Raw genomic sequence first — 82,691 nt, forward strand, 5'->3', positions numbered from 1 at the left:
AAATCTGCCGGCACTGCCTTCGATGGTTCGAATCCGTCTCCCTCCACCATATTCTCCTTAATTGGAAAATCGAAAAGCCAACTCATGGAGTTGGCTTTTTTCGTTTCTGAGCTTTATCTCTTACTAAACGTGTCTTCTAAAACAACCCTCAACTTCCTAAACACTAACCCGCTCCTACAAATAACTAAGCGATCTAGCCCATTCAAACATCAGTGATCCCATACTTCTGCATGACGCTCACAAGCCAGATAAGCAGCGCAGCCTAAACAATGGGTCGATATATGTTCTTCGCATTCGTTCGCAATTATCTGTTTCTGCTGCAAAGTAACCTCAGGCTCCAATACGGGTTCAAAGAACTTTGTCATTACTCATTACATCCAAATAAAATCAGTTAGTTAGTCTCAGGTTAATCCAATCTTTAACTAAGATACATATCATTAGACGCAAAAAAGCCCCTGCTGATTTCTCAGCAGGGGCTTTCTATTATTTGGTGTCATTCCGAATAACTACATCCTATTGATGTTGAGTTAAATCCTGGAATTAACCTTGAATACCAACAATTAACCAAGGTGCATTGTTAGTTGTTAGGTCACGCTCTAGGTGCCAGATATCAGTGATATCTTCTTCAACGCCATCCGCTGTGTCACGGTAACGACCGCTAAACTGAAGGCTTAGCTGTGCTTTGCTACAATCGTGGTCTGCGCGAACGATTTCAGCATCAACGTACATTACGTCTGTGTGCTGATCACCGTCTAGCTTATTACGCTCAGCTTTTAGGTCTTCAAATAGGCTTGGAGATACGTATTCTTCAATCGTGTTTAGCTCGTTGTGATTCCATGCACCTTGCAGTGTACGGTAGTGCTCACGAGAACCATTGATGAATGCCGCTTGATCAAAGCCCGGTGGGTAGTTATGTGGAACATCGCTTTGTGCACCAAAACCGAAACCACCAGCAGCGCCTTGTGATTGAGGTTGTGTTTGCTCGAAGTTATGAACATTTGGTTGTTGCTTAGGTTGTTCAAACTTGTTCTGACCCATGCCGCCGAATGCTGGCTGTTGGCCACGTGCATTCTGCTGATTCATTGAGCCCTGCTTCGCGCCCAACATTCCGCGTAGGAATTTAAACGCTAGGAAAGCAATCAGACCCATAATCAGAATATCCATGAACTGGATACCTTCAAATGCGCCACCAAAGAATGCAGCTAAAAGACCACCAGCAAGTAAACCACCTAGCAGACCGCCCATAAGGCCTTTCTTGCTAGAGTTAGCTGCTGTGTTCTTACCTGTTTGATCTTGACGGATCGAATTCGTGTTTTGTTGTTTTGGTGCTGGAGCCGTTTTAAAGCTTTTGCCAAATGACTTACCACCACCAAACTTTTTCGCTTCCGCGATTGGCGTCACCGCGACTGTTACCAACAGGATCGCGACTAGTGAGAAAAATCGTTTCATTATTATCCTTTATAGGTTTTTTATCTTTCGACACCTTAATCATACTCGTTAACAAAGAACAATGAAATATTCACGACGTTTACACATGTATCATAATATTGCGGCTATTAATTGATTACTAAACTAGCGAAGGGATTGACGGCACTCTGGGGCGCCATTAAAATATTGAACGATGTTCATTTAATAGAAAGTACCCATGGCAAGACGAAACGATCACACTCGCGAACAATTAGTGCAATTAACCTTAAAAACGGTGACCGACTTCTTAGAAGAGCACTCTTATCACGAGTTAAGTCTACGCAAAATCGCCAATATGATTGGTTATGTTCCAAGTACCTTGGTGAATGTATTCGGCAACTACAACCTATTGCTATTGCATGTTGTTGCTCAAACATTAGATGAACTGGCGTCAGAATCTGCTGTAGCAGTTGAACAATCGAGCAATCCTCAGCAAGCTCTATTCAACCTTGCCTACTGCTACCACGATTTTGCACAAAAACACCCTCACCGTTGGCAGCTTATCTTTGAGCACAACATGAACGGTGAAAACCTTCCTGAATGGCAATCGAACCGCATCGATAGAATGACAGGCATGCTAGAGCAGTTGCTAGTAGCGATTGCTCCTGAACATACGAAAAGCGAAGTCGTTAAAGCTAGCCGTGTATTATGGTCTGGAGTACATGGAATTACTCTACTTAGCGTTGATGATAAATTTTTCGCCGCTGAGCCAATCGATGGTAAAGAGTTGATCAATAACCTAGTCTCAAACTACTTAACCAACTGGTAATCATCCAAGGAAAGACAATGAACAACAGCAGCCAATCTTCGCTGTTAACGCAAAAAAGGTTCCTACCCTACTTTATTACCCAATTTCTAGGAGCCTTTAACGACAACATATTCAAAAATGTCCTGTTACTGTTTGTTGCTTTCGCAAGCGTAGACACGCTGCCTATTTCCAGCAATCTATTCATTAATTTGGCCGCTGGCCTGTTTATTCTGCCCTTCTTCCTATTCTCAGCTTTAGCCGGTGTACTGGCTGATAAATACGAAAAATCGTGGTTTATCCGTAAAGTTAAGCTCCTTGAAGTGGTGATCATGTCACTGGGTGCGATCGGATTTATCTATGAAAGCTACGGGATATTACTTCTGCTCCTGTTCCTTATGGGAACGCAGAGTGCTTTCTTTGGCCCGGTGAAATACGCCCTGCTTCCACAACAATTAGAAACAAAAGAACTGGTATCTGGTAACGCTCTCGTCGAGACAGGTACATTCTTAGCGATCCTGATTGGTACTCTCGGCGCAGGCATCATTGCATCTGAAGAAGGCGCGAAGCTCATTGCTGCGGTGTGTATTGTTTCGTTCGCCGTGCTTGGCTATGTATCAAGCTGGTTTATCCCACAAGCGCCAAGTAATGCACCAGACCTTAAAGTAAAGTGGCAACCTGTAAAACTGACCCGCGCGACACTGGCGATTGCAAAAAAAGATCGCCCGACCTTTCAAGCTCTGATGTCTATCAGCTGGTTCTGGTTCCTTGGTGCGGCTTACCTAACTCAGTTTCCCAACTTCACTAAACTGCATCTAAACGGCACTGAAAGCTCCGTCGCCTTTTTACTGGCACTATTCTCGGTAGGCATTGCAATCGGCTCTTTAGCTTGTGATAAGTTATCTAATCACCGAATTGAAATCGGCATCGTGCCAATGGGCAGCTTAGGTATCTCGATCTTCGGTCTTCTGATGGCGATATCCATCCCGGAGTCTTTGCCTGACTTTAGTTCTTTCCATCAATTCGTAACCTACTCAGAGCTGTGGCCACTGTTTGCTTACCTTCTGCTTCTGGGTATCTCTGGCGGTGTCTTTATTGTTCCTCTGTATTCACTGATGCAGTTACGTGCCAAGCCCGACGAGCGTGCCCAAGTGATTGCCGGGCTCAATATCTACAACTCACTGTTCATGGTGGGAAGTGCGGTATTAGGTATTGTTTGCCTTAGTGTTCTAGATCTTTCAATTCCGCAGCTGTTTATCTTGCTCGCAGTGGGCAACACTTTGGTGATGCTGTACCTGTTTTATCAGGTGCCTATCTACGCTTTCCGCTTCTTTACGTGGGTGGTCACTCACACCATGTACAGAGTTAAACATAAGAACTTACATCACCTGCCAGAAAAGGGCGGTGCGTTGATTGTCTGCAACCATGTGAGTTATATGGATGCACTGCTGCTGAGTGCGGTTTGCCCTCGCTTGATCCGTTTTGTGATGGAAGAGGATTACACCAAGTTGCCGCCAATTCGACGCTTCTTGAAAAGAGCTGGGGTGATTCCAATCTCCGCGACCAACCGCAACTCGATTCGAAACGCTTTCAAAGAAGTAGAGCGTGCCCTGCATGAAGGTCACATCGTGTGTATTTTCCCAGAAGGAAAGCTCACCTCTGATGGCGAAATGGCTGAGTTCATGCGTGGTATGGAGCTGATCATCAAACGCTCCCCTGTCCCAGTGATTCCTATGGCTCTTAAAGGATTATGGGGTAGCTACTTTAGTCGTTACAAAGGCCGTGCCTGCAAAGGGTTACCCACTCGCTTCTGGACTAAGCTAGAGATAGAAGCTGGCGAGCCGATTTCACCTAAACAAGCCTCTTGTGAAACGCTTCGACAGTCAGTCTCTGACCTTCGCGGATCATTACGCTAGTTAACCAGCCCTTTATTCATATCAGTTGAACAAGCGTTAAGTTTTCCTTAACGTTTGTTCAATTCATTTAGACTTACTTATCATTTTATTGAACGTATAGTGGTCTCATCACAATAACGCCACAACAAAACAAGACTCTAAATACAATGAATCTAAAAAAGTCCGCTCCATTTTATCTTGCTGCACTGTTTTGCTTAACGCCTTGGGTTAGCTCACCGACAGCCCTGGTTATCGGTTTCCTGCTTGCTAGTTTAGGATTAGTCCCTGAACACTTGGAAGTCGGCAAACTTACCAAAAAGCTACTGGCCTACTCTATTGTTGGCTTGGGTTTTGGTATTCAGTTTGAAAAAGCATTAGCAGTAACAGGCGATGGTATTGGGCTCATTGTAACGACGATTATCGGTACATTAGTCATTGGTTGGTTCTTGGCGAAACAAATGGGGCTAGACCGCACTACGGGCTATCTTATATCTTCTGGTACCGCGATTTGTGGTGGTAGCGCGATAGCAGCAGTGGCACCCGCGATCAAAGCAGACGATGAACAGATTGGCTTGGCATTAGCCACCGTATTCGTGTTGAACTCGGTTGCTCTATTCTTATTCCCGATGATTGGTCACGCGCTTGAACTCAGCCAACAAACATTTGGTACTTGGGCAGCTATTGCGATTCACGATACGTCTTCTGTAGTAGGTGCAGCTTCAGCGTATGGCGAAGAAGCACTGACGACAGCGACAACATTGAAGCTCGCTCGCGCACTTTGGATCATCCCAATCGCTTTAATTAGTGCGATGATCTTCAAGAACGATCAAAAGAAGATTACGGTTCCCTACTTCATTTTCTTCTATTGCGCCGCTATTGCGGTGAGTGACTTACTGCCACAATTTGAGATGGTCTATCAAGGAATCTTTGATGTGTCTAAGCGAGCACTGGTCGTGTGTTTGTTCTTAATTGGCTGTGGTATTTCAGTTGAGAAGTTAAAAGCGGCAGGGCCGAAACCACTGATGTTTGGTATTACAATGTGGGTCATGATCTCAACGGGTTCATTGGCGTGGTTAACTCTCGCCTAGCCTGCAAATAAACACTTTAGATGATTGTCTGGTTACCTAGACACTCGGGTTAGCGAGCAGAAAAACAAAAAGGCAAAGCTCCAATGGGCTTTGCCTTTATCGTTTGTGGTAAGGGTATTCTTTGTTGTAACAATCACGAATCAAACAGGGGCTTATCACTCTTCTTGCTCTCTCTTTTCATTAAAACAAGTACCACAACCAACACAAATGCTGTGAGCTCAGCCAACGAACGAGTCAACCCCGATGAGATGATCGCTTGGCCTATCTGCAGTAAAACCGCAATGATGAGGGCAATTTTCATAATAAGACCTTATTCTATAATCCGTTATTTATATGGCTTATTATGATGGATGGTTATAAAGATAATAAATTCTGTTTTGAACTATCTAATTGCTAAATTAACTAACCTAACGCAACTGCCCTTCTAACCACTTAATAAAGGTTCTTACCTTAGGTCGTTTTTCCGTGCCTAACGGGCAGATTAAGTCATACCCTTGGTCTGTATCCATGCTCGGATAAGGTGTTATGAGCTCGCCAGTCTGAACATACTGCTTAACAAAATGATAGCGCCCCATCGCGACACCGATATTGCTGAGGGCACTTCTTACGCCCATATCCCGGTGGCTCACACAGTAAAATTGCTCAAACAAGTTCACATCTAAGCCGTGGTGTTTAATCCAACGCTGCCATACATCTGACCCTAGTGCATGAATGAAATTAATCCGGTGCAGCGATTCTAAGCCATCATCAAAGATGTCGTGTTCAGCCGCGTAACTCGGTGTACATACCGGAATATACTTTTCACCAAACAGGCGCTGTCGATGCATGTCTTTGAGATTTTCAGCACCATAGTAAATAGCGACATCGAGATGATTTTGATGAAAATCCTGCTCTTCTTGCGAGAAAATATTGAGATTAAACTTTGGGTATCGCTGTTTAAAATCAGCCAACCTCGGCAGTAACCAACTGTTGGCAAATGCAGGACTGGTACCGATATTGATCTGTCCATACAAGTCTGTGTTGGTAATGTCTTCGATCTCACCAAAAATAGAGCTTAACGACTTGGATAACGTTCGTTGAAAGCGCTGACCTTCTTCCGTTAGTTCCAGTTTACGAGTCCCTCGCACAAACAAGTTAAATCCGAGTTCACCTTCTAACACTTTGATTCGATGGCTAACGGCTCCCTGAGTCAAATGCAACTTTCTAGCCGCTAGCGTAAAGCTCATTTTCTCTGCAGTAACATTAAAAGTATGAAGATTTCTAAGTAAAGATTGATGGTTAGCCATACGAACTCATGCATTAAAAATTTTAATTCATACTACTACCCGTTTCGTTTGTTTGCATTAAGAAATAAGTTTTTAATAACCGCAGTTACTTAAAATCCTGCCTCGATCAATATTTGACTCCATACGTTGACGAGCAGAAACATTAAAAAAATTAATTACAAACTTAGGGGCACATATGAATATACTCGGGTATATGCAAAAAGTAGGTAAGGCATTGATGGTTCCCGTAGCCACACTGCCAGCTGCAGCAATCCTTATGGGGATCGGCTATTGGTTGGATCCTGTTGGTTGGGGTTCTGAAAGTATCTTAGCCGCATTCTTGATCAAATCTGGTGGCGCGATCATCGACAACATGGCGGTTCTATTCGCGGTGGGTGTCGCATTTGGTTTGAGCCGTGATAAGAATGGTTCTGCGGCACTGTCTGGCTTTGTGATGTTCCTCGTCGTCACCACGCTACTTGCTCCGGGCTCTGTTGCTCAGTTAATGGATGTTGAACTCAGTGAAGTGCCTGCGGCATTTGGCAAAATCAGCAACCAATTCGTAGGTATCATTGTGGGTATCATCTCTGCTGAGATCTACAACCGCTACTCAACGGTTGAACTTCCTCAAGCTCTAGCGTTCTTCAGCGGTAAGCGTTTGGTTCCTATCCTGACCTCAATCGCAGGTATGGCTCTCTCTTTTGCTCTACTTTACATCTGGCCAGCTGTTTACGACGCTCTGATCGTTCTGGGTATTAAACTAGAAAGCATGGGTGCGGTGGGTGCTGGTCTGTTTGGTTTCTTCAACCGTTTGTTCCTATCAGTAGGTATGCACCACGCTCTTTACCCTGTGTTCTGGTTCGACGTTGTTGGTATTAACGACATTCCAAACTTCTTAGGCGGCGCGCAATCTATCGCTAACGGTACGGGTATTCCAGGTAAAACTGGCATGTACCAAGCGGGCTTCTTCCCTATCATGATGTTTGGCCTACCAGCAGCAGCATTGGCGATGTATCACTGTTCTGATGCGAAAAACAAAAACCAAGTATTCGCAATCATGCTTGCGGCAGCTATGGCTTCATTCTTCACGGGTATCACAGAGCCACTAGAATTCAGCTTCATGTTCCTAGCACCCGTGTTGTTCCTACTGCACGCAGTATTAACAGGCCTATCGCTTTACATTGCAGCAAGCATGGAATGGATGGCAGGCTTCGGCTTCTCTGCTGGTTTCGTTGACCTAGTACTATCAAGCCAAAACCCACTCGCGGTTAACTGGTACATGCTACTGGTTCAAGGTGTGGTGTTCTTCGCGCTTTACTACGGTATTTTCCGCTTCGCTATCATCAAGTTCAACCTACGTACTCCAGGTCGTGGTGAAGAGATGGAAGCAGAAAAAGAAACTGAAACGCCAGAAGCATTGGCTAACCTAACCAACAGCTACATTGAAGCGGTTGGCGGTGCAGACAACATTCTAGAAGTCGATAACTGTATTACTCGTCTACGCTTAACTGTGAAAGACTCAGGTGCAGCAGACAGCGAGAAACTGAAGAAACTCGGTGCGGCAGGTGTGGTACCGGTTGGGAAAGGTGGTCTACAAGTTATCATTGGTCTAGGTAAGGTAGATAAAGTCGCTGAACAAATGAAGAAGGCACTCGCTTAACGCCAAATCTTGAATGACACGATAAATAATTAGAATTTGTGACGGCTTCACCACCGTCACAACCCCCTGAAGCGCAATTACGACTAGTCACCGTGTATTGCGCTTCATTTTATTGCTCTTCGCTCTATTTAGAACGGGTCTGCTGTAACCACTGCGCCAATCCAGCGCGCGAAACCTTAATACCATGTTGTTCCTGCTGAGGCATTCGATAATACTCAATAGGAAATTTGAACCGTTCAAGACGACCAGTTAACTGCTCGATAAACCACTCTTTGGTTGGCAACTCAGCACAATCGACAATCGCTGCAGGTCGAAATCCGAACTCATCATCTTCAATGGGAACAATAAAAGCCTGATTAACCTCAGACAATTGATTGAGTACTCGCTCAATTTCTTCGCAATGAATGTTCTCACCACCAGAAATAAACTGGTTGTCGGCACGGCCAATAATCGACACTTGTTCGCCAAGCCACTCACCAAGATCTTTGCTATCAAACCAACCGCTCTTATCAACTAATGGCGTTAAGTTACCTTGATAGTAATACCCGGACGCGAGCGTCTCGCCACCAATAAAGATACGTTGTTCTTCAATTTTTAGCTGGCGATGGTTAAGGACAAAACCGGCGGTGCTGCCGGCATCAACGGGCTTCGCGGTCACGGTTGAAGCCGCTTCAGTCATGCCGTATCCAAGCCATGTTTCGATGCCCATTTGTTGAGCTTCGAGCCCAAGTGCTTCTGGTATATGACTACCACCCAAAAGTACATGCGTTAAAGTAAGTGCTTGCTTACTCTTTAACAATCGATGTAGTTGAGTAGCGACCAATGAAGCATGACTGCATTCTTCTATATCGGTTTCAAGCTGACCTGTGCCTATTTTGATGCAACCACCAGCCGCCAACCAACGATGAACTATCGCCAGCCCCGACACATGGTACATAGGTAAACTCAGTAACCACGTGTCACCTTGTTGATAACGAAACACCTCAAGCAGCCCTGACGCAGAGCATAGGTGCTGCTCAAGTGTATGAGCGACCGCTTTTGGGTTTCCGGTAGAACCTGAAGTGAATACGATGCTCGCTAGATTTTGCGGATTGAAATTGGATTCTTGAGGTGTCGTTATCTGCTCATCATCACCATCAAACTTCAGTTCACTTAGGCAAGGCAAGGTCACCAACTGAGTATTCAAATCGGCAGTCTCTGATTGCTCTATTCCGCTATTGCCCAAGAGCCAAAGGTAGCTCTGTTGATCTGCTTGATATAAGGAATCGAGCTTTTGCTTCAGGCGTAAACTAGGCTGAGGCATCGTAAACGCACAAACCACACCCAAATTGAGTGCGGCAAGATAAACAGGGATCACTTCAGCTTGATTCTTACCAACAATCGTCAGTACATCACCTTCAGATAGGCCTTGATGAGATAGCTGTTGTTGGTACTCACTAACCAACACAAACACTTGCTGCCAAGTATAAGTGCGGTGAGTGGTCACTAACGCTGGTTGAAGTGGGTTTTGCTGCGCCCACTTTACCCAGAGCGGGGGATGATTAGATTGTGGGCGCATCATATGATAACCAAAAATAGATTAAGAACTTGTTAAGCTAACTAAATAGCCATTCAAATAGCTCGGTCTAAGAAGACCAAATCAATTGTTGCTTTTCAAGCGTAGAGACAGGCAACTGACAGCCCGGCCAAGAAACCTCTAGCTGCTGCTTGAACAAGCCAATCGTATCCAACCCCGGCACTTCATTTGGCAAATATTGCTGCGCCAGACGAGCAATCTGAGTCAGACCTAGGCTCGACTCAATGCTTGAGCTCAATACAGGTTTCATTCCAAGCTTCTGTGCTCGCTCAATGATTGCCACGCAACGCTCGACAGAACCAATAAGAGTTGGCTTGATCACGACTGCTTTAACACCAGTAAGGTCGCTAAGATCAAATTCCGGGCTGCGCACCGCTTCTTGCAGTGTCTCGTCCCACGCAATCGCCACACCATGGTCAATGGCAAAGGCCAAACTGTCTTCTGGCTTTTGGCAAGGCTCTTCGATAAAGCTTATACGCTGGCGCATTGACGGCGAAATGTATTTAATGAATTGCTTCGCTTTCTCTGGCTTCCACGCACGGTTGGCATCAAGTCTTAGAGTCAAATCAGGGATCGACTCAAGGAATAAGCTAACCAACATGCCATCGCGAATCGCTTCGTAGAGGCCGACTTTCACTTTCGCGACCTTCTCGCCTACCATCTCATTCAATACAGGAATCAGTTCATCTGGATCGCCTGTACACAAAGGCGCCGCTTGGTAGTTACCTTGAGCGTTAAGATCGCCTCGCAATTCCATCATCGCCATTGAAAAGCCAAACGCGACAGAAGGATACAGCTCGTCGAAAGGCGTTTGAGGCTTATTGTGGCTCCAAAGCTCTAATTCGTGTTGAAGCTGAATGCCAGCTTGTTCGGCATCTTCTTGGCTAAAACCGGGCAAAGGCGCAACTTCGCCAAAACCAGTTTTACCATCACACTCAAGTTGGATGATATAGCCAACACGTTCGTTCAACTTATTGTCACGAAGAACCACACCACTATCCATAGGTAATTGATAACGGTAAAGTTTAGCGTGACGCTGAGAATTCACTGAGTTCATAAAGTTTCCTAAAAAACGGGGAACATCAAAACAAAACGAGCCGCTATTAGCGACTCATTTTGAAGAGGAGAAAGACTATGGATTACGCGGGAACTTGTCGAAGTCCGGTCGACGTTTCTCGTTGAATGCGTTGCGGCCTTCTTGGCCTTCCTCTGTCATGTAGAACATCATGGTTGCGTTACCAGCCAACTCTTGTAAGCCTGCTTGACCATCACAGTCAGCGTTCAGTGCCGCTTTCAAGCAACGCAGTGCCATTGGGCTGTGTTGAAGCACTTCACGACACCAACGAACTGTCTCTTTTTCTAGGTCAGCAACAGGAACAACGGTGTTTACAAGGCCCATGTCCAGTGCTTCTTGTGCATCGTAGAAGCGGCACAAGAACCAGATTTCACGTGCTTTCTTTTGACCAACGATACGAGCCATGTAAGAAGCACCCCAACCGCCATCGAAAGAACCCACTTTAGGACCCGTCTGACCGAACTGCGCGTTTTCAGCTGCAATAGTAAGGTCTGCCATCATGTGAAGTACATGACCGCCACCGACTGCCCAACCCGATACCGCTGCGATAACTGGTTTTGGACAAGTACGAATTTGACGTTGGAAATCAAGTACATTCAAGTGGTGCGTACCTGAGTCATCTTGGTAACCGCCGTAGTCACCACGGATACTTTGGTCACCACCAGAACAGAACGCCTTCTCACCAAGACCAGTCAAAATGATTACGCCAACTTTCTCGTCATAACGAGCATCAGCCAGTGCATTGATCATCTCTTTTACGGTTTGTGGACGGAACGCATTGTGCACTTGAGGGCGAGCAATCGTGATTTTCGCAATACCGTCATCAGACTTGTGGTATTGAATATCTTCATATTGACTGCTTTCATCGCGCCAGTTAACGGCTGCGTAAAGTTCTTCTTCTGTGATGCCTACTGTTTTAGCCATGATGATTCCCATTATTCTATTAGAGAGCGCGACTAGCGTAGAGTCGCGACGGTGTTGCTCTGCTTTCTATAGCGCTTGATACGAGAGGTTCGCTCAGTCAGTTCATCAACGACTGGCGATACATTGGATGATCAGATTTGAAAACATCTCTGGTTGCTCAAAATGAACATTATGACCCGCGTAATCCACCTGACTATATTCAAAGCCACTATTCTCAGCTAGCTCCATGAATTTACGATCTTTTTCTCCACATACATAATGCAATAAATGCTCATGAGATTTCAATGTGGCACGTAAATCCGGTTGCTTAGCTAACGAAGTAGATAACAACATATTTGCTACGGATACTCCAAGGTTACCACTACGCTTTATGACCAAAGTTTGTCTTTGCTCATGATTTAGTGAAGAAAAGACGCTTTGTTGATACCAATCGTCTAAAACATCTTCAATCGACTGCTGTGCAAAGCGAACAGCCCATTGCGTATCGTGTACTAACCTTTGTGCTCTTTCTTCATCACATTCCAAGCCAAAGTTGCCACCTTCAATGATGACTTTCTCTAAGTTAAGAGTTTCGAAGCAAGGGCTTGTTACCCCATACATGGCAAGCCTTCCCCCCATAGAATACCCAATCACCACGATAGGATAATCGACAGGAAGATCGTTGAGAGCCAGCTGAGATGTGATGCACTGAACTATCTTGGTACAGCAATGATCAAAGCCTACAGGGTCGATAAACCGGCTTTGTCCGTGTCCGGGCAAATCTATGCAAAGACGAGGAAAGTCTTCGAGGAAGGGGTGGCATGCACTCCAATCATCCCCGCTTCCGAGTAAACCATGTAAAAAAACAAGCAAAGGTTTGTCAGAAGATTCTTGTACTGCTGGGTAATAATTGGAGTAAAGCATGTAAAGTCCTTAGGCTAATGCCTCGGTGAGCATTGAGCTGAATTGCTTCAGCAAAGTAGACGCTTGTTCGGGAGGCGTCTTAACTTCTACGAGCAAGGTACCCTGACCCTGTTCGAAATGTTGTTCGATAATGTTTTGATAGCAATTCAAAGTTTCTGGCGCCGCATAACCAAGTTGGAACTGCGCAGCAGCGTGTTCAAAACTGAAACCATGAGGCATTTGATAAAGTGACTGTTTCTGCTGCTCTGGTACCGGCAACAAGTCAAAGATTGCCCCACCATCGTTATTGGTAACCACAATAACCATTGGTGTTGTGCTGTGAGTAAGTAGCGCCAGCGAATTTAGGTCGTACAACAAAGAGGTGTCACCAATCAGCATCATCAAAGGATTCTGGTTGGCTTTTATCACTCCCGCAGCCGTCGCCACCAAGCCATCAATGCCCGATGCACCGCGGTTGCTGTAGACTTGAGTCGCAGAGATTGATGACAGCATATCCACCAGCCTTACCATCAAGCTATTTCCCACAAAAAGCTCTCTGCCCTTAAGTCTAGACGACAAGTCAACGGCAACGCTCAACTCTGTCAGTTGGTCGTTATTAGAGATTTGCGCCAACGCTAACTGCTGAACCGTATTCGCGACTTCCGCCAAAGATGCCGCCCAGCCAGCATGTTCTCCCAACAGCGTTGGTAGATGTTGCTCTGATAACCAATGTTCGATATCAGCGACAATATGAGTTTGAGGCAGATGATCTTGATTAATACGATGTGCATCTGGTGAAACAACGATGTACTGCGATGAACAAAATGTGGCAGCTTGTTCTTTTACCCATTGGTTAAGACGCTTAGATACGATGCGCTCACCAAACTGGATAATAAAATCACACTGACTAAGCTGTGCTTTGGCTGCGTCACTTTGCATCCATAAATCATAGTGTTTCCAGTCACTACTGACACCCGATTGAGGGTCACAGAATACTGGCCAGCCCAAAGCTGTCGCAAACTGCTTGGCTTTAATTGCGGCTTCATTCTCGATAGAACCAATAATCACTGCGCCTTTACGAGCGACATAATCACTTGCTGAGACAGGCTGAGCGATTAAATGACTGGGCAAATAAGTGTTCGAGTAAAGGCAGGTTGAAGCTCTCCAAGCTGCCACGCTCTTTGTATAATCCGCATACATCTCGGCGCTATTAGCGGAATAAAGCGGTTCTGGGAACGGACAGTTGATATGAATAGCCCCACCGACGCTGCGCTGTTTCGCCAGTGCGTTATCAACCGACGTCAAAAGCCAATTCAAAGAAACTTGTGTCGTTGGACTTGGAAGGTTTAGTGCCGTTTCAACGTGAGACGAAAAGATACCCTGCTGCTGAATCGCTTGATTGGCACCACAGTCGACTAAATCAATCGGTCGATCGGAGGTCAACAAGATTAGCTTTTCTCGCGTTAATCCAGATTCAGCGGTCGCTGGTAGAAGGTTAGCTACGGCAGTTCCAGAAGTAACAACCACCGCAACGGGTTTGTTGCTCGCTTTAGCTAAACCTAAAGCCAAGAAGCCAAGCCCGCGCTCATCAAAGTGCGTATGTAAGGTTAGCTTAGAGTTAGCTTCGGCTTCGAGTGTTAATGGTGTTGAACGAGAGCCTGGCGCGATGCAAACATGTTCAACACCGCTGCGGGCAAGCTCTTCAAGTAACGTGTGACACCAAACTCTATTTAATACGGCTTGGTCGTGATTCATGACGCGACACCCAATGGAGGGTGATCTGAAATTAAGCTAAGCAGAGTAGACATCTTCTTGTTCAGCTCTTGCCATTCATGTTCGGCAACCGATCCCGGCACGATCCCCGCGCCAGCAAACAGTTGTACTTGATCGTTTACAATCAAGGCGCTTCGAATCGCCACGCAGAATTCCGCTCGCTGATGACTGATATAGCCTACAGAGCCTGCATACCAACCTCGTGCAAACGGTTCGTGTTCAAGAATGAAATCCATCGCCTCTTTACGAGGTAAACCCGCCACCGCAGCAGTTGGCTGTAAGGCAGCAAGCAACTGCACACCATTAACGCCATTGTTGAGCTGAGCATGGATATTGCGCTTCAAATGCTGCACCTTACGCAAGCGCACTAGACGCGCATCCTTTTCAACATGGACCGTTTGAGAATGAGGAGTGAGACGCTCAATGATGTCGTCGACCACATACTGGTTCTCATTGAGGTTTTTGCTGTCTTGAGAAAGCCAGTTGGCCAGTTCCATATCCTCAGTAGCGTTCTCTCCGCGACCAATGGTTCCAGCAAGCGCCTCGGTATCAAGCTCCGTACCATGTCGGCTATATAAGCGCTCTGGTGTCGAGCCAATGAAACTGTGTTTAGAATCCAGCACCAACATAAAGTGGAAACTGTGGTGATTTTGCAGATAGCTGGCTTTAAGTAATTGAGCTGCGCAGATAGGCGCATCGAGTTGCAGTGTGGTTTTACGTGCTAAAACGACTTTTTTGTACTCTTCATCGCTAATGCCTTGCAGCACTTTATCGACAAGGTTGCCCCACTGCTCTCTTTCTGGAACGTGATTGATCTGTTCAATATGGGCAGACAAAGGCGCCAATATCGCGGCTTCTACAGAAAGCTTATTCAAAGCATTAATAGAAGAAACGCGATCAGGGGACAAATTAACCGCCAGCGACCAAGTATTGTCAAAGCGGATCAATTCAACCTGAGGAAGGAAGAAAAACGACTCCATGCAGCGACGGTTCTTTGCGGTGTGCCCATCAAACGAGCGTCCACCCCAGATTCGTTGGTCTTCACCAAGAATAGCGTACGCGGGTGCAGGATCTGAAAACGTATGTAACTGTCCGAGCGCAACAACCTCTTCACGAGTGTCGCGTGACTGCCAGTAGAACTTTGGAAAGAGCGGTTGAGCATGAAGCCATTCTATAAATGCAAACGATGGTTTTTGCGTTAGAACTTCAACACAACGAACTTCGCTTGCTTGGGCATTTTGTACTCGCTCAATCAAAGCGGAGATAGTTTGCTGGAAATGTGACAAATCGACCTCGTTCACATCTAAATTATTATTATATTAGTTTGATACTTTATGGGCAGTACCCACTTAGATCAAGAATGTACTATATCTTTTCAACATTCCTGTGATTTTAAGCGATCCCGCCCCTTTATTCATCTTAGCCAATAACCAAGAAAGCGATTAATTAAAATTTAGAAAAGAGTGACAACAAAAAGGCTAAACGTGATACTGAAATGCGACATTCATCAGATTTTTATTCTATCAAACGCCATTTTGCGGTACGTTAATAAAGTATTTAAATTAATTTCAGGAAATCGGCAATGCAAAATATCGGGATGTCGTCAAAACTCAACAGCGTATGCTACGAAATCAGGGGGCCTGTACTCAAACATGCTAAGCGCATGGAAGAAGAAGGGCATAAAATACTGAAGCTTAATATTGGTAACCCCGCCCCATTTGGTTTTGACGCCCCTGATGAAATCCTTGTTGACGTAATCCGTAACCTACCGACATCTCAAGGTTACTGCGACTCAAAAGGCATCTATTCAGCCCGCAAAGCGGTTGTTCAGCACTACCAGAAAAAAGGCCTACGTAACCTTGATGTAGAAGACGTTTACATTGGTAACGGCGCATCAGAGCTTATCGTTATGTCTATGCAAGCGCTACTGGATAATGGTGATGAAATCTTAGTTCCCGCTCCGGATTACCCACTATGGACAGCGTCTGTTGCGCTTTCTGGTGGTACACCGGTTCACTACATGTGTGATGAAGATGCTGATTGGTATCCAGATTTAGACGACATGCGCGCGAAGATCTCACCAAAGACGCGCGGCATCGTTCTTATCAACCCGAACAACCCAACAGGCGCGGTATACAGCCGTGATTTCCTATTACAAGTGGTTGAGATTGCTCGTGAGCACGGTTTGATCATCTTCGCCGATGAAATCTACGACAAAGTACTTTACGACGGTGCGGTACACACTTCAGTGGCAACGCTTGCTGAAGACGTATTAATGGTCACGTTCAACGGCCTATCTAAAGCTTACCGTGTATGTGGTTTCCGTGGTGGTTGGATGTTCTTAACAGGCCCTAAACACCTAGCGAAAGGCTATGTAGAAGGGCTAGAAATGCTGGCCTCAATGCGTTTGTGTGCCAACGTTCCGATGCAACACGCTATCCAAACCGCACTCGGTGGCTATCAGAGTATCAATGAGCTGATTCTTCCAGGCGGTCGACTGCTTGAACAGCGTGACCGTGCATGGGAACTGATCAACAAGATCCCTGGCGTTTCTTGTGTGAAACCGAAAGGTGCAATGTACCTGTTCCCTAAAATCGACACCAACATGTACAACATCAAAGACGATCAGAAGTTTGTACTCGACTTCCTTAAGCAAGAGAAGGTGCTATTGGTTCAAGGTACGGGCTTCAATTGGCCGAAACCGGATCACTTCCGTATCGTGACTCTGCCGCACATCGAAGATCTAGAAATCGCAATTGGTCGTTTAGAGCGCTTCTTACAGACTTACAGCCAAGACGACCTCATCGAAGGTTAATGAGCACAAAGAAAGATGGCTACAATTTGCTGTTTTAAAAGACTTTAACTTGTATTCATTCACTTCTATGCTTAAAAGGCTCCTGTTTAGGAGCCTTTTTTGTATCCGCTGTCTCGTATCCCTGTGCAAACACAAGATACGAGTGGAGTATTGTTTATACCAATCACAGTAAGTAAGTGTTCAGAAATAGCGTAGGGAAAAAGCTTGAGAACAAGGCAGAATTTTTCGATAAGTAGTTATTCTACAATCAAAAATTCTAACATAATTATCGAGTTTTTTAACAAGCTAGGATGACCAGTTATTTACTACGATTGGTACTATAAGGACATTTATGAAACAGAGCCATTTCTTTGCCCATCTCGCACGCATGAAGCTAATTCAACGCTGGCCCCTGATGCGTTCGGTATCAAGCGAGAACATTTCAGAACATAGCCTACAGGTTGCTTTCGTGGCACACGCCTTGGCACTGATCAAAAACAAGAAGTTTGATGGTCAGCTTAACCCCGAGCACATTGCTCTGCTTGGCATGTACCACGACACCAGTGAGGTACTGACGGGTGATTTGCCAACGCCTGTTAAATACTACAACCCGGACATTGCACAAGAGTATAAGAAGATAGAAGCCGCGGCAGAACAAAGACTGCTTTCGATGTTGCCAGAAGAGTTCAGAGACGACTTCGCCCCCTTCTTAATATCTGGTACTGCGAGTAAAGAAGAGCAAAGCATCGTCAAGCAGGCAGATACTATCTGTGCGTACCTGAAATGCTTGGAAGAGCTCAGTGCGGGCAATCATGAATACGAGCAAGCCAAGCGCCGATTGGAAGAGACACTCGAACAACGCAAAAGCCCAGAAATGGACTACTTTCTCACCACATTCGCACCGAGCTTTGAATTATCACTAGACGAGATAAGCTAGCTGGGTATAAGTTGTTTTTAATTAGCTAAATAAAATCAATTTGATAGGTGCTATTTTGAATTCTCAACTCGAACCACCCTTTGTACTCGAACAAGAATGGCAGCATCGAAATGACGATGAACATAAAATAAGACGGGATGACCACCGCAGCCCGTATCAGCGTGACCGTGCACGCGTGCTTCACTCTGCTGCTTTCCGTCGCTTACAAGCGAAAACCCAGATCCATGGCACCACGGTCAACGACTTTCACCGAACGCGCCTTACCCACTCTCTTGAGGCCGCTCAGCTTGGCACCGGTATCGTCGCTCAACTGAAGAAAAAGCAGCCCGAATTTCGAGACCTATTACCCTCAGACAGTTTGATTGATTCACTGTGTTTGGCTCACGACATCGGTCATCCACCCTATGGACATGGCGGCGAAGTCGCACTCAACTACATGATGCGCGACCACGGCGGCTTTGAGGGCAACGCTCAAACGTTTCGCATAGTCACACAGCTAGAACCTTACACTGAACATCACGGGATGAACCTATCTCGACGCACTTTGTTAGGTCTAATTAAGTACCCTTCTCTGCTGAGTGAGGTTCAAGCTAAATTGCAGTCTGAACCCGTTAAGCATCAACGACAACTCCGAGCTAAAGATTGGATGCCAGCAAAAGGCATCTACGATCATGATGAAGAGTTGTTTAACTGGGTGCTTGAACCGCTTTCAAGCAGCGACCAACAGCTCCTAAAACAGAAAAGAAAAACGCATACCGAGCCACTTGAGCACAACAAGACCAAATATAAGTCACTGGATTGTTCGATCATGGAACTTGCTGACGACATCGCGTATGGCGTGCACGATTTAGAAGATGCGATTGTGCTTGGCTCTGTGATCAAAGCTCAGTGGGTCGAATCGGCTTACCCTCAACTGAAAGAGATGGCCGACCCATGGATTTGTGAACACCTAGATTCAATTACAGAGATGCTTTTCTCTGGTGAACAGTATCGTCGAAAGGATGCGATTGGTGGGATAGTCAACGCACTGTTGACCAGTATCTCGATTAAGCGAGTGGAGGCTAACTTTGAGAATGTACTGTTGGCTTACAATGCGGTGCTCGAGCCGAGCATGGACGGCACACTCGATAAGCTGAAACACTTTGTCAGCGAGTTCGTTATTCAAGTGCCACAGGTTCAGGTCATCGAATACAAAGGTCAACAGATCATCATGGATATGTTTGAAGCATTCAGCGCAGATCCTGAACGCTTGCTGCCACTGCCCATCAAGAAGCAATGGCTACAACATCAAGATGAGTCTCGAAAAATGCGCGTGATAGCCGATTACATTTCATCGATGACTGATGATCTTGCGCAGAAAATGCATCAGCAACTGTTCTCAGCTCATACCGAGTTTTAATTCCTGACTCACTTTACTAAAACGGCTTAATCTAAGTAGTTTTTCTCAAACACGCCCGGGGGCATTTGATTGATTTGAAACTGAATCATTTGGTCAAATGCCGTTAGCAAAGGGCTAAAGTCGCCATCACGCTCTAACAAGCTAAGTAAATGATAGCCAGCTTCAACGGTTGAAAGGCTATTTTCACTGGGTGCTTTGCGAATTCGGTAATTACCCTTGAGATCTTTCGGTAAATGAACCGTGTTCAACGCATGCAAGTTACTCGATACTTGCCACATCTTGAATGCTTTCTTCCACGTGCCATCCAATAAAATCACACGCAGCTTCTTATTGGGAGATGTCGCCGACTCAACTGAAACAGAGTTTTCGCTTGGGTATAAAATCACATGTTGATACTGTTCATCGCACAACAATGCGTTGAGTTGTTCGTTGTCTGAAAAGTCTTCGCCAACAAACGTCACGCTGTTATTAAGAGATAACGAGAGAATACGCGCTGTTCCCATCGGACGATGCTCTTCTGATGGGTGCTGAAGAATGATAAGCTCAACATTCGATTCGAGTGGTGTAACCCACTGACAAATACAAGCTTTCAAAGCCTTGCTGCATTGGGGGCAATAACGAGACATGGATTTAATGTGTACCCTGTTTTAATTTTCATTTCACTTTTATGCGTCTTATTCCAATTTGAGCCAATACAAGCTTGGGTCGTTTGGGATAGCAATGCGATTGCCGATGGGCAATGGTGGCGAATCCTAACAGGAAACTTTTCACATACCAACTACTCGCATCTTCTGATGAATCTAGCAGGCTTGTGGATCATCAGCTACCTGTTTCAACCGAGTAAAAAACAGCTTGTTGTTGCTTTGCTTGTGATCAGTTTAGTGACTGGCGTCGCTCTGTTGTTTTCAAGTATTCAGACCTACGTTGGCCTATCGGGCACTTTGCATGGGTTGTTTGGCTTATTCGCGCTCAGAGAGGCTTTAAACGGCAGGAAGTCTAGTTGGCTGTTAGTATTCGGATTAGTCGCTAAAATCGCTTGGGAGCAGCTTATTGGCCCTTCTAGCACGACTGGTGAACTGATTAATGCTCGTATCGCGATTGAAGCCCACCTAGCAGGTGCATTGGCCGGAGGCTTCATATCTATCGCTTCATTTCTAACAAGTAGAAAAACGGGTCAAAGTTGAATTCTTTCGCGGTTCTTTTCAACCGTCGCTTCACCTATCCCTTTGACACTCACCAAATCATCAGCAGTAGTAAATGCCCCGTTCTGATCTCTGTAATCGACGATTTCTTTGGCTTTCTTGTCACCCACGCCAACCAATAGTGCTGAAAGTTCTTCTGCCGTCGCGGTATTGATGTTGACCGTAATCTCAATGCCTTCGTAAAGCTCAGCCTTGGTTGGGCTGTCTGCAAACACGGCAGGGCTTAAGAGCATCAGAAATGAAAGAATTAGTGTTGAATATATCGTGCGCATAAATAGTTCCTTTGTTCAAAAAACGTAACTTATGCATTTGCCGCGCTAGATAACACAATCACCAGATAAAAATAAAGCGGATCACCTAAGTGACCCGCTTCGTTATACATCTTATTTTCATCAGCTTGTTTGTTGGCTCACAAATCTGAATTAAAGCCTAACAATCACGTGTTGATTTCAGTAGTAAGCTCTAACTTGAGCTTGCTACTGAGGTAATCAAACGCTTACTGACCTTGACCCACTACGTAGTATTCAACGTCTGCGTTTTTACGAAGGACGTTTAATACGTTAGTCAGGTCTTGCTGGTTACCAACTCGCTCCAACTGTGCACCAATTTGAGTGCTGTAGGCTGGGTTGATCTCAGCCGTTACTTTAGAAAGCTCAACAACAACGATATTACCGTCTTGGTCTTTAGATTGACCGAACACAGCTTGACCTGCTTCTGGTTTCGCTAGAGCGAATACAGATGCCGCTAATGGCGAGTTACGGTCAATCGTTTCAAGTTCAGTGAACTCAAGGTTGTTGTCCGCTAGTACTGCTTCATTGCCTTGCTCAAGTTCGTTCACTAGAGAAACACCTAGCTCAACCGCTTGCTGCTCTGCTTGTACAGCAGACAGTGCAGCGACAACTTGATCTTTCACTTCAGCTAGAGGAAGAACTGTCTCATCACGAGTCTCTTCTACACGAACAACAATTACGTGCTCAGGTGCAACTTCGATAACTTCCGAGTTTAGACCGTCTTCTTTCACTTCAGGGCTCAAGATAGCTTGCATAACTGCAGGCGTCATCAGAACTTCTGGAGCGTCAACTTGAGAGATGAAATCTGTCGTTGTGATCTTCGCGTTGATAGCTTCTGCAGAATCAACTAGAGAATCTGGGAATTCAAACGCTACTTTTTCTAGCTCAGTTTGTTGCTCGTAGAACTGATCAACTGCGTGTTGGTCTAGAAGCTCTGTCTTAATCTCTGCCGCTACTTCAGTGTAAGGCTGAGCTTGAGACGCTTTTAGTTCGTCTAGCTTGATGATGTGGTAGCCGAAATCAGATTTAACTAGGCCAGTAGTATCGCCAATATTCTCAAGAGCGAAAGCCGCGTCTTCGAATGCAGGGTCCATAACATCGCGCTCAATCCAACCTAGGTCACCGCCAACGTCTGCACTACCGAAGTCGTCAGATTTCTCTTCCGCTAGCGTAGCAAAATCAGCGCCTGCATTTAGCTCGTCTAGGATTGCCTGAGCTTTCGCTTCGTCATCGCCTTGAACTAGGATGTGGCTAACTTTACGTTGCTCTTCCGTTGAGTACTTGTCTAGGTGCTCTTGGTAGTATTTCTGTGCTTCTTCATCGCTTACTTCAAGCTGAGACTTAAGCGCTTCAGCAGAAAGTTCAATGTAAGATACCTTAGCTTGCTCTGGACGAGTGTAAGCTGCTGGGTTCTCTTGGTAGTACTGTTCGATTTGCTCGTCAGTTAACTCGATGCCTTTTGCAAGGTCAGCAACAGACAGTGTCACTGTGCGAATATCACGAGTTTGTGCGATAAGCTTGCTCTGAGTATCGATTTCGCCTTGAAGAACGAATTCACTGCCTTGAAGTGCAGTCACAAGCTGGTTGCGCATTAGGTCACGACGCATGTATTCAGCGAAGCTTTCTGCGCTGAAACCTGCACGACGCAGTGCTGCTTGGTAAACTTCTTGATCGAATTGACCCGCCGTTTGGAACTGAGGCATTTCTAGAATCATGGTACGGATTTGAGAATCACTGATTCGTAGGCCTAGAGACTCAGCTTGCTGCTCAAGCAGTACGTCATTGATCATGCGATCAAGTACTGATTTACGGAAAGACTCTACGTAAGCAGGGTCTGCAAGCATTTGAGCGAAGTAATCGCCAAGTTGAGACTGCATACGGTTACGTTCGTTTTGGTAAGCCTGTTCGAACTCACCACGAGCAATTTCTGTGTTGCCAACTTTAGCTGCTGCGTTGTTACCGCCACCGGTGATGTAGCTGCCTACACCTGCGAATACGAATGACAGGATAATCAACCCAAGGATAATTTTTACCGCGATGCTATTCACGCCTTCGCGTAATCGATCCATCATAATTTAAGTGCTCTCCGGATATGAAGCATTGGCTTCAAAATAAAAATCTATTCACGCGATATTATCAGAAAAAGAAATGCGCATCAGTAGGATGCGCATAATTTAAATAAGTTCAATGTGCTTTGTACACATACTGTTTAAGAATGAAACATCATTTTTCAAACAGTAAACGCATTTTACTGCCTTCCCCTCTTAAATGGAGGTTTCAGCAGTGAAAATTAGTTACATGCGTCTTTAAGTGCTTTACCCGCTTTGAAGCCAGGTACTTTAGCTTCTGCGATTTGGATCTCTTCACCAGTTTTTGGGTTACGACCTGTACGAGCAGCACGAGTACGAACACTGAAAGTACCAAAGCCAACAAGTGCAACTTGGTCACCAGATTGTAGCGTTGTGCCAACTGCTTCGATGAATGCGTCTAGAGCGCGGCCAGCTGAAGCTTTAGAGATGTCTGCGTTTTCTGCGATTGATTCTACTAGTTGTGTTTTATTCACTGTTTTTCCCCTATGTGTCATCTGTGACTACTTCTGATGACTGTACGTTCCATTTTGGTTTTAATTTAGCCGCAAGCCTTATTGCAAAAGGGCTGCCGCTTTGATCAATAACTTAGCGTCCAAAAAAAACGCTGACAAGCCTTTTCGGGCCTATCAGCGTAATTCTTTACTTATTTTTGCTATGCATCACTATTTTTTCACGTCAAACTCGACCCCTGACGGATCTCGTTCTAGCGCGACTTTGAGTACTTCATCAATCCACTGAACCGGGATCACCTTCAAGTCAGCGATTACGTTGTCTGGAATCTCTTCCAAATCACGCTCATTGTCTTTAGGGATCAGTACAGTTTTGATGCCGCCACGGTGTGCAGCAAGCAGTTTTTCTTTCAAGCCACCGATAGGTAAAACTTCACCACGAAGGGTAATTTCACCTGTCATACCGACCTCTGCTTTAACCGGGTTACCCGTCAAGCTAGAGACAAGTGCAGTACACATTGCGATACCCGCACTCGGGCCATCTTTCGGTGTAGCACCTTCTGGTACGTGAACGTGAATGTCACGTTTTTCGTAGAAATCTGAGTTGATACCCAGTTTTTCAGCACGAGAACGAACCACTGTCATTGCCGCTTGAATCGACTCTTTCATCACGTCGCCAAGTGAGCCAGTTTGCGTTAGCTTACCTTTGCCCGGCATTGCTTCGGTCTCGATAGTCAGTAGATCACCACCCACTTGAGTCCACGCTAGGCCTGTTACTTGACCGATACGGTTGCTTTCATCCGCTTTACCGAAGTCGTGGCGTTGAACACCTAAGTACTCTTTCAGGTTATCAATGTTAACCGTTACAGACTTAAGATCGCTGTCTAGCAAGATGTTCTTCACTGCTTTACGACAGATCTTTGAGATTTCACGCTCTAGGCTACGTACACCCGCTTCACGCGTGTAGTAACGAATGATGCCGATGATTGCAGAGTCTTCAATCTCAATTTCATGAGGCTTAAGACCGTTGCGTTGAACTTGCTTGTCCAGTAAATGGCTCTTAGCAATGTTCAGCTTCTCATCTTCTGTGTAACCAGATAGACGAATCACTTCCATACGGTCCAGTAGAGGCCCAGGAATGTCCATCGAGTTCGATGTTGCCACGAACATAACATCTGACAGATCGTAATCTACTTCTAGGTAGTGATCGTTAAATGCGTTGTTTTGTTCTGGATCTAGAACTTCTAGAAGTGCTGAAGATGGGTCGCCACGCATATCAGAAGACATCTTATCGATCTCATCTAATAGGAACAGTGGGTTCTTAACACCAACTTTAGACATCTTCTGGATCAGTTTACCCGGAAGTGAACCGATGTACGTACGACGGTGACCACGAATCTCAGCTTCATCACGAACGCCACCAAGTGCCATACGCGTGTACTTACGACCCGTTGCCGCAGCAATCGAACGACCTAGCGAGGTTTTACCTACACCAGGAGGACCAACAAGACAAAGGATTGGGCCTTTTAGCTTGTTGATACGGTTTTGTACTGCCAAGTATTCAAGAATACGTTCTTTAACACGCTCTAAGCCGTAGTGGTCTTCGTTTAAGATCTCTTCCGCTTTCGCTAGATTCTTTTTCACTTTTGAACGCTTAGCCCAAGGAACGCCCACCATCCAATCAATGTAGCTACGTACTACTGTTGCTTCAGCAGACATTGGCGACATCATTTTCAGTTTTTGCAGTTCTTGCTCGGTTTTTTCACGAGCTTCTTGAGGCATCTTAGAGTCTTCGATCTTCTTCTTCAGAGTCTCGAATTCATCAGGAGCGTCGTCCATCTCGCCAAGTTCTTTCTGAATCGCTTTCATTTGCTCATTCAGGTAGTACTCACGCTGAGATTTTTCCATTTGCTTCTTAACGCGGCCACGAATGCGTTTTTCAACTTGCAAGATGTCAATTTCTGACTCCATTTGGCCCATCAAGAATTCCAGACGTTCAGTCACATCTAAGATTTCTAGAACGTGCTGCTTGTCTACCAGTTTAAGTGGCATGTGTGCAGCAATCGTATCAGCAAGGCGAGCTGCCTCATCAATACCGTTCAGAGATGTTAGAACTTCTGGTGGAATCTTTTTGTTCAGCTTAATAAAGCCTTCGAATTGATTGATCGCGCTGCGAACAACCACTTCTTGTTCTTTTTCGTCAAGTTCTGAGGTTACAACGTATTCTGCGTCCGCTAAGAAAAACTCACTTTCTTTGAATTGGTGAATTTTTGCACGCTGCTGACCTTCGACAAGCACTTTAACAGTACCATCAGGGAGCTTTAGTAACTGAAGAATGGTAGCGACAGTACCTACTTTAAATAGGTCGTCAATTGAAGGCTCATCAGTGTCCGCTTCTTTCTGCGCTACAAGTAGTACTTGTTTGTTAGCTTCCATTGCCGATTCAAGGCAAGTAATCGATTTTTCACGACCAACAAACAATGGAATAACCATGTGTGGGTAAACCACTACATCACGTAGAGGTAGCACGGGGATTTCGATACGCTCGGAACGTTCCAAGTTCATATATTTCTCTCTTCCGCTTTAACTTATAAAGCAGTATATGGGGCTTAAACGACTGGATTCAATGGAAGAATAAAAAAAAGGAGGTAATTGCTTACCTCCTTTTTCAATTTGAGTGACTTGTCTAAAAAAGACCTACTCTGCAACAGCTGCTTGGTTATCTGAGTTGCTGTAAATTAATAGTGGTTCTGACTCACCATTAATTACCGACTCATCAATCACAACCTTGCTTACATCAGTTGAAGATGGCAGTTCGTACATAGTTTCTAGTAGAACACCCTCCAAGATAGAACGTAGACCACGAGCACCTGTTTTACGGTTCATTGCTTTCTTAGCAATGGCACGTAGGGCGTCTTCACGGAATTCTAACTCTGTATCCTCAAGCTCAAATAATGCTGCGTACTGTTTTGTAAGTGCATTCTTTGGCTCACATAGGATTTGGATTAGCGCTTCTTCATCAAGCTCTGTCAGTGTTGTTGTCACAGGTAGACGACCAATGAATTCTGGAATCAGACCATATTTCACTAGATCTTCAGGTTCTACTTGAGTGAACAATTCACCGATAGTTTTGGTTTCATCTTTTGAACGCACTTCTGCGCCAAAGCCGATACCTGAACCTGTTTCTACACGCTGTTCAATCACTTTATCTAGGCCTGCAAACGCACCACCACAGATAAATAGGATCTTAGACGTGTCCACTTGCAAGAACTCTTGCTGTGGATGCTTACGACCACCTTGAGGTGGAACTGAAGCAACTGTACCTTCAACAAGTTTTAGTAGAGCTTGCTGTACACCTTCACCAGACACGTCACGCGTGATTGATGGGTTTTCAGCTTTACGAGAAATCTTGTCGATTTCATCGATGTAAACAATGCCGCGTTCCGCTTTCGCTACGTCGTAATCACATTTCTGAAGCAACTTCTGGATGATGTTTTCAACATCTTCGCCCACGTAACCCGCTTCGGTTAGTGTTGTTGCATCAGCCATAGTGAAAGGAACGTCTAGGAAACGAGCCAATGTTTCAGCAAGTAGTGTTTTACCACTACCAGTAGGACCGATAAGAAGAATGTTACTCTTACCTAGCTCTACGCCTTCAGCTGTCGTGTCACCATTACGTAAACGCTTGTAGTGGTTATAAACTGCAACTGCTAGCACTTTCTTCGCGTATTCTTGACCGATTACATAGTCGTCAAGATGCTCACGAATCTCACGCGGCGTTGGCAGCGATTCCGATTCTTTCTTAGGAAGAACATCTTTAATTTCTTCACGAATAATGTCGTTACAAAGATCGACACATTCATCACAAATGTAAACAGAAGGACCTGCGATTAACTTGCGAACTTCGTGTTGGCTTTTGCCACAGAAAGAGCAGTAAAGCAGTTTACCGCTACCACCCTCTTTGCTTTTATCTGTCATTCGCTAACCTCTTAGCCTTAACTCTCTATGCTTGAGTGTATATCAATTTGAATCACTTTGCGTTAAACAATTGCCCTGCAATTATTGACCGCGGTGATTAAGAACTGAATCCACCAAGCCGTATTCTACTGCTTGATCAGCAGACATGAAGTTATCACGATCTGTATCGCGCTCAACAACTTCTAGAGGCTGACCAGTGTGCTCTGCCAATAGTTTGTTTAGCTTTTGTTTGATCGTTAGGATCTCTTGCGCGTGAATTTGAATATCAGACGCTTGGCCTTGGAAGCCGCCAAGTGGCTGGTGAATCATTACACGTGAGTTTGGAAGCACGTGACGCTTACCAGGAGTACCACCCGCTAGTAAGAATGCACCCATAGAGCAAGCTTGACCCATACATACTGTGCTCACGTTTGGCTTGATGAACTGCATTGTGTCGTAGATAGACATGCCTGCTGTTACGCTACCGCCAGGTGAGTTGATGTAAAGATAGATATCTTTGTCTGGGTTTTCTGATTCCAAGAAAAGCAGTTGAGCCACGACAAGATTTGCCATGTGGTCTTCCACTTGACCTGTTAAGAAAATGATACGTTCTTTTAATAGACGAGAATAAATATCGTAAGAACGTTCACCACGGGAAGTCTGTTCAACCACCATAGGAACTAGTGCGTCCATAATCGATGGCATTGTATTTTTTTCTTGGTAGCTCATATTCTTATGTCCCTAAAATAAATGGCCCGAATGATTAAATCATACGGACCATTGTTAGCAGAATTGTTGACCGTACGTCAACCTTCTACGTCAGATATTACTATATTAAGCAGGTTGCTGATTCATTAGCTCGTTGAAGCTAACTTCTTTATCAGAAACTTGAGCTTTAGCGATGATTGCATCAATAGCTTGCTCTTCTAGAGCAACATTGCGCATGTTGTTCATCATTTGCTCGTTTTGCTCGTAGTAAGCAATAACTTCTGTTGGATCTTCGTATGCTGTAGCCATCTCTTCGATGATAGCTTTAACTTTCTCGTCGTCAGCTTTTAGCTCTTCAGTCTTGATTACTTCACCAAGAAGAAGACCTACAACTACGCGACGTTTAGCTTGCTCTTCGAACAGCTCACGTGGAAGTTGGTCAGCAGCTTCAGTGTTGCCACCGAAACGTTGAGCAGCTTGTTGACGTAGAACACCGATCTCTTGATCGATTAGAGCAGAAGGTACGTCGATGTTGTTTTCGTTAACTAGACCGTCGATAGCTTGCTCTTTGATGCGGTTCTTAACAGCTTGCTTAAGCTCACGCTCCATGTTCTTACGAACTTCAGCTTTAAGACCTTCAACGCCGTCAGTTGCGCCGAACTTAGCAACGAATTCTTCGTTTAGTTCTGGAAGTTCACGAGCTTCAACTTTGTTCAGCTTGATAGAGAACTTAGCTGCTTTACCTTTTAGGTTTTCAGCGTGGTAATCTTCTGGGAAGTTTACGTCGATTTCGAATTCCATACCTGCTGTTTTACCAACGATACCGTCTTCGAAGCCAGGGATCATGCGACCAGCGCCCATCTCTAGTGGGAAGTTCTCAGCTTTGCCGCCTTCAAACTCTTCACCGTCGATAGAACCAACGAAGTCGATAGTTGCACGAGAACCAGCGTCAGCAGCAGCTTCAACTTCAGTCCAAGTTGCTTGTTGCTTACGTAGAGTTTCGATCATCTCTTCAACGTCAGCTTCTTTAACTTCTACTGCTGGTTTCTCAACAGTGATGTTTTCTAGACCTTTCAGCTCAACTTCTGGGTAAACTTCAAAAGTTGCGTTGAATACTAGGTCAGCGCCTTCGTTGTTTTCAACTGGTGCGAAAGTAGGTGCGCCAGCTGGGTTGATTTTCTCTTTAACGATCGCTTCGATGAAGTGACGTTGCATTACTTCGCCCATCACGTCTTGACGTACTGCTTTGCCGTACATTTTAGCAACCATCTTCATTGGCACTTTGCCTTTACGGAAACCATCGAAACGACGGTTTTTCGCGATGTTGCGTAGTTCAGCTGTAACTGCATCTTCGATGTTAGCAGCAGGAACAGTAATATTAAGACGGCGCTCTAGGCCTTCTAGCGTTTCAACAGTAACTTGCATTATATAAACCTCAAAACTGGCTCAGTAATCTGAGCATATGAGCCGTAACTTAGCTTTAATTCAAAAGCAGACGTTGTTGGCTGCATCCTTGTGTAGTGCTCTATCCGAACACCTAATTTAAAATCGAGCATTGATGTCTGAATTGATTATTCAACCAAACACCAGACTAATCAGCGATATCTTCGTTCTTCACACGTCGATTAAAACGCAATAAAGCTTGTTTTCAGAAACAAGAAAGGTATCTCCGATTAGCCTCAGGACAGAAATTTTAGACGCGACATTCTAGCGATCTGTTTAATCTCTGTCGAGCCGTTCACCTCTGCATGATGATGAATGCTCTAAATTCGTCCAACTAAGTGATACAAAAACGATCAAATCATCACTTAGCACAACAGAAATGGGGACAATAGCGACTTTTTCAAGGGAATCGAGGGCTTTTTTTGCTAAAAACCTTAAAAAGAGATCTTGCTCTTGTTTTACCCCTCAGAGTCGATAACTTTTTCAACAATCCCCGTTACAAACCCTTAACCTACATCCATCTGTTCACTCTCTGCTTTCAGCAAAAACTACCGCTATTTGCTACCATAAACGAGAGAAGACAGGCTTGATTGTTTACCAAAGAAATCAGCGGAGAGCCTTCATGTTTCAAGCTTTTAAAATCCCAATACTGTTAATGGTCACATACAGTTTACTGATGGTGTTTGGCGGTCATTGGGTGTGGAGCACGAGCCATGAAAGTTTGTTAAATGATCATCAATCTAAGCTGGACCGCTTTTCTGTTCATATTTCAAGCCAATTGGATAAGTTCGCGCACATTCCCGAGCTGCTTTCAAAAGACAAAGAGCTGGTCGATGCCCTGCACTCTCCAAGTAACTCTGCGCAAATCGAACTCACTAATCGTTATCTAGAGCACGTAAACTCGGTGATTCAAGCATCCGACACCTACCTACTAGACAGTATCGGCACCACCATTGCAGCCAGTAACTGGAATCAACCGCGTTCTTTTATTCGTCGTAACTTTGCTTTCCGCCCCTACTTTCAAGAAGCGATTATTGGCAATGAAAATCAATATTTTGCGCTAGGTTCAACCTCTGGAAAGCGAGGCTATTATTATTCTTACCCCGTCTCCTATGCCGCCGAGATTATTGGCGTCATTGTCGTAAAGATGGATTTATCGCTGATTGAAGCAAGTTGGAAAGGCAAACAGAGTTTTTTTGTTGCTGACGATAAAGATCAAATTGTATTTATGTCGAGTAACCCTGAGTGGCTGTTCAAAAGCCTTCAGCCGCTAAGCGAAGTACAACACACTCGAATTCAAGAAAGCAGGCAGTATCTCGATACAAAAATAGAAAGCCTGCACTTCTCCGGCGATTTAGACAGTGCCACCAGTCGTATTGAGTCGCCACACAAACTCGTCCAAGAGCAGTTCTTTAGTTCTTCGCGTTTCCTAGCCGAACCAAGACTCACCATACGGGTATTTTCTCCAACCCACTTAGTTTGGTGGGACTTGGTTGCTTACCTTGTGGTTTTGAGCCTAATCTTTGCGATTATTTATCTAACAATGCAGCTCAACCACCATAGACAACAAAGACGAGCACAGATAGACAGGCTGCAATCCGAAGCCAAGCAAAAACTCGAATTTCAAGTGCTTGAACGTACATCGGAGTTACATGTTGAGATCAAACACCGTATCGAAACCGAGCATGTTCTGAGGCAAACCCAAGACGAGCTCATCCAAGCCGCCAAACTAGCAGTGCTAGGGCAGATGTCAGCGAGCATCAGTCACGAACTGAATAACCCGCTTGCCGCGATTCGCAGTTATGCCGACAACGGCCGATTGTTTCTTGCCAAAGAAAAAACCGATCGTGTCGATGACAATCTATCGCGAATCTCGGCACTCACTGATCGTATGGCGAAAATCAGCCACCAGCTTCGCTCGTTCGCCAAAAAATCTACTGCGGAAGAGCTACACACCTTACAAATACTCCCAGTTTTACATTCATCGAAAGAGCTGATGAAGCCACAACTCAAGAGCGAGCGAGTTAAGGTCAACGAACTCCCTGAGACCTTTGATGCTTGCGTGCTCGCCAACGCCATTCAACTGGAACAGGTGATCATTAACCTGCTGACCAACGCGATTCAGGCGGTGGAACAACAAGATGACAAACAATTAGCTATTCTGTTAGAGATTAGAGAGTCCGACCATCAGCAAGCCAATACCTTGCTAATTCATGTCGATGATAACGGCCCCGGCTTCACCTCCCCTTCTAGCGGAAACTTTTTTGAACCCTTCCATACCACCAAGAAAAACGGACTTGGACTTGGGCTATCGATTTCTCAACAAATAATCAACGGAATAAATGGCAAGCTCGTTACCGGTAGTAGCCCTCAAGGCGGTGCTCGAATCAGCATAGAGTTGCCCCTTGTTGGACATGAACAGCAAACAAAAACTCAGCAATAACCAGAATACAAAGAAGTAAAGGAATCACTATGTGTCACGTCTATTTCATTGATGATGAATCCGATCTAAGAATGGCGATTGAACAGAGCTTCGAGCTCGCCGACATTGATGCCGAATTCTTTCCCGATGCGGAGTCTGCTCTGCTCGCGATTCAAGAAAACGGCTTACCTCACGTGATCATCACTGATATCTGTCTACCAGGTCTATCCGGGCATGATCTGCTCAACACCGTGATGCACAAAGACAAAGAGATCCCCGTGATCATGATTACTGGTCACGGCGATATTTCAATGGCCGTTCAAGCCATCCAATACGGCGCCTATGACTTCATTGAAAAACCTTTCGCTAATGAACGCCTAATCGAAACCACTAAGCGAGCGATAGAAAAACGTCAGCTCACACTAGAGAACCTTGAGTTAAAACGTTCACTCAAAGCCAGCCAAGCACTTGGTCCAAGGATCATTGGTGACACGCAATCAATGACGGAGCTGCGGTCTATCATCACTCACGTTGCCGATACCAATGCCGACATATTGCTATTTGGCGAAACAGGCACTGGCAAAGAATTAGTTGCACGCTCTCTGCATGAACAAAGCAGCAGGCGAGAACAAAACTTCGTCGCAGTCAACTGCGGCGCAGTACCTGAAAATCTGATTGAGAGTGAACTGTATGGCCATGAGAAAGGGGCATTCACTGGCGCAGAAAGCAAACGTGTCGGTAAATTTGAATTTGCTCAGGGCGGAACTCTATTCTTAGATGAAATTGAGTCCATGCCAATGCAGGCACAAATTCGCCTGTTGCGCGTCTTGCAAGAACGCGTCATCGAAAGAGTTGGGTCTAATGGTTTAGTCCCTCTAGACATTCGAGTGATTGCGGCAACTAAAGTCGACCTAAAGAAAGCCGCTGAAGAAGGCACTTTCCGCCAAGACCTCTATTATCGACTCAATGTTGTGACCTTAGATTTACCGCCGTTAAGAAGCCGACAAGAAGATATCCCAGCACTCTTCCACCACTTCCTACTGGTCGCTGCGGCGCGTTATGGCAAAACAGCCCCGGCAATTCCACAGAAAGAACTGCACGAGCTTTTAGCCCACGATTGGCCGGGAAATGTACGAGAATTGCGTAACACTGCGGAGCGTTTCGTACTTTTAGGCAAGCTATCTCACTTATCAGACAGCACTTCGGAGTCGACCCAACATTTGTCGTTAGCAGAACTGGTTTGTGATTTTGAGAAAAACACGTTAAAGCAAGCGCTTATTGAGTGTAATGGCAGCATCAAAGAGACGATGGATAGACTACAACTTCCCCGAAAAACACTCTACGATAAGATGCAAAAACACCAGCTAGTGAAAGAGTCATACAGACAAAACGAAAACTAAATTAGATTTGGGAGCAAGATCACCTATACTTATTTTGATAACAGGATGTTATGCAATCAAAGTAATAAGGAAATAACTATGGGTGAGAAAACAAAAGTGCCATCGATTACCGATACTTTCGAGATAGATGGTATTTTTTATGCTGACAATCATGTCGATCTACACACGCCAGAATTAGAGGCAAAACGCGCTTTGTATGAGCAGATAAAGCCTCATTCAAATCGTGGCAGAAATATAGATGAGGAGGTCTAGCGACCTCCTCATTTTTTATGGATTAAATTCCATGTCAGTGAATGACTCAAATAGCTACTTGGTTATGATCTCTGGTCCCATCAAGGTGGTTGGTAACCATGTTGATACCCAAGGTACGTAAGTGACGATAATCAGGAATAAGAACATCACCCCAACCCACGGCAATGCGGCTTTTACCACGTTCATCATCGACATCTTCGCGACCCCGGCGGTCACAAACAAATTGAGCCCAACAGGCGGCGTTATCATCCCTATCTCCATGTTCACCACCATCATGATACCTAGGTGAATTGGGTCGATACCGAGCGCAATTGCAATTGGGAATACCAAAGGAGCAACGATGATCAGCAAGCCTGATGGCTCCATGAACTGCCCACCAATCAAGAGTAAAACGTTTACTACAATCAAAAAGGTGATCGGACCCAAGCCCGCAGATAGCATAGACTCAGTGATCATTTGAGGAATGCGTTCTTCGGTCAGTACATGCTTAAGAATCAGAGCATTGGCAATGATAAACAGCAGCATGATCGTCAGCTTGCCTGCATCGTAAAGTGTGTCTTTGGTGTCTTTATGGAAAAACGTTTGGAACACCTTAACCAAAGCAGGCTTTGTATTCTTCTTGTCAGCGAAAGGCCCCATATCTTTATAGATAAAGTTGGCAATAAAGAACGCGTATACCGCTGCAACAGCCGCCGCTTCCGTCGGCGTAAAGATACCGCCGTAGATACCACCCAAAATGATGACAATCAGTAGCAGACCCCAACTTGCGTCTTTTGCTGCTGCGAACATCTCACCCCAGCCCACAAACGGCTGTGCAGGAATCTTCTTAATACGTGCTGCAATGTAGATAGCAATCATCAACATCACACCCGCCAACAGACCAGGAATAACGCCACCGAGGAACATACGACCTACCGATACATCGGTCGCCGCAGCGTAAACAACCATAACAATTGACGGTGGAATCAAGATACCCAAAGTACCCGCATTACAGATAACCCCTGCCGCGAATTCTTTTGTGTAACCGTTTTTGATCATACCAGCGATAACAATACTACCGATTGCTACTACCGTTGCTGGAGACGATCCAGATAACGCTGCGAACATCATACATGCCACAACCGACGCCATCGCTAAACCGCCGCGGAACCAGCCGACCATTGCGATAGCAAAACGGATAATACGTTTCGCCACACCGCCAGTGGACATGAAGCTAGAGGCCAAGATAAAGAAAGGGATCGCTAAGAGTGTGTAGTGGCCTGCAAATGCATTAAACAGCGTTTGTGCAACCGAAGCTAGTGACGCATCAGAGTGCATCAACAAGAATATGACACTTGATAAACCAAGGGAAATCGCAATTGGTACACCGACCAACATGAAAGCAATTACCATTAAAAATAGAAATAACATTGCCATGATTAGTCTTCCTTACCGTTAGATTTTGTACCCGACTCGTTCGCCTTGTTTTGCTTAGTCGAATCCAATACCGCTGTCGCGTCTTCATCAGAACCCGCTAACACATCAGCTTTCAATGCATCCAGCTCTTCTTCGGCTTCATGGCCTGCAATCATGCGGTCAAGCTTGCCCGTCGCCACTTGATAAGCGATTTGGATGAATCGGAACGTCAGCATTGCCATACCAATCGGCAGCGCCATATAAGGAATAAAACGTGGCAGTTTCTCGTATCGCTCGCCTTCATTCAGCCAGTCGGCAAGAAACTGAAGCATCTCGGGCATTGGAATATCATCGGTCTCGTACCAAGCGCGCTCAGTCGCGAACGGGTACCAGTAATTCCAAGAACCGATAAGAAGTAAGATTGAGAATGCTAAGCAGCTTGTGACGGCGATTAACGCATACACTTTACGCAGCTTTTCTGGGGCAAGGTTAATGATCACATCAACGCCAATGTGGAAGTGTTTTTTAACGCCATAAGATGCGCCCACTAACACCATCCAAGCGAACATGAACACAGTCAGTTCTAGTGCCCACAAGATATTGCCATTGAATGCGTATCTGAATACCACATTAGCAAAAGTAAGTAGCGTCATTGCGCCAAGGAAAAATGCGATTAATGACTCTTCAATCACATCCGTAACTCTTCCGACTTTGGAAAAAAGAGAGGTTTCCAGTGCTGATTCGCTAGAATTTGGTTGTTCCATTTGAGGATTATCCATAATTGACTCCGCTTATAGTTATTTTAATAAGGAGTGGCGAAATGCACGCCACTCCCTTAGCGGTGTTATTGGTTTGAAGCTAACGCTGCATCGATAAGGTCTGAACCGATGTCTTTTTCAAACTTCTTCCATACTGGTTGAAGTGCAGCTACCCATGCTTCACGCTGTTCAGGCGTAAGTGTACGAACCTCACCACCGGCTTCGATGATGTTATTTTTGTTCGCTAGGTTAACTTTTGAAGATTCTGCATTACGTGTTTCAGAGACTTCTTGAACGATAGTGCCAAGCTGTGTACGTACATCTTCAGGTAGGTCTTTCCAGAAGTCGTTTGACGTTACCACTAGGTAATCCAAGATACCGTGATTGGTTTCAGTTACGCCGTCTTGTACTTCAAAGAACTTCTTACCGTAGATGTTTGACCATGTGTTCTCTTGACCATCGATAACCTTAGTTTGCAGGCCACCATAAACTTCTTTGAAAGACATCTTCTGTGGGTTAGCGCCTAGTTGTTCAAACTGAGCCACCAATACGTCTGATGCTTGAACACGGAATTTCAAGCCTTCCGCGTCTTCAGGATTGATAAGAGGTTTGTTTGCTGACATCTGTTTCATGCCATTGTGCCAAAACGCAAGACCTTGCAGGCCACGACGCTTCATCGCATTCTTCAGTTTTTCGCCAGATTCTGAGTTTTGGAAACGGTCAACGGCTTCTACGTCTTCAAATAGGAAAGGAAGGTCAAAAATGCGGTATTTCTTAGTGAACTTCTCAAATTTAGACAACGATGGCGCCGCCATTTGAACATCACCATTTAACAGGGCTTCCAGTACCTTATTATCATCGTAAAGTGTTGAGTTAGGGAAAACTTGCATACAAGCTTTGCCATTCATTTCCGTGTTTACTCGCTCTTCCAGTAAAGAAGCGGCAATGCCTTTCGGGTGCTTATCCGTATTGGTTACATGACTGAATTTAATCACGATTTCACCTGGATCACAGTTTGCAGCAGCATTAAAACTTGTGAGCGCCAGAGCAGAGACAGACAGCAGGGTAAGAGGCTTAAACATTATTATTCTCCTTAGTAAACAAAACAGCCCTTCAATGGGAACTGCGTGCTTTCACTAAGGCAATTAGCGCGCCACATTGACACAAATCATTAACAACCCTTTAACCATAAGGCTTCATGATATCTGCCTGCTGCAATCACCAACTCGCTGCAAAAATCAATGGGTGGGAAATGACACATAGAATATTTGTAAATGGGTGGAAGCTGACCAATGTAATAGTAATGAATGAGGTCTGACCAAAAGCCACATTGCCGATGATACCTTGAAGTAATTTCGACCTATCCTGTAGAGTGCTGCACAACTTAGTCAGATTTACAGCCCCACTACTTACCAAGAGTTGATACTAATGAGTCAGATCTACCATCACCCAGTACAAATTTACTATGAAGATACCGATCACTCAGGTGTGGTTTATCACCCTAACTTTCTAAAATACTTTGAGCGTGCGCGCGAACATGTCTTGGGTAGCGATAAACTGGCGGAATTGTGGAACGAGCACGGACTAGGTTTTGCGGTCTATAAAGCCAACATGACTTTTCAAGATGGTGTTGAATTCGCTGAGATCTGCGACATCCGAACCTCTTTTGAACTCGATGGCAAATACAAAACGCTATGGCGACAAGAAGTGTGGCGTAAAGATGCAACCAAACCCGCTGTGATTGGTGATATCGAAATGGTCTGTTTAGATAAAGACAAACAACTTCAGCCTGTACCCGCAGAAGTATTAAAAGCGATGCTTGGCGAAACGAGTTAGCCAATATTACGAATGGCTGAGAGCGAGCCGTGTTCAAGATTAGAAGCTAAAGGTTCTAGTGTAACGAACGTAAACTCAGCCAAGTAGCTTCGATTTGGGGAAGCACTTAATCTCTAATTGCATAGGAAGCGTTGCACCACCAAGCGTCACGGCAAATCGAAACTGGTTATCCAGCCTTCCTAAACTGCATTGCCAATCTGTTGAAGTATTGTCATTTTCAGCAGCATCCAACCCTACACCGTTATGGACAATGATTCCTCCATGTAACTCTGGTCGTAAACCCGACGAATGAACTGGCAGCGTTTGTTGAGTTAGATTGGAAAAATCGAACGAAAAACTTTTCAATGATGTGGCCAACCCCTTACCTGTCGCTTTGATGTACGACTCTTTCAGTGCCCACAAATCAAAAAAACGTTCTCTTTGAGATACCTCATCCAGCTCGAGTAAATCGTTAATCTCAAATTCCGAAAAGTAATGCTTCATGATCGCCGCGATGTTGGTCGAGCTTCTTGCATGTTCTATATCCACCCCAAGCTGTAGTGGTTGCCCTTTCGTTCGGCAGACAGCAATCAGTAAATGATCTTGACTGTGGCTAATATTGAAATTCAGTCCGGTTTTGTGTTGCTGCTCTGCAATCAAGCTTGGTTTGCCTTTTTCACCATACTCAAATCGCCACTCTTCAGCCGTCAAATCAGAGTAGATCGACAGAACCTCTCGTAAGTAGTTACGAACATAGAGCGCTTGGATCTGAGATGAAGGCATTCGATAACGCTCAACCTTAGCGACTTCATCGTCGGTCAGTTTCTGTTTAAGGCACGACACATGATCAGTACCTTCATCCAAATTGCTTAGAGAACAAAGCCACAAATCAACGACTGGTGTTTCCATCTTTTGAGCACTCACTTCTTAAAAATCACTATTCATAAAGCCATCAATAAAACATCAAAACGAACAAATTTAACTCACCTATGTTTTGAGAGAAACATAGAGAATTTGGGCAGGAAACACCCTTCATATGCGGACTTAAAACTAATTTTTCAAATAATAACAAATTAAAACACAGATCACACTTAGCCTTACGGAACAGTCATCTATTAAATGTTACTTACAAAAACATGACATAGATCTCACCAAGTCAAAAAATAGAGCATAAACACTAAAAAACTACTCATATCCATTAATTATCAATAAGTTAATTGCATTAAAAATACAAAAAACAAAAGTTCAGTAAAATCATCTGGTCTGAACAGATCATAGTGGCCTCTGGGAGCATTGTATCGGCCACTCACCTCGGGTAGCCTGCTCAACCATTAAACAAATTCACACGTTTTTATTGCGGATACCTGCTTTGCATAAAGCAGTACTTTGGACAGGATTTAAATGGACATTAACCTCACATTCGAATACCCCCTTCACGCATGAAACACGTTCTCAACGTCTGCAAGTCAATGAACTTCGCACCCCCTATTTCAGTCAGGTGGCCAACTTTCGGCAGCCTTACTCTTCAGCTGCGTTTGCCCAAATCTGTTTCAGATTTATTTTCGATTCAATTAAAAGCGCAGCCTCAAAACACGACATCGCCCTCAGTGATTTCAAGTGGAGACTCATAATGAGCCAACCCGAAAAAAATACACCGGAATCAGTCGACGACACTCGACTTAATAAACGTCTTAAAGACATGCCTATTGCTATCGTTGGTATGGCAAGCATGTTTGCGAACTCTCGCTACCTAAACAAATTCTGGGATTTGATCAGCGAAAAGATCGATGCAATTACCGAAGTGCCTGATACACACTGGCGCCCAGAAGATTACTACGATTCAGATCGTACTACGCCAGACAAATCTTACTGTAAGCGCGGTGGCTTCATCCCAGAAGTTGACTTCAACCCTATGGAATTCGGCCTTCCGCCAAATATCCTAGAACTGACTGATACGTCACAGCTGCTATCTCTGATCGTGGCAAAAGAAGTACTTGAAGATGCGAAACTTCCTGAAGGTTACGATCGCGATAAGATCGGTATTACACTCGGTGTAGGCGGTGGTCAGAAGATCGCTCAAAGCTTGAATGCTCGTCTTCAATACCCTGTTTTGAAAAAAGTCTTCAAGAGCAGTGGCATCAACGACGAAGACAGCGAAATGCTGATCAAAAAATTCCAAGACCAATACATCCACTGGGAAGAGAACTCATTCCCTGGTTCATTAGGTAACGTAATTTCAGGTCGTATTGCTAACCGCTTTGACCTTGGTGGCATCAACTGTGTAGTAGATGCTGCGTGTGCAGGTTCTCTAGCCGCAATGCGCATGGCACTGAGCGAGCTGGTTGAAGGCCGCAGTGAAATGATGATCACTGGTGGTGTGTGTACTGATAACTCACCAACCATGTACATGAGCTTCTCTAAAACCCCAGCATTCACTACAAACGAAACCATTCAACCTTTCGACATCGATTCAAAAGGTATGATGATTGGTGAAGGCATCGGCATGGTTGCTCTTAAGCGCCTTGAAGATGCTGAACGTGACGGCGACAGAATCTACTCAGTGATTAAAGGTGTCGGTTCTTCTTCGGATGGTAAGTTCAAGAGTATTTACGCGCCTCGCCCTGAAGGACAAGCAAAAGCACTCAAACGTGCTTATGATGATGCAGGTTTCGCACCGCACACGCTTGGCCTACTAGAAGCGCACGGCACAGGTACTGCAGCAGGCGATGTTGCTGAATTTGGTGGCTTAAACTCGGTATTCAGTGAGAACAATGAAGAGAAGCAACACATTGCGTTAGGCTCTGTGAAATCTCAAATTGGTCACACTAAATCAACCGCGGGTACTGCAGGTTTAATCAAAGCTGCCTTAGCACTGCACCACAAAGTACTGCCGCCAACGATTAACGTATCGGCTCCGAATCCTAAACTGGATATCGGAAACTCGCCGTTCTACCTAAACACACAAACGCGCCCTTGGATGAAACGTGTCGACGGCACACCACGCCGTGCAGGTATCAGCTCATTCGGTTTTGGTGGCACTAACTTCCACGTGGTATTGGAAGAGTACACACCAGAGCACACTCGCGGTGACAAATACCGTCAACGCCAAGTGCCGCAAACTCTGTTATTCAGCGCAGAATCTCGTCAAGCACTGATCAATGAACTTAAACAGGTTTCAACTCAAACTGCAGATGCAGCGTTCAAACTGGAAGCGCTTGCTGAGCAACACGCTCTACGCGAAGTTGACGCTAAGCATGCTCGTCTTGGTTTAGTTGTAACTGACCAAGCAGACCTTCAAGCGCAACTGACTCAAGCGATTCCTATGCTTGAGAGCCAAACCAAAGCACATTGGCAGATGCCAAACGGTACTAGCTACCGTGAGTCAGCACTGATTGCTGAAAACGGCACTAGTAAAGTAGCAGCGCTATTTGCAGGTCAAGGTTCGCAATATCTCAACATGGGTCGCGAGCTTGCTTGTCATTACCCAGAGATGCGCCAACAGCTTGCTCAAGCGGACCAAGTATTTGGTCAGCACAAGAAGACGGCTCTGTCCCAAATTCTATTCCCCATTCCAACCTTCACACCAGAAGCAACCAAAGCTCAAGAAGCGGTGTTAACCAACACGGCCAATGCGCAAAGTGCAATTGGTACTGTGTCTATGGGTCAGTTCGACATCATGACTCAAGCTGGCTTCAAAGCAGACATGGTTGCAGGCCACAGCTTTGGTGAACTAAGCGCACTATGTGCTTCGGGTGTTATCTCGCAAGACGATTACTACCAACTAGCTTTCGCTCGTGGCGATGCGATGGCGGCGACACCTGAACAAGGCGACAGCGGTACTATGTTTGCGGTCATTCTAGACGCAGACAAACTTCCAGCCGTTGAAAGCTGCATCAGCCAATTCGAAGGCGTGAGCATTGCCAACTACAACGCTCCGACTCAATTGGTTATTGCTGGTCCAACAGCAACCGTTCAGCAGGCAGCCCAAGCGCTAACTGAGCAAGGCTTCAAAGCAATTGCTCTGCCAGTATCTGGTGCTTTCCACACCCCGCTTGTTGCTCATGCTCAAAAGCCATTTGCAGCTGCAATTGATAAAGCTTCATTTAGCGCTCCAACGCTGCCGCTTTACTCAAACGCAACGGGCAAACTGCACAGCAAAGACGCTAAAGCGATTAAGAAAGCATTCAAACAACACATGCTGCAATCGGTTCGTTTCAGCGAGCAAATTGAAGCGATGTATGAAGCAGGCGCGCGCGTATTCGTTGAGTTCGGTCCGAAAAACATTCTTCAAAAGCTGGTTGAGAAAACACTGGCTGATAAAAACGAAGAACTTTACGCAATCAGCATCAACCCAAGCCCTAAAGGAGACAGTGACCAACAGCTTCGTTTAGCTGCGGTTCAACTGTGCGTGACAGGTGTTTCATTAGACAACATTGACCCTTACCAAGCTGACATTGCTGAACCTGCAAAGGCATCACCAATGAACATCAAGCTGAATGCAACCAACTACATCAGCCCTGCTACTCGTAAGAAAATGGATCAATCATTGGCTTCGGGCAACGTCACCGAAAAGACTGAGATTGTTCAAGTGAAAGTTGAAGTCGAGAAAATCGTGGAAAAAGAAGTGATTAAAACAGAAATCGTTGAAGTACCTGTGGCTGCTCCTCAAGCTTCAAATGTACAACAGTCAGTTGCAGCAGCGCCAAGTGCACAAGCAGCTCAGCAACCTCAAGTGGCACAACCTGCATCGGCGACTATTCAACCAACAGCTTCAGTAACGGTTGATGAGTCTTCACTGCAATCATTCTTCAATGCTCAACAACAAGCAGCAGAAGTACATCAGCAGTTCCTTGCAATTCCTCAGCAATACGGTGACACGTTCAACACCCTAATGTCTGAGCAAGCGAAAATGGCAACAGCAGGCGTAGCAATTCCTGAGAACCTACAGCGTTCTATGGAGATGTTCCACCAGCACCAAGCTGAAACGCTAAAAGCTCACGCTCATTACCTAGAAATGCAAGCGCACAGCAACAACTCAGCACTTAATATGCTGACACAAGGTTCAGTACAAACAGTACAACCAACCTTCGTTGCGCCAGTAAATGCTCAGCCAGTGATTCAAGCTCCAGCTACTCAAACTACTCCAGCAGCTATCGTTCAACAGCCTGTAGCTCAAGTGCAAACAGCTCCTGTACAAGCTGCGCCGGTTCAAAATACAACAGTTCAGAAAGCTCCAGTACAGAAAGCAGCTCCTGCACCACAAGTAGCGGCTCAAGCGGCAGCACAGGTTGCAGCTCAGCCTGTGCCAGTTAAAGCACAACCGGCTCCTGTGGCTGCACCAGTAGCAGTACAATCAGCCGATGCTGAAAAAGTGATGCTAGAAGTGGTCGCTGAGAAAACGGGTTACCCAACGGAAATGCTTGATCTAGAAATGGACATGGAAGCAGACCTTGGTATCGACTCAATCAAGCGCGTAGAAATCCTTGGTACCGTTCAAGACGAAATGCCAAACCTACCTGAGCTGAACCCTGAAGATTTAGCTGAGTGTCGTACTCTTGGCGAAATCGTTACTTACATGAACAGCAAGATGCCAGCATCAGCGCCTGTTGCAGCACAGCCAAGCGCAGCCGCTCCTGTTCAAGCAGCAAATGGCCTTGATGCGAAAGTCGTTCAACAAACCATGCTAGAAGTGGTTGCTGAGAAGACAGGTTACCCAACGGAAATGCTTGATCTAGAAATGGATATGGAAGCTGACCTTGGTATCGATTCAATCAAGCGTGTTGAGATTCTTGGTACGGTTCGAGATGAACTGCCTACTCTTCCAGAGCTAAACCCTGAAGACTTAGCTGAGTGTCGCACTCTTGGCGAAATCGTTAACTACATGAACAGCAAGCTTCCAGCTTCGGCTCCTGTAGTCGCTCAAACTGCAACAACTTCAGTGCAAGCAACTAGCGGACTAGATGCAGCTGTTGTTCAGAAGACGATGTTAGAAGTGGTAGCAGAGAAGACGGGCTACCCGACTGAAATGCTAGATCTAGCAATGGATATGGAAGCCGACCTTGGTATCGATTCAATCAAGCGTGTTGAGATTCTTGGTACGGTTCAAGATGAATTACCGACTCTTCCAGAACTAAACCCTGAAGACTTAGCTGAATGTCGCACTCTAGGCGAAATCGTAGCCTACATGAACAGCAAGCTTCCAGCTTCTGCTCCAGTAGCAGCTCAAGCATCTGCGCCAGCAGTATCAAACGGTTTAAACGCAGAACAAGTTCAAAGCACAATGTTGAGCGTAGTAGCGGATAAAACGGGCTACCCAACAGAAATGCTCGACCTAGCAATGGACATGGAAGCTGACCTTGGCATCGACTCAATCAAACGTGTTGAGATCCTTGGTACGGTTCAAGACCAACTACCAACCTTGCCAGAGCTAAACCCTGAAGACCTAGCTGAGTGTCGTACTCTGGGTGAAATTGTAGACTACATGAACAGCAAGCTAGCTCCGAATTCGGAAGCAGCGACAGTAGCTCCTGCTCCAGAAGCCGCTGTAGAAAGCACGAGCAACGACCTAAACCCTGCTCACGTTCAATCAACTATGATGGAAGTGGTTGCCGACAAAACAGGCTACCCAGCAGAAATGCTCGACCTAGCGATGGACATGGAAGCTGACCTTGGTATCGATTCGATTAAACGCGTTGAGATCTTGGGTACGGTTCAAGACCAGCTACCAACGCTGCCAGAGCTAAACCCTGAAGACTTAGCTGAGTGTCGTACTCTTGGTGAAATCGTTACCTACATGCAAAGCAAGCTATCCGTTGCTGCACCTGTAGCGACTGCTAAAGCTGAATCAGTAACGCCTATCGCAGAAACAGCGACAGCGGAACTTCCTCCACACAATGAGGTAGCGCTAAAAAAGCTACCAGCGGCAGATAAACTCGTCGATTGTTTCTCAAAAGACGCTTGTGTCGTGATCACAGATGATGGTCACAACGCCGGTGTTCTAGCAGAAAAGTTGACCGCTAACGGCATTCAAGTTGCTGTAGTGCGTAGTGCTCTTTCTGCCGCGTCACCTTTAAACAGTGAAATCGCAAGCTACACACTCAACAGCGTCGATGATGCTGGTGTGACTGCAGTTATTAACGACATCGAAGCAGACCTTAAAACGTCGAACAAAGTGATTGCTGGCTTCATTCACCTACAAGCTATCGTTGATGCTAAACAAAGCAACGAGCAAGCGGTTAACTTGAATGCAGACTCAAGAGCTTCACTGACGACAGCGTTCTTATTCGCCAAGCACCTAAATGGCCAACTGAATGCCGTTTCTGGTCGTAGCGTGTTCTTCACACTAAGCCGTATCGATGGTGGCTTTGGTTACCTAGATACTAAGCAATTAGCGAATGCAGAACTTAACCAAGCGGCTCTATCTGGTCTAACTAAGACACTGAGCCATGAATGGTCAAACGTATTCTGCCGTGCATTGGATGCTGACGCTTCTATTGATGCTCGTCACCTAGCTGAAGCTATCACAGGTGAACTGTTCGATATCGATACCAACACGGTTGAAATCGGCCTTAGCCATACGGAAAACGGTGAATCTGGTCGTGCAACACTGATTGCGACAACACCAGGCGCTGCACAAACTAAAAACACAGGCGCTCAACTCACCAAGAGCGACAAAGTTCTCGTAACTGGTGGCGCTAAAGGCGTGACGTTTGAATGTGCACTGACGCTTGCTAAGCAATGTAAATCTCATTTCGTTCTTGCAGGTCGTAGTAAGCATATTACTTCAGTTGAGCTACCTCAGTGGGCACAAGGTAAGCAAGAGAAAGAGCTAAAACCAGCGGCTATCGCTCACCTACAAGCAACAGGTGACAAACCAACGCCGAAGAAAGTAGATGCCTTGCTAAAACCTGTATTGAGCAGCCTTGAAATCAACGCAGCACTTGCCGCTTTCAATGAGATCGGCGCGAGCGCTGAATACCTAAGCCTAGATGTATCGAACCATGAGTCAGTAGCAAAAACACTGGCAAACTTCGAAGGCATCACAGGTCTTATCCACGGTGCAGGTGTACTGGCTGACAAGCATATTCAAGACAAAACGCTTGATGAACTGAACATGGTTTACGGCACCAAAGTGGGCGGACTAGAAGCGGTTCTTGGTGGTCTTGATAGCAGCAAGCTAAAACTGATTGCGATGTTCTCTTCGGCGGCGGGTTTCTACGGAAACACAGGCCAAAGCGATTACTCAATGTCCAACGAGATCCTGAACAAAGCGGCTCTACAGCTGTCTGCTCGTAACCCTCAAGCGAAAGTGATGAGCTTCAACTGGGGACCGTGGGACGGTGGCATGGTCAACGCAGCACTAAAACGTATGTTTACAGAGCGCGGTGTGTACGTAATTCCTCTTCAGGCGGGTGCAGAGCTATTTAGTTCTCAACTACTGAACGAAACTGGCATTCAACTGCTGGTTGGTACGAGCATGCAAGGTTCTGACAACAAGGAAGCTGCTGTAAAAAAGCTTAATGCGGAGTCTGTGCACCTTGCAGAGAGTCCGCTGAATACAAGCATTACTGTGACACGTCATCTTGATCCAAAGGCATTGCCTTTCATTCAAGATCACTGCATTGCCGGTAACCCAGTGTTACCGACAGTGTGTGCCATCCAATGGATGCGTGAAGTCGCAGAGCAACTGTTAGGGGTGAACGTTAGCGTTCACAACTACAAACTGCTGAAAGGTGTGATTTTTGATACTGATGAAGTGAAAGAGCTGAAACTGGTTCTTTCCTCTGATGCTAAATCAAAAGATCAGCTAAAAGCAGTAATCAGCTGCCAAGGACGACCACAGTATCAAGCTCAGTTGCAAGTTGCCTCTGTGCAAATGTCTGAAGATGTTCAACAAGCGTCGACAAAACGCTTTGAAGCCAGCACTTCAGCACCTGTAACAACGGCACAAGCTCTATACAGTGACGGCACTCTGTTTCATGGACCAAGATTGCAAGGTATTACCTCAGTTGAGCGCTTTGACGACTTAGGCTTATTGGCTCAGTGCCAGTTGCCTCAGATTGAAAACAGCGACTGCGGATCATTTATTCCTAAGCAAGGCTTTGGCGATAGCCAACCATTTGCTGAAGATTATCTGTTGCAAGCCATGTTGGTATGGGCTCGATTGAAATACGGCGCGGCAAGCCTACCGTCTGCAATCGGTGAGTTTGTGTGTTACGCACCGATGCACAATGGTGACCAAGGTTGGCTAGAACTGAGCGTGATAAAAAGCACGACTCGTTCACTGCAAGCTGATATCTCGCTTTACCACCAAGATGGTCGTTTAAGCGCAGTAATGAAAGGTGCCAAAGTCACCATCAGCAAGAGCTTAAATGACGCATTTTTGCCAAAATCTAGCTCAGCAGTGCCGAAGAAAGAAGCGACTAAGAACCCAGAAAAGGAGCAATTGTCATAGTGACTGTTCCTACTAATAAAGCGATGCCATTGCGCATCGCTCTTTTAGCTCAGCCAGCAAACGCGGCTGAGCTTTCTGCCGACTTATTTCCCTCGTTCCCAGAGATGATAACTGTTGTGGTTGATGGCAATTTTAATCAAGCACTTGCTCACGCCATCGAGACAGTCAATCAAGGTAATGTCGTTAAGCTCTGTTTGGATCATCACTCACCATCATTGTTGATGTTAAGTGCGCTGAATGCTGCTCAGAATAAGATTCACCCACACGCGAATTTGGCGAGCTTTGTAGATACAGCTACCGGAAATAGCATTCAGCTAGCTCTGGATATTGCACGCCGCCCCGCTTCAGATTTAAGTCATCAACAGCAACACTCTGACTTATCGGCTTCGCAGCAGTTTGATGAATTGTTGAATATAGTTAATGCGATATCGAGCCGTTCATTACCGAGCCATTCATTACCTAACCATTACTGGTTCACTGAGCCAAACAAAGCACGTGTTGCTGCGTTAACTTTCAGTGACGATAGCCCAAAAGCCACCAGCCTGATATTGACTCAAGCGACCGGTTTGCACGAGCCAAAGCCATTGCTATCCAGCGAGAGTTTGATGTTTGTGGTTTCTGGCTGCGAGCAAACTGAATTGGTTTCTCAGTTGGCCTCACTAAGAGCTGAGCTTAAATGCGTTAGTGATTCGGCAGACAGAGAACTTGCTATCGCCAGCTTGATGTATTCAAACCTAAGTCATTTCCAAAGCGCTCAACACAATGCTGACTGTGGTGCGAATATCGTGATTCAGGCGGCTTCAATCGATGCTGCACTGCAAGAGATCACAGCGCTAGAAAATGCGTTGCCAAAAATAATGGCTGACAATAGCCAATACAAGACTCCAGCAGGCAGTTGTTTCTCACCAAAGCCTCAAAGCAAAGGTGGCGTTGCATTTGTTTACCCTGGTGTTGGCACGGTTTATCCAGGTATGTTGCGCGATTTTCACCACCATTTCCCACAGTTATTTGCTCGTTTAGAACGTGAGGGTAACTTGAAAGAGATGCTGCAGGCAGAGAAAACCTACGCTGAAGATTCGCAAGAAATGTCGCTTAGTGAATTGGCAATTGCCGGTGTAGGCAGTAGTTACCTGTTAACACAACTGCTATGTGATGAATTCAAAGTGCAGCCAGATTTCGCTTTGGGTTACTCCAAGGGTGAGGCTTCCATGTGGGCCAGCTTAAATGTTTGGAAAAACCCACATGCGCTGATTGAGATGACTCAAACTAGCCCTATTTTCACCACGGCAATTTCTGGCGAACTCACTGCAGTGCGTCAAGATTGGCAGCTGAACGGCGACGAAAGCATCCAATGGAACAGCTTTGTGGTTCGCAGTGATGCGCAAGCGATTGAGGCTCTGTTACCAGAGTTTCCACGCGCTTATCTCGCTATCATCCAAGGTGACACTTGCGTACTGGCAGGTTGTGAAAGCACATGTCGTGCATTGCTCAAAAAACTGGGTAAACGTGGCATTGCCGCGAATCGTGTTACCGCAATGCACACCACACCAGCATTGAGCCAACATAGCCAAGTGCGTAAGTTTTACACGCAACCACTGTTCGACGAATTGCCAAAGCATATCCGCTTTATCAGCGCAGCAGGTCTAACGACGGGCGCACCAATCAATATCGTCAGCGACAGCATCGCCCTTTCAATTGCCGATACTTTCTGTTCGACGCTGGATTTCACCGCGTTGATCCAGAGTGTGCGTCAGCAAGGTGCTCGTCTGTTTGTCGAAGTAGGTGCCGATCGTCAAACCAGCACATTGATCGACAAGATCAATCGTAGCGACAACGTAGCCGACCAGTACTGCACAATCGCTTCCAATGCCAAGGGTGGTGACGATATTGTCACGCTCATCAAGTGTATTGGCCAGCTCATTACTCATCAAATTCCACTGTCTGTCGAGCCACTTATTCAAGGGCTAGAACAACAGATCACCGCCGCTAAGCAATTACGTGGTGTGCCTCAAGGCAGCGCAGTGAATCATCAAGGAGAGCTAGTATGAGTTCTCAATCGAACCAGTATCAGGCTCAAACTAAGAATAAGCAGCAAGTGAAGTGCAATAAGATCGCGATTGTTGGTATTGCTAACCAGTATCCAGAAGCGGATACGCCAAAAGACTTTTGGCAAAACTTGCTAGATAAAAAAGATTCTCGCACCACATTAAGCGCTGAAAAGTTAGGTGCTAAACCTGAAAGCTATCAGGGCGTGCAAGGCGAATCAGACCGCTTTTACTGTGATAAAGGCGGCTACATCGAAAACTTCAATTTCGACAGCAATGGCTACCGCTTAACAGCTGAGTCATTCAACGGTGTTGACCAAAGTTTCCTATGGGCTTTGGACACCAGTCGTAAGGCTTTAGTCGACGCTGGCATTGATCTGAATGCCGATGTTTTAGAGCGCACAGGCGTGATCATGGGTGCCCTTTCGTTCCCAACCACACGCTCAAACGATCTGTTTCTGCCGATGTATCACTCGGTGGTCGAGAAAGCACTACAAGCTAAATTGGCTAATGACCAGTTTTCACTGCTGCCAACCAATGAAACCGTGCAAGACCTCAACCCGATCAACGGTGCGGCAGCACACAACGCCTCTAAGTTAGTGGCTGATGCATTGGGTTTAGGCAACGTCCAACTTAGCCTAGATGCCGCATGTGCAAGTTCCGTGTATTCATTGAAGTTAGCGTGTGATTACTTGAACACGGGCAAAGCCGACATGATGTTGGCGGGCGCAGTATCCGGTGCTGACCCATTCTTTATCAACATGGGTTTTTCCATCTTCCACGCTTACCCTGACCACAGTGTGTCGGTTCCGTTTGATAGCAACAGTAAAGGTCTATTTGCTGGCGAAGGTGCCGGTGTTTTAGTCCTAAAACGTTTGGCTGATGCAGAGCGTGATGGCGACAACATCTACGCAGTCGTCAGTGGAATCGGCTTGTCGAACGATGGCCGTGGTCAGTTCGTATTAAGCCCAAATAGCAAAGGACAAGTCCAAGCCTTTGAACGCGCTTACGAAGCTTCTAACCTAACACCAGACAGCATCGAAGTAATTGAGTGTCACGCAACCGGCACACCGTTAGGTGACAAGGTTGAGCTAACCTCAATGGAACGTTTCTTTGCTGACAAACTGAATGGTTCTAACCCGCCATTGATTGGCTCTGCGAAGTCCAACCTCGGTCACTTACTGACTGCGGCGGGTATGCCGGGGATCATGAAGATGATTTTTGCGATGAAAGAAGGTGTTCTTCCGCCAAGTATTAATTTGGACAAGCCGCTATCGTCGCCAGAAGGTTTATTTGGCTCACAGACGCTACCAACGCAAGTTCAACCTTGGCCAAGTAAAGCGGGCAACTCAGAGCGCTGTTCGGGTGTTTCTGTATTTGGTTTCGGTGGTTGTAACGCACACTTACTGCTTGAAGCGTACTCAGATAAGAGTCATGTAAACCAGACTCTAGAGTCGGCATCTCCAAGCCTACAGCCGTCTAATTTAAGCATTACTGGCCTAGCGTCTCACTTCGGTTCTCTGCAAAGCATCAACGCGCTGAGCACTGCGATTGAAACCAACAACGATGCTTTCATTGCTTTGCCTAAGAAGCGCTGGAAAGGTTTAGACCAACATCCAGAACTGCTGAATCAGTTTGGTTTACACGGCATTCCAAACGGGGCTTACATCGATCAATTCGACCTCGATTTCCTACGCTTCAAAGTACCGCCGAATGAAGATGACCGTTTGATCTCTCAGCAGTTGCTACTGATGAAAGTTGCAGACGAAGCGATCAAAGATGCCAAGCTTGTGGCAGGCCAAAAGGTTGCAGTACTGGTAGCGATGGAAACTGAGCTTGAGATGCACCAATTCCGTGGACGCGTAAACCTGCATAGCCAATTGGCTGACAGCTTTGCCAACATGGGTATTGAGCTAACACAAGACGAATACCAATCGCTAGAAACCATCGCGATGGACAGTGTGATGGACGCAGCCAAACTGAACCAATACACCAGTTTCATCGGCAATATCATGGCTTCGCGCATCTCTTCATTATGGGACTTTAATGGCCCTGCCTTTACGATTTCAGCCGCTGAACAGTCAGTTGCTCGTTGTGTCGATGTCGCGCAAAACCTGATGTCGCAAGAATCCATGGATGCAGTCGTGATTGCAGCCGTCGACCTAAGCGGCAGTGCGGAACATGTGATTCTGAAGAACAGCGTGAGCCCAGTGTCGCTTGATCCAAAATTCGGACAACCGCAAGACGGCAGTTGGAATGTGGGCGAAGGCGCAGGTGCAATTGTTCTTGTGGAAGAAGGTCGAGTAGCGAGCAACCAAGACACAGCTTACGGCAGCATTAACGCCTTGGCCTTTGGCTCAAGCGAGCGTAACAACGCCGTTGTTGATGAGTTACTGACTCAAGTCGGTATGAGCTCAAACGATGTTTCTCTGCTTGAGCTTAACCATGCACCTGAGTCTTTGTCACACGAGCTTGTATCTCTCAACTTAGAAGTTACCAAGACCACTCAAGCGAGCCAACGTGTTGGTCACTGCTCTGCAGCTTCTGGCATGGCAAGCCTGCTACACGGTCTCCTCAACCTGAACCTTGAGTCTCTGAATCCAAATATCAGCTCTAAGAGCGCGATTGTTGCCAACATCAGCGAAGGACAATGTTCACAGCTGCTACTAAGCCAGTCGAGTGTTGAATCTCAGTCACTTTCCGTTCGTTTAAGCAATGAACTGGCGGGCGATGCTAAACGTCAATTGGTTAAGCAAGTGACTCTTGGTGGTCGCGATATCTATCAACATATTGCCCAGACTCCAGTGACTAACTTGGCTGCAATTAAGCAGAAAGCTTCTGGTAAACAAGCAGCAAGAGTGGCGTCGGTTCCAACGACAGCAAGCATTCAAGTAGCCCTTGCGCAAAAAGAGTTAGAGAAGAAAGCATTAGCGCAGAACGCGGTAGAGCCAGTAATCGAAACTCCTACATCAGTATCCCCTACTCTGGCGCCAACTCGCCACAGTCAGCTAACAGGTAACCACAGCAATATGACTCATGTCCTATCCGCTAAAAATGGCGCGTCTCAAATCGACGCTAATACGGATGCAGCATCACAGCCGTCTGTAACACCATACAACCAAGCTTTTGCTCAAAATCAGCAAGCAACTCAGCAAGTACACAAAGCATTCCTGCACACACGTGCCCAAGGCATGCAGATGGCTGATGCGCTATTAAAAGCACAGTTAAACGCAATTACGTCTGGTTTAGATAGCTCAGCCCTTATTCAACAAACGAATGGTCAACAAACGCCAACTCAGCCTGTTCAAGCTCAACCAGCTCAGGTTCAGTCAGCGCCAGTAAACGCACTTGCGACACCAGCACCAGTAAAACCTATCCGTAAACCATGTATCTGGGATTACGATGATCTGGTTGAATACGCTGAAGGCGACATCGCCAATGTATTTGGCCCTGACTACGCGATCATCGATAGCTACTCGCGCCGCGTTCGCCTACCAACCACAGACTACCTATTGGTATCTCGTGTAACCAAGCTCAACGCGACAGTGAACGAATACAAGCCAAGCACCATGACCACAGAGTACGACATCCCAGTTGATGCGCCGTATCTTGTTGATGGTCAAATCCCTTGGGCTGTAGCGGTAGAATCTGGTCAGTGTGACCTAATGCTGATCAGCTACTTAGGCATTGATTTCGAAAACAAAGGCGAGCGTGTTTATCGCCTGCTTGATTGTACACTGACCTTCCTTGGCGACTTGCCTCGTGGTGGCGATACGCTGCGTTACGACATCTCAATCAACAGCTTTGCTCGCAATGGCGACACGCTACTGTTCTTCTTCTCGTACGAATGTTTCGTTGGCGACAAGATGATCCTGAAAATGGATAACGGCTGTGCGGGCTTCTTCACTGATGAAGAGCTAGCCGATGGCAAGGGCGTGATTCACACTGAAGATGAAATCAAGGCTCGTAAACTTGCCACTAAGCAACGTTTCGACCCTATGTTGCACTGCCCTAAAACCCAGTTTAACCACCAAGAACTGCGCCACCTACTGACTGCAAACATTGCAGAGTGTTTTGGCCCGACTCACCAATCTGATCGCCACCAGCCTTCTTTGTGCTTCAGCGCAGAGAAGTTCATGATGATCGAAAAGGTTAGCCGTGTTGAACCGCAAGGTGGCACATGGGGACTTGGTCTGATTGAAGGTCACAAACAGCTAGAGCCTGAGCACTGGTACTTCCCTTGTCACTTCAAAGATGACTCAGTAATGGCTGGCTCTTTGATGGCAGAAGGTTGTGGTCAACTGCTGCAATTCTTCATGATGCACCTTGGCATGCACACGCTTGTTCAAAATGGTCGTTTCCAACCGCTTGAAAATGCCCCTCAACAAGTACGCTGTCGTGGTCAAGTTCTACCACAATCGGCAGAACTGACTTACCGCATGGAAGTGACCGAGATTGGTCTAAGCCCTCGCCCATACGCGAAAGCTAACATCGATATTTTACTGAATGGCAAAGTGATTGTTGATTTCCAAAACTTGGGTGTGATGATCAAAGAAGATGACGAATGTACTCGTTACCTGCCTTCTTTAGAAACAGCTGTCGCGACTCCTGTTATCGAAAGCTTGGACCATAAAAGCTTGGGCCATACACCCGTCATTAATCAGCAGGCTTCAGCAAATGCGCCGTTGATGGCGCAAATTGAAGACCTAGAAACAGCGCCAAACAAAGGCGTGATTCCTCTTCAACATGTTGAAGCTCCGGTAACGCCTGATTACCCGAACCGCACACCCGATACGGTTCCATTCACGCCATATCACATGTTCGAATTCGCGACTGGCGACATCGAAAAATGTTTCGGCCCTGATTTCTCTATCTACCGTGGGATGATTCCACCACGTACTCCGTGTGGCGACTTGCAGTTAACCACTCGTGTCGTTGAGATCGACGGCAAGCGTGGCGACTTCAAGAAACCTTCATCGTGTATCGCTGAATACGAAGTGCCAGAAAATGCATGGTACTTTGATGAAAACAGCCACCATACCTTGATGCCTTACTCGGTGTTGATGGAGATTTCACTGCAGCCAAACGGCTTCATCTCTGGCTACATGGGCACCACACTAGGCTTCCCAGGTGAAGAACTGTTTTTCCGTAACCTAGACGGCAGCGGCAAAATGCTGCGTAACGTCGACTTGCGTGGCAAAACGATCACCAACGATTCTCGCCTGCTTTCAACCGTAATGATGGGTACAAACATCGTACAGAGCTTTAGCTTCGAACTGAGCACTGACGGCGTGCCATTCTACGAAGGTACAGCGGTATTTGGTTACTTCAAAGGCGCAGCACTGAAAGACCAACTGGGTTTGGACAACGGTAAGGTGACTCATCCTTGGCACGTTGATAACAACCGCACGCCGGATGTAAACATCAACCTGCTAGACAAAACGACGCGTTACTTCAATGCACCTGTCTCGTCTACTGGTGAAGTACAAGAGCACTACAAATTGGCCGGCGGTCGTTTGAACTTTATCGATACCGTGCAGATCACTAGCGATGGTGGTAAAGACGGTCTTGGTTACCTATACGCTGAGCGTACGATTGACCCAAGTGATTGGTTCTTCCAATTCCACTTCCATCAAGATCCTGTAATGCCAGGTTCTCTAGGTGTCGAAGCGATCATCGAGCTGATGCAAACCTATGCGCTAAACAAAGATCTTGGCGCTGACTTCCGCAATCCAAAGTTCGGTCAAATCCAATCTGAAGTGAAATGGAAATACCGTGGTCAGATTAACCCTCTGAACAAACAGATGTCTCTCGATGTACATATCACAGCGGTTAAAGACGAAGACGGCAAACGCACCATCGTTGGTGACGCAAACCTGAGCAAAGATGGTCTGCGTATTTACGAAGTGAAAGACATCGCCATTTGTATCGAAGAAGCATAAGCCTGACACGGAACTAGGAAAGAAATAATTATGACAACTCAAACTACTATCAATAACGAAAAGCTATCTCCGTGGCCTTGGCAGATTGAAGAGAAAACAACTCATTTTGATAGCGCGGCAATGTCGACCATCTTAAAAGACTTAAGCCTTGCTTGTTACGTAGTGAGCCACCCAGAAAAAGGCTTAGGCGTCAGCCAACAAGCTGAAATTACATCGGGTGATTCAGCAAGTGCAGCGAACAGCCAACCTGTTAGCGCATTTGCTCCTGCACTCGGTACACAAAGCTTGGGCGACGAAGAGTTTCGTCGCTGTCATGGCGTAAAATACGCGTACTACGCAGGCGCAATGGCCAACGGCATCTCATCTGAAGAGCTTGTAATTGCGCTTGGTCAGGCAGGCATTCTTTGTTCATTTGGCGCGGCAGGCTTAATCCCGTCTCGCGTTGAGCAAGCGATCAACCGTATTCAAGCAGCGCTACCAAACGGCCCTTACGCGTTTAACCTGATTCACAGCCCAAGTGAACCTGCACTAGAGCGCGGCAGTGTAGAGCTGTTTTTGAAGCACAAAGTGAAAACGGTTGAGGCTTCAGCCTTCTTAGGTTTAACACCGCAAATTGTTCACTATCGTGCTGCTGGTCTAAGCCGTGATGCAAAAGGCGAAATCCAGATTGGCAACAAAGTCATCGCAAAAGTGAGCCGTACTGAAGTCGCAAGCAAGTTCATGCAGCCTGCTCCTGTGAAAATGCTGCAAGCTTTGGTTGATGAAGGTCGAATCACAGCAGAACAGATGGAGCTAGCACAGTTGGTTCCAATGGCGGATGACATTACTGCAGAAGCGGATTCTGGTGGTCACACCGATAACCGCCCTCTAGTTACCCTGTTACCAACGATTCTTGCGTTGAAAGAACAGATCCAAGCTCAGTACCAATTCAAAACACCGCTGCGTGTTGGTTGTGGTGGTGGCGTCGGCACGCCTGACGCAGCTCTAGCAACGTTTAACATGGGCGCGGCATACATTGTTACTGGTTCTATTAACCAAGCCTGTGTTGAAGCTGGCGCGAGTGAACACACACGTAAGCTGCTTTCGACAACTGAAATGGCTGACGTGACTATGGCTCCGGCAGCAGACATGTTCGAAATGGGCGTGAAGCTGCAAGTGGTTAAGCGCGGTACCTTGTTCCCAATGCGTGCAAACAAGCTTTACGAGATCTACACACGCTACGACTCCATTGAAGCGATTCCAGTTGAAGAACGTCAAAAGCTAGAGAAGCAGGTATTCCGTTCAACATTGGATGACATCTGGGCAGGTACTGTTGCTCACTTTAACGAGCGCGACCCTAAACAGATCGAACGCGCTGAAGGCAACCCGAAGCGTAAAATGGCGTTGATTTTCCGCTGGTACTTGGGGCTTTCTAGCCGCTGGTCAAACACGGGCGAACAAGGTCGTGAAATGGATTATCAAGTATGGGCTGGCCCTGCACTTGGCGCATTCAACGCGTGGGCAAAAGACAGCTACCTAGATGATTACCAGCAGCGTAATGCGGTCGACCTTGCTAAGCACCTGATGCACGGTGCGGCTTACTTAGCACGTGTTAACCTGCTGACTTCGCAAGGCATCAAGCTTGATCCAGAACTAGCACGATGGAAGCCAACTCAAAGAATGGCGTAAATGACCAAAATGGACTGGTTGACGAGTAACTAATTACTCAGCGACAGGAAACAAAAAAGCGACCTTATCGGGTCGCTTTTCTTTTGGTTGTTCTTGCCAGGCTCGCTACAAAATTAAGACTTCTGCATACGCTTTTTCAAGCGCGCTAAATCAATTGCACTTGAGCGTACAGTAAGCTTGATGCATTCGTAGTCGTATTCTTCCTTCACCACACTCATGTTTGAGCGAATCTCACCGATAATGCCTTGTCCAGAATAAGGAATCGTGATCTCTTCTTCGATCATGCCTTGTTCAGCCACACCCACAATGTACTTGTGTAGTTTGGTGATATCGAGCGGGTCACGAGTCGAGGTCAGCATTGCATCTGGGAATTCTTCAATCAGCTCTAACTGTTCGTCTTCGCTCAATCTATCGCACTTGTTCAGTACCAATAGTTTTTCGCTGCCTTCAACGCCCACTTGCGCTAATACTTCGTGTACCACATCAAGCTGTGCGCGGAATGAAACATCAGAAGCATCAACCACATAAAGCAGTAATGAAGCATCATGCGCTTCTGCTAGTGTTGAGTGGAATGAAGCAACCAGATCGTGTGGCAGTTTCTTGATGAAACCCACCGTATCTGACACTAAGATACGCGGCTGAGTGATCGGCTGAAGTGCACGAACCGTGGTATCTAAGGTCGCGAATAGCTTATCTTCACCGCTCACTTCGGTTGCGGTCATAGCGCGCATCATCGAAGATTTACCCGCGTTGGTGTAGCCAACCAGAGCAACAGTGAAAAGCTCCGAACGCTGAGTGCGTCGGTTCTTCATTTCGTCCTGTACGCTAACCAGCTCACGTTTAAGCGCAGCAATTTGGTCACGTACTTTACGGCGGTCTAGCTCTAATGAAGTTTCACCAGCACCCTGACCCATTTGACGCTCTTTATCACCGTCGGCTGTTTCACGCAGTCGAGGCACTAAGTAGTTTAGGCGAGCGATTTCAACTTGCAGACGTGCGGTACGAGTACGAGCATGGCGGCTAAAGATCTCGATGATGATACCAGTACGGTCAAATACCTCGACACCCAAGTGCGCTTCTACATTACGCAGTTGAGATGGGCTCAAATCACAGTCGAATACCACTACGTCAGCAGTACCAAACTCCACATCTTCAGATGGAAGATCATCAAAATCTAATTCATCGATACTAGCGCGAAAATCAAAAGATTCATCGATAAAATCTTCATCTTCTGCTTCTTCAATCGAACCTTGGTAACCGGTGAGGTGTGCAATTTCTGCAAGCTTACCTGCGCCCAACACGTTTTGTCGTTGTGTTGAACTGTGGTGCTGTGATTGTGTACCGACCACTTTAAACCCTAGGGTTGTTACTAAGCGAGCAAGTTCGGCAAGAGACTCTTTTGCTTCGTCACCTTTGAAGTCCGGTGTCGTAATAGAAATAAGTAAAGCGTTACTAGCTGAGGGTTTTGCTGTTAGTTTCATGTATTCTTCTGTTTATGCACTAATGTGCAACCTAGTATTTGGTCTAAAGTAGCGCGATCCTACGCTGTTCTCGGTCAGCTTTATAGAGCTAACGGAGGCTATTTGGCGATATTATTGCAGTTAATCCATTTATCTCGTTTATCCCTCTGTTTTCGTGAGGAAATAAAACAGGCTAAAACAACAAAAAAGACAGCATCACGTTACTTATTAGTAATTAGTGATACTGCCTTTGCTTAAGCTTAGACTCTCATTGAGCTACTGTCTCAAAAACTAAAAATCAATTCTCGCTTCAGTCTGAGCATCAAAGAATACCGCCTTTGATAAGTCAAAATGCAGCGGCGCCATTTGCCCAACTGACACTTCAAATTCTGGCGACAAGCGACATGCCACTTCTTGGTCGTTCACTTTCACCATCGCAATCGTATCTGGCCCTGTTGGTTCTAGCACTTCTAACTGCAAGTCTAGCTTGGTCGTTGCCGACACATCTTCACTTTCCTGCTCGGTAATATGTTCAGGGCGCAGGCCAATCACCACTTCTTTGCCATCTTGCTCACGCATGCTTTGTGGTAATCGAATGTGGTGTTCTTGCTCCGCCGTGCCAGTTACTTTGATGATCGGATTCTGTTCCTCATCCAAGTCCACCATGGTTTTAATGAAGTTCATTGATGGTGAGCCCATAAAGCCCGCTACGAACATGTTGTTTGGCTTGGTGTAGATCTCTTGTGGCGTACCGAGTTGCTGCAGTTCACCGTCTTTCATTACTGCGATGCGATCCGCAAGAGTCATAGCTTCGATCTGATCATGGGTTACATAAACAATCGTGGTATTCAGCTTCTGGTGCAGACGTTTAATCTGGTGGCGCATTTCAACACGCAGCTTGGCATCCAAGTTAGAAAGCGGCTCATCAAATAGATAAAGCTTAGGACGACGAGCTAGAGCACGTCCCATCGCGACACGTTGACGCTGGCCACCAGAAAGTTGCGACGGTTTACGATCCAGCAACTGTTCGATTTGCAGCATTTCCGCTACTCGGTTTACCTCTGCATCAATCTCTTGCTGCGGCATCTTGCGGATCTTCAGACCGAAAGCGATATTACCGCGTACCGTCATGTTTGGGTAAAGTGCGTACGACTGGAATACCATCGCGATGTCGCGATCTTTAGGTTCAACCTGCGCCACGTCTATGCCATCAATTACAATCTCACCCGAGCTAATATTTTCGAGCCCAGCGATTGTGTTCATTAGGGTGGATTTTCCACACCCCGAAGGGCCGACAAGTATCAAAAATTCCCCCGAATCGATACTGATGTCGATGCCCTTTAACGTTTCGTTGTCCGCGTTACGATAGGTTTTACGGATCTGTTTTAAATCTAATGTTGCCATGGGTAATTATCCTTTTACTGATCCTGCCGTTAGGCCACGAACAAAATATTTTCCTGCGAAGACATACACCAACAGCGTTGGCAGCGCGGCGATGATCGCGGCAGCCATATCAACGTTGTATTCTTTAACGCCCGTGCTGGTGTTGACTAAGTTATTTAATGCTACGGTGATTGGCTGAGTCTCTGAGCCGGAATACACCACCCCGAACAAGAAATCGTTCCAGATTGCGGTGAACTGCCAGATCACCGTCACCATGATGATAGGCGTAGAGATCGGTAATAAGATCTTGAAGAAAATGGTAAAGAAGCCTGCACCATCCAGTTTTGCTGCTTTGATCAATTCATCCGGAATCGAGATGTAGAAGTTACGGAAAAACAGAGTTGTAAACGCCATGCCGTAGATAACGTGCACAATCACCAAGCCGATGGTTGTGTTCGCTAGCCCCATCTTGCCGAGCATGGTTGCCATTGGTAGTAGCACCACTTGGAACGGAATGAAGCAACCAAACAACAGTAAGCTGAAGAACAGATTCGAGCCTCGGAATTGCCATTTCGTCACTACATAACCATTGAATGCACCGAGCAATGTTGAAATCGCAACCGCAGGAATCACCATTTGGAACGAGTTCCAGAAGTAGCCTTTGATGCCTTCACATTTCACGCCCGTACAGGCGGTGTCCCACGCTTTATACCAAGCATCAAACACCCACTCTTTCGGTAAGCTCATCAAGTTACCTGCCTTGATGTCTGGCAGAGTTTTGAATGAGGTCAGCGCCATGACAAACAATGGCATTAGATACACCAAGCAGAAGAAAAGCAGTGCTGAATAAATAAAGATTCGAGCAAAATTGATGTTATTCATCATGACTTTTTCTCCCTAAGTTCAGAGTAAAGATAAGGCACGAGAATCGCTAAGATACCAGCAAGCATCATCATGGCACTGGCAGCACCAAGGCCGATTTGTCCACGCGTAAATGAGTGTGCGTACATGAATAGCGCAGGAAGATCCGATGAATAACCTGGGCCACCCGCTGTCATCGCGGTCACAAGGTCGAAACTCTTAATCGCAATGTGTGAGGTGATGATCACCGCGCTGAAAACCACAGGGCGCAAGCAAGGTAGAATGATTTTCAGATAAATAGTGGGTAAGCTTGCCCCATCAATTTGAGCGGCTTTGATGATTGAAGAATCAATGCCACGAAGGCCGGCTAAGAACATCGCCATCACGAAGCCTGACGACTGCCAAAGTGCTGCGATAACCAAGGTATAGACCGACATTTCAGAGTCGACTAACCAATCGAATTTGAAGTCGGTAAAGCCCCAATCTTGCATCAGTTTTTCAATGCCAAGACCCGGATTGAGAATCCATTTCCAAGCGGTACCCGTCACGATGAATGACAAGGCCATTGGGTATAAATAAATGGTACGAATCGCGCCTTCTTGACGGATGTTCTGGTCAAGCAATACCGCCAAACCCACACCCAACAAGATAGCAATCGCCATGAACAGAAAACCAAACACACCGAGGTTGGTGATTGAGGTGATCCAGCGATCGTTGTCCATCAGCTTTTCATATTGAGCTAAACCAACAAAGTTGAAGCTCGGTAAAAATCGAGAATTCGTAAACGACAGCGCCGCCGTCCAGAATATATAGCCGTAGATACACACCACGGTCACTAACGCGGTCGGCGCCAGTACAATCTTGGGTAACCAATGTTGCAACCTGTCAGCAAAGCTAGGCTTGGGCGCAGGCTGGCTCCTTGTGGGTTTTGGAGTCGACTCAGTCAAAACATGCTCCATAACTTATCCTTGTTGCACAATCGAGCCAATGGCTTACCTTTCGGCACCACATCAGCATCACGCATATCAGAATTGGGAGTGAAGAGTAGATAGGCTCCCTACGAGCCTACCCACCCTGGGGGTTTGGTAAAGCAACACAACCCGTCACTCACGTGCGTTGTGTGTCGCTTATCAAGTTATATTAGATAGCCGCTTTCACAGCTTTCGCTAACTTAGCCGCCGCTTGTTTTGGATCGGCATCTTTTTCGTTGAAGAAGTTGGTTACCACGTCGTAAATCGCGCCTTGAGCGTAGCTTGTTGTCGCTAGGCCGTGAGCCATACTCGGAACAAGATCGCCAGATTTCGCACTCGCTTTGAAGGTTGCCATTGAATCCAACGCACATTGGTCGAACTTAGACATGTCCATATCTAGACGTACAGGGATAGAACCCTTGTTAAGGTTGAAGACTTCTTGGAAATCTTTGGTAAGAATGGTTTTCGCTAGGTCTTGCTGCGCTTTTTGGTTCTCTTTGTCACTCAGCTCAAAGAACGCAAAGCTATCGATGTTGAAAGTGAATTGGCCATCAGTGCCCGGTGCTGGTGCACAGATGTAATCTTTACCCGGTACTTTGCCTGCCGCAGTAAATTCACCTTTCGCCCAGTCACCCATGATCTGCATTGCCGCTTCGCCATTGATAACCATCGAAGTTGCTACGTTCCAATCACGACCCGGAGAGTTGCTGTCGATGTAATCACGCATCTTTTTGAACTTGGTGAATACTTCCACCATTTTGTCACCAGACAACACGTCCATATCCAGGTCAACGAACGCTTTGTTGTAGTCTTCACTGCCTAGCACATCAAGTGCCACCGCTTCGAATACCGTCGCGTCTTGCCAAGGTTGACCACCGTGAGCCAGTGGAATGAAGCCAGCCGCTTTAATCTTGTCTGCGGCAACAAAGAACTCATCTAACGTAGTTGGAACCGTCACGCCTGATTTTTCTAAAACAACAGGGTTCGCCCAAAGCCAGTTAACACGGTGAACGTTGACAGGAACTGCGACATATTCGCCATCCCACTTCATCACTTTAGTGACCACTTCTGGCAGTAGCTCATCCCATTTTTCTTGTTTCGCAGTTGCATCGAGAGACGTTAGAAAACCTAAACCACCCCACTCTTGAATATCATGACCTTTAATCTGCGCCGCAGATGGAGGATTGCCCGACACTGCTCGAGTTTTCAAAACAGTCATCGCACTTTCACCGCCGCCACCAGCAACAGCGAAATCTTTCCAAGTATGGCCTTGTTCTTCAATCATCTCTTTCAGTACCGCTGCGGATTTCGCTTCGCCACCGGCAGTCCACCAGTGAAGCACTTCCACTTCACCAGCTTGAGAAAATGTTGAGGCAGCAAGAAGAGATAGAGTAAGTAGGGTTTTATTGATTTTCATTATTATCTTCCATGTTTTAGCGGACTCGACGTCCGGTTCAATACAGAGTCTACTTATTCTGATTTGTAAGATTGAAACAAAAGGTAAGCTCAATGTAACACAATTGTTACATTAAACTTCTAGGCCGCGTGGAATATAGACTTTAGCTTCTAAGCCGCCTTGAGGGGAGTTACGAATAATGAGATCTCCGCCGTGTCCGTGTAGGATGTTTCGACAGATTCCAAGCCCTAAACCGTGTCCTTGGTCGTCAGTGGCGAGCCTGAAGTAAGGTTCAAACACCAACTCTAACTTGTCTTCAGGAATACCTTTTCCGTGATCTTGAATAGTCACGATAACCCACACCGAATCACTGTTAATATCGACTTCAGCTGATGTCCCATATTTCACAGCGTTGTCGATAAGATTGGTCAGCACACGTTTAATGGCTAATGGTTTGGCGACTAACGGGTCAACCACAATGGGCTCAAACTCAACCAAGGTTTGATGTTGGTTGTGCAGTTCAATCACGGAGAGCATCATCTCATTGAGGTCGATAATGGCGTTGTTTTCGTGAAGGTCGGTATCTCTTACCGCTTGTAAAGCGCCCTTAACCATCATCTCAAGCTCATCCAAATCCTTATTGAACTTGTCTTTCTTTACTTCGCTTTCCAATAGCTCGGCTCGTAGTCTAAGCCGTGTTATTGGTGTCTTTAAATCATGTGAGATTGCAGAGAAAAGGTGCTCACGGTCGGCAACATAGCGACGAATCCGTTGCTGCATTCGATTAAACGCTCGGGTCGCCGTCACCAGCTCAGTAGCCCCCTCTTCGTTAAGTGGCGGCTGCTGAATATCCATACTCATCTCATTGGCCGCTCTTGCTAATTTTTTAAGAGGGCGTACTTGCCGACGAATCATCAAGTAAGTCAAAACCAAAAGAATGAGGGTCGAGGAAACTAAGAAGATCACCTGTTCTCTGCCGAGAATCGTATCGTCGAGTTTGACGTAAGGCGCAGGCAACAACGCGGCGATATACACCCATTCATGACTGGCTAATTCTATCTGAACAACCAGAATAGGAGGGTTAAGAGGTTCTAAGGTTAAAGTATGATGTGCCCACGATCGTGGGAGATCGCTCAAGTAGATGTCATTTTTAAGCAAACGAAGATGTTCAGGGCGAGAGAAATCAACCCGCACTGATTCGACTTTATTGAGCTTGCTACTCAAAACACTTTCTATCGCTTCAATCGAGGCGGTTTTTAAACGGGTATCAGGGATCGGTTCGACAATCAACGCCTCTTTATTGAAAGAAACGAAGAAGCGCGTACCGCCCATATTGCGGATTTGATCCAACACGATATGGCGATATTTAACGGGCAGAGACTGGAAGAAAGTCACCGTCGAGGCAAACATATTGGCCATGCTTGAAGAGGCAGAACGAATCCCCTCCAGTTCTTTGTGTTTGGATTCGCTATACCAAATAGACGTTGCGATACCTTGAGCTATCACCACAGCTAACAAGGTCAGTAACAATGTTCTGGCAACCAAAGAGTTTGGCTTTAACCGACTCAACCCGTTCATAGGAAATACTTCATTGCCGAGGTGCTCATTAACATCACTTGATTATCAGTGTTCATACTGAACAGGCACAGCGAGGATATAGCCATTACCGCGCATGGTTTTGATGTAGTGAGGATACTTGCCACTGTCGCCCAATCGGCTTCTCAGACGACTAAGCTGCACATCAATGCCTCGCTCAAAAGGCAACGCTTCACGGCCTCTGGTCGCGAATGAGATAGTGTCACGGTCGAGAACTTCGTTAGGGCGAGTTAAGAACAACATCAACAGAGAAAAATCACTGCCCGACAAATCCATCTCTTCCGAGTTTTCATTGTGGGAAATTCGATGCGCTAACGTATCAAGCGTCCAATCACCAAAAACAATCTGTTTTGGCAATGCATCACTTGTCTTGTCATCCACCACTTGAACGCGGCGCAACAACGCTTTGATACGCGCCATTAACTGACGAGGGCTAAACGGCTTGGCAATGTAATCATCAGCACCAATTTCTAAGCCGATAATTTGGTCGGTTTCATCCGATACGGCAGTCAGCATGATGATAGGCACATTCGATTGCTTACGGACGCGTTGACACAAGGTAAAACCATCGTCACCGGGTAGCATCACATCAAGCAGAATCAGATCTGGATAACCTTGGTTTTGCAGATGAGCTTCTAGTTCAACACCATCTCCCACAGAAGAAACATCGAAACCAGATTTTGTGAGGTACTCTTCCAGCAGCTCGCGGATTTCTTGATCATCATCCACCACGAGAATTCGAGTATTTGTTGGCATCGCCCAAACCTATTAAATTTACAACTTATTCACATAGTGTATAGGCTGGCCGATTGTTTGATTATTGACATGTTTGTAAAGTTAGAAGAACAAACAGATAAAGATCACAACTTAGTGACCTCTATCTGAATCTTTAGGGCTTAATCCGCTATTGGTTGGTTATGAAGAGCAGCTGATCTCCATGGCTTTACCCCACTCAGGAGGTAGAGCCGCAAGGTATTCATAATCCGGGTGTTCCGCATAAGGGTCTGCCAGTACCACCATCAAAGCGTCAATATCGCTGCTATCACCGCGCTCTGCTTTGTCTATCGCTAGCTGAGCTAGGTAGTTTCTGAGGATGTATTTCGGGTTTACCTGTCTCATATTTTCGCAGCGCTCGACCACTGAGCTATCTTCCAATTCGAAGCGTTGTAAGTAGTTATCTACCCACAGTTTTGCTGCCTCTCGATCAATTATCAGATCAATCACTTCTTGTGGCGACAAGGTGTCTAGGTTCGATAGCGTTCTAAAGAACCTTGGGTAGTCGACTTTGTTTTGCGACATCAGCTCGAACATAGATTCAAACAAGCGGCTGTCACCTTCTTGTTTGGAAAGTAGTCCAAGCTTTCTGCGCATCAGCTGACTAAAGTAACCATTCATTTGCGGTTCGTACTGCTCAAGTGCCGCTTCTAAGTCAACCCTCTCCACCAGCGGTGACAACGAGTGTGCCAATGCAGATAAGTTCCACATACCAATTCTAGGTTGTTGATTGAACGCGTAACGACCTTGGTAATCCGAATGATTACAGATCAATCTTGGGTCATATTCATCAAGGAACGCGAACGGACCATAATCGAAAGTTTGCCCGATGATCGACATGTTATCGGTGTTCATCACGCCATGAGCAAAACCATTCGCTTGCCACAACGCAATCATCTCTGCGGTACGATCAACGATTTGATTAAACATGGCTGCGTATGGCTTTTCTTCTTCAAGACACTCAGGGAAGTGCCATTCGATGACTTTATCAGCCAGTAACTTATGCTCAGCTAATTGATTGGTATAAAAAAGATGTTCAAAGTGGCCAAATCGAATGTGAGATTCTGCAGCACGCACCAGTAATGCGCCCCACTCTTGTTTCTCTCGGTAAACAGGCGTGTCGCTGGTCATCATGGCTAATGCACGTGTGGTTGGGATATTAAGCCCTGCCATTGCTTCGCTACACAGATACTCACGCACAGTTGAACGAATAACCGCACGGCCATCGCCCATGCGAGAATAGGGGGTTTTACCTGCACCTTTAAGGTGTAAGTCGAACGTTTCACCGCTTTTCGCGACAACTTGAGCTAATAACAGCCCTCTTCCATCACCTAAATCAGGGTTATAAGAGCCAAACTGATGGCCTGCGTATTTCATTGCTACTGGCGAGAATTGCTCAGGTTCAACATTGCCGGATAACGTCTCAAGCAATTCCTCTGAGGCATCCTCAAATAACGGAAAGCCGAGTTCATTCGCAAGGTTATGGTTCCATGCGAGCCATTGAACATTGTTTAGCGGTGTAGGTTGAATTGGGGTATAGAACAGTCGAGGTAATGCAGTAAATCGATTGTTAAATGAAATAGAATCCCAGACAGACATGAGAGGCACACTGTAGATAAAAGATGATTAAAGATTATCACAGTTTGATAACAACTTCAGATGAGGTTACGTGATGAACTTATGAGAGAAAATTGCTTAGCTGTTTACGAAGAGAAAAAGCTAAGTGGCTAGCCTGATGAGAAAAGCCACATTTATAAGAGAAAGAGTTCTGACTTTGAAGACTTTTTAACAAGTGATTTCATAATTAAAACTATAGAGCCATGAAGCTGACTACATTAGAGCAAGAATACCCACTAGAGAAAGGGTAGAGAAAATCCAAGTACGACTGATTACGCCAAAGTTACTGTGTTGAATCATTTCTTGATGCTGCATATGTCTCTCCTTGAGAACGTGATGGTGTAACTACAATATATCGGCTTTTCGCCAAAAGCAGCAAGCACATTAATATTAACCTTTTATGACAGCATCAAGAATATTCTGTAACCATTCACCTCTCTGATAAAACAGAAAGTTATGCTCGACTGGTCGTCGAAAGCAGTGCGCCAGCCCCAATAAAGACACCTCCAGTGACACGATTAAAGACCTTGGCTCGACCTTTCGCAAACAACCAATTTGACGACTTCGCCCCCAAGTAGGCATACACCAATAACCAAGACAATTCCATCACTGCGAAGGTAAAAGCAAACACGGTAAACTGTGGTAATAGCGCAATTGAGGGATCAATAAACTGTGGGAAAAGTGCAGTAAAAAACAAGATAGCTTTGGGGTTACTCGCGCCAACAATAAAGCCACTTAAGTAATGTTGCGCAGCGCTTTCTTTGACAGATTGAGCACCGCCTTGTTGATCCGATAACTTGTCGTAATCTTGCTGGTTAGAGCGTAAAGACTTCCAGCCAAGGTAGATAAGATAGGCAGCGCCTGTCCATTTAATGACATTAAACACCACTTCCGATGAGGCAATGATCACCCCTAAGCCGGTGAACGATAACGTTAAGATTCCGGTGATCGCCGTTAAGCTGCCCAGTGCAGTAAATATTGATAATTTAAAGCCCGATTGCACACCTTTGGTCATACACAATAAAGAACTTGGGCCCGGCGATGCCGTTAAAATCAGTACTGCCAACAAATAATAAATCCATGTATCAAAGCTCATCGCGAATTCTCCTTAACTCACTAAATCGGCTAAACATTAGTCACCAATATGTAATAGCTATGCATATTAGGCAACTAAATATTGAACATTATTTATTCTGCGTTGATTACTTAATCCCAAAATGGCGGCAATAAAAAACGCCATGCATTGCTGCATGGCGTTTAAATTAAAACGTTTCAAATAGAACGTCTTACCAAGTACGAAGCTAAAAACTAGCCGTTATTAACTAGTCTTTGTAGATAGAGAACTCATCAGCACAAGCAACGAGCTGTTCGCGAGTGATCATGAATACGCCATGACCACCGTTAGAGAATTCAATCCAAGTGAATGGAATCTCTGGGTACTGATCCATCATATGAACCATTGAGTTACCAACTTCACAGATAAGAATACCGTCGTCAGTTAGGTAGTCTGGTGCATTAGCTAAGATGCGACGAACCAATTTCAGACCGTCTGTACCCGCTGCTAGGCCAAGTTCTGGCTCGTGAGTAAACTCATCTGGCAGGCTGTTCATATCTTCTTCGTCCACGTAAGGTGGGTTAGATACGATCAGGTTGTATTTCTCTTTTGGCAAATCACGGAAAAGATCTGAACGGATTGGGAACACTTGCTGCTCCATGCCGTGATCTTGAACGTTCTGCTCTGCAACTTGCAATGCGTCAGTAGAGATATCAATCGCATCTACTTCAGCGTCTGGGAATGCGTGAGCACAAGCAATAGCGATACAACCACTACCCGTACACATATCCATGATGCGAGTTGGCTCTTCAGTTAACCAAGGTTGGAATTGAGCTTCGATCAGCTCACCAATTGGAGAACGAGGCACAAGAACGCGCTCATCAACGAAGAACTCAAGACCACAGAACCAAGCTTTGTTGGTTAGGTAAGCCGTTGGTGTACGATCATTAATACGCTTGATTACGCGCTCAACAATACGTAGACGTTCGCTGCTCGTTAGACGAGAGTTCATCACATGCGAAGGAACATCAATCGGCAGATAAAGAGTAGGTAAGATAAGTTGTACTGCCTCATCCCACGCGTTATCAGTGCCGTGACCATAAAATAGGCCCGCTGCGTTAAAGCGGCTAACAGTCCAACGAATCACATCTTGAAGCGTGTGTAGTTCTGATACCGCTTCTTCTACAAAAATCTTATCCAAAATTGTCTCCGAAAAGCGCTACAATACTGCTAATTACGTTTCTAATTAGAATTCATAACCTGATGAGCAAAAAAGACACCGACTTCGATGACGATTTCGCCCTGTTCAACGATGCAGTAAAGGGCGTTAAAAAGTTGCAACAGGATACCATAGTCCAGCAGCCAAAAAGAAATGCCAAGCAAAAAGAAATTACTCGAACGGCAAGACAAGCCAGTGATAGCGAGTTTTATTTCTCGGATGAGTTCATTCCGCATCTTAGCGAAGACGGTCCGACGCGTTATGCGCGTGATGATGTCTCTAAATATGAGGTCAAGCGCCTCCGTCGTGGTGTCTACGTGCCTGACGTGTATCTCGATATGCATGGTATGACTCAACAAGAAGCCAAACGTGAGCTTGGCGCGATGATTGCGCACTGCGTGAAAGAGAGCGTGGCGTGTGCCTGTGTTCAACACGGTATCGGTAAACACATCCTTAAACAGAAGGTGCCTTTGTGGTTAGCACAGCACCCAGACGTGATGGCTTTCCACCAAGCGCCGTTAGAGTTTGGTGGTAATGGCGCGCTGTTAGTCTTGCTTTCGGTTCCTGAGAAGTAATTCTGGTTAACAAACTCTCTCTCACCAAAAAACAACAAAGGGCATCCCAATCATATTGAGATGCCCTTTCTAATTGTCTGCAACTTTGTCATCAAACAGAGCTCAACGAGCTTATGGATTGATGTTCCAAAGCAACTCACCTTTTTGTGTCTCAAGGTTGAAGTCGATACACGCTAGGCCCGAAGTGGGAAACATAGGCGGCGCAATGCCTGTTGCAAACTCTGCAGTTAGGTAGCCAACTAGAGGTAAATGAGAAACAAATAAAATGGTCTCTAGTTTTTCTACTTCAGCCATTGCTAAGGTCAAATCAAACACATCGTCGGACATTCCATAAGGCGTAATATCATCACAGGTTTCTACTTTCTTTCCAGAAAACGCCTGAGAGATCTCTAACCACGTTTCTTGTGCCCTTAAATATGGGCTCACCAGCACTTTATCGAATTGACTAATCCCCTGCTCATTTGCAGCTTGTGCCACGGCAAGAGAAGCCATTTTCCCGCGCTTGGTCAACGCTCTTTCTGCATCCGAGTTGGCAAAATGTTCTGCTTCACCGTGGCGCATAATGAATATTTTCATGTTCAATCCTGTCTTCGTAACATGTCGAAAGTCGATATATCCCATATATCAGCGAAACGCTACTTAGGTTTGGCTCTCAATCCAGAGAAACCGCAGTCAATATAAATAATTATATCAAGTCACTTGCCAAAGAGTTCGACTTTCTTAACAATCTTGTTAAAAGAAAATAAATTACTGATAAAAATCGATAAAAGTGATTTAGAAATCGCCAAAAAGCACTTCATATCCCAAAATATGATCACAAGGTTTGCACGCCGAATCATCGGGTACATAATTTAAAAACCACCTTCTCTGGAGATGCTCCTGTGCACTTAAGCCCAAATGATGAACATCAATACCGCTACATAACCTTAAATAACGGGTTACGTGTACTGTTAGTTCAGGATCAAAATGCTCAAAAAGCAGCAGCCGCATTAGCCGTCAATGTGGGGCATTTTGATGACCCTACAGACCGAGAGGGTTTAGCTCACTACTTAGAGCATATGCTATTTTTGGGAACTGAAAAGTATCCAAAGGTCGGAGAGTTCCAAAGTTTTATCAGCCAGCATGGCGGTAGCAACAACGCTTGGACAGGAACAGAGCACACCTGCTTCTTTTTTGATGTTGAATTGAATGCCTTTGAAACCGCACTCGATCGCTTCAGCCAATTTTTTACCGCTCCCCTTTTCAACGAAGAAGCGTTAGACAAAGAACGCCAAGCCGTTGACTCCGAATACAAGATGAAACTCAACGACGACTCACGACGCTTGTACCAAGTTACCAAAGAACTGGTGAATCACAATCACCCATTCTCGAAGTTTTCTGTCGGTAATATCGATACGTTGGGTGACAGAAACGGCGAGACGATTCGACAAGAGATCTTGGCTTTCCACCAGCAGCAATACTCTGCTGACTTGATGACACTGACACTGTCTGGCAATCAGTCGTTAGATGAGATGCAAAGCTGGGTTGAGGATCGCTTTAGCTCAATCACCAATCACAACCTACAAGGCAAAAAGGTTGAAGTTCCGATTGTCGGCGAGTTAAGTACGGGTGTACAAGTCCGCGTTGAGCCGATTAAAGAAGTGCGCAAACTGATCTTAACCTTCCCGATGCCAAGCATGGACGAACACTACGGCGTTAAGCCTTTGTCGTTCTTTGCCCACCTTTTAGGTTACGAAGGTGAAGGCAGTTTGATGATGCAACTCAAAGAGAAAGGCTGGATAACATCTCTCTCTGCAGGTGGTGGCGCGAGTGGCAGTAACTACCGTGATTTCACAGTCAGTTGCTCATTGACCATAGAAGGTTTAACCAAAACCGATAACATCATCCAAGCGATATTTCAGTACATCAAGTTAGTCGAACAACAAGGCATAGAAGAGTGGCGCTACCTAGAAAAACGCGCCGTTTTAGAGTCTGCTTTCCGCTTTCAAGAGCCAGCAAGACCGCTTGATGTCGTCAGCCACCTCGTCATCAACATGCAGCACTACCAAGAGCAAGATGTGGTGTATGGCGATTACAAAATGTCGCATTTCGATGACGAATTACAGCGTTCTTTGCTGCCTTACTTAACCGTAGACAACATGCGAGCGACCATTGTTGCTCAGGGATTCGAGTATGACAGGGAAGCGAAGTGGTACTTTACTCCCTACTCAGTCACACCTTTTAGCGCTGAACAAGTTCAATGCTTTACGTGCATTAACCCCGGTTGGCAGTTTGAACTCCCAAGCAAAAACCCGTTTATTTGCTACGATCTAGACCCGACTGAACTCGAAGGTGACGCTAAGTTCCCACAACTGTTAGAAGAGCTCGATGGCTTTAAGCTATGGCATCTGCAAGACCATCAATTCCGGGTGCCAAAAGGTGTGGTGTATGTTGCTATCGATAGCCCGCACTCAGTCGCTAGCCCAAGAAATATCGTTAAAACACGCTTGTGTGTAGAAATGTTCTTAGACTCACTCGAAAAAGATACGTATCAGGCTGAAATCGCCGGAATGGGCTACAACATGTACACCCATCAGGGCGGTGTAACGCTCACTCTGTCCGGGTTTAGCGAGAAACAGCCACAACTGCTCAATATGATTCTTGAACGTTTCCAAGCACGCGACTTTAGTCCAACACGCTTCGAAACCATCAAGCATCAATTGCTCAGAAACTGGAACAACGCGTCGCAAGATCGCCCTATTTCGCAGTTGTTTAATGCAATGACTGGGATACTTCAACCAAATAACCCGCCTTATTCCGTGTTAATTGAAGCCCTAGAAACGATAGAGGTCGATGAGCTCTCCTCTTTTGTTCAAGCAATCTTGGCGGAACTTCATGTTGAGATGTTTGTGTATGGCGACTGGAAAAAAGCCGATGCACACAAGATGGCTGAAACGCTAAAAGATGCACTGCGTGTTCAAGATCAGGCTTACGAAGAATCACTGCGTCCGCTCATCATGCTCGGTGAAAACGGCAGCTTCCAACGTGAAGTGGTGTGTAACCAAGATGATTCAGCAATTGTGGTTTATTACCAATGCCCTGATATTTCACCTAAAAATATCGCGCTGTATTCATTGGCAAACCATTTGATGTCGGCCACTTTCTTCCATGAGATACGAACCAAGCAGCAGCTAGGTTACATGGTCGGTACTGGCAATATGCCGCTCAACCGACACCCTGGTATTGTGTTGTATGTGCAATCACCGAATGCCGCCCCTGCTGACTTGTTAGCTTCAATAGATGAGTTCCTCAATGCCTTTTACATGGTGCTGTTGGAGCTTAACGACTATCAATGGCACAGCAGTAAGCGCGGTCTCTGGAATCAGATTTCGGCACCAGATACGACTTTGCGAGGGCGAGCTCAGCGCTTATGGGTTGCGATAGGCAATAAGGATGTTGAGTTCAACCAGAGAGAGCGCGTATTGGAAGACCTTAAGGGGTTAACTCGCTCAGACATGATGCGTTTTGTGGTTAGCCAGCTAAAACCACGCACGGCAAATCGCCTGATTATGCATGCTCACGGTAATGCTCATAATGAGGAAGAGAAGCTGTCAGCAGGTGTTGAAATTGGCTCTATTGATGAGTTTCAGTTACGCCCGAAAGATACTGAGCTTGGCTGATAAAGCTAGAATGAAAATCATAAGGTTGATGTGAAAGCACCAACCTTTTTTATTGGATGCAGTCCAAAAGCAGATCTCCTATTACGCTCCTTCGTCGCTTTAGGAGATGACGGTAGTTTTGATTGACGTGTGTTTGACCACCTTTCTAATCAACGCAATAACTTACTTTTTATCTCTCAATCATCATTCCCGAGAAGGAGGAACGACTGAGTCGGGAATCTCATTCCTTTCACACTCGTTCATAAAACAGAAAAGCCCGCATCAATTGCTTGATACGGGCTTCTTAATCAATGAGTTAGAGAGTTACTTGTAGAAAGACTCACCCAATCCAGCACGTGTCAGTAGGCCATCACATGGCGCGAAACGATCACCGTACTTCTTAGCGAAATCGTTCATCATCTCAACCAGTGACTTAATGCCGATTTGATCCATATAACGGAACGGACCACCTAGGAATGGCGGGAAACCGATACCGAAAATCGCACCGATATCACCATCACGAGGGCTGCGGATAATGCCGTCGTCTAGACAACGAACCGCTTCGTTTAGCATAGGTAACACACAGCGCATCGCGATATCGTTATCGCTCAACTTAGGATCTGGTTGCAGCTTAAGCAGCTTGTAAACTGACTTATCCACTTCCTTCTTCTTGCCTTTGTAAGTGTAGAAACCTTTACCACTCTTGCGGCCTTTACGATTGTCATTCAAAAGAATATCGAACACATCAGGACCTTGGAAACGATCGCCAAGCTCATTCACTAAAATCGGAATGATCTTCGCACCGATATCAACACCCACCTCATCTAATAAAGTGATAGGACCAACCGGGAAACCGAAGTCCAATAACGTGCTGTCGAGCTTTTCTATCGGCTCGTTCGCTAGCAGTAAATGCGCTGCTTCGTTCATGTACGGAGCAAGAATACGGTTCACATAAAAACCAGCCGTGTCTTTCACAACAATCGGCGTTTTACCTTGCTTCTTCGCTAATGCAACAACCGTAGAAATCGTCTCTTCTGACGTAGTTTCATGAGGGATAACTTCTACTAGCGGCATTTTTTCGGCTGGGCTGAAGTAGTGAAGACCGACCACGTTTTCTGGTCGCTGCGCCTTCTCCGCAATCTTATGGATCGGCAATGAAGACGTATTCGTCGCAAAAATAGTCTCTGGCTTGGCATTGGCTTCGATGTCCGCAACCATTGACTGCTTAAGGTCGAGGTCTTCAAATACCGCTTCAATCACCACATCGGTGTGATTAAAGCTCGTAAAGTCGATACCACCAGACAGTTGAAGCATCTTACTTTCAAGGCCCGCTCGGCTCAGAATGCGACGCTTACGCTGCTTATCGAACAACTTGAAGTTGTAGTTAAGCGCGTTCAGTACACCTTCATTTGATACGTCTTTAATGCGTACAGGCACTTTCGCCTTAGTAACACTGACATGGCTGATGCCTGCGCCCATAAGACCACCGCCTAGCACACCAACACGCTTAACCGCTTTGGGTTCTGCGTCTGCGCCGTGTTCTTTTTTCATTTCCGTGGTTGCAAAGAAAATCGAACGAAGGGCTTTAGACTCTGAAGTCATAACCAGTTCTGAGAAACGCTTCGCTTCATACTGAAGACCTTTATCAAAGCCGTTCTCAAGGCCATAACGAATCACGTCTAAAATCGCATCCGCTGCTGGGTAATTGCCGCGTGTTTTCTGATTGGTCTTCTTAGAAGCTTGTTCAAAAATCACTTTACGACCAAGGCCGTTACGTGAAATCAGCTTTTCTTTGGTCGACGCTTGGCTTTTCGACGCAAGGCGCTTACCTTTTTTACTGCCCGTATTCTTTTCAACAAAGCTTTTAGCGACTTCAAGCAGGATAGTTTCAGGCACACAAGCATCGACAACACCGAGCGATTTCGCTTTCTTAGCGCGCAGTTGCTTACCCGTAAGGATTAGGTCAAGAGATGGCAGCAAACCAATAAGGCGAGGTAGACGCTGTGTACCGCCAGAGCCTGGTAACAGACCTAACTGTACTTCTGGCAGACCAACGCGAGTCTTATCTGAATCGGTACATACACGGTAATCACACGCCAGTGCAAGCTCTAAACCACCACCTAAACATGGGCCGTGAATCGCTGCGACTACTGGGTACGGTAGTTCAGAAAGCGTTTGGAACATCTCCTGCCCTTGGCGAGCCAGAGACTGTGCTTCGTCAGCCGTTTTACACGCATCAAGCATTCTTACATCAGCACCAGCGATAAAGTTATCTGGCTTAAGAGAATGAACGATTAGGCCCTTAACTCGGCTTTGCTTTTCTTTGAGTTGCTCAAAGATGGCTTTCATTTCTTCAGCAAAAGCCGCTTGCAGCGTGTTCATTTTCTCGTTTGGTACATCAATCGCTAACCAAGCAATATCTTGCTCATCGATATTGAGAGTAAATGCTGTCGCTTTCTTTTTGGTTGATTCAGTCGCAGAGGTTGAATCTGGTTGAGCGACTGTTTCTTTTTCTGTTGTTGCATCAAGAGTCGTAGACATTATTCTACCTCCAAGATCATTGCTGCACCTAAACCACCAGCCGCACAAGCTGTGTTCAATGCCAAGCCGCCACCGCGACGTTTCAGTTCACGTAATGTTTGAGTCATCATGCGCGCGCCAGTCGCTGCAAACGGATGTCCGTAAGCAATCGAGCTACCCAGCACGTTGAACTTCTCCATATCAACCTCACCGATCGCTTTGTCGCGGCCAAGATTCTTCTGTGCAAACTCATCGCTCGCGAACATTTTCACGTTAGCCAAAACTTGGGCAGCGAATGCTTCGTGCATCTCAATCAGTGTTAGATCTGATAACTCTAGACCTGTGTTTTTCAAGACTTGCGAGGTCGCGTACGTTGGACCCATCAGCATATCCGTTTCAACACCAATCGCTGAGAACGCATAACCACGAATATAACCAAGCACTTCTAAGCCTAGTTCTTTCGCTTTACCTTCGCGCATCAACATCACTGCTGCACCGCCATCAGTCAGTGGCGTAGCATTGGCTGCCGTTACACTGCCGTACTTTCTATCAAAAGCAGGACGTAGCTTGGCGTATCCTTCAACCGTTGAGTCGTGGCGAATGTTGTTGTCTTCCGCTAGATACTTTTTGTAAGGTGCCGGGAATGCCGTCATCACTTCGTCTTTAATCTTGCCTTCTTTCCATGCCTGAGAAGCCAAAGAGTGAGAACGGTGAGCAAGTGCATCTTGAGCTTCGCGAGTAATACCATGCGTCTTAGCCATTTGCTCAGCCGTTTGTCCCATGGATAAACCGGTCGAGTATTCAGCAACTGCAGGTGGTACTGGCATCAAATCTTTTACGGAAAGTGTTTTAAGAATTTTCAGCTTTTGACCCATAGTTTTCGTTTTACTCAGCGCTAATAGATTTGCCGCTAACTTTTTCGAAACACCGATAGGCAATACAGAAGAAGAGTCCGCACCGCCCGCAATACCGATATCAATCGTGCCAGCCATAATGCTTTCGGTCACGTTAACTGCCGCTTGGAAGCTGGTCGCACATGCTCGTGTGACACTGTAGGCATCGGTATTGATGTTCATGCCTGTGCCCAACACGATTTCACGCGCAATGTTCGGCGCTTCTGGCATTTGCACTACTTGGCCGAACACAACTTGTTCGATAAGCGCAGGATCGACATCCGTTCTTGCAAGCATTTCGCTCACAACCATTTTGCCTAGGTCAACCGCAGGCACTTGGCTAAATTCTGTGCTCTGACGAGCAAATGGGGTTCGTAATCCAGCGACAACGGCAACACGTTCTCCAGAACGCGTTTTGACTTCCTGTTTGCCCATGATTTCTCCTTAAAGTTAAGAGGTCTGACCTGAAGCATTGTAAAGAAGTTGTTAATTAAATCAAACGAGCGTTTAAATAAACGTGATACGAGTATCTCACTGTTTGAAAATATAACTGCGCATTCAGGCGAACCTTTTTGGGGGAAAGGTTGTCGTAAGAGACTAAACTATTGTAAGCAAAGACTGTTATCGCTGTGTAGGGAATGGTTTTCTTGAGGCAAAAAAAAACCACACAAAGCTGTGTGGTCGGAATGTATATAAAGCAATTAACTTAGCGCCAATTGAAATAATCAGTTTCCTGATTAGGAGAAAGTAAAGTCAGCCTTCAAAAGGAAGTGTCGTCTTGCTCAACATGCTAGCCACGAATGACTAACTAGACGACAAGGTGTACTATAACGAGTTCGAGGCCTTAGATTTTGAAGTAGATCAATTTTAATGTGATTTTACGATTTCCTGCCGATCGTTAGCTCTAAAAATATAAAAACGAAGCACAACGTATAGAGGACAGCTATACGCAGAGCAATTATGGAGGCTCGTGTGTCAATAATAAAAATGTTTGGAAAGAAAACAGCCAAGCGTCCGGTCAACTCTGATATGGACAAACAAAGAAAATACGAAGCACTTGTGCGCGCCTATCATCGTGACCTCTTTCGCTACGCCTATTGGTTATGCAAAGACAAAAGCATTGCCGAAGACTTAGTTCAAGAAACTTGCCTTCGTGCATGGAAGTCACTCGATAGCCTTCAAGATGAAAAAGCCGCCAAATCTTGGCTGATTACCATCTTGAGACGCGAGAACGCTCGACGTTTTGAACGCAAACAGTTTGATCTGGTTGATATCGACGATCACGGTAACGATGCTAGTGTCAGTGATGACCCGCACCATCAGCATCAGTGGTTGCAAGCCCAGATCATGAAACTTGAAATTGATTACCGTGAACCTCTCTTCTTGCAAGTGATTGGTGGTTTTAGTGGTGATGAGATTGCCGATATTCTCGATCTCAACAAAAACACGGTGATGACACGTTTATTCAGAGCTCGAAATCAGTTGAAAGAGCTGTTGGATACAGAAGAGGCAGAGAGGGGGCAACATAATGGATGATTTGGAATTTCGTCGTCGTGTATTGTCGGAACCTAAACAACGTACACAAGATATTGTTGATGCGACCGCGAATAGCGAAGCCAATAGTAACTTCTTAGACGATGTACTAGCGCTTGATAAACAGATCCACTCTGCGATGAATGTGGATGTGCCAGACGACCTTGCTGATCGTATTCTGTTCAATCAGACCTCAAGCGAAGAAAGCAAAGTAGTAAGGCCAACGTTTGCGAGACGAGCAATGGCAATGGCCGCCTCAGTAGCATTCGTTGCAGGTTTATTAGTTGGCCAAGTGAATTGGGGAAATGCATTCGTTTCACCTGCGCAAGCTAGTTTAGTTGATACAGCGATGAAGCATGTTGTTGATGAGAAGAGCTTTGTTAGTAGCATCGATGAACAGGTTACATCGCAGCAGATCAACGCAAAAATGAACCCATTTGCTTTTCAGTTTGATGACGCTTTCCCTTACCATGTTTATTACCTAAACCACTGTGGCTTTGGTAAATCCAACGCAGTACATATGGTCTTCCAAGGCGCAAAAGGCAAAGTAACACTGTTTTTAACCGGTATTCCAACAGACAAACCTATCGATTTTGATGAAAAAGGCATGTCCGGCTCGGTAACACCCGTAGATGGCAGCAGCTTAATCCTTGTGGGTGAAAATGGTGAGGATGTTTCCAAAATCGCCGAAAAGCTGACAAAAATGATCAAACCAATGAGCTGATTCGCTCTTAAAGCCCCGTCACAAAAGGCCCAGCAATTATATTACTGATATTGCTGGGCTTTATTTATAAATAAACCACAAAACCATTCACACCACCAATACCTCTAGAGTTAAAACTCTAAAAAACAGCATTTCACACCATTTTCGTGCCAGATAGGCGTCATTTCCATAATTTTCCACTCAAAATTCCCAATGGTCGGATTTGTATATCGTATACTTGCGAATAGGATCAGCCACCATTGAGCAATTGCTCAAATTAATCGCCCTGTAGAGGCGGATATATAAAGGAATAAATGAATGACTACCAACAACACGCGTCTGTTTAAAAAGTCTCTTTTAGCAGTAACAATTACACTGGCGTCTTCGCAAGCGATGGCAGCAGGTTTCCAACTTAACGCACAATCAGCTACCGGTATCGGCCGTGCTTTCGCTGGTGATGCAGTAATCGCAGATAACGCGTCAGTAATGGCACGTAACCCTGCGGCAATGGCACTGTTTGACAAAACTGAACTATCTCTTGGTTTTGAAAGCATCACTTCTATGATTGAAGTCAAGGATGCTACTTATACAGGCTTCATGGGCGGTAATTCTAGCAATGCTGACTATGACGATGCTGGCGATACTTCGATTGCACCAAACATTCATCTAATCGTTCCAGTAAATGATAAATTTGCATGGGGTGTAAATGCTTATTCTAACTTCGGTACAAAAACTGAATTCAGCGATAGCTATGTGGGTGGTGAATACGGCGGCCTAACAGATGTAAAAAGTGTTAACTTTGGTTTAGCTGGTTCATACCGTCTAAACAAACAGTGGAGCTTTGGTGCAGGCCTTGACCTTATTTACGGTAAAGGCGAACTGAAACGAACAATGAGCTCGGAAGTTAATACTCCGCCAATCCCAGGCTTGCCACAAGCAGGTCAAACAGTTCTTGATGCTGAAGCGGATGGTTGGGCTGTGGGCTTTAACCTTGGTACTGTTTTCGAGTTAAACGAAAATAACCGTTTTGGTTTGGCTTACCACTACTCTCCGAAACTTGAAGCTGAAGGCGATATCAGCTACCAAGGCACTGAATATAAAGATGATACCCTTCATATGCCTCTACCTGATATGGTTGAGTTCTCTGGTTTCCACAAGATTGAAGATACTAAATTCGCAGTTCATTACTCAGTGCAATGGATTGGTTGGAGCTCATTTGACAAGCTAGAAGCAGACAAAGCAGGTGTTCTAAACAATTACGAATGGCAGAATGGTATGCACTACTCTCTAGGTGGTACATATTACATGAATCGCGATTGGACACTTCGTGCCGGCTACATGTATGACACAAGTGCACAAGATGAAGTCACTTCAGTTTCAGTTCCAGATTCAGATCGCCAATGGTTCTCAGCTGGTTTCACATACCACATCAACGAAGCGTCAAACGTAGACTTTGGTTTCACATACTTAATGGGCGACGATGTTAAAGTTAATGAATCAACTTCTGTTGTTTCGTCAATTTCAGCAACAACTCGTGCAGATGCAATCCTAATGGGTCTACAGTACAGCCGTAGCTTCTAATAAAAGCTAGGTTATAAACCTCAAAGGGTCGCATAATGCGACCCTTTTTTATTGCCTAAACCACTGACCTACATCAATTTAAGCTTACAACTGTAGCCTGCAAGGTCAATATATGACTACAAGTGTACGCTCAAACTTCGCAACACAGCAGAAACATTTAGATTATTTCTCTAATAATTAAACACATTTACTCATTAAATCCCTAAAACACTGTTTTATTCGAATTTCATTTTTAAAGTAATGACTCTAAACGTAGAATCACGCCACTAAATACTTATGATTCAGCGAACATAATAATGAAAATGAATAAGACTCTTCTATCTGCTGCAGTGGCAGTTGGACTACTTTCGACTTCTACCGTCACTCACGCGGCAGGTTTCCAACTAGCAGAATACTCAGCAACAGGCCTTGGCCGCGCATACGCTGGTGAAGCTGCAATGGCTGACGGCGCAGACGCACAATGGCGTAACCCTGCCATGCTGACTTACCTAGAAGGTACTCAGGTTTCTGTTGGTGCTATCTATGTTGACCCTAACATCGATATCGACGGTACTTCTACGTCCATGATGGGACAATCTACTTCGTCAAATTCTAGCGATTTTGCGCACAGTGCAGTAATCCCAAACTTTTATGTTTCTCATAAGTACAACGACAAGTTCGCATTAGGCTTTGCTGCTGGCACTAACTACGGTATGGAAACAGACCTAGGTAAAGACTTTGGTGGCGCAAACCACGGTAACGAAGCAAGTGTTACTACGATGGAGCTAAACCTAAACGCGGCTTACCAAGTACTTGAAAGCGTATCTATTGGTGGTGGTATTCGTTACATCATGGCTGAAGGTAGCTTTGGAGCGGTATCTACAGTTAACTCTCTAGTTCCTATGCCTCAAGGTACAGCTTTAAAATACATGGAAGGTGATGACACAGCGTGGGGCTGGCAAGTTGGTACCGCTTGGCAGATCAATGAAAACAACCGCCTTGGTTTTACCTACAAGTCAGAAGTAGACCTAACGCTTGAGGGCCACGCAAATGGTGTCGCTTTTGATGCTGTTGCTGGCGCTTTAGGTACTCCTGTGAAGTCAAAATATAACGGCTCAATGCAACTTGCATTGCCAGCAACCGCCGAGCTTGCAAGCTTCCATCAACTATCAGATAAAGTCGCTGTACATGCGAGCGTTAACTGGACTAATTGGAGTAGCTTTGAAGAACTAGTAGCTGACATCCCTGAATTCGGTCCTGCTCGAACTCAAGATATCAAGCAAGAGAACTGGGAAGACAACTACCGCTTTGCGATCGGTACAACTTACCAAATGACACCTAAGTTAGCTCTGCGCTCTGGTATTGCGTACGACACTTCAGCGGTAAGCGATGAACACCGTACTGCGACGATTCCGGAAACAGACCGCACTTGGTTGAGTATTGGTGCTGGCTACCAATGGTCTGAGCAACTAACACTAGACGCTGGTTTCACTTACATCCTAGCGAAAGACGCAAAAATGGTTGAAGATGACGCAAGTTCTGCGCCATTTGGTGGTGACTTCGAAGGTGAAGTGACTGGTAGCATCTGGTTAGTGGGCATCCAAGCGAACTACCGCTTCTAATCTACCGCCCTAAAAGTAGAAAATATTAAAAAGGCTCGATGTTGCATCAACATCGAGCCTGTCTTTTATCGGTTTTCTAAATCGTGTTTCTAGGGCGTGTTGATCTTTCGTGAGTGTTTTTTGAACAGCATGGTAAAGAGTTATAATTTGCTTCGCCAAAAGTAAAACCATAACCAATACCATGCCAAGAACAATGCTAACTGATATTCGCTGGGAACTGCTACTCCAAGTTATGAAAAGTACAGGTCGTATTTACGATAAAACTGAACATCGAATGACATTTGAAGGAATACTTTATCGAATGAGAACAGGTATTCCTTGGCGAGATCTACCCTCTGAGTTCGGAGAGTGGAGTACCGTTTACAGACGATTTAATCTTTGGTCAAAGAAAGGGATTTTAGATAATCTTTTCAAAAGTTTATCTAACATGGCTGATTTTGAATGGGTATTTCTTGATGGCTCTATAGTTAGAGCACATCAGCATAGTACAGGTGCAGCTACTGAAAGTTCAGAGCAAATAGGAAAAAGTCGCGGGGGCAACTCAAC

General features: G+C 45.7%; 57 protein-coding genes and 1 pseudogene. 23 read left to right on the forward strand and 35 right to left on the reverse strand.

Annotation, left to right across the window (positions count from 1 at the left end; all coding sequences use genetic code 11):
* Positions 1 to 540 precede the first annotated feature (540 nt).
* Positions 541 to 1,449: a Tim44 domain-containing protein gene (locus AB6E52_RS07110; RefSeq protein ID WP_102319984.1), complete on the reverse strand. Its 909-nt coding sequence runs from the start codon at positions 1,447 to 1,449 to the stop codon at positions 541 to 543.
* 196 nt (positions 1,450 to 1,645) lie between these two features.
* Here AB6E52_RS07110 and AB6E52_RS07115 point away from each other — a divergent pair, with 196 nt between their 5' ends.
* The 3 genes from AB6E52_RS07115 to AB6E52_RS07125 all read left to right on the forward strand — a co-directional run bounded on the left by AB6E52_RS07115 (position 1,646) and on the right by AB6E52_RS07125 (position 5,195).
* Entirely contained in the window at positions 1,646 to 2,236 is a 591-nt protein-coding gene (locus AB6E52_RS07115; RefSeq protein WP_372127803.1) for a TetR/AcrR family transcriptional regulator, read from the forward strand.
* Positions 2,237 to 2,253: 17 nt separating this feature from the next.
* Positions 2,254 to 4,128 (forward strand): MFS transporter, encoded by a 1,875-nt coding sequence (locus AB6E52_RS07120; protein WP_102320179.1) that lies wholly within the window; start codon positions 2,254 to 2,256, stop codon positions 4,126 to 4,128.
* 146 nt (positions 4,129 to 4,274) lie between these two features.
* The gene (locus tag AB6E52_RS07125; RefSeq protein WP_102320180.1) at positions 4,275 to 5,195 is read left to right on the forward strand and encodes a YeiH family protein; all 921 of its coding nucleotides are present in this window, start codon (positions 4,275 to 4,277) and stop codon (positions 5,193 to 5,195) included.
* A gap of 133 nt (positions 5,196 to 5,328) precedes the next feature.
* Here the strand turns inward: AB6E52_RS07125 and AB6E52_RS07130 are convergent, their stop codons facing one another.
* A complete protein-coding gene (locus tag AB6E52_RS07130) occupies positions 5,329 to 5,496 on the reverse strand; it encodes a hypothetical protein (protein ID WP_017068947.1) in 168 nt (55 codons plus the stop codon).
* Positions 5,497 to 5,602: 106 nt separating this feature from the next.
* On the reverse strand, positions 5,603 to 6,481 hold the full coding sequence (locus tag AB6E52_RS07135; RefSeq protein ID WP_017071714.1) for a LysR substrate-binding domain-containing protein: 879 nt from the start codon (positions 6,479 to 6,481) through the stop codon (positions 5,603 to 5,605).
* A 193-nt stretch (positions 6,482 to 6,674) separates the two neighbouring features.
* Between AB6E52_RS07135 and nagE the strand changes: the two genes are divergently transcribed.
* Positions 6,675 to 8,120 (forward strand): N-acetylglucosamine-specific PTS transporter subunit IIBC, encoded by a 1,446-nt coding sequence (gene nagE, locus AB6E52_RS07140; protein ID WP_017064077.1) that lies wholly within the window; start codon positions 6,675 to 6,677, stop codon positions 8,118 to 8,120.
* 124 nt (positions 8,121 to 8,244) lie between these two features.
* On the opposite strand, the gene menE is transcribed toward nagE, so the two are convergent.
* The 6 genes from menE to AB6E52_RS07170 form a co-directional block, all read right to left on the reverse strand.
* Positions 8,245 to 9,681, reverse strand: a complete 1,437-nt coding sequence (menE, locus tag AB6E52_RS07145) for an o-succinylbenzoate--CoA ligase (RefSeq protein ID WP_017060172.1) — start codon at positions 9,679 to 9,681, stop codon at positions 8,245 to 8,247.
* A gap of 64 nt (positions 9,682 to 9,745) precedes the next feature.
* Entirely contained in the window at positions 9,746 to 10,753 is a 1,008-nt protein-coding gene (gene menC, locus AB6E52_RS07150) for an o-succinylbenzoate synthase (protein WP_017060171.1), read from the reverse strand.
* 75 nt (positions 10,754 to 10,828) lie between these two features.
* Complete coding sequence (menB, locus tag AB6E52_RS07155; RefSeq protein ID WP_017064079.1) at positions 10,829 to 11,695, reverse strand: 1,4-dihydroxy-2-naphthoyl-CoA synthase; 867 nt, start codon at positions 11,693 to 11,695, stop codon at positions 10,829 to 10,831.
* 105 nt (positions 11,696 to 11,800) lie between these two features.
* Positions 11,801 to 12,598 (reverse strand): 2-succinyl-6-hydroxy-2,4-cyclohexadiene-1-carboxylate synthase, encoded by a 798-nt coding sequence (menH, locus tag AB6E52_RS07160; RefSeq protein ID WP_017065885.1) that lies wholly within the window; start codon positions 12,596 to 12,598, stop codon positions 11,801 to 11,803.
* Positions 12,599 to 12,607: 9 nt separating this feature from the next.
* Entirely contained in the window at positions 12,608 to 14,332 is a 1,725-nt protein-coding gene (menD, locus tag AB6E52_RS07165) for a 2-succinyl-5-enolpyruvyl-6-hydroxy-3-cyclohexene-1-carboxylic-acid synthase (RefSeq protein WP_102320181.1), read from the reverse strand.
* The gene (locus AB6E52_RS07170; protein ID WP_065583685.1) at positions 14,329 to 15,636 is read right to left on the reverse strand and encodes an isochorismate synthase MenF; all 1,308 of its coding nucleotides are present in this window, start codon (positions 15,634 to 15,636) and stop codon (positions 14,329 to 14,331) included. Before AB6E52_RS07170 ends, menD begins: the two co-directional genes overlap by 4 nt.
* A gap of 296 nt (positions 15,637 to 15,932) precedes the next feature.
* On the opposite strand from AB6E52_RS07170, the gene AB6E52_RS07175 reads away from it, so the two are divergent.
* The 3 genes from AB6E52_RS07175 (at position 15,933) to AB6E52_RS07185 (ending at position 19,480) form a co-directional block, all read left to right on the forward strand.
* The gene (locus tag AB6E52_RS07175) at positions 15,933 to 17,165 is read left to right on the forward strand and encodes a pyridoxal phosphate-dependent aminotransferase (RefSeq protein WP_017060166.1); all 1,233 of its coding nucleotides are present in this window, start codon (positions 15,933 to 15,935) and stop codon (positions 17,163 to 17,165) included.
* A 331-nt stretch (positions 17,166 to 17,496) separates the two neighbouring features.
* Positions 17,497 to 18,081 carry a 5'-deoxynucleotidase gene (gene yfbR, locus AB6E52_RS07180; RefSeq protein WP_017060613.1) on the forward strand — a complete coding sequence of 195 codons (585 nt, stop codon included), beginning with the start codon at positions 17,497 to 17,499 and terminating at the stop codon, positions 18,079 to 18,081.
* Between the two features lie 55 nt (positions 18,082 to 18,136).
* Positions 18,137 to 19,480: an anti-phage deoxyguanosine triphosphatase gene (locus AB6E52_RS07185; RefSeq protein WP_102320182.1), complete on the forward strand. Its 1,344-nt coding sequence runs from the start codon at positions 18,137 to 18,139 to the stop codon at positions 19,478 to 19,480.
* Positions 19,481 to 19,506: 26 nt separating this feature from the next.
* Here AB6E52_RS07185 and AB6E52_RS07190 read toward each other — a convergent pair whose 3' ends face one another.
* A complete protein-coding gene (locus AB6E52_RS07190) occupies positions 19,507 to 20,106 on the reverse strand; it encodes a tRNA-uridine aminocarboxypropyltransferase (RefSeq protein WP_017060615.1) in 600 nt (199 codons plus the stop codon).
* Between the two features lie 9 nt (positions 20,107 to 20,115).
* Here AB6E52_RS07190 and rrtA point away from each other — a divergent pair, with 9 nt between their 5' ends.
* Entirely contained in the window at positions 20,116 to 20,664 is a 549-nt protein-coding gene (rrtA, locus tag AB6E52_RS07195) for a rhombosortase (RefSeq protein ID WP_102320183.1), read from the forward strand.
* Here the strand turns inward: rrtA and AB6E52_RS07200 are convergent.
* From AB6E52_RS07200 to AB6E52_RS07235, 8 genes and pseudogenes are all read right to left on the reverse strand, one after another.
* A complete protein-coding gene (locus AB6E52_RS07200) occupies positions 20,655 to 20,954 on the reverse strand; it encodes a helix-hairpin-helix domain-containing protein (protein WP_017060617.1) in 300 nt (99 codons plus the stop codon). The two genes, rrtA and AB6E52_RS07200, sit on opposite strands and share 10 nt — an antisense overlap.
* A gap of 224 nt (positions 20,955 to 21,178) precedes the next feature.
* Entirely contained in the window at positions 21,179 to 23,044 is a 1,866-nt protein-coding gene (gene ppiD, locus AB6E52_RS07205; RefSeq protein ID WP_102320184.1) for a peptidylprolyl isomerase, read from the reverse strand.
* A gap of 218 nt (positions 23,045 to 23,262) precedes the next feature.
* On the reverse strand, positions 23,263 to 23,556 hold the full coding sequence (locus AB6E52_RS07210) for an HU family DNA-binding protein (RefSeq protein WP_012604504.1): 294 nt from the start codon (positions 23,554 to 23,556) through the stop codon (positions 23,263 to 23,265).
* Between the two features lie 168 nt (positions 23,557 to 23,724).
* Complete coding sequence (gene lon / locus AB6E52_RS07215) at positions 23,725 to 26,076, reverse strand: endopeptidase La (protein WP_017060619.1); 2,352 nt, start codon at positions 26,074 to 26,076, stop codon at positions 23,725 to 23,727.
* Between the two features lie 132 nt (positions 26,077 to 26,208).
* Positions 26,209 to 27,489, reverse strand: a complete 1,281-nt coding sequence (gene clpX / locus AB6E52_RS07220; RefSeq protein WP_009847283.1) for an ATP-dependent protease ATP-binding subunit ClpX — start codon at positions 27,487 to 27,489, stop codon at positions 26,209 to 26,211.
* 81 nt (positions 27,490 to 27,570) lie between these two features.
* Positions 27,571 to 28,197, reverse strand: coding sequence for an ATP-dependent Clp endopeptidase proteolytic subunit ClpP (gene clpP, locus AB6E52_RS07225; RefSeq protein WP_004736080.1), 627 nt, complete (start codon positions 28,195 to 28,197; stop codon positions 27,571 to 27,573).
* Positions 28,198 to 28,302: 105 nt separating this feature from the next.
* A complete protein-coding gene (tig, locus tag AB6E52_RS07230) occupies positions 28,303 to 29,601 on the reverse strand; it encodes a trigger factor (protein WP_017065881.1) in 1,299 nt (432 codons plus the stop codon).
* A gap of 294 nt (positions 29,602 to 29,895) precedes the next feature.
* Positions 29,896 to 30,078: pseudogene (locus AB6E52_RS07235) on the reverse strand (hypothetical protein); the annotation flags it as partial.
* A 163-nt stretch (positions 30,079 to 30,241) separates the two neighbouring features.
* Here AB6E52_RS07235 and AB6E52_RS07240 point away from each other — a divergent pair.
* The 3 genes from AB6E52_RS07240 to AB6E52_RS07250 all read left to right on the forward strand — a co-directional run bounded on the left by AB6E52_RS07240 (position 30,242) and on the right by AB6E52_RS07250 (position 33,693).
* Entirely contained in the window at positions 30,242 to 32,062 is a 1,821-nt protein-coding gene (locus AB6E52_RS07240) for an ATP-binding protein (RefSeq protein WP_017060622.1), read from the forward strand.
* A 29-nt stretch (positions 32,063 to 32,091) separates the two neighbouring features.
* A complete protein-coding gene (locus tag AB6E52_RS07245) occupies positions 32,092 to 33,441 on the forward strand; it encodes a sigma-54 dependent transcriptional regulator (protein WP_102320185.1) in 1,350 nt (449 codons plus the stop codon).
* Between the two features lie 78 nt (positions 33,442 to 33,519).
* Complete coding sequence (locus tag AB6E52_RS07250) at positions 33,520 to 33,693, forward strand: hypothetical protein (RefSeq protein ID WP_017060624.1); 174 nt, start codon at positions 33,520 to 33,522, stop codon at positions 33,691 to 33,693.
* A gap of 54 nt (positions 33,694 to 33,747) precedes the next feature.
* Here the strand turns inward: AB6E52_RS07250 and AB6E52_RS07255 are convergent, their stop codons facing one another.
* From AB6E52_RS07255 to AB6E52_RS07265, 3 genes are all read right to left on the reverse strand, one after another.
* Positions 33,748 to 35,109: a TRAP transporter large permease gene (locus AB6E52_RS07255; protein ID WP_004736074.1), complete on the reverse strand. Its 1,362-nt coding sequence runs from the start codon at positions 35,107 to 35,109 to the stop codon at positions 33,748 to 33,750.
* Positions 35,110 to 35,111: 2 nt separating this feature from the next.
* Positions 35,112 to 35,867, reverse strand: a complete 756-nt coding sequence (locus AB6E52_RS07260; protein ID WP_054548189.1) for a TRAP transporter small permease — start codon at positions 35,865 to 35,867, stop codon at positions 35,112 to 35,114.
* 65 nt (positions 35,868 to 35,932) lie between these two features.
* The gene (locus tag AB6E52_RS07265; RefSeq protein WP_004736072.1) at positions 35,933 to 36,928 is read right to left on the reverse strand and encodes a TRAP transporter substrate-binding protein; all 996 of its coding nucleotides are present in this window, start codon (positions 36,926 to 36,928) and stop codon (positions 35,933 to 35,935) included.
* Positions 36,929 to 37,274: 346 nt separating this feature from the next.
* Between AB6E52_RS07265 and AB6E52_RS07270 the strand changes: the two genes are divergently transcribed.
* Positions 37,275 to 37,682, forward strand: a complete 408-nt coding sequence (locus tag AB6E52_RS07270; protein ID WP_004736070.1) for a thioesterase family protein — start codon at positions 37,275 to 37,277, stop codon at positions 37,680 to 37,682.
* 75 nt (positions 37,683 to 37,757) lie between these two features.
* On the opposite strand, the gene AB6E52_RS07275 is transcribed toward AB6E52_RS07270, so the two are convergent.
* Positions 37,758 to 38,570, reverse strand: coding sequence for a 4'-phosphopantetheinyl transferase superfamily protein (locus AB6E52_RS07275; protein ID WP_017060627.1), 813 nt, complete (start codon positions 38,568 to 38,570; stop codon positions 37,758 to 37,760).
* Between the two features lie 721 nt (positions 38,571 to 39,291).
* On the opposite strand from AB6E52_RS07275, the gene AB6E52_RS07280 reads away from it, so the two are divergent.
* From AB6E52_RS07280 to pfaD, 4 genes are read left to right on the forward strand one after another with little or no spacing between them, the layout of a single operon-like run.
* Positions 39,292 to 47,115 carry a type I polyketide synthase gene (locus tag AB6E52_RS07280; protein ID WP_102320186.1) on the forward strand — a complete coding sequence of 2,608 codons (7,824 nt, stop codon included), beginning with the start codon at positions 39,292 to 39,294 and terminating at the stop codon, positions 47,113 to 47,115.
* Positions 47,115 to 49,163, forward strand: coding sequence for a PfaB family protein (locus AB6E52_RS07285; RefSeq protein ID WP_102320187.1), 2,049 nt, complete (start codon positions 47,115 to 47,117; stop codon positions 49,161 to 49,163). The genes AB6E52_RS07280 and AB6E52_RS07285 overlap by 1 nt, the downstream gene beginning before the upstream one ends.
* Positions 49,160 to 55,102 carry a beta-ketoacyl synthase N-terminal-like domain-containing protein gene (locus AB6E52_RS07290; RefSeq protein ID WP_102320188.1) on the forward strand — a complete coding sequence of 1,981 codons (5,943 nt, stop codon included), beginning with the start codon at positions 49,160 to 49,162 and terminating at the stop codon, positions 55,100 to 55,102. Before AB6E52_RS07285 ends, AB6E52_RS07290 begins: the two co-directional genes overlap by 4 nt.
* A 30-nt stretch (positions 55,103 to 55,132) precedes the next feature.
* Positions 55,133 to 56,770 carry an eicosapentaenoate synthase subunit PfaD gene (gene pfaD / locus AB6E52_RS07295; RefSeq protein ID WP_017071724.1) on the forward strand — a complete coding sequence of 546 codons (1,638 nt, stop codon included), beginning with the start codon at positions 55,133 to 55,135 and terminating at the stop codon, positions 56,768 to 56,770.
* A gap of 113 nt (positions 56,771 to 56,883) precedes the next feature.
* On the opposite strand, the gene hflX is transcribed toward pfaD, so the two are convergent.
* The 10 genes from hflX to prmB all read right to left on the reverse strand — a co-directional run bounded on the left by hflX (position 56,884) and on the right by prmB (position 69,083).
* Positions 56,884 to 58,251, reverse strand: a complete 1,368-nt coding sequence (gene hflX, locus AB6E52_RS07300) for a GTPase HflX (protein WP_102320189.1) — start codon at positions 58,249 to 58,251, stop codon at positions 56,884 to 56,886.
* Between the two features lie 270 nt (positions 58,252 to 58,521).
* Positions 58,522 to 59,634, reverse strand: a complete 1,113-nt coding sequence (locus AB6E52_RS07305) for an ABC transporter ATP-binding protein (RefSeq protein ID WP_102320190.1) — start codon at positions 59,632 to 59,634, stop codon at positions 58,522 to 58,524.
* 6 nt (positions 59,635 to 59,640) lie between these two features.
* Positions 59,641 to 60,498, reverse strand: coding sequence for a carbohydrate ABC transporter permease (locus AB6E52_RS07310; protein ID WP_009848502.1), 858 nt, complete (start codon positions 60,496 to 60,498; stop codon positions 59,641 to 59,643).
* Positions 60,495 to 61,433 (reverse strand): carbohydrate ABC transporter permease, encoded by a 939-nt coding sequence (locus tag AB6E52_RS07315; protein WP_017060634.1) that lies wholly within the window; start codon positions 61,431 to 61,433, stop codon positions 60,495 to 60,497. The genes AB6E52_RS07310 and AB6E52_RS07315 overlap by 4 nt, the downstream gene beginning before the upstream one ends.
* A gap of 181 nt (positions 61,434 to 61,614) precedes the next feature.
* Positions 61,615 to 62,862 carry an ABC transporter substrate-binding protein gene (locus AB6E52_RS07320; protein ID WP_017066147.1) on the reverse strand — a complete coding sequence of 416 codons (1,248 nt, stop codon included), beginning with the start codon at positions 62,860 to 62,862 and terminating at the stop codon, positions 61,615 to 61,617.
* 111 nt (positions 62,863 to 62,973) lie between these two features.
* A complete protein-coding gene (locus tag AB6E52_RS07325) occupies positions 62,974 to 64,419 on the reverse strand; it encodes an ATP-binding protein (RefSeq protein WP_017064094.1) in 1,446 nt (481 codons plus the stop codon).
* Positions 64,420 to 64,464: 45 nt separating this feature from the next.
* Positions 64,465 to 65,193: a response regulator gene (locus AB6E52_RS07330; RefSeq protein ID WP_017060637.1), complete on the reverse strand. Its 729-nt coding sequence runs from the start codon at positions 65,191 to 65,193 to the stop codon at positions 64,465 to 64,467.
* 159 nt (positions 65,194 to 65,352) lie between these two features.
* Positions 65,353 to 66,810 carry a protein adenylyltransferase SelO gene (locus tag AB6E52_RS07335; RefSeq protein ID WP_102320191.1) on the reverse strand — a complete coding sequence of 486 codons (1,458 nt, stop codon included), beginning with the start codon at positions 66,808 to 66,810 and terminating at the stop codon, positions 65,353 to 65,355.
* Positions 66,811 to 67,282: 472 nt separating this feature from the next.
* The gene (locus AB6E52_RS07340; RefSeq protein ID WP_102320192.1) at positions 67,283 to 67,924 is read right to left on the reverse strand and encodes a LysE family translocator; all 642 of its coding nucleotides are present in this window, start codon (positions 67,922 to 67,924) and stop codon (positions 67,283 to 67,285) included.
* A 226-nt stretch (positions 67,925 to 68,150) separates the two neighbouring features.
* Positions 68,151 to 69,083, reverse strand: a complete 933-nt coding sequence (gene prmB, locus AB6E52_RS07345) for a 50S ribosomal protein L3 N(5)-glutamine methyltransferase (protein WP_017060640.1) — start codon at positions 69,081 to 69,083, stop codon at positions 68,151 to 68,153.
* Between the two features lie 62 nt (positions 69,084 to 69,145).
* On the opposite strand from prmB, the gene smrB reads away from it, so the two are divergent.
* Positions 69,146 to 69,676, forward strand: a complete 531-nt coding sequence (gene smrB / locus AB6E52_RS07350) for an endonuclease SmrB (protein WP_017064096.1) — start codon at positions 69,146 to 69,148, stop codon at positions 69,674 to 69,676.
* A 111-nt stretch (positions 69,677 to 69,787) separates the two neighbouring features.
* Here smrB and sixA read toward each other — a convergent pair whose 3' ends face one another.
* Entirely contained in the window at positions 69,788 to 70,252 is a 465-nt protein-coding gene (sixA, locus tag AB6E52_RS07355) for a phosphohistidine phosphatase SixA (protein WP_102320193.1), read from the reverse strand.
* A 305-nt stretch (positions 70,253 to 70,557) separates the two neighbouring features.
* Between sixA and AB6E52_RS07360 the strand changes: the two genes are divergently transcribed.
* Positions 70,558 to 73,335 (forward strand): insulinase family protein, encoded by a 2,778-nt coding sequence (locus AB6E52_RS07360; RefSeq protein ID WP_102320194.1) that lies wholly within the window; start codon positions 70,558 to 70,560, stop codon positions 73,333 to 73,335.
* A gap of 303 nt (positions 73,336 to 73,638) precedes the next feature.
* Here AB6E52_RS07360 and fadJ read toward each other — a convergent pair whose 3' ends face one another.
* Positions 73,639 to 75,855: a fatty acid oxidation complex subunit alpha FadJ gene (gene fadJ / locus AB6E52_RS07365; RefSeq protein ID WP_102320195.1), complete on the reverse strand. Its 2,217-nt coding sequence runs from the start codon at positions 75,853 to 75,855 to the stop codon at positions 73,639 to 73,641.
* Positions 75,855 to 77,162: an acetyl-CoA C-acyltransferase FadI gene (gene fadI, locus AB6E52_RS07370; RefSeq protein ID WP_102320196.1), complete on the reverse strand. Its 1,308-nt coding sequence runs from the start codon at positions 77,160 to 77,162 to the stop codon at positions 75,855 to 75,857. The genes fadJ and fadI overlap by 1 nt, the downstream gene beginning before the upstream one ends.
* 552 nt (positions 77,163 to 77,714) lie before the next feature.
* Here fadI and AB6E52_RS07375 point away from each other — a divergent pair.
* From AB6E52_RS07375 to AB6E52_RS07395, 5 genes are all read left to right on the forward strand, one after another.
* The gene (locus tag AB6E52_RS07375) at positions 77,715 to 78,263 is read left to right on the forward strand and encodes a sigma-70 family RNA polymerase sigma factor (RefSeq protein ID WP_017060646.1); all 549 of its coding nucleotides are present in this window, start codon (positions 77,715 to 77,717) and stop codon (positions 78,261 to 78,263) included.
* Positions 78,256 to 78,984 carry a DUF3379 domain-containing protein gene (locus AB6E52_RS07380; RefSeq protein ID WP_017060647.1) on the forward strand — a complete coding sequence of 243 codons (729 nt, stop codon included), beginning with the start codon at positions 78,256 to 78,258 and terminating at the stop codon, positions 78,982 to 78,984. The genes AB6E52_RS07375 and AB6E52_RS07380 overlap by 8 nt, the downstream gene beginning before the upstream one ends.
* A 297-nt stretch (positions 78,985 to 79,281) precedes the next feature.
* Positions 79,282 to 80,544 carry an outer membrane protein transport protein gene (locus tag AB6E52_RS07385; protein WP_102320197.1) on the forward strand — a complete coding sequence of 421 codons (1,263 nt, stop codon included), beginning with the start codon at positions 79,282 to 79,284 and terminating at the stop codon, positions 80,542 to 80,544.
* 296 nt (positions 80,545 to 80,840) lie between these two features.
* Positions 80,841 to 82,145 (forward strand): outer membrane protein transport protein, encoded by a 1,305-nt coding sequence (locus tag AB6E52_RS07390; protein ID WP_017068971.1) that lies wholly within the window; start codon positions 80,841 to 80,843, stop codon positions 82,143 to 82,145.
* A gap of 181 nt (positions 82,146 to 82,326) precedes the next feature.
* On the forward strand, positions 82,327 to 82,691 hold a 365-nt coding region (locus AB6E52_RS07395), incomplete at its 3' end, for an IS5 family transposase (protein ID WP_372189949.1).

Source organism: Vibrio sp. 10N.247.311.13 (assembly GCF_041467595.1).
GTDB classification, from domain to species: Bacteria; Pseudomonadota; Gammaproteobacteria; order Enterobacterales; family Vibrionaceae; genus Vibrio; species Vibrio crassostreae_C.

Coding starts and splice junctions, on each gene's coding strand:
- AB6E52_RS07110 (WP_102319984.1), bottom strand. CDS start 1,449: ATGAAACGATTTTTCTCACTAGTCGCGATCCTGTTGGTAACAGTCGCG.
- AB6E52_RS07115 (WP_372127803.1), top strand. CDS start 1,646: ATGGCAAGACGAAACGATCACACTCGCGAACAATTAGTGCAATTAACC.
- AB6E52_RS07120 (WP_102320179.1), top strand. CDS start 2,254: ATGAACAACAGCAGCCAATCTTCGCTGTTAACGCAAAAAAGGTTCCTA.
- AB6E52_RS07125 (WP_102320180.1), top strand. CDS start 4,275: ATGAATCTAAAAAAGTCCGCTCCATTTTATCTTGCTGCACTGTTTTGC.
- AB6E52_RS07130 (WP_017068947.1), bottom strand. CDS start 5,496: ATGAAAATTGCCCTCATCATTGCGGTTTTACTGCAGATAGGCCAAGCG.
- AB6E52_RS07135 (WP_017071714.1), bottom strand. CDS start 6,481: ATGGCTAACCATCAATCTTTACTTAGAAATCTTCATACTTTTAATGTT.
- nagE (WP_017064077.1), top strand. CDS start 6,675: ATGCAAAAAGTAGGTAAGGCATTGATGGTTCCCGTAGCCACACTGCCA.
- menE (WP_017060172.1), bottom strand. CDS start 9,681: ATGATGCGCCCACAATCTAATCATCCCCCGCTCTGGGTAAAGTGGGCG.
- menC (WP_017060171.1), bottom strand. CDS start 10,753: ATGAACTCAGTGAATTCTCAGCGTCACGCTAAACTTTACCGTTATCAA.
- menB (WP_017064079.1), bottom strand. CDS start 11,695: ATGGCTAAAACAGTAGGCATCACAGAAGAAGAACTTTACGCAGCCGTT.
- menH (WP_017065885.1), bottom strand. CDS start 12,598: ATGCTTTACTCCAATTATTACCCAGCAGTACAAGAATCTTCTGACAAA.
- menD (WP_102320181.1), bottom strand. CDS start 14,332: ATGAATCACGACCAAGCCGTATTAAATAGAGTTTGGTGTCACACGTTA.
- AB6E52_RS07175 (WP_017060166.1), top strand. CDS start 15,933: ATGCAAAATATCGGGATGTCGTCAAAACTCAACAGCGTATGCTACGAA.
- yfbR (WP_017060613.1), top strand. CDS start 17,497: ATGAAACAGAGCCATTTCTTTGCCCATCTCGCACGCATGAAGCTAATT.
- AB6E52_RS07190 (WP_017060615.1), bottom strand. CDS start 20,106: ATGTCTCGTTATTGCCCCCAATGCAGCAAGGCTTTGAAAGCTTGTATT.
- AB6E52_RS07200 (WP_017060617.1), bottom strand. CDS start 20,954: ATGCGCACGATATATTCAACACTAATTCTTTCATTTCTGATGCTCTTA.
- ppiD (WP_102320184.1), bottom strand. CDS start 23,044: ATGATGGATCGATTACGCGAAGGCGTGAATAGCATCGCGGTAAAAATT.
- AB6E52_RS07210 (WP_012604504.1), bottom strand. CDS start 23,556: ATGACACATAGGGGAAAAACAGTGAATAAAACACAACTAGTAGAATCA.
- lon (WP_017060619.1), bottom strand. CDS start 26,076: ATGAACTTGGAACGTTCCGAGCGTATCGAAATCCCCGTGCTACCTCTA.
- clpX (WP_009847283.1), bottom strand. CDS start 27,489: ATGACAGATAAAAGCAAAGAGGGTGGTAGCGGTAAACTGCTTTACTGC.
- clpP (WP_004736080.1), bottom strand. CDS start 28,197: ATGAGCTACCAAGAAAAAAATACAATGCCATCGATTATGGACGCACTA.
- tig (WP_017065881.1), bottom strand. CDS start 29,601: ATGCAAGTTACTGTTGAAACGCTAGAAGGCCTAGAGCGCCGTCTTAAT.
- AB6E52_RS07240 (WP_017060622.1), top strand. CDS start 30,242: ATGTTTCAAGCTTTTAAAATCCCAATACTGTTAATGGTCACATACAGT.
- AB6E52_RS07245 (WP_102320185.1), top strand. CDS start 32,092: ATGTGTCACGTCTATTTCATTGATGATGAATCCGATCTAAGAATGGCG.
- AB6E52_RS07250 (WP_017060624.1), top strand. CDS start 33,520: ATGGGTGAGAAAACAAAAGTGCCATCGATTACCGATACTTTCGAGATA.
- AB6E52_RS07255 (WP_004736074.1), bottom strand. CDS start 35,109: ATGGCAATGTTATTTCTATTTTTAATGGTAATTGCTTTCATGTTGGTC.
- AB6E52_RS07260 (WP_054548189.1), bottom strand. CDS start 35,867: ATGGATAATCCTCAAATGGAACAACCAAATTCTAGCGAATCAGCACTG.
- AB6E52_RS07265 (WP_004736072.1), bottom strand. CDS start 36,928: ATGTTTAAGCCTCTTACCCTGCTGTCTGTCTCTGCTCTGGCGCTCACA.
- AB6E52_RS07270 (WP_004736070.1), top strand. CDS start 37,275: ATGAGTCAGATCTACCATCACCCAGTACAAATTTACTATGAAGATACC.
- AB6E52_RS07275 (WP_017060627.1), bottom strand. CDS start 38,570: ATGGAAACACCAGTCGTTGATTTGTGGCTTTGTTCTCTAAGCAATTTG.
- AB6E52_RS07280 (WP_102320186.1), top strand. CDS start 39,292: ATGAGCCAACCCGAAAAAAATACACCGGAATCAGTCGACGACACTCGA.
- AB6E52_RS07290 (WP_102320188.1), top strand. CDS start 49,160: ATGAGTTCTCAATCGAACCAGTATCAGGCTCAAACTAAGAATAAGCAG.
- pfaD (WP_017071724.1), top strand. CDS start 55,133: ATGACAACTCAAACTACTATCAATAACGAAAAGCTATCTCCGTGGCCT.
- hflX (WP_102320189.1), bottom strand. CDS start 58,251: ATGAAACTAACAGCAAAACCCTCAGCTAGTAACGCTTTACTTATTTCT.
- AB6E52_RS07305 (WP_102320190.1), bottom strand. CDS start 59,634: ATGGCAACATTAGATTTAAAACAGATCCGTAAAACCTATCGTAACGCG.
- AB6E52_RS07310 (WP_009848502.1), bottom strand. CDS start 60,498: ATGATGAATAACATCAATTTTGCTCGAATCTTTATTTATTCAGCACTG.
- AB6E52_RS07315 (WP_017060634.1), bottom strand. CDS start 61,433: ATGGAGCATGTTTTGACTGAGTCGACTCCAAAACCCACAAGGAGCCAG.
- AB6E52_RS07320 (WP_017066147.1), bottom strand. CDS start 62,862: ATGAAAATCAATAAAACCCTACTTACTCTATCTCTTCTTGCTGCCTCA.
- AB6E52_RS07325 (WP_017064094.1), bottom strand. CDS start 64,419: ATGAACGGGTTGAGTCGGTTAAAGCCAAACTCTTTGGTTGCCAGAACA.
- AB6E52_RS07330 (WP_017060637.1), bottom strand. CDS start 65,193: ATGCCAACAAATACTCGAATTCTCGTGGTGGATGATGATCAAGAAATC.
- AB6E52_RS07335 (WP_102320191.1), bottom strand. CDS start 66,810: ATGTCTGTCTGGGATTCTATTTCATTTAACAATCGATTTACTGCATTA.
- AB6E52_RS07340 (WP_102320192.1), bottom strand. CDS start 67,924: ATGAGCTTTGATACATGGATTTATTATTTGTTGGCAGTACTGATTTTA.
- smrB (WP_017064096.1), top strand. CDS start 69,146: ATGAGCAAAAAAGACACCGACTTCGATGACGATTTCGCCCTGTTCAAC.
- sixA (WP_102320193.1), bottom strand. CDS start 70,252: ATGAAAATATTCATTATGCGCCACGGTGAAGCAGAACATTTTGCCAAC.
- fadJ (WP_102320195.1), bottom strand. CDS start 75,855: ATGTCTACGACTCTTGATGCAACAACAGAAAAAGAAACAGTCGCTCAA.
- fadI (WP_102320196.1), bottom strand. CDS start 77,162: ATGGGCAAACAGGAAGTCAAAACGCGTTCTGGAGAACGTGTTGCCGTT.
- AB6E52_RS07375 (WP_017060646.1), top strand. CDS start 77,715: ATGTTTGGAAAGAAAACAGCCAAGCGTCCGGTCAACTCTGATATGGAC.
- AB6E52_RS07380 (WP_017060647.1), top strand. CDS start 78,256: ATGGATGATTTGGAATTTCGTCGTCGTGTATTGTCGGAACCTAAACAA.
- AB6E52_RS07385 (WP_102320197.1), top strand. CDS start 79,282: ATGACTACCAACAACACGCGTCTGTTTAAAAAGTCTCTTTTAGCAGTA.
- AB6E52_RS07390 (WP_017068971.1), top strand. CDS start 80,841: ATGAAAATGAATAAGACTCTTCTATCTGCTGCAGTGGCAGTTGGACTA.